Raw genomic sequence first — 115,343 nt, forward strand, 5'->3', positions numbered from 1 at the left:
CGCATTCTGGTGAACGGCAAACCGAAACGCGTTTATGTCAGCACCAAGGCCCTGAAGTCCGGGCTTGTGACTCGTGTATAAGGCGACCCATCGTTTGTCAAAAGGGCTCTTCCGATAGGATCCGAATGCGGATCCGACCCGGCGAGCCCTTTTCGTTTCGCATTTATTTCGACGTCACGCCGGCAGGTTCCTTTGTCAGTGGCCGGAGGGCGTCAATTTTTATGAAACGTGTTCAAGATCGCTTTGACGAAGCCGCCCAGAAATTTCGGCAGCTTGATGGTGTAAAACTTCATTTCTCCCATCCCTCCTCCGGCGTTTCCGGCTGTTAATCCAATGTATGCAAGACGCATTTTGTCCTAACACACCTTTTCCCGCGAAGTTTTGCTGCTTATGACCGGACCCGGCTCCGCCTTCATGATTTATTTTTCCTCCAGTAGACGCCTGTCCAATCTATCGTAACCATTGGTTCTTGAATGTTGTGCTCCCGGCGAAAATCATCTACTGCCTCCTTGCATGTACGCAGACCATAATCGTCGATGATGACAAACCCGCCCGGGGTCACTTTATCGTATAAATTGTTTAGACAATCCATCGTCGATTCGTACAAATCTCCATCTGCACGCAGTATGGCGATTTGGTCGATGGGAGCGGCAGGCAGCGTATCTTTAAACCAGCCTTTCAAAAACTTTACTTGTTCATCCAAAAGATCATATTTACGGAAGTTTTCTTGGACCTGTTCCAAAGAAACCCTCAAATAGTCGAATTGATAAAACGTATCTCCGGCATCCACCGGATATTTGGCAGGATCCGGTTTGGGCAGACCTTCAAAAGAATCGGCTACCCATACGCGCCGGTTATCGATGCCGTAAGCTTTCAAAAACCCTCTCATGAAAATACACGATCCGCCCCGCCAAACTCCTGTTTCAATGAAATCCCCTTCTATATGATCGTTCACCACGCTCTTCATGCAGGAGAGCAAATTCTCCATACGCAGCCGGCCGATCATGCTATGAGCGACAAGTGGCCAATCTCCGCCTTTCCTGCGCACTTCTTTATTCGGTTGGAAACGTTGAACGACTTCGAACCCGTGATTTTTAGTATACTCCAAAATATCGGGAGGAAGCGCCGCTTGGTCAATCGGCTTGTACTCCGCTTCTTCCAGCCATATTTCATATAAAATCGTCTTGATTAGCAATTCCAGATATAACTCCTTTACAGGATCGTTAGTCACTCTACAAAACCTCCTGTGAAAAGTCCTTAATGGAAAATATATTCAAGGGGGAGCGTTTTGAAGCTTACAGTAACCTAGCTATTTCTGAAATGCTTTCGAATAAGCCTATGCCAGTGAACGAAATACAGAATTACGGTAAGCCCTTCAGCGCGCTCGACTTACCTGATTCTTCCGGGTATTTCGCCGAGTCGAGCATACTTGATCTTTGTTTGTGAAACGGTCAGCTGCAGAAAAAAAAGCTCCCCTGCAGCAACAGATTTTATTCCATAATCTGTTTACTGTATGGGGAGCAGACCGTTCTTGGCGGTTCGATTCTTGCTTGGCTTTCTATGCTTTCAATGATGCGACCGCTTGCCTGCGGTCCGAGTGGCCGAAGAAATAGCTTCCGGCCACCAGCACGTTCGCTCCCGCTTCCCTGACAAGGGGCGCGGTTTCGTCCGTGATGCCTCCGTCCACCTGGATATGGACGTCCGGCCGACCGAGCGCGTTCAGCCGGCTTCTCAGTTCCCGGATCTTGGGAAGCATGCCGGGAATGAACGATTGCCCGCCGAAGCCCGGGTTCACCGTCATGATGAGAAGGAGATCGATGTCTTCCAGCACATGGTCCAAAACGGCCAGCGGGGTATGCGGGTTAAGCGCGACTCCCGCCGGAAGGCCCAATTCGCGGATTTGGTGCACGGTACGGTGGAGATGCACGCAAGCTTCCGCGTGAACGGTCAGCCGGTCGGCCCCGGCGTCCACCATCGCGGGAAACAGCGTTTCCGGCCGCTCCGTCATCAAATGCACGTCGAACGTCAGGGCGGTCGCCGAACGGACCGCCTTCACCACCGGCGCTCCGAATGTCAAGTTGGGCACGAAATGGTTGTCCATGATATCGATATGGATCCAATCGGCGCCGGCCGCTTCCGCGCTCCGGATTTCTTCTCCCAGCTTCGCGAAGTCCGCGGCCAGAATCGATGGGGCTATCATGAGCATGTCAGTACCTCCGAGGTTTCTCTTTCCGCTCCGCCATGAAGGCTTTGTAGTTCTCGTACCGGGATTCGGCGACCTCCCCGTTTTCCGCCGCCCGGCGGACGGCGCAGTCCGGCTCGTGGATATGCGTGCATCCGCGGAATTTGCAGCCGGGAGACAGCTCCCGGAATTCCCGGAAACAAGGGCCGATCTCATCGACGCCCAGCTCCGCGAAATCCAGCTGGCTGAAGCCGGGCGTGTCCGCCACGAGGCCTCCGCCCCGCAGCGGCACCAGCTCCACGTGGCGGGTCGTGTGCTTGCCCCGGCCCAGCTTCTCGCTGATTTCGCTCGTCTGGAGCGAGAGCCCCGGAACGAGCGCGTTGAGCAGCGAGGACTTGCCGACGCCGGACTGTCCGGCGAACACCGCGATGTGACCGGACAGCCGGTCTTCCAGCTCCGGAATTCCGGTGCCGGCATTCGCGCTCGTGACGAGCACCTCGTACCCGATGCGACGGTAGAGCGCTCCGGCGCTCTCCATGGCGCGGCGGGCTGCGTCGCCTTCCGGCCCTTCCGGGATACGGTCCGTTTTGGTCCATACGAGCAGAACGTCCAGTCCGGCATGTTCGATGTGCACCAGAAACTTGTCCAGCAGCGTTAAGTTCAGGTCCGGATGGACGACCGAAAACACGAGCACCGCCAAATCCGCGTTGGCCACCGGCGGGCGGATCAATTCGGAGCGGCGAGGCAAAATTTCATCGACCGTGCCTTCTCCGTTCTCCGTTTCGCCGTATACGACCCGGTCCCCGACGAGCGGGGACTCCCCGCGTTTCTTGAATATGCCCCGGGCCCGGCACTGCACGGCTTCTCCGCCTTCCGGCCCGAGCACGTAATAGTAACCGCTGAGCGCCTTCATGATGATTCCTTCCGGCATCAGCTCACGGCTCCTTCGCCTTCATGAAAATTCCCGCTCATTGTCCGTTCCCTTGTCCGCCCGTTTGCCCGTCCGTTTGGCCGCCGTCGCCTGCCGGCGGCTGGTCCGAGCCGGATGCATCCGTCGTCGCATCGGTTCCGCCGGCTGCGTCCGTCGCATCGGCCGGCATGTCCTCGTACGGCACCGGTGTACGCGCGATTTCCTTACCGTCGCGGTAGACGATGATCGTCCCGTCTTTGCCGGGACCGAGGACGAGCGTGACCGGGAAGGTCGTGGTCTGGCTGATTTTCCGAGGGGCATCCCAATAATCCCGGTTATCCCCTTTGGCGTCCGAGACCACGATCTTGATCGTGCTCTGCTGGCCTTCCTGCGCCGGAGACACCGTCACGTTCCAAGTGGGCTCCTTCGCGTCAGGCGGATAGCCCGAGCTGACATACAGCGTCACTTCCGTTCCCGGAGGCACCTTCTCGTTCGGCTCGGCGGGGAATTGCTTGAACACTTTCCCCTTCTCCGCCATATAACTCGGTTCGGTAATGACTTTGTCGTCCTTCAGCTTCAGGTTGTTCTTCTCCAGCTCGGCGCGGGCTTCGGCCTCCGTTTTGCCGATCAGGTTCGGCATGTCGATCTCTTCCTTGCCTTTGCTTACGGTCAGCGTGATCGCGTCGTTCTCCGGATCGAACGGGTCGCCTTCCGCCGGCTTCTGATCCAATACGGTGCCGGGCTCGCTGTCGTCGAACACCTCCTTGGGACGGATGTTGTCCGGGTTGACGCCGAGCTCCTCCAGCTTCGAGCTGGACTCCTCCAGCGTCAAACCTTTCAGTCCGGGCATCGGCGGCAGGTCGGGTGCCTTGCTGACGGTCAGCGTGATGAGCGAGCCTTCCTTGACCTTGATGTCCTGCTTGGACTGCTTGAGGACGGTGTTTGGCTCGACTTCTTTATTGACTTCATACAGAGGAGGTTCTTCGACTTTCAGCCCGACTGATTCCAATTTGGCCCTGGCTTCGTCAAGCTTCATGTGGATCACCGAAGGTACCATGACGTCCGGCGGCGTCAGCGAGCCCTTGAGCGCGATCACGGCCCAGACGAGAACCCCGATCAGCACGGCCGCCATTATCCCCAGCACGGTCGGAAGAACCCACCGGCGCCTGGGCTTGTCCTCCAGCCCCCGATTGTCCCACCGTTCCTCGGCGGCACCGCCCTTGATCGCGGGTGCCTCGATCGTATTCCGCATGTCGGGGCGGATGGCCGGAATGACCCGGGTCTTGTCCGATTCCGGGTCGTCATCGCTGCCGAAATGCACCGGAGGTTCGTTCAGCCGCTGAGGCTGCAGGCAAGTTTCCAGATCCGAGAGCATCTGCGCGGCGGACGCGTACCTCTCCTGAGGATTTTTGCGCATCGCGCGCAGGATGACGTTCTCCACGCTTTGCGGAATGTGCGGATTCACTTTTCGCGGCTGCTCGAACGGCTCCTGCAAATGCTTGAGCGCCACGCTGATCGGGCTTTCCCCCAGGAAGGGGAGACGGCCGGTCAGCATTTGGTACAGCACGATGCCGAGCGAGTAAATGTCCGATTTCTCGCCCGTCGCGACGCCTTTCGCATGCTCCGGGGAGAAGTAATGGACGGACCCGACCACCGAACCTGTTTGGGTGATGGTGGACGAGGTGGCGGCGCGGGCGATGCCGAAATCCGTCACCTTCACCCGTCCGTTGTAGCCGATCAAAATGTTGTGGGGCTTAATGTCGCGATGGATGATTTGATTCAGGTGGGCGTGGTCCAACGCGTCGCAGATTTGCGAAGCGATTTTGACCGCTTCGTCGGTCTGGAGCGGCGCCCTCTCGCGGATGATTTCGTTTAAATTCGCCCCGTCGACGAATTCCATGACGATATAATGCGTATCCTCTTCCTGTCCGACATCGTAAATGCTGACGATATTCGGATGGGACAACGACGCGGCGGCCTGCGCTTCGCGGCGGAAACGCCGGACGAAGTCGTCGTCGTGAACGAATTGCTGCCGCAGTACTTTAACCGCAACGTAACGGTTCAGCAGGTTATCCCGGGCTTTGTAGACGAGCGCCATGCCCCCGCCTCCGACGCGGGCGAGCAATTCGTAACGGTTGCCTAGCGTTTGTCCGATCATGCTGTTCCCCCTCCCGCGGCCCTGGTCGTCGACTGCTCGGGCATGCAGCCTGCGATCGCTTCGTCGTCTCCCACGAGCACGACCGTCACGTTGTCTTCGCCGCCTGCGTCCAAAGCCATTTCGACGAGACGGTCCGCGACCTGCTCCAGCGCGGCGCCGGGCTGGGCCAGCGTCATCTGGAGCAGCTGCGGTTCCACCATGTTGCTTAATCCGTCGCTGCACAGCAGCAGCCGGTCTCCCGGCCGCCAATCGATCGGCTTCACGTCCGGCCTCACGTCCCGATCGGTGCCGACCGAGCGCGTAATCGCGTGCCGAAGCGGGTGCCGGGCCGCTTCTTCGGGGCTCAATTGGCCGGCTTTGAACAGCTCGTTGATGACCGTATGGTCGTCGGTCAGCAGTTCAAGTTTCCCGCCGCGAAGGCGATAAATCCGGCTGTCGCCGACATGCCCGATCCAGCCCCCGTGCCGGTTCAGCACGGCGGTGACGACGGTCGTGCCCATGTTGTGGTACTGCTCGTTCAGGGAAGCCGTCTCGTGCACGACCTTGTTCGCCTTGCGGATCATCTCCTGAAGGCGCACGACGCCCTCGTCCTGCGTCCATTCCGGATCCCAGAACTGCAGCGCGTCCGCGAGGCATCCGACCGCGAGCTCGCTTGCCACGTCCCCCGCTCGATGGCCTCCCATGCCGTCCGCCACGATGACGGCCGTCCACCCGTCTGCCAGCGTTCCGCTCCAAGCCCTGTCCTCGTTGACCTGGCGCACTTTGCCGACATGCGTTCTCCAAGCCGTCCTCAAACCGATCACCCCGTCGTCGCTTCCATGTGCTTCGCCCGCAGTTGGCCGCAAGCGGCCGCGATATCGTGCCCTTGCTCCCTGCGGATCGTCGCATTCACGTTTTTATTCACCAATATGCGCTGGAACTCGAAAATGTCATCCCTCGGCGTGCGAACGTAATCCCGCTCCGGCACGTAATTGACCGGGATCAGGTTAACATGGCAAAGCATGCCTTGCAGCACGTTCGCCAGCTCTTCGGCGTGCTCGGGCCGGTCGTTAACGCCGCCGATCAACGCATACTCGAATGTCACCCTCCGCCCCGTTTTCTCGATGTAATAGCGAATGGCGTCCATCACTTCGTTAAAGGGGTAGCGGCGGTTCACCGGCATGAGCTTGGACCGGAGCGCGTCGTTCGGCGCGTGGATCGAGATCGCGAGATTGATCTGCGTGTTCTCGTCCGCGAACTTGTACATGCTCGGCACGATGCCGCTGGTCGAAACGGTGATATGACGCGCGCCGATGTTCAGCCCCTTGGGATGGATCATGGTGCGCAGGAATTTCATCGTGGCGTCGTAGTTCTCGAACGGTTCGCCCGAGCCCATGATGACGATGCTGGAAACGCGCTCGTTTTCGGTATCGAGAAGCTTCTGGCACTGCACGACCTGGGCGACGATTTCCCCCGGCGTCAAGTTGCGTTTGAGCCCGCCCAGCGTGGAAGCGCAAAACGTGCAGCCGATCCGGCAGCCGACCTGCGTCGTCACGCATACGCTGTTTCCGTAATTGTGGCGCATGAGCACGGTCTCGATCGCGTGGTTGTCATGCAAGCCGAACAAATATTTCACCGTTCCGTCCTTGGACTCGAATTTGGCGATCTCCGTCAAGGTGACGAAACGGAAGTTCTCTTCCAGCTTGCCGCGCAAAGGCTTCGGCAGGTTGCTCATCTCTTCGAACGAGCCGACCCGTTTCACGTACAGCCAGTCGTAAATTTGGCCGGCGCGGAAAGCGGGTTCTCCCTGCTCCTTGATCCAGTCCTGGAGCTCCTCCAGCGAGAAATCGTAAATAAACGGTTTCTCGTTCTTCTCTTCTTGTTTCAAACTCGTCACCACCATTCGTTCTATTTTACCATAAAGGGCTTTATCGCCGGAAGCTGACGCTATCGCCGGCGCAAACGCGCGATGAAGAATCCGTCGCTTCCGAAATGATGCGGCAGCAGCTGCACCCGGCCCTCGAACGGCTCCGGCAGAATGCCGTTTGCTTGGAGCGGCTTGAGCACTTCCTCCGGCCAAGCCGGATCGGGAGCGAAGTCCGGATGGCTCTCGAGAAAACGGCGGACCGTCTCCTCGTTCTCTTCCGGAGCGATCGTGCAGGTACTGTATACGAGCGTGCCGCCGGGTTTCACGAGCGCGCTTGCCGAGCCGAGCAACCGCAGTTGGAGGGCGGCGAGCCCCGCGATGTCCTCCGGCGTCTTCGTCCACTTGATTTCCGGTTTGCGCCGGATGACGCCGAGGCCCGAACAAGGCGCGTCCAGCAGGACGACGTCCATCGATTGCGGCGGGCAGGCGCGGTCCAGCTCCAGCGCGTCCGACGTCGTCGCTTCGATGATCGTAAGTCCGAGACGGTCCCTCTGCCGATCGATCAGCGCCCGTTTATGCTCGTGGACGTCGTTGGCGATGACCTTGCCGCGGTTCCCCATGATTTCGGCGAGATGCGTGGACTTGCCGCCGGGCGCCGCGCAGCAGTCGAGCACGGTCATGCCGGGCTTCGGATCGGCGACGGCGGCCACGAGCATGGAGCTTTCGTCCTGGACGGTGAACCTGCCGTCGCGGAACCAAGGCGTGTCCGCCAGGTTCCCGGCCTTCTCCGCGAGGATACCGTCCCCTGACAACGGCGAAGGCTTCACGGCGAGTCCCGCGTGCGCCATCTCTTCGAGCATAGCTGCGCGGTTTGTGTTGATCCGGTTTACGCGGACGGACGCATGCGGAGGGCGATTGCCCGCTTCGCAGATCGCTTCCGCGATGCGTTCCCCGTAGGCGGCCATCCACCGTTCCACCAGCCAAAGCGGATGGCTGTGCGTCAGCGAAATCCGCTTCGCGGCCGGCAAGTCCGGCGGGATGACGGGCGCCGTTCCTTCGCGGAGCAAGCCGCGGAGAACGCCGTTGACCAGACCGGCGATGCCGGCGTGTCCGCGTTTCTTGGCGATGCGCACCGCTTCGTCCACGGCGGCGTGCGCCGGAATGCGGTCGAGCCAGTGCAGCTGGTAATAGCTCAGCCGCAGCAAGCAGCGTACCCACGGCTCGACCTTTCGCGGCCAGCCCTTGACGCGGGGGGAGAGGACGTAATCGATCGTGTTCAACCGCTGGATCGTCCCGTAGACGAGCTCGGTCGCCAGAGCGGCATCCGCCCGGGACAGCTCCGCTTCCGTGAGCATCCCATGCAACGCGAGGCCGCTGTAAGCGCCTTGCTCCTCGACCCGGCGCAGCACCTCCAGCGCCAGCTCGCGCGGCCCCGCGGGACCTCGCCGGGTTTGCGGGTCGCCTGCGGCAGATTTGCCGCCCGGCGGCTTGGCCGCGGGATTCCGCCCCGCTCTCGCACCCGCCGGATTCTCGCCCGCCGGATTCTCGCCCGGCGGCTTGGCCGCGGGATTCCGCCCCGCTTTCGCACCCGCCGCATTCTCGCCCGCCGGCTTGGCCGCGGGATTCCGCCCCGCTTTCGCACCCGCCGCATTCACGCCCGCCGGCTTGGCCGCGGGATCGCGCCCTGTTTTCGCACCCGCCGGATTCTCGCCCGCCGGCTTGGCCGCGGGATCGCTTATTGCAGAATTGGCGTTTGCGGGATGAGCCTCTTTCGATTGTCGTTCCGCCATCTGAATCTCCTCTCCAGCGTTGGGTTGCCGTACCGCGTAGTTCCAGTATTTCCACAATCGTTTAACGCCATTGGAGCAGCGCCGGGGCTGCTCCTGTTCCGAATCCATGACCTCATTGTCTTTATGTAGGGTCGGGCACGTGTCGATCTGTCCGTCTCACGGAGGGCCGGAGGTACTTGAAAACCCGTCGCATGTCGATCTGTCCGTCTCACGGAGGCCGGAGGTACTTGAAACCCCGTCGCACGTCGATCAGTCCGTCTCACGGAGGCCGGAGGTACTTGAAACCCCGTCGCATGTCGATCTGTCCGTCTCACGGAGGGCCGGAGGTACTTGAAACCCCCGTCGCATGTCGATCTGTCCGTCTCGCGGAGGGCCGGGGGTACTTGAAACCCCGTCGCACGTCGATCTGTCCGTCTCACGGAGGGTTGGAGCATGATTGCCCCCCGCCACAACTGCGATTAGTGGGAACCCCCCCCACTAAATTCCTCAAGATCCCACCATTTTGGTGAATTAGATGGAAATTCTCCCACTAATTCGACGTTTCCGCCAGAAATTGCTCCAATTCCGAAAAATACAGGGAAGTTTTCCCACTAATCCGGATACCGAATGTGATTCTCGACGAATAGTGGGAAGATTTCCCCCTAATCCGTGAGCCCGGTAGGTTACACGCGCTTGATGAGGGGCTTTCCCGCTCTCTTACTTTACTATCGTTTCGCTAATCTGCTTTACCATCGTCTATCCAGCATTGTGCTGTCGGTTCGCCCCATCGGCAGGGTTCGCTGATCTCGGGTTTCTCCGGGTACGGCAACTTGCGGACCCTCGAGCGCCGCTCTAACCAGGCTCAGCGCTACGGCAACTTGCGGCCCTCGAGCGGCGCTTTAGACGAGTGCTCCCAACGAAAAACGGCGCCCGGTTACCCGAGCACCGTGCCGGGGGCAAGCCGCGCGCCTTTGGCGAATTCCGAAGCCGGCAGCGCCTTCTTGCCGGCCGGCTGCACTTCCTCGAGCACGACGCTGCCGTCGCCCGTGCGGACGCGGATCCCGAAAGCCCCGGTCTCCAGCACGGAGCCCGGCGCCATACCTTCCCACTCCGGCCGCAGATCGGCATCCGGCGCAGCCGGAACGCGGCAGCCCCACACCTTGAACACTTCCCCGTTCCAGAACGTAAAGCCCCCGGCCATCGGGTTGAGCCCCCGAACCCGGTTGAATACTTCCCTCGCCGTCGCGGACCAGTCGATCCTCTCGTCCTCGCGCGTCAAATTCGGGGCGTACGTCGCTTCCGCCTCGATCTGCGGCTCGCGGGGCGCGGTTCCGTCCGCGATCCGCGGCAGCCACTCCCGCAGCAGCTCCGCTCCGGCTTCGCTCAGCTTCCCGAACATCGTGCCGGCCGTGTCTTCGTCCGCGATGGGCACTTCCCCCTTTGCGATCATGTCCCCGGTGTCCAGTCCTTCCGCCATGTACATGAGCGTGACGCCGGTTACGGCCTCGCCGGCGATAATGCTCCTCTGAATCGGTGCTCCGCCCCGATACCTCGGCAGCAAGGATCCGTGCACGTTGATGCACCCGAGACGGGGCATGTCCAGCACGGCCCGGGGCAGGATCTGCCCGTAAGCGGCGGTGACGATGAGGTCCGGCCGGAACGCCGCCAGCTCCTCCACCGCCCCCGGCGCCCGCAGCTTCTCCGGCTGCAGCACGGGCAATCCCCGCTCCGTCGCGAACGCTTTGACCGGCGGCGGCGTCAGCTCCCGCTTCCGCCCCTTCGGCCGGTCCGGCTGCGTCACGACGCCCGCGACCTCGTATCCCCGCTCGAGCAGCATACGAAGAGAAGGGACGGCGAAGTCCGGCGTCCCCATGAACACGATGCGCATCTTATTCGCCACCCTGCTCCGGAGCCAGCTTCCGGGCTTCGTACACGGATTCGGCCAAATCGACGAACAGGACGCCGTTCAGGTGATCCAATTCGTGCTGGAACGCCCGCGCCAGCAAATCCGTGCCTTCGTACTGAACCGGGTTGCCGTGGCGGTCCTGGGCTTTGATCACGACTTTCCGGGCCCTTTTCACGTCCCCTTGCAGGCCGGGGATGCTCAGGCAGCCTTCGGGTCCGAACTGCTCCCCTTCCAGGCTCACGATTTCCGGGTTCACCAGTTCCAGCAGCCCGTGCTCCTCGTCGGCGTCCACCACGAAAACCCGTTTCAAAATCCCCACTTGAGGCGCGGCAAGTCCGACGCCGTCGGCGTCGTACATCGTGTCCGCCATATCGTCCAGCAGCTTGTGCAGGTTGGCGTTGAACTTCGTCACTTCCTGCGCCCGCTCCCTCAGCACGGGGTCGGGATGTTTCACGATCATCCGGATGGCCAATTCGATCAGTCCTTTATTCAAGCGTTCAAAGCATCATTTGGGGATCCACGTCTACGGAGATTTGCACCCCTCCGCGTTTCGGCGCTTCGCCCATTTCGCGCAGCACTTCGGCTGTCAGGGCGCCCGCATCGAGCTTTCCCCGATATTTTACCATACATTGAAAACGGTAGCGATCTTTCAGGCGTGGAATCGGGGAAGGAACCGGGCCGAGCACGTCCATCCCGGCTGCTTCCCCCGGCAAGGTGACGGAGGCGATGCCCAGCGCCTCGGCGCGCTGCCGCATCTTCCTTGCAAACATCTCCCCGGTCGACAGCAGCATCGGAACCGATTCGTGGGAGAACGTGACCGAAATGAGCCTGCCGTAAGGCGGATACCCGAGCAACCGGCGCGTTTCCAGCTCCTGCCGCACGAAGCCGACGTAATCGTGGCCCGCGACGGACGCTACGGACACGTGCTCCGGATCGTACGTTTGGATCACGACTTCCCCCGGCAGCTCGTGTCTGCCCGCGCGGCCGGCCACTTGGGTGAGCAGCTGGAACGTCCGTTCGGCCGCGCGGAAATCCGGCAAGCGCAGCGCTGCGTCCGCCGCCAAAACGCCAACCAGCGTCACCCGCGGAAAATCGAGGCCTTTGGCCACCATCTGGGTTCCAAGGAGCACGTCGGCTTTCCGTTCACGGAACATCGTCAGCCACTTCTCGTGCGAACCTTTTTCGGAAGTCGTGTCCACGTCCATGCGGATCACCCGGATGCCCGGAAACGTCTCCGCCAGCGCCTCTTCCACCTTCTGCGTCCCCGTCCCGAAAAAGCGGATGTGCGGACTTTGGCAGGCCGGACACGACTCCGGCTCGCCCTCCGCGTACCCGCAGTAATGGCAGCGGAGATTACGGGAGCCCCGGTGGTACGTGAGCGCGATGTCGCAATGGGGACAAGAGCACGTATACCCGCACGAGCGGCACATGACGAAAGTGGAGTAGCCCCGGCGGTTGAGCAGCAGCACCGCCTGTTCCTCCCGGCGAAGCCGCTCCTCCAGCGCTTCTTTGAGGGCCCGGCTGAACATCGCCCGGTTGCCCAGCTTCAGCTCCTCCCGCATGTCCACGATCCGGACGTCCGGCAGCGGACGGTCCGCGACCCGCTCGGGCAGTCTCACATATTGAATATCCCCCGCATACCCGCCGCCCTCCGCCGCCGCGGCGAAGCTTTCCAAAGAAGGGGTCGCGGAGCCCAGCACGACGACCGCCCCGTTCATGCGGGCTCGTTCCGCGGCGACGTCTCGGGCGTGGTATTTCGGGCTTTCCTCTTGCTTATAGGAGGTTTCGTGTTCCTCGTCGATGACGATCAGGCCGATTCGGGAAAAAGGGGCGAACACCGCGGAACGGGCGCCGACCGCCACTTGGGCGCGTCCTTCCCGGATTTTGCGCCATTCGTCGTACCTCTCCCCTTGGGACAGGCGGCTGTGGAGCACGGCTACCCGGGCGCCGAACCGGCTTTTGAACCGCTCCACCATCTGCGGCGTCAAAGCGATTTCCGGTACGAGCACGATCGCTTCGCGCCCTTGCTCCAGGCATTGCTGGATCGCTTGCAGGTAAATTTCCGTTTTGCCGCTTCCCGTTACGCCGTGCAGCAGAAACACCCGATGCCGCCGTTCGGACAGCGACTCCGCGATCGGGTCCAGCGCCGCCCGCTGCGCAGGCGTCAGGGGAAGCGGCGCGGAAACCGGAAAATCGCGCCCCTGATACGGATCGCGGTCTTCCGTCACCTGGCGGATTTCCAGCGCCCCCTTCTCCCCGAGCGCCCGGATGACCTGCGCGCTCACGCCCGCCGACTCCGACAGCTCCGCCAACGCCACCGGCTCCGGGCGTTCGGCCAAATAGGCCAGCACTTCCTTCTGTTTGCGCGCGCCCGCCGGAAAATGCGCCAGCAGCTCCCGCAGCTTGTCCGCGTCAGGCGGAAAAACGGTCGCCACCGTTTTGACCGACAGCCGGTCTTCGACCTGCTGCCTTTCGGTTAAACGGCCTTCCTTCAGCCAACGTTTGAGCAGCGGCCCGCTATCCGGAAACTGCTGCATGAGCGCGGACCATTTGACCGCCGAACCTCGGCGGAATGCCTGCCAGACGGACGCCTCCGCACCCGTCTGATCCGCCGGCGCTTCGGCGCCTTCCGCGGGGGCGATATACTTCTCCATACGCCCCTTCAGCGCGGCCGGCAGCATCGCCTGCAAAGCCACGACGAGCGGGCACACCCAGCGCCGGCTCATCCACGCTCCGAGTTCGACGAGCTCCGGCGTCAGCGGCGGCAAAGCGTCGAGCACGTCCGCAATCGGCTTCAGGCGGCCGCGCTCCACTTCCGCTTCCTCCGCGAACCCGGTCACGAAGCCCTGCAGCGTCCGCCCGGCGAACGGCACGGCGACGCGGCTGCCCGCTTCGGTCCACGCAGCCAGCCGCTCGGGCACTTCATAATCAAAAGGCCGATCCGTCTCGCGGGTCGGCACGTCTACGATCACTCTGGCGATCATCATGCTTGCTTCATCCGTTCCGCGGCCAGCTGCCAAATCCGCTCCGCGACCCATCGCTTGGCGGAGAGCGGAATACTTTCGACCAGCCCTTCGGGAGCGTAGACGGACGCAATGTTCGTGTCCGTTCCGAACCCGGCGCCCGGCAGCGAAACGTCATTGGCGACGATCAGGTCGCATTTTTTGCGCTTCAGCTTGTCCATCGCGTATTTCTCGAGATCGCCCGTCTCCGCGGCGAAGCCGATCGTGAACGGCGCTTTCCCGTCCGGATGGGCCGCTTTCCAATCGCCGATCGCCTGCAAGATGTCGGGATTGCGGACGAACTCCACCGTAAGCGTTTCCCCGTCTTTCTTCATTTTGGTATCGTGCCTGACGAGCGGACGGTAATCGGCTACCGCCGCAGCTTTGACGATGACGTCCGCGTCGCCGAGTCGTTTCGTAACCTCGTCGAACATGTCCGCCGCCGATTCGACCCGGACGACGTTAACGCCGCCCGGCGGCCGTTCGTCCGTCCTCGCGCAGATGAGCGTCACCTCGGCTCCGTATTCGCGGGCGGTTTCCGCCAAGGCGAACCCCATTTTGCCGGAGGAATCGTTCGTGACGTAACGGACGGGATCGATCCGCTCCACGGTGCCGCCGGCCGTGACGACAATCTTGAGCCCGGCAAGGAGGCGCGGTCCGGCAAGCAACGATGCCGCCGCTTCCGCGATTTCTTCCGGCTCCGCCAGTCGGCCCTTGCCGACGTAGCCGCAGGCGAGCTGGCCCGTTCCCGGCTCGACGAAGCGAACGCCCCGCGACGCAAGCTTGAGGACGTTGTCCACCACGGCGGGATGTTCCCACATATGTACGTTCATGGCCGGCGCCACGACGATCGGAGCCGTCGTCGCCAGCAGCGTCGTGCTGAGCATGTCGTCGGCGATGCCGGCCGCCATTTTTCCGATGACGTTGGCGGTGGCCGGGGCGACGATGACGAGATCCGCGGCGTCCGCCCAATCGATGTGCTGCACGACCGACGGATCCCGTTCGTCGAACACGTCCGTCGCGACCGGATGGCGGGACAGCGTCTGAAGCGTCAGCGGCGTGACGAAGCGCGCGGCCCCATCCGTCATGATGACGCGGACCTGCGCTCCCCATGATACGAGACGGCTGCACAGCGTCGCCGCCTTATAGGCGGCAATGCCGCCCGAGATGCCGAGCACGATCGTTTTTCCCGTCAGCGGCTTCAACCGAATCTCCCTCCCGGTAAGTGCGAACATGAACTTTCCGCAAAGCTAGAAAAAAAACAACCGCAGGGGTTGTCCTTCCTCGATCAATCCGTATTCATCCCTATTCGTTATTCATGACTGGTAAATCATCGATCAAAACGGCATCTCTGCTCACAAGAGACGCCGAACTTGGACCGCGAGCTCTCGACCTATTTGCCCAATTGCTCGATTTGCACGAAGTCGTGGTAAATTTCCTCCAGCGCGACGCCGACGACCTTGCGGGATTTGGGCGCCGACATTTCGGATTGTTTGCCGTCCCTCAGGGAGCGGGCCCTCTTCGATGCCGCCACGACCAGCGTGTATTTGCTGTCCACTTTGCGGACCAATTCGTCGATCGACGGGTACAACATGCTTTTCACCTCTCCGATACTTTTTGTGCGGGGGTCAAGTCTTTCAATTCGCGGAACAGCTCATGCAGGAATCTCTCGCGTTTGCAATGCTCCGCGGTGATAATGGAAGCGATCCGGCCGCAAGCCGAATCGATCTCGTCGTTCACGACGGCGTAATCGTAATGGTACAGCAGGTTCATCTCTTCCACGGCGACGGACAGCCGATGGTCGATCGTCGCCTGCGATTCCGTTCCCCTGCCGACGATGCGCTGCTTGAGCTCGTTCAAGGACGGCGGCAGCAGGAAGACGAACACGCCCTCCGGAAATTTCTCTTTGACCTTCAGGGCGCCTTGCACTTCGATTTCGAGAATGATGTCTTTGCCTTCGGCAAGCGTCTTCTCGACGAATTCCCGCGGCGTGCCGTAATAATTGCCGACGTACTCCGCGTATTCGAGCAAGGCGTCGCTGGCGATCATCTGCTGGAACTGCTCGCGTGTTTTGAAAAAATAATTCACGCCGTCCCGCTCGCCTTCCCGGGGCGCCCGGGTCGTAGCGGAAACGGAATAGATCAGCTCGGGATGCCGGCGCCTGAGTTCGCTGCACACGGTTCCCTTGCCGACGCCGGATGGTCCGGACAATACGATCAGCAAACCTCTGTTCATGGAGCTCCCCGATTCATTCGTCATGTTCGTCGTCTTTGGTGGACAACCGGTGCGCGACCGTTTCCGGTTGGACAGCGGACAAGATCACATGGTCGCTGTCGGTAATGATGACGGCGCGCGTGCGGCGGCCATAAGTCGCGTCGATCAGCATGTGCCGGTCACGGGCTTCCTGGATGATGCGTTTGATCGGAGCGGATTCCGGACTTACGATGGAAATGATCCGGTTCGCCGATACGATGTTGCCGAAGCCGATGTTGATGAGCTTGATTGCCATGCAGCGTTTTCCCTCCGGTCTGTCCTCGTCAGCAGCTCCCGGGGCAGCCCGTAACTACGCTCCCATTGTTGCCGAAAGCGGCCCCCCGCATACTGCGGGATGGATGCGGTTCCCACATCCGATTGATTTATTGCTTTATTGTACTTCAAATCCATAGGACGGACAAGAGCGCAGGAAAGCGCATTTATTCTCCCCGGCACGCGCGCGCGCCCTTGCGGACAACATATTCCGTCAAAGCCGCTGTCATCTCGTAGAACAGGAACGGCGTGATCAGATAGATCCCGTTGAAATGCGGCATCGCGGCGTCCAGAAGCTCCTGCGCGATGGCGACTCCTTCGGCGCGGCCGGCCGGTCCTTCCAGTCCGTTCATCCGCTTGCGGACTTCGTCGGACAGCTGGATGCCCGGCACTTCGTTATGCAGGTATTCCGCGTTGCGTCCGCTGGCCAGCGGCATGATCCCGATGAAAATCGGCACACCGATATGCCTTGTCGATTCCGCGATCTTCTCGATAAGGGCCGGATCGTACACCGGCTGCGTCATGATGTAGTCGGCTCCGGAAGCCACCTTGCGCTCCAGCCGCTGAACCGCCTTGTCCAGATGCTTCACGTTCGGGTTGAACGCGGCCCCGACGACGAATTTCGCCTTCTGCTTGAGCGGCTTGCCGGAGAATGCCACGCCTTCGTTCAGCTGCTTGATCATGCGGATAATTTCGAATGAGGTCAAATCGTACACCGAGCTGGAGCCCGGCAAATCCCCGAACTTGGCCGGATCCCCCGTCACCGCGAGCACGTGGTCGATGCCGAGGGCGTCGAAGCCCATCATGTGCGACTGCGTGCCGATCAGGTTCCGGTCCCGGCAAGCGATATGGGCGAGCGCCCGGATGCCGATCCGCTCCTTGACGAGGGCGCCGAGCGCCATGTTGCTCATCCGCGTGACGGCCAAGGAATTGTCGGCCATCGTCAGCGCGTCCGCACCCGCGGCCTTCAGCGCTTCAGCCCCTTGCATAAACCGCGCGATATCGAGGTCGCGCGGCGGGTCCAGCTCCACGATCACGGTGTGGCGCTGCCGGACCAGATCGACGAGGCTCGGCTCGCCTCCGCCTTCCGCGCCTCCCTCCGCGACGGCAACGGGCGGCTCGGCCGGTTGGGCAGCCGTCTCCGACACGGTCTGCGTTGCCGGAGGGCGCTGCGAATCCGGCGCCGGAACGTAATTCCGCAGCGCATGGGCGATCGCTTCGATGTGCTCCGGCGTCGTGCCGCAGCAACCGCCGATGAGCCGCGAGCCGAGATCCGCGAATCGGATCGCCGATTGGGCGAAATATTCCGGCGAAGCCGAATAGACGACCTTGCCGTCCACGTAATCGGGAATGCCCGCGTTCGGAAACACGCTGAGGGGAGCCCCGAGGTCCCGCGGAATCGTCTCCATCGCGCGAAGGATCGCATTCGGACCGCTTCGGCAGTTGAAGCCGATCACGTCGGCACCTTCTCCCTTGAGCCTCTGGAACGCTTCCCCCAGCGGCACGCCGTCATGCGTCCGCGCGACGTCTTCCACCGCGAATTGGCAAATGACCGGGATGTCGCTCCGGTCCCGGATCAGCCGAAGGGCGAGCGACAGCTCCTCCAAGTCGAAGAACGTTTCCAGCAGCAAGCCGTCCGGCTTCGCCGCCAGCAGCGCGCCGATCTGCTCCTCGAAATCCCGCTTGATCCCCGACATGCGCACGTGTTTGCGTCGTCCGGCGCGGAACGCGCCGATCGCGCCGACGACATAAGCGGCGTCACCCGCGGCCTGACGCGCGATCGCGACGCCCGCGGCGTTGATGTCTTCCGTTTTTTTCTCCAGCCCGTATTTGGACAGTTTCCCATGCTGCGCGGAAAACGTATTGGTCTCGATCACTTCGGCGCCGGCCTTGACATAACGGCGGTGGACGTCGGCGATGACGCCCGGTTTCAAAAGGTTGAACTCCTCATACGACACGCCGACCGGAAACCCGAGCTGGTACAGGTACGTTCCCATCGCCCCGTCGCCCACCAGAGGTTTCTCCCGCAGCGCCGCGCGCAAATCCGCTTTCATGAAGCTTCCCCATCCATTCCATCCGTAAAGTAATTATTAATGTAGCATAATTCCTTAGCCATTAAAATGGAAAAACCCGACCAAGTTCGATCGGGTTCATAGGAATTCCGAAAAAACGGGCGCTTAAGCTTCCGCTTTCTTCAGGTTCGGTTCCGGCGCGCCCGCCCGGGATCGTGCCCGCGCCAGCCCCAAGGCCATGGCGGCCGTCGCCGCGGCGACGATAACGCCGGCCGCTCCCAGCCAGCTGACGGACGACAGCGACCATTGCTCCACGACGACGCCGCCGATGCCCGCGCCCGCCGCCATCGCCAGCTGCAGCACGGAAGTGTTTAGGCTGAGCATGATGCCGGAAGCTTCCGGGGAGAGCGTCATCAGATAGTATTGCTGAGTCGGTCCGGACGACCACGCGGAGAACGCCCACAGCATCAGGATTGGAAACACGACTGCGGCCGAGTGGGCTCCCGCGGTCAGCAAGACCAACGACAAGGCATGGAGCAGCATGCCGCCGACCAGCGTCCGGGCAACGCCCCACCGGTCCGTGCTGAACCCCCCAAGCTTCGAGCCGATCAAGCTGGCCACGCCGAAAGCGAACAGCGCGATGCTGACTTCCCGTTCATTCATCCCTGTAATGTTAAGCAAAAAGGGCGAAATGTACGTATAAGCGATGGAGTAGCCGAATATCCAGAAGAAGGTGATCCCCAGGGCCACGACGATTTTCCGGTCGCCGAGCAGCGACAATTGCTGTCTGATCGGTACCGGCTCCTCTCCGTCCGACCGCGGAATCGCGCGGTAGACGACAACCATCGCCAACACGCCGAGCACGCCGATCCCCAAGAAGATCACTTTCCAATCGAAAGCGGCGGCGACGACCCGGCCGAGCGGGACCCCGACGATGAGGGCGGTGCTAAACCCCATGACCAGCGTGGCGATGGCGCTTGCTTGTTTTCCCGGCTGTGCCAGCTGAGCGGCGACCGTCAAGGCGACGACGACGAACAGCCCCGTGCTGAGCGCCAGAATGACCCGCGATCCCATGAGCGGGATGAATCCCGGCGCCGCGACGGCGATCAGATTGCCCGCGGCGAACGCGCCAAGCGCGGACACCAGCACTTTCCTGCGCTCCATCCGCGCGGTCAACGCCATCAGAATCGGCGTTCCGAACGCGTACGCGATCGAGAAAACGGTAATCAACTGGCCGGCCGCCGCAAGCGAGACGCCGACGTCCTCCGAAATCATATCCAATATGCCGGCAATGATGAACTCCGACGTTCCGACCAGGAAGCTGACGGCAGCCAACAAGTAGATTTTCCACGTATTCGACATTTTGTTTGAACTCCTTCCCCACTCCGTACTGTTTTTATATTTCTAAAAATATAGAAATATCGACAAAAAAATGACTCCGTTACTCCAGCAAATAAGGGGCGTATTTCCGCGCCACCTCGCGGTTCACGCAGTAGTAAATATAGGTTCCGTCCTTTCGGAGGTCCAGAAGTCCGCAATCCGTGAGTTGCTTCAGATGGTGGGACAATGTGGAGCCGGCTACCGATTCCAGCTTGCTTCCGATGTCGGAACAGCACAGATTTTTCTCCCCGTTCAGGAGCCGGACGATTTTGAGGCGCGTGGGTTCGCCGAGCGCTTTGTACACTTTCACGGCTTGTCGGAGTTCAGCGGAGTCTTCTGCCACGATCGATTCACCTTCGCCGGTAAATTTCATATTTCTAAAATCATTGAAATAAGAATAACATATGTTTCCTGAAACGTAAACAGAGGGCGCCAAAATTGTTTTGCGAGTGGAATGGCGCTGCCGCAAGTCGGTCGGGCCGTTCCAACGGATGATCGCTGACCTTGGAACACAGCCGCAAGTCGGTCGGGCCGTCATTCGGGAGGTTAATGGCTGTGGAACACAGCCGCTAAATGATCTCGCCTTCATCCAGATAGACCATCTCACCGCCGACGGTAATCTACGCGAACTCCTCGAAAATCTTACAGTTTTGCGCTTCGATTCGAGTAGCGGCTCTCTAGCCGGGTTTTTCCGGGTTGCATCCGTAAAATGGCCGAGTTCCGACGCTCTAGCCGGGTTTTTCCGGGTTGCATCCGTCAATTGGTCGGGTTGCTGCACTCTAGCCGGGTTTTTCCGGGTTGCATCAGTCATTTGGTCTGGTTGCGGCGCCAGTACCCAAAAGAAGCCGGGTCGCCCCGGCTTCTTCAAAACTCAAATCTCCAACGTGCCCTCGAACGCGATCGCCGCCGGACCGGTCATGTACACGCGGTTGTCCGCTTCCTTCCACTCGATCAGCAGGTCGCCGCCGGCCAGGGAGATCGTCGCTTTGCGGTCCGTCAGCCCGTTCAGCACCGACGATACGAGGGTCGCGCAAGCCCCGGTGCCGCAAGCGAGCGTAGGACCTGCCCCACGTTCCCAGACGCGCATGTCGACTTGCGAACGGGAGTTTACGGTCGCGAATTCCACGTTGATTTTGCGGGGGAACAGCGGGTGTTTCTCCAGCTTCGGCCCCCACGTCGCCAGTTCGAACCCGGCCGCGTCGTCGACGTAGATGACGCAATGGGGATTCCCCATCGACACCGCAGTGAACCGGAATTCGCGCCCGTCCACCTCCACCGGATGGCTGATAACCGGATTGGAGTCGATCGTTGTGGGAACGTCCAGCCCGTTCAGGATCGGCGCCCCCATGTCGACGGTCACCCGTTGTACCTCGCCTCCGCCGACCTCCAGAACGAGCGGCTGCACGCCTGCTCCCAGGGTTTCGATCGTCAGCTCCGTTTTCGCCGTCAACCCTTTATCGTACACATACTTGGCCACGCAGCGGATGGCGTTTCCGCATTGCTCGGCTTCGGAGCCGTCGGAGTTGATAATGCGCATGCGGAAATCCGCCCGCTCCGACGGCAGGATGTAGACGAGGCCGTCCGCACCGATGCCGAAGAAACGGTTGCACAACCGAACCGCCAGTTCGCCGGCTCCGGCCGGCAGTTCACGCTCTCCATACACGACGATGAAGTCGTTTCCGAGTCCGTGCATTTTCGTGAATTGCATGATGATGTCCTCCTTTAGCTTGCTGCGGCTGCTTTCTGGCTTGTATCTTACCGCACCGGGGCGGGAAAAGGGATACAGCCAACTGCCGTTTGTTTGCACTTTTCCGCTACAGCGCCGGTTTACGGTCCCCATGCCCGCAACTTCTCCGCTACCCGTACCACTTGTCCGCAATCGCGTCGTCTGTTTCGTTGCTCCGCTACCCGCACCACTTGTCCCAATCGCGTCATCTGTCCGCTGCTCCACTACCTGCTGCATTTGTCCCCTACCGGCTTCACCACTCAGCTGCCCGCTTCACTTTGCCGCCGCTGCACCGCTTTACAGTCCCTTAATGCGCAGCTTGTCCAGCGCCCGCTTCGCCCGGCTGCGGGCTTCTTCCACGGTATCGGCCGTCGCCAGCGTGACCGCCATGCGGCGTCCCGGTTTCGTCACGGGCTTGCCGAACACGCGCGCTTGCGTATCCGGTACGTAGAGCGCTTCCTCCAGACCCTCGATCCGGTAGTCCTCCATTTCCGCATCCGCCTTCAGCGGGCGGCTGGCTCCCGGGGACACGACTTTGATTTCCGGTATCGGCAACCCGAGAATCGCCCTGGCATGCAGCGCGAACTCGGACAGGTTCTGGCTGACCAGGGTGACGAGGCCGGTATCGTGCGGACGCGGCGACACTTCGCTGAAGTAGACCTTGTCTCCGGCCAGGAACAGCTCGACGCCGAAAATGCCCGCCCCGCCAAGCTCGTCCGTAATCGCGAGGGCGATCCGTTTCGCTTCGGCGAGCTGGGCTCCCGTCATCTCGTGGGGCTGCCAGGACTCGATATAATCCCCGTCCTGCTGGATATGGCCGATCGGCTCGCAGAACAAGGTGCCTCCCGCGGAACGGACCGTCAGCAGCGTGATTTCCGATTCGAACCGGATGAACTGCTCCACGATAACGCGTCCTTGCCGCACCCGGCCGCTTTCCATCGCCAGCTGCCAGCTCCGGGGGATGTCGGCTTCCGAACGGCATACGCTCTGGCCTTTGCCGGAAGAACTCATCAGAGGTTTCACGACGCAAGGGAACCCCATCGCTCGAGCCGCCTGCTCGAACTCCTCGAACGTATCCGCGAACCGGTAATCGGCCGTCGGAAGACCCAGCGTTTCGGAAGCGAGCCTACGGATGCCTTCGCGGTCCATCGTCAGCCTTGCGGCCCGGGCCGTAGGAATCACCCGAAAACCTTCGTCCTCCAGCTTCACCAGTTCCGCCGTGGCGATCGCTTCGATCTCCGGAACGATCAGGTCCGGCTTCTCCCGTTCGACGAGTTCCCGAAGCGCGGCGCCGTCGAGCATGTCGATCACGTAGCTCCGGTCCGCCACGTGCATGGCCGGCGCGCCTTCGTAACGGTCGACCGCCACCGTTTCCACGCCCAGCCGCTGGGCCTCGATGATCACTTCTTTGCCAAGTTCGCCCGATCCGAGCAGCATCATTTTTTTCGTATGGTACATAGAGGGAGCGAAACCGCCTTTCCAAACCGATTTTCCTCATTATACCTTCCGCGCGGGCTCGGTTCACCTTTTTTTCGGTACGGTGTATCGTTTTCCGCGTTTTTCCGTTATGAAAGCGGAATGCACCCTAATACTTTTTCGTCTCGGACGCAGACGCCGTTCATGGGAGCATGCGAAGCCAAGGCGTCAAAGTTTCGGCAGTCCATGGTGGAGGCAGTATGCGATTCTTCGACGCCTGGGACCGGGACGGAAACCGGTTCGGCATGCGACGTTCCAGGAGAAATGGGCGATCAAAAGCGAGTCATAGCGAATAAAAGCGAAAACCCTCCAAAGCAGACATCGTGTCTGTTCCGGAGGGTTCCGTTCTGCGTGCGGTTGTCGGACGCCGGCCGTTCCGGCTTTGCGGCAACCTCTAACGGGAAACCGGGCGCGGCGGACGGGCGGTCGTGGTGCCGTAGCTGATCTTGCGGCCTTTCTTCGGCTTGGACGTCCCCAGCACGCTGCCGATCCCCATCACGAACGTCGGAATGCCGGCGGCGACGGTCACGAGCGCCCAGTCGCGGAAGCCGAGCGGCACCGTTTTGAAAACGGGCTGAAGCGGCTCCAGGTACAAGACGGCAAGCATGAGCAGAAGCGAAGAAAGCACGGCCAGCACGAGGAAGCGGTTCTCAAGCAGTCTGCGGTGGAAAATGGATCGGGAGCTGCGGCAATCGAACACGTGGATGAGCTGCGCCATGACGAGCGTGGCGAATGCGACGGTCTGGGCGTGAACCAGCGATGCCGCGTCTCCGGTCCCTTGAATCAGCGTCACATAGAACGCCCCCAGCGTGCACAATCCGATCAGCAGGCCGCGGCTGATGATTTTCCACCCGAGACGGCGGGCAAAAATGTTTTCCTTGGCCGGCCGCGGCTTCTGCCGCATCAAATCGCTCTCCGATTGGTCGACGCCGAGCGCCATCGCCGGCAAGCCGTCCGTGACGAGGTTGACCCACAGGATCTGGATCGGCACGAGAGGCAGCGGCAGGCCGAGCATCATCGCCAGGAACATCGTCATGATCTCGCCGACGTTGGAAGCGAGCAAATAGCGGATGAACTTGCGGATGTTCTCGTAAATGCCGCGCCCTTCCTCGACGGCCGCGACGATCGTCGAGAAGTTGTCGTCCGCCAGCACGAGCGCGGAAGCTTCCTTCGTGACGTCGGTGCCGGTGATGCCCATCGCGATGCCGATGTCGGCCGCCTTGACGGCGGGCGCGTCGTTCACCCCGTCGCCGGTCATCGCCACGACGTGGCCGTTCCGCTGCAGCGCTTGCACGATGCGCAGCTTATGCTCGGGGGAAACGCGCGCGTAGACGCTGACCTCGTCCGCGATTCGGCCGAGCTCCTCGTCGCTCATCGCGGACAGCTCCGACCCGCTTACAACCCGCCCGTCCCGCTGCATGATGCCGATGCTCCGGGCGATCGCTTCGGCGGTCAGGCCGTGGTCGCCGGTGATCATCACCGTCTTGATGCCGGCCTGCCGGCATTTGACGATCGCCTCCTGAACCTCCTTGCGGGGAGGGTCGATCATGCCGGCCAATCCGACAAAGACGAGCCCTCTCTCCGCTTGCTCATTCGTCTCGCAAGCTTCGCCCGTCTTCAGGTCGCGATAGGCGAAACCCAGCACGCGAAGGGCATCCTTGGCCATCAATTCGTTCGCTTGAAGCACTTTCTGGCGAAGGGTCGCGGTAAAAGGCGTGATCTGGTCTCCCCACAGCACGTAATCGCAGTGCTCCACGAGCAAATCCGGCGCTCCCTTGGTCATGAGAAGCTGCTTGCCTTGGTGGGAAACGAGCACCGACATCCGTTTGCGGTCGGGATCGAACGGAAACTCCTTCATCCGCCGGTACAACGTCTCCAGCGACGCCCGGGTGTGGCCGGTTTTGGCCGCCAGCACGAGCAGCGCGCCTTCCGTCGGATCGCCTTTCACTTTCCACTCCCCGCCGTCCTTCCCCGGCTCCTCTTTGCCGGGTTTGCGTTTGCGGGGATCGTCCGCCTTCTCCTGCCGGTCCAGCTCCGCGTTGTTGCACAGAGCCGCCACCTGGGCCAGCCTGCGGATCGCCGAATCCCCTTTGGCTTCCACCGGTTTGTCGGATTCCCTCAACTGTCCTGCCGGATCGTATCCTTCGCCCGACACGTCGATCCGCCTTCCTCCGAGCCACAGGCGGGTGACGGTCATCTGATTTTGCGTCAGCGTGCCCGTCTTGTCCGAGCAGATGACCGACGCGCAGCCGAGCGTTTCCACCGACGGAAGCTTGCGGACGATCGCCCGACGCCGGATCATGCGCTGCACGCCAAGCGCCAGCGCGATGGTGACGATCGCCGGCAAGCCCTCCGGAATGGCGGCGACCGCCAGGCTGACCCCGGCGAGGAACATCCCGTACAACGGCTGCCCATGCAGAACGCCCGCCGCGACGACCATAACCGTCAGCAGGATGGCGATGACGATCAGAATTTTGCCGAGCTGCTCCAGCCTGCGCTGCAGCGGAGTCTCCGCCTCCTCCGTACGCTGGATCAAATCGGCGATCGTGCCCATTTCCGTCTTCATGCCGGTCGTCGTGACGATGCCCCGGGCCGTGCCTTTCGTGACCATCGTACCGAGGTAGCCGCAGTTTTTCCGGTCTCCCAGCGGGAGCTCCGCCGCCGTCAGCGGCCCCGCTTCTTTCACGACCGGCACGGATTCTCCCGTCAGCGCCGCTTCGTCGACCGCGAGCTGCTGGCAGTCGATGAGACGCAAGTCCGCGGGTATGCGGTCGCCGCTCTCCAGCAGGACGACGTCTCCCGGAACGAGGGTACGGGCCGGCACCGCCTCGAGCTTTCCGCCGCGGATGACCTTGGCATGGGGCGCGGACAGTTCCTTCAAGGCGCGAAGGGAGCGCTCGGCGCGGTACTCCTGGAAGAACCCGAGGATTCCGTTAATGAGAATGATCGCAATGATCGTAAGGGCGTCGAGCATCTCCCCGAGTAGGCCCGAGATGACGACGGCCCCGACGAGGACGAGCACCATGAAATCCTTGAATTGACCCAAGAGCAGCTTCAGAGGCGGCTCGCCCTTCTTCTCCTGCAGCTCGTTGGCCCCGTGCTCCGCGAGCCGCCTCCGCGCTTCATCCGGCGCAAGCCCCTCCCTGGGATCGGTCCGAAGCGCCTCCGCCAGCCCGGTTTCGTCCAGCTGGTGCCACGTTTTCCCTTCCACGTTCCGTTCAGCTCCTCCCGTAATCCGCTGTTCGCTCCACCCAATTCCGTGGACAGCCTTTTCAAGCTATGTCTATTCAGACAAGCCGGGAAATATCCCCGCTGCCCTTTCCCTTTGGGGGGAACTATGGCATCATAAGTAGACGCGATCCGAATCAGCGGAAAAACAGCGAACAGGAACGGGAGTTATCGCCTTATGTCACTCGACGGCATCGTGACGCGCGCCCTCGTGCACGAATTGCAGGGGATCGTCGGCGCGCGGATCGCCAAAATCTATCAACCGACCGAAAACGAAATCGTCCTCCATATCCGCGGCCAAGGCGCCGGCGGCCGGCTGCTGCTGTCCGCCCATCCGTCCATGCCGCGTCTGCACTGGTCGCAGCAGGCGTGGGAGAATCCGTCCGAGCCCCCGATGTTCTGCATGCTGCTGCGCAAATACTGCGAAGGCGGCGTGATCGAAAGCGTGAGCCAGGACGGCCTGGAAAGGATCGTCTGGATCGACGTCCGCCACCGCGACGAGCTCGGCGACTATTCGCTGAAACGGCTGACGCTCGAAATCATGGGCCGGCACAGCAACCTCATTCTGATGGACCCGGCGACCGGGCACATCCACGACGGCATCCGCCACGTCACGCCGGCCGTCAGCAGCTTCCGCGTCGTGCTTCCCGGAACGGCGTACGTCGCGCCGCCTTCCCAGAACAAGCGGAATCCTCTCGAAGCGACGGCTACGCAAGCGGCCGAAACGGCAGCCGCGGCGATTTCGCCGGAAGGCGGGCTGGACGCGCGGGCGGCGGCCCAAGCTTGGGTGAACGCGTATACCGGCCTGAGTCCATTGTCCGCCAAGGAAATCGCGTTCCGCGCGGAAGGCAAGCCGGAGCGGCTGGGGGCGGCATTCCGGGCAACGATGGACGACGTCGCCGGGCACCGCTACCGACCGAATCTGGTCGAAAACGCGGACGGAAAAACATGGTTTTCCGCGATCGACCTTACGCATTTGGAAGGAAACGTCACCGGGTTTTCGTCCATGCACGAATGCCTGGAAGCTTATTACCGAGACAAGGCGGACCGCGACCTCGTCCGCCAACGGACGGCCGACTTGAGCCGTTTTCTGGCGAACGAGATCGCCAAGCTCGAGAAGAAGCTCGCCAAGCTCGAAGAGACGCTGGCCGATGCAGAGGAAGCCGACAAGCTCCGGAGAATCGGCGAACTGCTGACCGCCCACCTGCACGAGCTCAAACGAGGGGACGAAACGGCGGAAATCACCGATTACTACGAGGAAGACCAGCCCCGGATCAAGGTGGCGCTGGATCCGCTGCTTACGCCGACGGAGAACGCCCAGCGTTATTTTCGGAAGTACAATAAACTCAAAAACAGCAAATCTGTCGTGGAGGAGCAAATCGCCGAGGCGCAGGCGGAGATCGGATATTTGGAATCGGTGCTGCAGGGGCTGGCGACGGCTTCCCCGTCCGACATCGAGGAAATCCGCGAGGAGCTGACGGAGCAAGGGTACATCCGCCAGCGAGGAGAAAAGCGGGGCCCCAAGAAGAAGAAAAAAGAAACGCCGTCCGTGCTCTGCTACACGTCAAGCGAGGGCATTCCGATCTACGTGGGCAAAAACAACACGCAAAACGATTACGTGACCAACCGGCTCGGCCAGCCGACCGACACATGGCTGCATACGAAGGACATCCCCGGCTCGCACGTGCTGATCCGGGGAGCCGAGTTCGGAGAGGCGACCTTGAAGGAAGCGGCGGCGATCGCCGCTTATTACAGCAAAGCCCGGGAGTCCAGCAACGTGCCGGTCGATTACACCCGCATCCGCAACGTCCGCAAGCCCAGCGGCGCCAAGCCCGGCTTCGTGATTTACGAAGGCCAGAAGACGTTGTACGTGACGCCGGACGAGTCGTTGATCCGTTCGCTCCCCAGCAGCGTGAAATAGTTTCTCGAACCGCGTCAACCTCAAACGGCGGAGCCGGTCAATCGACCCGGTTCCGCCGTTTCGGCTTATCCACCGCTTCCCTCGCGTCCCCGGACAGCAGGCGGACGGTTTGCGTCCCTTCCGGCACCCTGTCCTCAATCACGACCTGGCCGCCGACGAGAACAAGGAGACTTCATGACGGCCTCACCGCCAGCAATCGGTCCAGCACGACCGCGTCCACCGTCCGGTTGCCGACCCGGCCATGGAACACGATCCCTTCCCGGGTGCCGTGAAAATCCGAGCCCCCGGTCACGAGCTTCCCGCGGGACTTGGCGAGCGTCTTGTAATGCCGCTCCATCGCCACGTCATGATCCGAGTGGTGCGCTTCCAGCCCGTCCGCTCCCCCGTCCAGCAGCTCGAGCACGAGGCGGTCGTTCCGGTACAGACCGGGATGGGCGACGATCGCCGCCCCGCCCGCTTCGTGAATCCAACGGACGGCATCGAGCGGGCCAATCCGGGGCGGATTCGCGTAAGCCGCCGCCCCTTCCGCCAAATACCGGTTGAACGCGTCCCGCATGTCTTTCGCGTAGCCTTTGCGGACGAGCACTCCGGCCATATGCGGACGCCCGATGGAGCCGTCGCCGCGGGGGGATGCCGACGCCTCCCTCTCCACTTCATCCATCGCGATCTCCACGCCGAGCGCGTTCAGCTTCGCCACGATCTCCGCATTGCGCCGCGCCCTGACTTGGCGAAGCGAAACGAGCCTGTCCAGCAGCACCGGATCGTCCGGCGCGAACCCGTAACCCAGGATGTGAATGTCCTTGCCTTCCGCGGAGGTGCTGATTTCGACCCCCGGAATGACGCGAATGCCGTATTCCGCGCCTGCGGCGAGCGCTTCCGCGACGCCTGCCACCGTATCGTGATCGGTTATGGCGACGGCCGCCAGTCCCGCTTCCTTCGCCATCCGAACCACTTCAGCGGGACGATGGCGGCCGTCGGACGCCGTCGTATGGGTATGGAGATCAGCCCGGCTCATGCGACAACCCCCTTAATTGTTCCAGCAGTGCCGCGGCTGGAATCGAAAGCAAGGATGAGGGCAGACGTACCGCATAAAATTGGCGGCGGAACGACACGTCCCGGATGCGGACGGTTTTGAGCAGCCCTAACGCGGCCTCGTGCTTGATCGCCCACACCGACAGCACGGACAGCCCGAGCCCGGCTTCCACCGCCGACTTGATCGCCGCCGTGCTGCCGAAATCGCTGACCACACGAAGCCGGCCCTCGTCCGCGCCGTGGCGCAGCAGCTCGTCTTCCACCACCTGGCGGGTGCCCGAGCCTTTCTCGCGAAGGACGAGCGGCTGCTCCAGCACTTCGGCCAGTTCAACCGATTCGCGCTCGGCGAAAGGGTGCCCCGCGGGCGCGACCAGCACGAGTTCGTCGTCCATCACGGCCTCGGCATGGATGCCGGGCGTGTCGCAGGGCGCCTCGATCAAGCCGAAATCAAGCCCCTGGTGCTGGATCGCGTCGACGATTTCGGTCGTGTTCATCACTTTCATGCTGACCGCGAGATCCGGATGGCGGCGAAGGAACGATCCGAGCAATCGGGGCAGCACGTATTCCCCGATCGTCAGGCTCGCCGCGAATTGCAGCCGGCCCTTCAAAGCTTCGACGAACCGGATCATCATCGCGTCCGTGTCCCTCATCAGCTCCACGGCTTTGCGCGCCTGCGGCAGCAGAGAGTGGCCGGCCTCCGTCAGCTCGAGCTTCTTGGTCGTCCGGTTGAGCAGCTTCGTGCCGAAACGTTCCTCCAGCGCCTGAACCTGCATCGTAACCGCCGGTTGGGTCATATGCAGGGCCTGCGCGGCCGAGGAGAAGCTGCCTCTTTCCGCAACGGTGTAAAAGATGTGCAGTTGATGCACGTTCAGCGCCATGCTTCTCCCGCCTTTGTCACCTTTTCTTCCTCAATCGATTATATCATAGCATAGGAAAAGGCTGCTCCGAACGGATCTCCGCCGGAATGCAGCCTTATCGGTTCGCCGGTCAACGGCGTTTGCGGTTGTTCTTGATGAGCGTCATGCGGCGGGAATGGCGGAGCCAGGAATAGTACGTTTTCAAATCACGAAGCTCCATCGTCTCCGACATGCGTCCGAGGAAAGTCACGATAATCATCTTATGAAGAGGTTGGCCGAGCAGATCGGTATCTTTGTCCGACACCGCGAATTCCGCCACGAAAACGAGGTCGTCGTCGATCGTGTAAACGTCCTGCTCGTTCCGGTAATAGGAAACGATGCGGCCTTCCTTCAGGCATTCCCACATGAATTGGGCGATATCGGAGTAGCCGGTTTTCTCGCTCTCCACCCGGTCGGACCAGCGCGTTCGGGCATGATTGGTTATGATGATGTCGGCCACTCTCTTGTCGCCCAGCACAACATAGAAAGGCTCGTACGTGTTCCATCGCTCCGTGTGTTTGTCCTTCACCGGGTATCCCCTTCCCGACACTAGGTCCTAAAGCCCACTCGCGCAATCCAACCTTTTAGGAAGTTACGTCCATTTTAACGCATCGCTTCCCGACGATTCAACAAAAATTTAAGGGAGCGCCGATTCCCGCGTCTCAGAGACGAAAAAAAGCCTCCGCCGGGAGACTTTTCCGTGATTCAGAAAGGTGAAGATCTGCGATGCTTTTCTGAATCGCCTCGGGTAAAACGTCTATCCGTTCGAAATGACGGGGCCGTTTTACTTGGCACCTTCGAGCACGGCCGCTACAAACTGTAAAACCGCGTTTTGTCCGGCACGTTTTTCTCGTATTCGGTTTTGATTTCGCCGCGGTAAGAACGTTCGACTTTGCGAACATAGGGCAGGCGCTGCAGATTCCGGACGGCTTCTTCCGCGCTGTCCGCGTTCATGTAAAGCACCGCGTAATTCATTTTGCGGGACACATAGTGGAGGGAGCCGTACTTGTCCAGTCCCCTCGCCGCTTTCAAATCGCTGAACCAGACGATATAACCGTGGCGTTCCGCAAACATTCCCATTCCCCCGACTTCCGATCTCAATAAAACCCGTCTCAGCGCGGGCGGTGTCCGCAGGCTCGCGTCAACCGCAGCCGCCGCTGCCGCAGGAACAGCTTCCGCCGCCTCCGCAACCCCCGCCCTTGGCCCCGGGGTCCGCGTCCGGCACCTTGACGCTCTCCGAAACCGCGCGGGCAACGGTCACGGAAATCTCGCGAAAAAGTTCGTCGAGGTCCCGTTCCGCCGCTTTGAAACGACGAACAGATTCCACCCGGTCCAGTTCGGCCTGGACGGCGTAAACCTTGTCCAGCGCTTCATGATAATCGGGATGAAAGCGGCCGAACCGCTCGCATTCCGCGAATTTCTCCTTGGCTTTGAAAAGCCGCCGAGCCGCCTGTGCGGCTTCTTCGTCGTTCTCGACTTTCCTTTTCCAATATACGTATTCTTCCGCCATGGCGGATTGCTTGATCATCTCTCCCAGCGTATACGCGCGCGACAGAAGCTCCGTCCAATCGGCGGGACCTTCGCCTGCGTCCCGTTGCAACATAGGGAGGGTTTCCGGCATGAGGGCCAAGCGTTTCACCTCACCTTGTAGGCATGCGAATCATTTTCTATCATACCACAGTTCGGCGGCGAAAGGTGAATTACTTCGAGGCGGCCGGCTCCCATTCGGGCAACACGATCCTGAGCGCGCCCAGCCGGTCCGCGGGAAGCGTCACCGGTCCGGACGGATCCGCGGCGAAACCGGCAGCTTCGCCCGCGGGCCGCCATCTTCCGCTGACCTCCCATCCATCCCCCCGCTCATGAAGGGCATGCGGGACGAATACCGCTTGTCCGGTTTCGTCCCCGATTTGGAGGGCCGCTCGCCAGCCGATCGCCCTGCGGATGATTTCCTGCCTCGTGGAGGCGTGGTACAGGCCGGGTTTGCGGAGCCACGCGGACGGCACTTCCCCGACGCCGGGAAACAGCTCGTCCGCGGACGCGACCGTCCGGTCCGGTTCATAGAAGGACAGCACGCGGCTGCAAGGAATCCACCCCGCTTCGTTCAAGCCGTCGCGACCTGCCGCGGGCGACTCCTGCGGGACCGATTTCGGTTTCGGCGAAATCGCGGGGCTGCCGATCTTCGCCAGCCTGGCCTCGAGCGCCGGGACTTTCGCACGGTCGACGATGAAGTCCCGGTCCCCCAGCCGCTCGATCAAGCAAGATGCGGTTTCCGGGTCCTCCAGCAAGCGGCATGCCGTTTCGGCGCTGTCCGTCCGCAGCAACGTTTCCTCCGTCATCCGCGTTTTGCCGAGGCGTCCGAACCAGTCCGAGAGCGCGCCCGAGACCGGTTCCGGCAGCGGGGCGTCCCCCCCGCTCTCCAAGAAGCGCACGACATCCTCCTGCCGCCAGCCCGCCGCGAATGCCCGTTCCGAAGCGGATTTCGTCAGCCGGTAAACGAACATGCGGTCGGCCGAGACGCGTTCGGAAATCTCTTCCAGTTGCCATCTGGCGCCCAGGCCGACGCCCGGCGGAACGTAGATTTCCCCGTCCGGCTGGACGAGGAACGGCTCCGCATCCCCGTATCCGGTCTTGTCCGGATCCTCCTCCAAGGAAACCAGAAGCCGGAACACGCCTTCTCCCCGGAAGGTCCCGCGTTCGGCCCAGCCGAACGCGATGAGCATGCGGAGCCACGCCTCCGCGGCAGCCGGGTCCACTCCGATCCCCGCGATATCCCTTTCCTTGTGCCAGAAGCCTTCTCGGCAGGCCGCCACGGCCGACGCCGACAAATGCCGCTCGGGGTCGGCCGAAACGTAGCGCTCCAGAACGAGCCGGTGGATTTCCGCCTCCGCCTCCGCCGGCGTCTTCTCCAGCCATGGCGTCATCCCGGACTCGTCTGCGACGATTTCGCTGCCCCGCTTCCGCAGCGCGCCGACACACAGGCCCAGATCGACTGCGAGCGCCGCTGTCGCGGGCTGTTGCTCGTGAGCGGGATAAACGAGCCCCAGCGGCGCAAGCTCTTCGGCCGTAAGCCTCATCGCGGACGCCAGCTTCGCGGCGGCGGACTTGGACATCGCCCCCTTGGCGGTGAGCGGAATGCCCGTCCGTCGCACGGACGCCCACGCGGAGAGCAGCTCGAGCGCCAACGGAAGGCGGAAGGGAGCCGGCGTCACGCGTACTTCGGCGGCATCCGCAGCGTCCAGCGGTGCCGCGTTGGCCGGCAGAATCAGGCGCTGCCAGACGGGCACCATGTCCGTCGGCACGTAGTAGAGCCTGTCTCCCCATGTCTTGCGGACCGCGAAGAGGATGCCCGACCTCCGGAGCCGGGCCAGGGCAACCCGCCGCTCCGCGCCGGTATAGCCGCCGTCCCGGAGCGATTCCGCTTCCCCCTTCTCTTCCTCGAACGGAACCGCGCCGTAGCGCAGCAGAATACCGCCGAAGATCCGCTTGAGCGGAAGCTCCGCGCGCTCCGCCCATTCGGCGGCCCAAGCCGGCGAAGCCAGGACGTCCGGAAGCTCCATTCCCCCGGCGATACGGGAAGCGACGGTCTTGTCCGTCGCGATCAGCTTCCGGACGGAATCCGGCAACCGTTCCACGGAAGGCCTTACGTTCATACGGAAACTCCCTCCGATCCGCCGGGAGCATCCGGCTGCCACGCGTCCACGGCGTATTCGTACCCTTGCTCCACGAGGAACCGCCCCCGGTTCCGGGCGAACTCCACCTCGTCCGTCCCTTCGCTCACCAACGTGTAGAAGGAAGCCGGCCCCCCGGAAGGCTTGGGCCGGAGGATCCGCCCCAGCCGCTGGGCCTCTTCCTGCCGCGAGCCGTAGCTGCCGGACACTTGGATCGCGACGGAGGCGTCCGGAAGATCGACCGCGAAATTGGCCACCTTCGATACGATCAGCGTGCCGATATCGCCCCGGTTGAAGAGGTCGAACAGCCGCCGCCTCTCCTCATGCGGCATTTCGCCCGTTACGAGCGGGAGGCCCAGTTCCTCCGCGAGCCGACGAAGCTGGTTCAGGTACTGGCCGATGATCAGCGTAGGCGACCCTTCGTGCCTGGCCAGCAGACGGCGCAGCACCTCCGCCTTGGCCGGATTTTCCCCCGCGATCCGGTGGCGGGCACGCGGCGGAGCCTCGCGGTATTGCCTGATCGCGGAATCGGCCATCGGCACCCTCACTTCCTTGCAGGACGCCTCCGCGATCCAGCCTTCCCGTTCGCTCCGTTTCCAGGACAGCTCGTACGTTTTGGGTCCGATGAGCGCGAACACGTCCATCTCCCGGCCGTCTTCCCGGACAAGCGTCGCGGTCAGGCCGAGCCTGCGGGTCGCTTGCAGTTCCGCGGTCATCCGGAAGACGGGCGCAGGAAGCAGATGCACCTCGTCGTAAACGATCAAGCCCCAGTCCCGTCCCTCGAACAGCTTCCAATGCGGATAACCCTCCGAACGGGAACGGCGGTGGGTCAGCACTTGGTACGTCGCGACGGTGACGGGCCGGACCTGCTTGCTCGTCCCCGTGTATTCTCCGATATCCCCTTCCGTCAAGGTCGTGTTTTCCAGCAGCTCCCGGATCCATTGGGAGACCGACATCGTATTCGGCGTCAAAATCAGCGTTTCGCACCCCAGCCGGACCATGGCCGCCATGCCGACCCACGTTTTGCCCGCGCCGCAAGGAAGCACGGCCACGCCGCTGCCGCCTCCGATGCCGTCCCTCGCGAGAAAGGCGTCCGCCGCCTCGCGCTGATAGGCGCGCAGCTTGACCGGTTTCCCGGAGGCGGACACCTCCCGAAAGGCAACGGAAAGCGCGCCGCCGCTCCGGTATCCGGCCTCGTCGACGATCGGACAGCCGCGCGCGGCAAGCGCGCTTTTGAGCGCTCCCCGCATGGCGGGTTCCACGGCGACCAGCACCTCGTTATTCGCGGGTGAGGAGGCGAAACAGCGAACGACTTCGGGCCAATCGTAAGCCATTCGCAAACGTTCCGGCAGATCGGCCGACAGAAACAAGCCCTCCGGCCGGTTCACCAGGCGGAAACGTCCGAAGCTGTCCATCCGTTCCCGAATTTCGCGTTCGACGGATGACGGCAGGCCGTACCTCGCGTACCTGCGGAGGTTCGCGATCACCGAGTCCGCGGTTTCGCCCGCGGCTGCGGCGTTCCACAGCGACACCGGCGTCATCCGGTACGTGTGCAGATGCCCGGGCCGTTTGCCCAGCTCCGCGACCGGGCGGAGAACCTCCAGCACCTCTTCGTATCCGGAATGGCGGCCGTCCAGCAGCAGGGTGCCGTCGGACTGCACCAACAGCGGTAAGGATGACGACATGCAAAGCACCACCTCTATTTCGCCGCTTTCCGGAATCCCGCGTCCGCCGCCTCCTGTTCCGAACAGAACCACCGCTCGGGTTTCGTGTTCCGGTAGGAACTCCCTCCCGGCACGTGGTAAATTTTATCCCCTTTCGCGTTGACGTTGCCCTTGATCGGATACGGGCAGGCGGGAGGCGCCGCGGTCGCGGAATCGTCCGGCGCGTTCGTCTCTTTTCCATCGTTCCCAGGTTCGCCGCCCCATAATCCGGCTCCGCGGGAGCGCGCCTCCTTCTGCAGACGGACGAACGAATCGGCGAAAGCCACGTTCGGAGGAACGGTCATCACCTGCGCGTATCCTTCTTTCACGAGCCGCTCGTTGAACATCATTTCATCCCCCGATACGAAAACGTATCGCAGCAGCCGTCCGTACTTGTCCCGGTCAGAAACGTCCGGAAACAGGATCACGGATCGTCCCGACAAAATCTTCTCCGTGTAGTCCGCCGCTTCTTTCCCGTAATACTGGACTTTCCCGTGGGTCTCCGGCGTGTTGACGCCAATCAGCCGCACTTTGGCTCCGCTCTCGAGCTCGAACGTGTCTCCGTCCACGATCCGCCGCACCGTTCCCCGCTCCGCGCGGTCGGCCGGCAAATTCGGATACCCGGCCAAAATCCGGGCCAGATCGTCCCCGCCGTCCGGCGGCAACGATCGTCCCCCACAACCGCTTAACAACATAACCGCTGCCGCGAGCAGAAAACGGATTGCCCGGACGTTCCTCTCCCTTTTCCCCATCCTTGCGTTCTCCCTCTCCATAAACAATCCCCCGATATTGACGATGCTTCTACGCCGCACATCATCTTAAGGGGAGCCCCTGTTCATTTTAAAAAAAGCCCGTATGTCCGGTTTGCCGGCATACGAGCCATACTGCTGCGGCGATCTCCTTAATGGATGGTCGATTCCCGGTGCTCGTGCTCGGAAATGCCGCTGAGCGCTTGCCCCGCCTCCGACACGAAAATTTCCCTGACCGCCAGGTCGCCGATCGAGACGATGCCCCTTAGTTCGCCATTCTCCACGACGGGAAGACGGCGGATCTGCTTGGTTGCCATCAACGAAACCGCTTCGTCCACCGACAGGTTCGGGGAAACGGTCTGAACGTTGTCCGACATCACTTCCATGACGGAGGTGGAGCCGGAATGCTTCTCCGCGTATCCCCGAATGACGAGATCGCGGTCCGTGATGACGCCGATCAACCGGTTCCCTTCCACGACCGGAACGAACCCGATGTCGTGGTCCCGCATGGCGACCGCCGCTTCGTACAGATTGTCCTTCGGCGTGACCGTCACGCAGCCTTTCGTCATGACATCCGCAATTTTGCGCATGGTGTCCCTCCTTTCCGGTATAGCGTGACCGAAACGAAGCACTTCCATGCGGCTTGCTCATCTCCCGGAATCCGGCCGGGCCGAATCGTCCGCGACCGCCACGAGCAGCCGGGCGGCCAAGAGCATCGCCCGTTCGTCGATGTCGAACCGGGGATGGTGGTGCGGCGCGGAAGCGCCGTCTTCCCGCCCGGCTCCCACGAATACGAAGCATCCTGGAATTTCCTTTAAATAGTAAGAGAAATCTTCACCCGCCATGATGCGTTCGCTGACCGTCGTCCGGACTTCCGGCAGCGCTTCCGCCGAAACCGCCAGCACCCGGGCCGCTTCCGCTTCGTCATTGACGACCGGGGGATATCCCTCGATGTAATGGAACCGGTATTCCGTGCCGTGCATTTCGCATACGTGCCGGACCACCTCTTCCAGCCGCCGCCGCACCAAGCTGCGGATTTCCGGCGTGAAGGTTCTCACGGTGCCGCTGAGCCGGCATCGTTCCGCGATGACGTTGTTCGCCGTACCCGCGTGCAGCTGTCCCACCGATACGACCGCCGATTCCAGCGGGTTTACGCTGCGGGAGACGATCGACTGCAGCGCGGTCACCAGCGCGGCCCCCGTCACGAGCGCGTCGGCGCTCTCATGGGGCAGCCCCGCGTGTCCGCCCCGGCCCGCGATTTCCACCTCGAACTCGTCCGGGCAAGCCATGAACGGTCCCGGCCTCGTCGTCACCGTGCCGTATGGAAGCAGCGACCACAAATGGATGCCGTAAATCGCCTCCGCCCCTTCCAGGGCGCCGTCCGCGATCATGCCCACGGCGCCGCCCGGCAGCGTCTCTTCCCCAGGCTGAAACAGGAACAATCGGGTGCCCGCCGTCTCTTCCTTGCGCAAGCTGTAATAACGGGCGACCGCCAGCATCTCGGCCGTATGCGCGTCATGCCCGCAGGCGTGCATGACGCCGGGAACCGTCGAGGCGTATTCGCACGTCTTCTCGTCGGCAATCGGGAGCGCGTCGATATCCGCCCGCAAGGCGATGCATCTGCCCGGCAAGCTTCCCGTCAGCCTCGCGACCACGCCCGTTCCGCCTACGCCTCTTTTCACCTCGAGCCCCCACGACTCCAGCAGGTCCGCGATCATGCGGGACGTTTCGTACTCCTTGAAGGACAGCTCCGGATACCGATGCAAGTGACGGCGCCATGCCACCATGTCGGGATAAAGCGTCTGCAGGCTGACCTCCTTCACGATTGGGGCGCCTCCTTCCTTCGGCCGATCTTCAAGATCGGACTCTATTCTGTTATTGTACCAGAATCCGGATTGACAGTCATCAACGCTTTAACGCTTTCCCCAAGTAAAAACGACTTCAATCGGAGGCGAACGGAGAAACTTATAGACCCGATGGATGCAAAAAACTGTCAACGAACGTTCGAAGTTCGCCGTGCCCGAGGGTTGCAGAAGCCCGTCAAACCGTCTATGATGAAGGATGATAACGAAGCTGTTTGGACCTTCCAAAGGAGGAGCTTGAAACATGTTACTCGAAAATACGGGCTTAAACGGAATGCGCAGCGACCTGGCCCACCTGGACGAATCCAGCGAAAAACTCGGCTTTGTCCGCTGGCAATGGGAATACCGCCGCGCTACATATGATCTCAAACTGCATGACCGATCGGGCGGCGAGGACTACTACCTTCGAATCGCCACGCGCGCGGTGGGAGGCAAGCTGGAAAATCCGGACGCGATCCTGGAAGTGGAAGCCGTTTACATCGGACGCGCCACCTTCCCGCACGGATTGGATTACGAATCGCCGATCCCCCAGCCGATCCTGAACACCGCTACGCAGCGCGCCCAGGAATTGAAGAAGCTGCTGGCTTAACGTTTCCGGGGGACCTGAATATGAAAACGCCGGCCGCAGGCCATCGCGGCACGCCGGATTTTCTGCTGCTCATCCTGACGCTCCTGCTCGTGGGCTTCGGCCTTGTCATGGTGTTCAGCGCCAGCTCCAGCATGACCGTCGTCTCCGCCAAATTCGGATACGACGCGATGTATTTCACCAAAAAACAGCTTCTGTGGGCGGGCCTCGGGACGTTCTGCATGCTCGTGCTGATGAACATCCCCTACGAGAAGTTCAAAAAGTGGTTCGCCCCGTTTCTCTTCTTGACGATCGGCATGCTGATCGTCGTCCTGTTCGTGGCGAAGAACGTGAACGGAGCGAGAAGCTGGCTCGGCTTCGGCGGGTTCGGCATCCAACCGACGGAATTCGCCAAGCTGGCCGTCATTCTCTACCTGGCCGCCATTATCACGAAGAAGGACGAGAAATTCCGGGAATTCAAGCGCGGCCTGCTTCCGGTCATGATCGTGATCGGCTTTATCGCCTTCCTGATCATGCTCCAGCCCGACATGGGTTCCTGCATCATCCTTCTGCTCTGCGCTTCCGCGATCATCCTCGCCGGAGGTTCGAACCTGAAGCACGTGTTCCTGTCCGCGGGGGTGCTGTTCGGTCTCGTCGCGCTCGGGACAAGCCTCTATTTGCTTGCCAACCCGGGTTTCAACGGCGGATACCGCTGGGCCCGCTTCACGGCCTTCCTCAACCCGATGGCGGACGAGAAGGGTACCGGCTACCACCTGTACCAGTCGCTCGGAGCCTTCGGCCATGGCGGATTGACCGGAGCCGGTCTCGGGAACAGCGTGCAAAAGCTGTTCTATCTTCCTTACGCCTACAACGACTTCATCTTTGCGGTCATCGCGGAAGAGCTCGGATTTATCGGCACCACGGTGTTCTTATTGTTTTACATGCTGTTTATCTGGAGAGCGCTCATCGTTGCGCTCAGATGCCCCGACGTATACGGCACGCTCGTCGGCATCGGCATCGTGTCCCTGATTTCGATCCAGGCTTTGATCAACATGGGAGGCGTCAGCGGCGCCATTCCCGTGACCGGCGTTACGCTGCCCTTCATCAGCTACGGAGGCTCTTCCATGCTGGTGACCCTGTTCTCCATGGGAATCCTGCTTAGCATCTCCAGGGAGTACAACCGGATCGGCAAGGACAGGGAACGGCGCCCGGACGCCGGCGCTTGATCGATACGCACCGCGAAATGGCAAAAAGGCCATCCCGTCTCGCTTCACCGCGGGGATGGCCTTTTCTCTGCTTATTTGACCCGGTGGGCTTCCTCGGGCTCTTCGTCCTTGAAAGCAACGCCTTCGATCTTCACGTTCACTTCGACCACCCGCAGCCCGGTCATGTTCTCGACGGCTTCCCGGACGTTGTCCTGCAGCCGGCGGCCGACTTCGTGAATCGGAATCCCGTATTGGACCACGATCCGAAGATCGATCGCCGCCTCGAGCTGGCCGACCTCCACGGAAACGCCCTTCTGGGCGTTGCGGCCGCTGAGCCGTTTGGCCAGTCCTTCGGAAATGCCGCCGGACATCGCCGAAACGCCGGGCGTCTCGAGCGCCGCAAGCCCGGCAATGGTAGCGACGACGTCGTCGGATATGCGTATGAGTCCTTCCTGTTGCAGCTCTTCCGTCATGGCGGCCACTCTCCCGAACCTTTGATGATTCCATTGTAATGGAAGAACCGCCCGGAAAGCAACCGATGGACGCTCCCTGGGACATGCCGTTCTGCGTTGCCGCCTGAAGGGCCGAGACCTCATTTACTTGCCCATCGCTTTTCGCTATAGTTAGTAACGACGGAAACGCTGTACCATATTTCTCCACATTGAGGTGTACGGAACTTGAAAAAGCTGTTCTTCCCGTTATTGATCGTCACATTCGCGCTCAGCGCGGCCGCCCATTACATGCATTGGGGCGCCGAAATCGAATTCGCCCTCTCGGCGGTCGCCATCGTATTCGTAGCCGGCTTCCTCGGCAAGGCGACCGAAGCGGTCGCCCACTATGCAGGCCAGCGCCTGGGCGGTTTCCTGAACGCCACGTTCGGCAACGCGGCCGAGCTGATTATCGCCATTTTCCTGATCAAGGAAGGGCTGTTCGATATCGTCAAAGCCAGCTTGACGGGCGCGATCATCGGCAACCTCCTGCTCGTCCTCGGCATCAGCGCGTTGGCGGGCGGGCTCAAATTCAAGGAACAGAGGTTCAACGTCCACCTGGCGGGCCAGAACGCCTCGCTGATGCTGCTCGGCGTCATCGCCCTCTTCATCCCGGCCGTCTTCGTGAAGACGGAGAGTTTTCCCGAAGCGGATACGCTCACGTTGAGCGTTGTCGTGGCGGGCTTCCTGATCCTGGCCTATGTCGGATGGTTAATCTACTCAATGTTCACGCATAAAGACATGCTGGAAGACCATGTCGAAACGCAGGCGGACCATGGGGAAGAACCCGCATGGACCAGAGGCCGGTCGATTCTCTACCTCATTCTGGCGACGATCATGGTCGCCTTCGTGAGCGAATGGCTCGTCCATACGCTGGACGTATTCACCGCACGTTTCGGATTGTCCGAGCTGTTCGTCGGAGCGTTCGTCGTGGCGATTATCGGCAATGCGGCCGAGCATAGCGCCGCGGTTATGCTCGCGATGAAGAACAAAATGGGAGCGGCCGTCGAAATCGCCGTCGGCAGCAGCCTGCAGATCGCGCTGTTCGTCGCGCCCGTGCTCGTTTTCATCAGCCTTCTGTTCGAGCAACACATGAACCTGATTTTCACGACGATCGAACTCGCGGCGATCGGCGTCGCCGTGCTGATCGCCACCTCCATCTCGAGGGACGGCTCCACGACCTGGTACGAAGGCAAGCTGCTTCTGATCGTCTACGCCATTCTGGGCGTCGCCTTCTACTTCGTTTGATCTCCTATAAAAAAAGAGCGGCTTCCCTCCGGAAGCTACTCTTTTTTTTGGTCCAAAGCTTCGTATAGCAAAGCCAAATTACGCTCCAGTTGGCTGACCAGCAGCTTGCCGGCGCCTTCCTCCACCAGCCCCGCCCGCACCGCGAAGTCGACCGCACGCGAGAAACCGTACATCTGCGTATCGAGCACTTCCTCGTACAACGGGCATTGGCGGGTCGTCAAGTTCTCCATCTGGATGGCGATCAGCTTCTCGATTTTATCCGCGTCTTCCTGCAGCAGGCGGAGCGCCTTTTGCTTCAGGTTATCGATCGTATCCGTTTCCAGCAGAGCCATTTTCACTCCCCCTGTGCCCAAGCTCCCATTCATGCGCTATCCCTTTCATATTAGACGAAATCCTGCCGAAGCACAAGGACGGGGCTACTTATGTTCGCCAAAAGCGACTCTGCCCCGCCCGGGTTCTCCCGCGGTGATTCAGAAAAGGATGGCGGATTTTATACTTTCTGAATCACAAATAAAGCCCCGTCGCAGGGACGGGGCGCTCGGAATTCGATGAATTAATCCACGACTTTCACGTTCAGGTTGTACTTGGCGAAAATTTCAGCCAAAGCGCTTTTGGCTTCTGCGGCGTCCGGGCCGTGAACGTGAAGCTCGTAGGAATGGCTGCCCACCAACGTGGTGAACAGTCCGAGAATGCTTTTGACGTCGATGTACTTGTTCTCGGCTTGAAGTACGATGGAAGAACGGAATTTGTTGGCGGTTTGGGACAATTCCACGATCGCCGCGTTGTTGGACATCGGATTTACCTCCAGATTTAAGGTGTGACCTGCTAATTCCCATCATACCTTGCTTCCCGGAACGCTTGCAAGGGAAAAAACGTCATTTCAAGGCTTCCGGATTCAACCCCTCGAGCTCGGGCACCACGAACAGCCCGTCTTTGCGGATAAGCCGGCCGTCGAAATACACCTCTCCGCCGCCGTACTCGGGACGTTGGATCAGCACCAGATCCCAATGGATGGAGGAACGGTTGCCATTGTCGGTTTCCTCGTAAGCCTGGCCCGGGGTAAAATGCAGGCTGCCGGCGATTTTCTCGTCGAACAGCGTGTCCTTCATCGGATGCAGGATGTACGGATTGAAGCCGAGGCTGAACTCGCCGATGTAGCGCGCGCCTTCGTCCGAATCGAGCAGCGCGTTGATCCGCTCCGTGTCGTTGGCCTCTGCCTTGACGATTTTCCCGTTCTCGAACGTGAACCGGATGTTCTCGTACGTAAAGCCGTTATACACGCTCGGCGTATTGTATGAAAGCGTGCCGTTCACGGAATCGCGGATCGGGCAGGAGAACACTTCGCCGTCCGGAATGTTGCGGTCTCCCTTGCATTTCTTCGCTCCGATCCCTTGGATGGAGAACGTCAAATCCGTGCCTGGTCCCGTGATCCGGACCTGGTCGGTGCGGGTCATGAGCTCCTCGAGCGGATCCATGGCGCGGTCCATCTTCGCGTAGTCCAGGTTGCACACGTCGAAATAGAAGTCCTCGAACGCTTCCGTCGACATGTTCGCCAGCTGGGCCATCGAATGGTTCGGATAACGCAGGACCACCCATTTCGTTTTCTTCACCCGTTGCTCGCTGTGGACCGGATGGCGGTAGATGCGGTCGTACAGCTTGTACAGATCCGAAGGAACGTCCGATAGCTCGTTCACGTTTTCGCCGGAACGGATGCCTATGTAGCCCTGCATCCTTTTCATCCGTTCCATGTCGTATGCGGCCCAAGTCTCGATCATTTCCGGGGTGGCATGGCGCAGCAGGCTCCGTTCGACGGAACGGTCCGTGATCTCGACATACGGACGCCCGCCGCGCTGCGCAATCTCCTCGATCACGCATTTGAGCAATTCCCTCTCGGGACCGATCATTTCCACCAATACATTTTCTCCGGGCTGCACGTCGATGGAATAACCCACCAAATTGGCCGCCAGCTTCTGAAGACGCGGATCCCGCATCGCAGCTTCCTCCTTGAACGATTTATGGGTTCAGGTAAGCATTCTTTTGCATTGTACCATTCCGTCCGGCCGAGAGGAAATCCGTGGCGGATACCCTCTCTTCCCGGTACGGGTTGCCGTCCCACGTATAGGCCAGCTCCGTTCGTTCGGTCATCCGGCGGGGAAACCACGTTTTGCGGTCCGCGGTCCACAGGACGACCGTTCGCACCTGCAAAGTATACAGGGCCGCTTCCAAATGTCGGTTTGCGCGGCTCAGCACTTGGTCCGCCCGTTTACGCTGCTCCGGCCGCAGGCCGCGGGCATCGGCGTCGGCTTTCAATTCCGCCATTTGGGCACGAAGCCCTTCGGCGATCTGACGTCTTGCCGTCTCCGGACCCACAGTCAGCCGCAGCCGAACGGTTCCGTCCGCTGCCGGCGGCCCGTCGTAAGCGGCGCTCGCGTTGCCGCTCTGGATCGCTTTCAGCAGCTGCATCGGGTGAAACGACGTTGGCCGCACCGTTGCCCCCCGTGCCCGCAGCAATTGCCCGCCCGTCCATTGGAGATCGAGGTTGCCGTGGCCGGTCACTTCTCCTTCGTACCGGGAATTGTCCGCGACCGCTCCGCTGGGATCGATGATCGACACCTCGCCCGCGAAAGCGTAGCGGTCTCGGCCGGAAAGCGCCGAAGCCGAAAGCGCGAACGCCTTCTCCGCCGAAACCGTTTGCCCGGTGCAAGCAGGCATAATTGAACATACGAATAGGATGGCGGCTGCCGATCCGACGGCACGCTTGCGCAGCAGGCTGTCCTTCCAGCGCATGGAAAAAAGCCCCCTTCTTGACAAAATCGGCATTCTCCATCCCCGGGCGTTTCCCGAAGGAAACGCTCGCCGTAAGCTTACGCTGAGGGACGGCGAATGCCGCTTCTGCTTATTCCGGTAGGCTTCCCCATTTCGTTCGGAACATGCGGGCTTCAGCCGATCTCGACCCGATTGCGCCCAAGGTGTTTGGCCTCGTATAACGCCATGTCCGCTCTGTAGAACAATGATTCCACGCTGATCCTCTCGTCCGTGGAACGCCACTCCGACATCCCGCAGGAGATCGTCACTTGGGGATGGGTTTCGTTCTCGACGCGCCGGCGAATCCGCTCCGCTACCTTGCCGGTAATATCGTAGCCGACCTCCGGAAGATAAATCGCAAGCTCTTCGCCTCCCCAGCGGGCGGCAATATCCCCGTCCCGGATGGAGCTGCGGATGATCTGGCTCACCTGCCTCAGAATCTCGTCCCCAACCTGGTGGCCGAACGTGTCGTTCACCCGTTTGAAATGATCGATATCGCATAGAATCAGCGAGCCGGAAGCGTCCCTCTTCTGCCTGCGCAAAATGCGTTCATTTAAATAGTGGCGCGCGAAAAGGCCCGTCAAATTGTCGGTGATCACCATCCGGCGCACTTCGGCGTGCAGGGTGGCGTTGGAAACGGCGAGTCCCAGATGGGCCGACAATACTTGCAGCAATTTGTAGTTGTCGTAAGAAAAATGGTTCGGTTCGCGGTGGCTGATCATCACGGCGCCGATCACGTCTCCGTTCAGGACGAGCGGCGCGGCCAGCAGCGATCTGGAATCCGTTACGCCCATCATCTTGGAAGGCACGGGCGCTGCCTGCGAATAGTCCGACAGGATGATCGGCTCCTTCGAATTCCACATGACGCCGACGAACCCGTAATCGATGGCGAACGATTCTCCGATCATCTCCGGTACGTTGGACGTCATGGCCACGAATTCGCTTTTGTCCGGATTCACTTGCAGGATGCAGCAGAAATCCGCGCGGAAGATGCGAAGCAGCTCCGACGAGGCGAACTGGAACGTATCGGAAAGCTTCAGACTGCTGTTGAGCCGCTGGGACAGATCGTTGATCAGCCGGAGCTCCCCGACGAGAACATTCGCCTGTTCGTGAAGCTTCGCTTTCTCGAAGGCGGCGCCGGCCGATCCGGCCAGCGTGGTGAGAAACCGGAGGTCCGGCTCGTCAAGGTCGGATTGCGGGATGTCCAGGCGAAGCACGCCGTATACGCCCTGCTTCCCCGAGAGAGGGACGGCCAGCCGGCGGAAGCCGTTCAGCCGCTGGTCGCGCACGACTCCGTCGAGAAAAGCTTGCCTGCACAGATCCATCTCGTTCTCGTGGAACGCGAGCGGTTTGACCCTCTCATTCATGCTGCTGTAATCCTGGGAGAGAAACAGGTCGATCTTGCAGTTCGGATACAGCTTGTCCAGACTGGCGAGCAGCTCGGACAGAATCTGCTCGACCTCCGAATGGTCGTTCAGCCTGCGGAGCACCTCAAACAGGGTATCGCGCCGCTTCTCTTCCTTATGGACCAGCTTCTGTTCCCTGAGGAGGCCGGAGGCGAACATCTGCTCGAAGCGGCGGTATAGACAATTGCGATAATGAAGGGCTGCCGCTTGGAGAAGCTTCAGGTCCCCCGCTTGGGCGGAGCCGCCGGGAAGAAGGCAAGCCAATACGGCGCACGCCATGCCGGTCGTGCGGGCGAAAACGGGAACGGCGAGGGCATCCCATGTGCGCAAGAATATGGACTCCCGTTCGTCCGCCCGCGACAGTGCCGGGCGGCAAGTGTCAAGCGCGGTCCGGACCGCCGACGGCACGGGATGGTCGGCCACGCCGGAGCGGGGAAGAAAACCGCCGTCTTCCAGACCGCTTCGCATGGCCACGCAGCTTCCGTCTGCATGGTAGACCATGAACAATCCGGCGAGCCAAGGAAATCCGTCCGCCTTCTCGAACCAATCGACGAAGCTTCCTTGGAGCAGCTCGTGCAAATAGGGCAAGTCCGCTTCGGTGAAATCCTGATTCCGCAGCCATGGAGGAAGCAGCTGAAGGCTTCGGGGCATGGGCGTATCGAATGTTCCTGGAGAGCGCGAAGTTTGCCCTTGATCCGCCATCACCCTCATCACCTCCATGACCTGATTACCATACTTTTCACTATACAATGAAAGCGTGAACTTTGCACTAGGTTCGTCAAGCAGAAATTTAGGTCTTTATCCTTAAATTCCCGGTTGATACCCGAGTAAACTTCCCGATTCCGGCAACTTATCCTTGACAACAGGAATCAGGTTCTTATAATATAACTTGTTGAATATTGGGCTCAACTTGTGTCACCCTCACGGGTTTCCCACCGTCGGGCAGCGGCTGAACTCCCCGGCGGGGACCGAATCGAATCGGTTGCGGCGAAATCCGGCACTTGCCAAACCCTATTTTTCAAAAAATCCCCTTTTGGAAAAAGGAGTCTGCATACCATGTCCCGCTATACTGGTCCCAAGTTTAAATTGAGCCGCCGTCTCGGCATTTCCCTCAGCGGCACCGGCAAAGAACTGAAACGTCCGTTCCCTCCGGGGCAGCACGGCGCGGGCCAACGCCGCAAAATCAGCGGCTACGGCATTCAGCTTCAAGAGAAACAGAAGCTTCGCCACATGTACGGCCTGAACGAGAAGCAATTCCGCAACCTGTTCGACCGCGCGACCAAACTCAAAGGCATCGCCGGCGAGAACTTCATGTTCCTGCTCGAAAGCCGTCTGGACAACCTGGTTTACCGTCTCGGCTGGGCGAACACCCGCTACGGCGCGCGCCAGCTCGTCTCCCACGGCCACGTGACCGTCAACGGCAAGAAAGTAGACATCGCGTCCTACACGGTCCAACCGGGTGACGTGATCGGCCTGCGCGAGCGCAGCCGCGCTTTGAAATCGATCAAAGAAGCGAGCGAAGCCCGCCATCACCTGCCGGCTTACCTCGATTACAACGCGAACGCGATGGAAGGCAAGTACGTCCGCCTTCCGAGCCGTGATGAGCTGTCCCAAGACATCGACGAGAAACAGATCGTCGAGTTCTACTCCCGTTAATGATTTCCCGAATCAAGCACCGCCTTCATGGCGGTGCTTTTTTTTGCGGATTCGCCCGGTCTCCGAATCGCGTTTCGGACGCAGCGAGCCGATTTCTACTCTTGACAATGATAATGAGAATTAATATCATTTATTCTGAAGGAATGTGCGGAAAGGCGGCTGCGCTGCATGGGGAAAATCAAGTATTGCTGCAAGAACCTCAAACGCGGTTCGAAATCGGTCTATAAGACGCTTAAATCGGAGTTTCCGGATCTCAAGCAGAAGAAGAAAGACTGCCTCGGCAATTGCAGGTTATGCTCGAAACAATGCATGGTCATGATCGGCAAGACCGAGGTTCTGGTCGCCCCTTCGCCCGACAAGCTGTATGAGAAATTGAAGATTCGGATCGGATAATAGGATATTTTTTCTTTTTGGTGGTATAATTGAATGCAGTCCTGCATCCCCCTGACATGCATGCAGGGGGATATTTTACGATCGAAAGGTGCGTGAACGGCCATGTTGAAAGAGGAATTGACGGAAGCGTTAAACGATCAAATGAACTATGAATTTTATTCGGCGCATGTTTATATGGCCATCGCCGCCTATTGCTCGGCCGAAAGCCTGGACGGGTTCGCCAACTTTTTCATCGTCCAAGCCGAGGAAGAACGGTTTCATGCCATGAAGCTCTACAAGTACTTGAACGACCGCGGCAAGCGGGCGACCTTGTCGGGCTTCGCCGCTCCGCAGAACGAGTACGATTCGATGCTGGACGCCTTCGAGCATGCGTTCGCGCACGAGCAGGAAGTGACGCGGCGCATCTACCATCTGTCCGATCTGGCCATGAACGACCGGGAGCATGCGACCATCCAATTCCTGAAATGGTTCATTGACGAACAAGTCGAGGAAGAAGCGATGTTCGACTCCATCATTCATAAGCTCAAGCGAATCGATAAGGACAGCAACGCCTTCTTCATGATGGACGCCGAATTCGCGCAGCGCACGTTTACGCCGCCTGCGGCCGAGTGAAGCGCAAAACCCAATCGACCCGAAAGCTTGCCGGCGGTTGGATCGCCGGAAGTCGCAAAACCGCCATCGCTCCTTCGAAGGAGCGATGGCGGTTTTGTCATCGGATCGTTCTCACCTGAACGTAACGCCGGCGTAATTCTTCTTGCCCCGCCGCAAAATCACGTATTTGCCGAACAGCCTCTGATCGCGTCCGATAACGGTTTCGATGCCGGACTGCTTATGGCCGTTCACGTACACCGCCCCGCTTTCGATGTCTTGACGCGCTTGCCGCTTGGACGGCGCCAAGCCCGACGCGACGAGCAAATCGATGAGCGGCGCTTCGTCCGCTTCCCCGATCTCCGCGCTGGCCATGTCCTGCATCGCTTCGATCAGCTCTTCCTCTCCCAGCTGCGATACATCACCGGAGAACAGGGACAACGTCACCTTCTCCGCGGTGTCAACCGCCCCTTGCCCGTGCACGATGCGCGTCACTTCGCGCGCCAGCGTCTTCTGGGCGACTCGTTGTTCCGGATTCGTCCGGAGTTCTTCCTCCAGCGCCTCGATTTCTGTCCGGTTCAAGAACGTGAAGTATTTCAGGAAGCGGATGACGTCGGCGTCGTCCGTGTTGATCCAGAACTGGTAAAACTGGTAGGCGGTCGTTTTGTTGCGGTCGAGCCATATGGCGCCCGACTCGGACTTGCCGAACTTTTTGCCGTCGCTCTTGGTGACGAGCGGCATCGTCATGCCGTAGGCGTCGCCCCCGCCCATTTTGCCGATCAGATCGAGGCCTGCCGTAATATTGCCCCACTGGTCGCTGCCCCCGATCTGGAGGGAGCAGCCATGATCGGCATGCAGCTTGCGGTAATCGTAGGCTTGCATGATCATGTAACTGAACTCCGTGAAAGAAATGCCTTGCGCGAGCCGGGAATCGACGGAGTCTTTGGCCAGCATGTAATTGACCGTAAAATGCTTGCCCACGTCCCGCAGGAACGAGATCAGGTCAAGTTGCCCGAGCCAATCGTAGTTGCTCACCAGCTTGGCCGCGTTCGGCCGGGCTTCGAAGTCCAGGAAACGGGACAACTGGTTTTTCAGCCGGTTGGACCACGCAGCGACGGTATCCGGACCGTTCAGGGTCCGTTCGGTCGAACGGCCGCTGGGGTCGCCGATGAGACCGGTACCTCCCCCGACGAGCGCAATCGGGACATGGCCGGCCAACTGGAAGCGGCGCAGGGTCAAAATCGCGAGCAAGTTGCCGATATGCAGGCTGTCGGCCGTCGGATCGAAGCCGCAGTACAGCACGACACGTTCTTCGTTCAGCTTTTTGCTCAAATGGTCCCGGTTCGTGACCTGGTACACCAATCCCCGGTATTCCAGATCGTCCAGCACATCCTGCGGGGAAACGTTCGTAGAAGCTGTCGTCATTTTCATCACCTCAGTCGGATTTTGGAGCTGCAGTCGATAAAATAAAAACGCCCCTGCCGAAGCAGGGACGAATCATCGCGGTACCACCCTTGGTTGAGCGCGCGGCGAGTCGCCGCACGTTCCACTCGAATCGGATATCGGCCGACCGCCGTCTTCTCCTTCCGCCGAAGGCGGTTTCGGACGAAGAAGCTCCGGGACGTAATTCGCGTCCGTTCCCGCACCGGCTTGCACCAACCGCCGGCTCTCTGGAACGTGGATTCCGAACGCTACTGGGTTCCCTTCATCGCTAGCACTCCAATATGTTGATACACTTTATATCATTTTCGGATTCCTTTGTCAACAAGCGACGGTTTCAACCCGCGAGAAGTCAATGGCAGCCAAAATGTGCTATAATTATTCCGATTGTTTGAAGGAGGCGTCATCATGGATCAATCGAAACAACACCCGCGAAAGCCTTCCCCCCGAAATCGCAAAGGCCGGGGCTGGATCACCGCAGGCAAAATCGCCGGCTTCACCGTCCTGTGGCTCGTGCTGTTCGGGGTGCTCGCCGGACTGACGGCCGCCGGCGCCGTCGCGGGGTACGTGGCTTCCCTTGTCAAAGACGATCCCGTGCGCAGCCAGAAATTGATCGAGCAGAAAATCGCCGAGAACGCCCAGACCGGATTCGTGTACTTCCGCGACGGCTCCCTGATCGGCCAGCTTCGCAGCGAGGAAGACCGACGCCCGATCACATACGACGAGATTCCCCAGCACATCATCGACGCCGTCATCTCGATCGAGGACAAAAATTTTTTCCAGCACATCGGCATCGATACGAACGGACTGCTCAGGGCCGTCAAGCAACAGCTGCTGAACGAAAGCGTCCAGACGGGCGGCAGCACGATTACCCAGCAAGTCGCCCGGCGCGTATTCCTGAGCCTCGACCAGACGCAAAGCCGGAAAGCCAAAGAGATTTTCCTGTCTCTCCGGCTGGAGCGGTACTTGAGCAAACCGGAAATCATCACGGCTTATTTGAACAAAATCCCTTACGGCAACGGCTCGTCCGGCTATCAGTTGGTCGGAATCAAAGCCGCGGCCAAGGGCATCTTCGGCGTCGACGACCTGAACAAGCTGAACATCGCCCAGGCGGCTTACCTGGCCGGCGTGCCGCAGCTTCCCTCCCTCTATTCGATTTTCACCAGCAAAGGCGAGTTCAAGGAAGAGAGCTTCAAACGAGCCATGGATCGGCAGAGGCTGGTGCTCCGGCGCATGCTGGAGGAGAACAAAATCACGCAAGCCCAGTACCAGGAAGCGCTCGCGTTCGATATTTACGGCTCGTTGGCCAAGCCGGTCGAGAAAGCCTACAACACGTATCCTTACTTGATGCTGGAAGTGGAGCGCCAGGCTTCGGAATTGCTCGTGCTGGCGCAAAACCCGAATTTGACCCGCGAAGACCTGAAGAAAAAAGAAAACGCCACCCTGATCGAGGACGCGCGCCAGCAGCTTCTGCGGGGCGGATACAAAATCAACACGACCATCGACAAGAAAGTTTACGATCTCATGCACGACATCGCAGAAAATCCAAAGAACTTCTCGCCCGACAACAAAGTCAAGGGCGTGGAGCAGACCGCTGCGGTGCTGCTGGACCACAAAACCGGCGCGATTCTCGGCATGATCGAAGGCCGCGATTTCCACCTGGAGCAAATGAACTTCGCCACCCAGATGACGCGGCAGCCGGGATCGGCCATGAAGCCGATCGCGGCCTATTTGCCGGCGCTCGACAAAGGGCTTATCCAACCCGCAAGCGTCCTGGACGACTCGCCGATCATCCTGGACAACGGCGGAAGCTCCAAACATATCCCGAAGAACGTCAATAACAAATACGCCGGGCTCGTTACGGCGCGGTACGCGCTCAATCATTCCCTGAACTTGCCCGCGCTCAAGATATTCCTGAACATGGTGACGATACCGGAAGCTTGGAAGTTCGCCAAATCGATGGGCATCACCACGCTCACGGAGGACGATAACCATGCCCAGACAGGCGTTATCGGAGGACTGAAGTACGGTGTCTCCGTCGAGGAATTGACGAATGCGTACGGAACCATCGCCAACAAAGGCGTATTCAACGACGCTTACTTGATCCAGTCGATCACGACCATAGACGGACAGCCGGTCTACGAGCACAAAGCGGAACCGAAGCGGATCGTATCGGAGCAGTCGGCCTACCTGATGACCGACATGCTCTCGACCGTCATCACGAACGGCAGCGCGACGTTGGTGAAATCCAAGTTCGACAAATTCGGCAAAATTGCGATCGCAGGCAAAACGGGTACGACGCAAAACTGGGGAGACGTATGGTTCGAGGGGTATACCCCGGACATTACGCTCGGCGTATGGGCCGGCTACGAGAAGCAAATTTACGAACTGTCCCCGGACGGCAGGAACCGCGCCAAGCTGATTTGGAGCCAGATCATGAACGCCGTCACGGACGCCAAGCCCGAATTGTTCAAGACCAAGAAGTTCGATAGGCCGGACGGAATCGTATCGATGACCGTCTCGAGTGTCAGCGGCAAGCTGCCGACGGAGCTGACGAGATCGGCCGGGCGCCTCGTGACGGATTTGTTCAACCGGAAGTACATTCCGACCGAAGAAGACGATTCGCTCGTGAAGATGAAATACATTTCCTATGACGGCGTCAATTACGTTCCGCTTCCGGAAACGCCGGAAGACATGCTGCGCGAGGCCGTCATGGTGAAACGGGAAACCCCGATCGACGTGCTGATGGAACAGATCAAGGCCGTACTGGGCAAAGTCAAGTCCCCCAGGCCCCTGTCTTTCTACCTGCCGGCCGACGCGGCCGAGAGCGCGCCGGGCAAGACGGATCCGCGCGTCGACGACGGGAGTCCGCCGCCGGCTCCCGGGGAAGTGTCCGCCGAAACGGTGGGCACGAACGTGCAGATTTCGTTCGCGCCGGTGGCAGCCGAAGACGTTGCCGGCTACCGCCTGTACCGCTCTTCGGACGGAACCAACTTCGAGAAAGTGGAAAATTCGATCCTTGCCGGCGAACCGCCTACATTCGTCAACGTCGGAGCCGGCGGACAGGCGTACAGTTATTACGTCACCGCCGTCGATGTCGCCGGCAACGAATCGGCCCGCAGCGCGGTTGTCTCGACCGACGGTTCCGGTCCCGGAACGGACCCGAGTTTCCCGGATCCCGGCAACGGCATGGATCCCGGTTCGATCGATCCGGGCACCGTGATCGATCCGGGCAGCGGCAACGGCGAAAGCGCCGCCTCGGTGCCCTCCGCCCCGACCGGACTGAAAGCCGAAACGTCGGACATCGGCGTCACGCTCACCTGGCAGCAGAATCCGCCCGATGAAGGGGTCACGTCCTATCAAATCTGGTTCGCGGCGAACGAACGAGGCAAGTATCAGCTGCTGGGAACGTCGGATACGAACCGTTTCGAATTCGTTTCTCCGCTGAGCAACGGTTGGTACCGGGTGACGGCGGTCAATGGCAAAGGAGAGTCCCCGCCTTCCGCGACGGTCCAAGCCAAGTCGTAAGCACGTACGCAGGTATCGAGACAAGTGTAACGCCTGACGGCGTCCTGACCGGTATTCGTGTCTAGGATTCCGAAACACGTTCCGTCACGTATGAATTCCTGTCAGGTATAACGTTAGAATATCTTGTTGGGATACCATCCGGATACGGCCGTTTCTCGAAAAGGTTTGCCGGATTCGCCCCACCGGTCAACATTAGAGGGAAAACCTCCCTCTAATATTGACCATTTCACAGATTTGGGATATTTATGGAAAACCTCCCTCTAATCTCGGTGAAAAACCTCAATGAAGGGATATAGCCGAAATTAGAGGGGGGTTTTTCCTTCTCATCACGCAAGTGTTGCCAATACGCTACCATAGAGGGCCGTTTTCCCTTTAATCCCCTGACTGCGCGACAGCCGACCCATCTGAGGCACCCTGATCGGAGACTATCCGAATTCAGATACACGTATGAAGCTCATGCGTACGAGTCACGAAATCCGCTTCGCAAGATGAACAGAGCGTCGATACCGTAAACGGCTCCCCTCCCGCTCTCCAAAACCACTCCTTCTGGAAACCTATCATTTCCACATGGCGGATTTAATACTTTCTGAATCACTAAAAAAGCCCCTCAAGCTCTACAACGCTTGAAGGGCTTTCTCCATTATTCAAAAAGTTGCGTTCCTATTCATTTCTGAACGATCTTCGATAAAAACGACATTCTCTGTACCACGAGGACGACGAAGTCGTTTTAACGAGTAATATCAGATTAATCCTCGATGGTGGACAGGTCGCCTGTCGGAAGGTTAAGCTCCCAAGCCTTGAGCACCCGTCTCATGATTTTACCGCTCCGGGTCTTGGGCAATTTGTCCTTGAACTCGATCTCCCTGGGGGACGCGTGGGCGGACAGCCCTTCCTTCACGAACTTGGCGATGTCGGCCTTCAATTCTTCGGAAGGTTCATATCCTTCCCGCAACGAGATGAACGCCTTGATAATCTCTCCCCGCAGCGGATCCGGTTTGCCGATGACGCCGGCTTCGGCGACCGCCGGATGCTCGACCAGTTTGCTCTCGACTTCGAAGGGCCCCACCCGTTCGCCGGACGTGTTGATGACGTCGTCGATCCGCCCCTGGAACCAGAAGTAGCCTTCTTCGTCCCGGTAAGCGGAGTCTCCCGATACGTACCAGCCCGGAATCCGGAAATATTCTTCGTATTTGGCCGGATTGTTCCAGATTTTGCGCATCATCGAAGGCCATGGCGTGCGAATGGCGAGGTTGCCCATCCGCAGCGGAGGAAGCTCGTTGCCTTGATCGTCGATGATCGCGGCTTGAACGCCGGGAATCGGCCGGCCCATGGAACCCGGTTTGATCTCCATGCTCGGGTAGTTGCAGATCAGCTGGCCGCCGGTTTCGGTCATCCACCACGTATCGTGGATCCGTTGACCGTATACCTTGTAGCCCCAGCGGACGACTTCGGGGTTGAGCGGCTCGCCGACGCTGAGCACGTGGCGAAGGTTGGACAGGTCGAATGGTTTGACCGCCTCGTCGCCGGCACCCATGAGCATGCGGAACGCGGTCGGTGCGCTGTACCAGACGGTGACTTTATATTTCTCAAGCGTGTTGTACCAATCCTGAGGACTGAACCTTCCGCCGCGGACGACGTTCGTCACGCCGTTCAGCCACGGCGCGAAGATGCCGTACGACGTGCCCGTGACCCAACCGGGGTCGGCGGTGCACCAATACACGTCGTCCTCCCTAAGATCGAGTACGATCCTGCCGGTATAATAATGCTGGATCATCGCATTCTGGACATGGTATACGCCTTTCGGCTTGCCGGTCGAGCCGGACGTATAATGAAGAATGAGGCCGTCTTCCCGGTCCAACCACTCGATTTCCGTTTCATCCGAAGCGCCTGCCATCGCCCGGGCAAAATCGACGATGCCTTCGCCTTCCGTGACGCCGTCTCCGAAGACGATCACATGCTTGAGCTCCGGCAATTCGGCGCGCGGAACGCGGGACATCAGCGAAGGCGTCGTCACGATCGCGACCGCTCCGCTGTCCTGAAGACGGTCCTTCACCGCCGTTTCCATGAACGCTTCGAACAGAGGGCCGACGACGGCGCCGACTTTGATCGCTCCGAGGAGGCTGAAATAGAGCTCCGGCGTCCGCGGCATGAAGATGAACACCCGGTCGCCTTTGCCGACGCCGAGCCGGCGGAGAACGCCCGCGAACTTGTTCGATTGCTTCGCCATCTCCGCGTACGTATAGCTTTCTTCCCGCTGATTGTCGCTATAGTGCAGGGCGATCTTGTCCCCGCGTCCGGCCGCGACATGCCGGTCGATCGCTTCGTACGCCATGTTGACTTTCCCCGTGCGCGACCAAGAGAACTGCGCTTCGACGTCTTCCCACCGGAAGGATTTTACCGCTTCCTCGTAGGGTCCCAGGTTGGAGACGCTAGCTACGGGGGCTAATTTCTCATTGTGTTCCAGTGTCATCTTCTTCACCTTCCCGTCTGGTTTCCCCTGAAAACGTAATCGCTTTCAATTGCTTGACTGCCGTTTTCGCCATAAGCATTATACCACAGCGAGACGATTCGGCGCATGAAATTAGGTTCAATATCTTCCATTCGAAGGGACAAATTCACTCTCCTATTGTATAATGACACCAAATCGAGTCGTTAGTTCCGTGCCCTCCGAGGCCCGGAACCGATAAACCGCATGATGGAGAGATCGCATGTGAAGCACGTCAAGACGGAAGTTGCGCATACGATCGAACGGGACGGACGCACCCTCGTCGTCGAAGGGCCGGTTCCGCCGGAACGGCTCCGCGCCCTGACGATGCACCCTGCCTTGGACGCGTTCCGCCGTCCGAAGGACCAGCACGCCGCATTGATCGAAATCGCGGGTTTGCCCGAAGGACGAGTGATCGTGGCGCGCGACGGCGAAGTCGTCGCGGGTTACGTCACGTTTCACTACCCGGACGAGTTGGAACGCTGGTCCGAGGGCGGCATGGAAGATCTGATCGAACTCGGCGCCGTCGAAGTGGCGGACGATTACCGCTCGCTCGGACTCGGCAAAGCGATGATCGCGGCCGCCTTCGAGAACGGGCAGCTCGACAACGCCATCGTTTACACCACGGAATATTATTGGCACTGGGACCTGGAGGGCAGCGGGCTGTCCGTCTGGGAGTACCGGGGCATGATGGAGCGCCTCATGAAATCGGTCGGCATGGTGTGGTTCGCGACGGACGATCCGGAAATCTGCGCCCACCCCGCGAACTGCCTGATGGTGCGGATCGGCAAGGACGTGCCGCTCGAATCCGTCGAACGGTTCGACCGGGTCCGGTTCCGGCAGCGTTTCATGTATTAGTTCGTTTAGGAAAGGCAGGAGACGAAACTTGACTTCGAGCGCCGTATGGATCGATACGTCCGCCTCCCGGCGTTATCGCTTTCATGACGATCATCCCTTTCACCCGGTCCGCCTCGAGCTCACGGAACAGCTCCTCCGCAAGGCCGATGCGCTGAAACCGTCGCAGATCGTTGCCCCCCTTGCGGAGTCGGATGCGGAAGAGGCGGTCATCGCCCTGCACCGCTCCGATTACGTGGAAGCCGTCCGCGCCTTAAGCAGCCGGGACCCCTCGCCGGAGGCGATACGTTCCGCGGACAAATTCGGGCTGCAGCAGGACGGCGACACTCCCTATTTTCCCGGCATGCACGAAGCCGCCCTGTCGGTCGTGGCCGGATCGCTGGCCGCGGCAGAGGCCGTCATCTCGGGCTCGGCGAAACGGGCTCTGCATCTGGCCGGAGGGCTGCACCATGCGTTCCCCGAGCGTGCCTCCGGCTTCTGCGTATACAACGACGCCGCCGCCGCGATCTCGCGCTTCCGATCGCAGCATGGCGCGCGGGTTCTCTATGTCGACACGGACGTCCATCACGGAGACGGGGTGCAGTGGTTTTATTACTCCGATCCGGACGTGTTCACGTTCTCCATCCATGAAACGGGCAAGTTTCTGTTCCCCGGAACGGGATTTTCGCACGAGCGCGGGGAAGCCGCCGGTTACGGAGCTTGCTTGAATATTCCGATGGAACCGTACACGGAGGACGAATCGTGGCTCGCCTGCTTCCGTGCCGGGCTTGCGAGAGCCGCGGACGTGTTCCGCCCGGACGTCATCGTCAGCCAGCACGGCTGCGATGCCCACGCGTTCGATCCGCTGGCCCACATCCATTGCAGCATGCGAATCTATCGGGAGATGCCCCGGATCATCCGCGAAACCGCCGACCGCTACGCGCAGGGACGGTGGGTCGCGTTGGGCGGCGGCGGATACGACCATTTCCGGGTCGTTCCCCGCGCCTGGAGCCTGCTGTGGCTGGAGATGAGCGGCCATCCGCTGCTGCGCGGAATCGACGCCGCGCATGACCCGTTGGCGCTTCCGGACGGGTGGCCGTCGCCCGGGACGGGCGACGGCCACCCGCAGATGCCGCGGACCTGGCTGGACGACACGTCCGTCTGGACGCCGATGCCCAGGCGCTCGGAGATTGAAGAGAAAAACAGAAAGACGCTGGAGATCGCTCTCCAGCATCTCGGATAACGTTTCTAGCCCGCTTGGTCCGGCACCTGCAGCTTGAAAGAATACGTGACGCCGCCCCGTTCGCTGACACTCCGCAGCGGCTGCCATACCATTCGAGGATTTGCCGCACGAACGCCAGTCCGATTCCCGAGCCGCCGCTCTCGCGGCTTCGGGACTTGTCGGAACGATAGAATTGGCTCCAAATGCGCGGGATCCCTTCCTCCGGGATGGGATCCCCTACGTTGTACACGGACAATACCCAACCGTCTTGGTTCGCTTTTCGGGTGATTCCATTAGATATTCTTCACCATGTCGTCCACGATGGCGAACGAGCGGTTCGCGGCTTCCACCGTGAATTCCGCGAAATTGACGTGCGCCGATCCGTCGGCCTTATCGGACATCGACCGGATGATGACATGGGGGACGGCGTTCATGTAACAGACCTGGGCGACGGACGCTCCCTCCATTTCCGTACAAGCGCCGCCCATTTCCTCATGCAGCCGTTTGACGGTTTCCCGGTCCGCGATGAATTGGTCTCCCGACAACACCTTGCCGATGCGGCAGCGACCGGGAAATACCCGCTCTCCGGCCTCGCAGGCCAGGCGGACCAACGATTCGTCCGCCGGAAAATCGGACACTTCCTGGTAGGGAATGGCGCCGCGGGCGAAACCGAGCGCGGTGACGTCCATGTCATGCTGGACGCTGCTGCGGGAGACGACGATGTCGCCGATCTCCAGAGCCGGATCCAGCGCCCCGGCCACCCCGGTGAAAATGACGGCGTCCGCTCCGAACCGGTCGATCAGCACTTGCGTGCAAACCGCCGCATTGACTTTGCCGACGCCCGACTTGCACAGCACGACGTTAGTGCCGTGCAGCCGTCCGACGTAATACGAGATCCCGGCGTGGCGCTCCACCCGTTCGTCCTGAATGGCGCGAAGGAGCAAATCGATTTCTTCCTGCATGGCTCCGATGATGCCTATCGTTCCGTATGGCAAGGAAATCATCCTTTCTCTCGCGAAGAGGCCCCGCTGCGGCACCGATCTCCCGCACGGGGCTTCTTCGAAATCATCGTATCGATTCTCGTTATTTGCCTCTGGGAGCCGCTACGGAACGGCGCATGATCAATTCATGCGGCAGCGTCACCCTAGCGTTCTCTACCGATTCCTTCTTCATGAGCTTCGTCAGCAGCCGCATGGACACGGCTCCGATATCGTACATCGGCTGGGCGACGGTCGTCAGCAGCGGACGGACCATCGACGCCATCCGGCTGTTGTCGACGCTGATCACGGACACGTCTTCCGGCACCGTCAAGCCGGCATCCTGAAGGCAATGGATCGAGCCGATCGCCATTTCGTCCGTTGCCGCGAAGATCGCCGTCGGCCGATCGGACAGATGGAGGAAGTACTCGGTCGCCTCGACGCCGGACTCGTAACGGTAATTCCCGACCCGGACGTAGTCCTCGCGATACGTGATGCCGGCTTTCTCCAAGGCGCGCTTATATCCTTGGAATCTCGCATAACCGCCCGCGGGGTCCTGCAGCGTACCGCTGATCATGGCGATGTCGCGGTGGCCTTCCTCGATCAGCTTCGTCACCGCGTCGAACGACGCGCCTTCATGGTCGATGTCGACCGACGGCATCGTTCCCTTCTCGTCGGTAGTGGCGCAGAGCACGATCGGCACGTTGGACGTATTGAAGGCCTGCAGATGCTCGTCCGTCACGACGCCTCCCATGAACAGAAGGCCGTCGACCTGTTTCTCCAGCAGCGTGTTGACGACGCGGATTTCCTTGTCCTTACGCTTGTCTGCGTTGCTTAGGATGATGTTGTAATGATACATGTTGGCAATGTCTTCGATCCCCCTCGCCACTTCCGCGAAGTTCGCGTTGGCGATGTCCGGGATCACCACCCCGACCGTCGTCGTCTTCTTGCTCGCGAGCCCGCGGGCCACCGCGTTCGGGCGGTAGCCCAGCCGTTCGATCGCCTCGTACACTTTCTTCCGCGTTTGCGGCTTCACGTTCGGGTTATTATTGACGACACGTGAAACCGTGGCCATCGACACCCCGGCTTCGCGAGCCACGTCATAAATGGTTACCGTCACTATTGTTCGCTCCAATGTCATGTCGGACGACTGCAATCGGCTTGTCCGGCCATGGATATTTAAGGTAATGATACGACAAAACGATCGTTTTCGCAATGCGGAGCCGCGCTCCGGAAGCGGATTCCCGGTTATTCGGCGGCGTTTGCCGGCCTTCCCAGCTTATCGGAGAAGAAAGCATAGGTGAGGTTCCAATGCGACTCGTTCCAGACCGGTTTCCCGTCTTCCACCAGAATGGCCTGCGGGGATTTATGCTGAACTCCCAGCTCCTCCGCGATCGCGTTGCTGACCGGACGGTCCTCGATCACGTGCACGATGGCGACGTCGACTTCCGCTCCGGCCGAATCCTTCACATAGCTCGTCAGTTCTTCATGCGCACCGGCACTGATGGGACAGCTGGTGCTGTGCTTGAAAACGAGCAGCGGCCGCTCCGCGGAACCTTTGATCGCGTCCTTCCACTGCTCCAGACTCGTCAACTGGCGTATTTCCGTCAAGCTCCTGCACCTCCTTGAAAATGCTTGGTTGTTTTTCATGGTAGCAGAAAATGCGCGGCATCGCAAAACCGACGCTTCTCCTAAAACGAATCCCCCGAAGCGACGTAAATCCATGTACAAAAAATAGGCCCGGGGTGGGCCTGTGGAACGGAAAAATGCGAGAATATGTAGGTCTGCCAAAACCGGAGAAGCTTACGATATGTAAAGGGAACGAAGCTGGGACAACCGGCCCTCGAGCTCCGATTTCCAGATCTCGTCTCCCAAGGAGGCGGCGATCAGCCACAGGTCGAGCAGCTCGTTCGTCCTCTCCTCCGCGGCGCGGGCCACGAGGTTTTCCTCGAGCGGTTCCTTTCCCGTATCCATCGCCAGCGACAGTACGCCAGCCCATTCGTTCATCTGATCGAAGGGGATCGTGCGGGGAGCCGGTTTCGATCCCAACTGGCCGATCAAGCTGCCGATCTCGCCTTTGACGCCCGAGTCGACTTCATGGCTTCCGCAACGGGAACAACAGTATACGGGCACGCGGGTGATGTTGACCTTGCGCGCATAAACGACCGTACGAAGATGAAGCTTCTTCGTGTCTCCGCATTCGCAACGTTTCTTCAACGGGGTATCTCTCCTTACCAAACCTCAGAGCTTCACCCTATTGTATTCGCGGCCCTTCTTTCGAAATCCTCCAATCGAAACGTCAGTATTTTCTGGAAGCGCCCCGTGCCCGAATGTACCCGCGGGCAAGCAGAATCAAGCATGCAGAGGCCGCGCCGATGGCGTCATGCTGCAAGTCCAGCAGGTCCGGCGTCCGGTTCGGCACGTAGGCCTGGTGCCATTCGTCGGTTGCGCCGTAGAGTACGCAGACGGCCATGATCCAGAAGCAGCCTTTCCAAGTAAATGCATACGCGCCGAAACCGAACGCAAGGGCCCACGCCAGGATGAAATAGGCGGCGTAATGCATCGGATCGAAGCTCTGCAGCCCGGGCAGCAATTGCCGGAAGAACGGAAGCCAGCCGTTCAGCTCGCTCCCGCTCCGGGCGGAGAGCAGATAAATCACCGCCATCCAGATCACGGCGGGAGCGAAGCGCCATAGACGCCTGACGAAGGGCCGTGCCGGGGAAGCGTTGCGATAGGACGGCAAACGGGATCAAACTCCTTCCGGCGCCCGCCCTCCGGATGAAGGACGGCGCCGCTTCTGATACAATGGATGGGACGAGGATGAAGAGGAGGCTGGACCCCATGTCCGCATCGAAAAAAGTGATCTGTCTCGTAGACGACGAATTCGAAGATTTGGAATTGTGGTACCCGGTCTACCGGGCCCGCGAAGAAGGCGCTGAGGTGCTGCTGGCCGGTCCGGAGCGTGGACGCAAATACGTCGGCAAATACGGCGTGCCCGCCGTTTCGGACCTCTCATACGACGATTTGGACGCCGATTCCTGCGACGGCCTGCTGATCGTCGGAGGATGGGCGCCCGATAAAATCCGCAGGGACCCCAGGGTGCTTGAATTCGTCCGCCGCGTCGACCAAGCCGGCAAGCCGATCGGCCAAATCTGCCACGCCGGCTGGGTGCTCATCTCGGCTAAAATCGCCAAGGGACGCACCGTCACCTCCACGCCCGGCATCCGGGACGACTGGGAGAACGCGGGGGCCGCATGGCTCGATGAACCGGTCGTGATCGACGGAAACTGGATTTCCGCCCGCAGGCCCCCGGATTTGCCGCCGTACGCCAAGGCGTTCTGCGACAAGCTGTTCGGCCGCGCCTAACGCGAACCCCGGCCGCGATGGAACCCGGGATGAACGGCTCACGTCGTCTTTTTGGGCAGATGAGATACGTGTCCCGGGGTGATTCCGAAAAGGATCAAGGATAGCTTCCTTTCGGAATCGCGCGGTCTCTGCGCTCCCTTCGCGGAGGGGTTTCGTTTTATCCCAAGGCGGCATCCTTCGCGATTCGCGAATCCGTCTCCGCGCGGAAACTTTCCGCCATCCTGCGGATGTCCGCCGCGGTGCGGCAGCGCATCATCTCCTCCATCAGCGGCCGGCAGTCCGCCTTCCGGGTGCGGATGAGGCTTTGCTTGACCGGCAGGATGGCTTGCGCGGACAAGCTGAGCTCTTCGATGCCGAGCGCCAGCCAAATCGGGAGCGCACGGATGTCCCCGGCCAGTTCCCCGCATACGCTGACGGGAATGCCGCGTTTCTTGGCCGCTTCCGCGACGCTGGCGAGCATGCGGATGACGGACGGATGGAACGGCTCGTACAAATGGCTGATTTTCTCGTTCATCCGGTCGACCGCCAGCGTGAATTGGATCAGATCGTTCGTTCCGATGCTGAAGAAGGCCGCTTCCTCCGCGAGCAGGTCCGCGATCGCCACCGCCGCCGGCACTTCGATCATGATGCCGGCCGGGATGCCGGAGCGGTGCGGGATACCTTGCTCCTCCAGTTCCCTCCGGGCTTCGTCCAGCACCGCGTTCGCTTCCCTCACCTCTTCTACGGAGGCGATGAGCGGATACATGATTTGAACGTCCCCGAACGCGGCCGCCCTCAGAATGGCCCGCAATTGCGTTTTGAACAAGTCCTTGCGGTCCAGGCTGAACCGGATCGCGCGGTAGCCGAGGAACGGATTGTCCTCCACGGGCATTTCGTAATAGTCGAGCTGCTTGTCGCCCCCGATGTCGAGCGTGCGGATGATCAGAGGTTTCCCTTGCAGCCTCTCCGCAGCCTCCCTGTACACTTCGAATTGCTCCTCTTCCGACGGAAAGTGGTTCCGGTCCATGTACAGGAATTCCGTGCGGAACAGGCCGACCCCTTCCGCCCCCTGATCGAGCGACGCATCCAGCTCTTTGATCGAGCTGATGTTCGCCGCAAGCGTAAGCGGGAACCCGTCCGGCGTCACGGAAGGCACGGAAGCGAGGGAAAGCAGCTGCTCCCGCTGGGCTTGGTACCGCAGCCGCCGTCCCGCGTAGACTTCGATCGTGCCAGGATCCGGATCCACGTAAAGCTGTCCCGTTCCCCCGTCCACGATCAGCAGGTCGCCCGTGCCGATGGGCGTGCCGAGCTTGCCCTCCAGCCCCATGACGAGCGGGATGCCGAAAGCCCTGGCCATGATCGCCGCATGCGAGGTCGGACTGCCGACCATCGTCGCGATGCCGAGCACGAGCTCCGGTCTCAAATGGATCAGCTGGGACGGAGACAGCTCCCGGACGACCAGCACGAACGGCTGGGTGTCCTCGGGCAGCGCGATCTCCGGAATCCCGAGCAAATGCTTGAGCAGCCGGTTTCCGACATCCTTGATGTCGATCGCCCGCTCCTTCATATATTCGTCGTCCAGCAGGTCGAACATGGTGACGAAATGGTCGATCGCTTCCTTGACGGCCACCTCCGCCGCTTTGTACTGCCGCTGGATGATCCCCTGGATTTCGTTCATGAACACCGGATCTTCCAAAATCGCGAGATGGGCGTCGAAGATGCTGATTTCCTGCGCCCCGACGGCTTCGTCCAGCTCCGATTTCATTCGGGCGATTTCGCTTTTGGAACGCCGGACGCCTTCGTACAGCCGCTCGAACTCCTTGGCCAGATCGGCCACGTCGATTTTCTGGTCCGGCAGCTCCCATTCCCAGTGCGGCAGTACGAACGCTTTGCCGATCGCGATTCCGTCCGATGCCCCCAGCGCCTGAATCATGAATGTACCCCCTGGCCCTTTTTTTCTCTTCGATGAACGACTACCGACATAACCGCCGCCTGGCCTTTCTTGACGGTTTTGTACGGAGCGAACCGCCAGGAACGAACGATTTCCGGATTGGTGATGACCATCGGCGTAGCCAATGACTTGGCCCGTTTGCGAAGCGTCGGCAAGTGGAACCTGAGGAGCGGCTGGCCCGGCGTGACGACTTCGCCCTCCTTGGCAAGAGCCGTAAAGCCTTCTCCGCCGAGCAGCGAGGTGTCGATCCCGACGTGGAGCAGCACTTCCAATCCGTCGTCCGTACGCAAGCCGACCGCGTGCCTCGAAGGGTGCACATGGATGATCGTCCCTTTCACCGGCGCCACCAGCTCCCCCTTCTCCGGCAGGAACGCCACGCCGCGGCCGACGAGCTTGCCGGCGAAGATCGGATCGTCCACGTCCTCGAGCGGGATCATGCGGCCCTGCACCGGGGCATGGAACTGCACCTGCTGCACGTCCTGCTGCATAAGCTTCTGGATCTCTTCCCGGATCAGCTCCGAATACGTCCCGAACACGACCTGGACGTGTCCGCCGCCTAGACGGATGACGCCGGCGGCGCCCAAGTGCCGAAGGGCCTGGACGTCGACTCTCCGGTCGTCTTCGAGCGTAAGCCGGAGGCGGGTGATGCAAGCCTCGATCCGCTGAATGTTCTCCTTCGCTCCGAGGGCTTGCAGGATCAAGGGAGCCCGGTACGGTACATCCCCCGCCCAATCGTCCAGCCGCGTCGCGTCCTCGCGTCCCGGAGTCGTGAGCTGGAAGCGGCGGATGCTCCAGCGGAACAGAACATAATAGACGACGCCCACCGCGAGTCCGAGCGGGATGAGCATCCAGCCGCGGGTCGAGAGCGGAAGGTTGATCAGATACTCCAGCGCCCCGGCCGAGAAGCTGAAGCCGTGGCGGATGCCAAGCTCGTACGTCAGCCACATGACGCCGCCCGACAGCACCGCGTGCACCAGGAACAAATAAGGAGCGACGAACAGGAAAGCGAATTCGACGGGCTCGGTCACGCCCGTGAGAAAACAGCCTAAGGCGGCGATCCGGAATTGCTTGGCGATTTTGGGCTTCAAATCTTCCCGGGCCTCGTGGATGATGGCGAACGCCACGGCCGGAAGCGCGAACATGATCGTCGGGTACAACCCCGCCATATAAGCCCCGGCTTCGGGGTCACCTGCGAAATACCTCGTCAGATCGCCGAAATATACGGCGCCCTCGGCATCCTTATATTGGCCGACCTGAAACCAGAAGACGTGATTGAGCAGATGATGGAGACCGAACGCCACCAGAATCCGATGCAGGAACCCGTACAGGAAAATACCGAAGCCGCCTGCCGATTCCACCAGCGTGCCCGCCGACGAGGCGAGGCCCGCGAGGCTTTCCCCGATGCTGATCATCAGCCAGGCGAACAGCAGGGAAAAACCGCTCATGAAGAGAGGCACGAACCGCGATCCGCCGAAAAACTGCAAAAACTCCGGCAGCACGAACGATTTGAACCGGTCATGCGCCCAGCCCGACACGATCCCGATCACGGCGCCGGCGAACATCGACGGCTGGACGCCGTCCGGATCGTAAGCGTGGGTAATCGCGGTGAAAATGAACATGCCCGACAGTGCGGCGATCCCCGCGGCGGCTGTCTGGTTGGACAAGCCGAGCGCGATGCCGACGGCGAACACGTGGGGCGTATATTGGAACATCACGAGTCCCGCGGCATGAAGCAGTTCCGGCACATGCGGCCACCCGAGCGCTTCCCAGGGCAATCTCGCGAGCATGAGAAATATGGCGGCGGCGGGCAGCACCGTCATCGGCAGCATCATGGCCCGTCCAAGCCGTTGGAGATAGCCCACACCGTACATTCGGCGCATCCCCCTCCTCTTTCTCGATGGTAAGCGCAGTCCTCCGGTTTGTCAAAGAAAAAACCGGGCATTCGCCCGGTTCGGCGGCCCGGCTTACGCCTTGCCGCGAGGAAGCAAGATCGAATCCTCCACCTTGATGCAGCGGTCCATGACGACGTTCATCCCGGCTTCCCGCGCGATTTCCGCCGCTTCATCGTTTGCGATGCCGAGCTGCAGCCACAGCGTTTTGGCTTTGACTTGGGCGGCTTCCTTCGCGATGGGCGGCGTATGCTCCGGGCGGCGGAACACGTTCACGATGTCGATGGGAACCGGCACGTCGGCCAACGAAGCGTATGCCTTCTCCCCGAGGATCGTGTCCGCGTTCGGATTGACCGGAATGATTTTGTAGCCTTTGGCCTGCATCGCTTCGGACACCATGTGCGACACCTTGGACGGGTCGTCCGACAGCCCGACGACCGCAATCGTCTCCGTTTCCTGCAGAATGCGCTTGATCTCTTCCCGGGACGGATTTTCGAATGCCATGGAATTCCTCTCTCCTCTACTGTACCCACTCCACCTGAGCGCCGAGCGCCTTCAGGTGATCGAAATACTGCGGATAGGATTTGGCGACGTGGTGCGCGTCGCGGATCCGGATCGGCTTGGCCGCGCGGAGGCCGACGACCGTCAGGGCCATAATGACCCGGTGGTCGAAATGCGCGTCGATCTCCACGCCGCCTTCGACGCCTTCCGGCCGTCCGTGGACGATGATTTCGTCCCGTTTCTCCTCGACGTTCGCCCCCGCCTTGCGAAGCTCGGCCAAATAGTCGGTGATCCGGTCGCATTCCTTGTAACGCAAGTTCTCTACATTATAGAATCTGGAGGTTCCTTCGGCAAACACGCTGGCCGCCACCATCGCGAGGACCCCGTCGGTGAATTCGTCCCCGTCGAACTCCCCGGCCGTCAGCCGGCCGTTGCCCTGCACGTGGACGACCCCGTCCTTGTGCGTGAGCGGGACGTTCATGGCGCGCAGCACGTCCACGACGGCGCGTTCCCCCTGCTTGCTGTCTTCGGTCAATCGGTGCAGCCTGACGTCCGAACGGGTGACCGCCGCCGCCGCAAGCACCGCGGCGGATCCGGGGTAGTCCCCTTGCACGACATAGGTTTGCGCGCGGTACTTCTGCCGGCCAGGCACGCGGTAATGCATCAAATCTTCTGAGGCTTCGACGACGATGCCCGCCTGGGACAGCACCTCCAGGGTTTGTCCGACGACGACTTTCGACTTGAGGTCGTGGAGCACTTCGATCTCGCTGTCCTCGTCCAGCAGAGGCGTCAGGAACAGCAAGGAGCTCAGGAATTGCGAGCTGACGCTCCCCGATACTTGGATTTTGCCGCCCCGCGGGTTCCCGCCCTTGACCGTAATCGGAAGCTTGCCGCCGTTATGCTCGATTTCCACGCCCATGCTCTGCAGCGCCTCCAGGAGGTCGTCGTGCGGGCGTTTGCCGAGCGATTGAGGGTACGCGTTCACGAACGTCACTTCTTCCGGAAGCAGCGAGGCGATCGAAAGGATAAACCGAAGCACCGCGCCCGCGTTTCCGACGTTCAGCTCCTTGACCGGTTTCGGATGGCGCCCGAAGCCCGTGATCACGATCTTCTCGTCGTCCTCCTCCACGGCCGCCCCGAGATCGCGTATGCAGCGCCGCATCGCTTCGCCGTCCTCGCTGTGCGCCGGATACAGGATCGTGCTTGTCCCTTCCGCCAGAGCCGCCACCAGCAAGTACCGGGTCGTATAGTTTTTGGACGAGAGCGCCTGGATGTCCCCTTGCAGCTTGCTCGTCGGCGTTACGATCATATCCATGTTGTGCGAAACACTCCTTATCCGATGTAGGCAATTCGATGCTCTGCCACTGCCTCGCGCCATGTGCATCAAGCGCGGGCCCATTTGACAGCGCGGCACGCGGTTTCTTATGATGATACCAAATCGAAGCGAAAGGGCGAATCCAGATGAATCCGCATGAAACGATAACGGTGGAAGAGCTTAAAGCCAGGCTGGACGCCGGGGAGAAACCCCTCATCATCGACGTCCGGGAGCCGGAGGAAGTCGCCTACGGCATGATCCCCGGGGCCGTCCACCTGCCGATGGGCCAAATCCCGCAAAGGCTGGACGATATCCCGCGCGAGGGCGAAGTCATTTTCGTCTGCCGAAGCGGCCACCGCAGCGGTCAAGTATGCGACTATTTGAACATGCTGGGTTACGAGAAGCCCGTCAACATGATCGGCGGCATGCTCGCCTGGTCCCAATTGCCGTAAGGCCGCGGAGCGAAAGCTCCGCTTTTTTTGTCGAATTGCCCGGGAACTGTACTATGTACCCCGCTTCGCCGGCTTCCCGAGATGGACGCCCACCTGCTCTATCATAGCATATCACCCGCGGGGCAGGTATAAAACCGCTTCTTTTTCCGTAAGTTTGGTAGTGAGGTTCAAGACGTTACCCTGCAGGTGATGCGATTGACGACGATGGGCAAGCCGGGCGCACCAGACGGTCCGCTAAAAAGGCTCCTGGATCCTTCCCAGCCGCTGTACAGGGAAGACGTCCTGTGGGCGCTTCACCATATCAAAAGAAAAGCGGCCGATGGAGCGCCCGAGTGGTCGGGGCTCGATCGGCCGCAGCTGCTGGAGTATTTCGCCTGTTTCGCGGAGATGGCGCTTCTCCTGCTCAACCGGCAACTCCCCGGCCAGCCGGAAACCGCCTGCTTCCGCAAGATGCTGAAGGAGTTGCTGGCGGGAGAACGCGCTTAGTTCCGGATCCACTCGTGGTGGAAGGTGCCTTCCTTGTCCACCCGTTTGAACGTGTGCGCGCCGAAATAATCGCGCTGCGCTTGCAGCAGGTTGGCCGGCAGACGCTCCGAACGGTAGCTGTCGTAGTATGCGAGAGCGCTCGAGAACGAAGGCACCGGAATGCCGTATCGGACCGCGGCGGCCACGACTTCGCGCCAGGCGTCCTGGTAGCTTTCGACGACGCCCTTGAAGTACTCGTCCAGCAGCAGGTTGCGCAGGCCGGGGTCGCGGTCGTATGCGTCCTTGATGTTCTGAAGGAAACGAGCCCGGATGATGCAGCCTCCGCGGAAGATCATCGCGATGTCGCCGTAGCGCAGGTTCCAATTGTACTCCTCGGAAGCCGCGCGCATTTGGGCGAAGCCTTGCGCGTACGAGCAGATCTTGCTGGCGAACAGCGCTTTGCGGATGCTCTCGATGAAGGCCGCCTTGTCGCCTTGGAACGGCTGCGTCTTGGGTCCGTTCAGCACTTTGCTGGCCGCGGCGCGCTCTTCCTTGATGGCGGACAGGAAGCGGGCGAATACCGATTCCGTGATGATGGACAGAGGCACGCCCAAATCCAGCGCGCTTTGGCTCGTCCATTTGCCCGTGCCCTTCTGGCCGGCGGCGTCGAGGATGACGTCGACCATCGGCTTGCCGGTTTCCGGATCCTTCTGCGAGAAAATGTCCGCGGTGATCTCGATGAGATAGCTGTCGAGCTCGCCCTTGTTCCATTCGGTGAAAATGGCGTGAAGCTCGTCCGTCGAGAGGCCGAGCACGTCCTTGAGCAGTTGGTAGGCTTCGCAGATGAGCTGCATGTCGCCGTATTCGATGCCGTTATGCACCATCTTGACGTAATGGCCGGCGCCGTCCGGACCGATGTACGTGCAGCACGGATCGCCGTTCACTTTGGCGGAGATGCCCGTCAGGATCGGCTCGACGAGCCGGTAAGCTTCCTCCGGTCCGCCCGGCATGATGGACGGCCCTTTGAGCGCGCCCTCTTCGCCGCCGGAAACGCCGGTTCCGATGAAGTGGAAGCCTTTCTCCGTCAATTCTTTGCTGCGCCGCTGCGTATCCGGGAAGTAGGCGTTGCCGCCGTCGATGATGATATCGCCCTTGTCCAGATGGGGGAGGAGCGATTCGATCGTCGCGTCGGTCCCGGCTCCCGCCTGGACCATGATCAGGATTTTGCGGGGTTTCTCCAGGGCGTTCACGAACTCTTCGACGGAGAACGTGCCGACGAGGTTTTTCCCCTTGCCGTCCGTGGCCAGCAGGTCGTTCGTTTTGTCCGGCGACCGGTTGTACACCGCCACGGTGAATCCGCGGCTCTCGATGTTCAGCGCCAGGTTGCGTCCCATGACGGCCATGCCGACGACGCCGATGTTTGCTTTGGTCATCTTCTTCCATCCTTACCTTCCGAATTTACAACAGTTCTTATTGTACTCTTTTTGCGGGAAGATGAAAACCATACTTTGACTGTAAACCCTTATGTCTAACGCTTGGCGCGGGCGGGCAAGCCGCTTATAAATTTTACTTGCTTTTTTATAGTTAAGTATTTTATAGTATGTACTAGATATTATTAAGGAGGAATACATAATGGCTTCTTACCAATGGAACTTGGACAAATCCCACAGCAACATCACGTTCAGCGTCCGCCACATGATGATCGCGAACGTGCGCGGCAGCTTCGCCGATTTCGACGCCACCGTCACCGCGGATCCGGCGGACCCGACGACGGCCCAGGCGACCGTTACGATCGACGTGAACAGCATCGACACCAAGGACGCCGGACGCGACGGCCACCTCAAATCGCCCGACTTCTTTGGCGTCGAGCAGCATCCGAACATGACCTTCAAAGTGACGCAAATCAAGTCCAAAGGCGGCGAAGATTACGACATTACCGGCGACCTCACGATCGCCGGCGCCACGAAGTCCATCACCCTCACCGGCGAAATCTCCGGTCCCGCCAAGGATCCGTGGGGCAACGAAAAAATCGCCGTATCGGCAAGCGGCTCCCTGTCCCGCTCCGAATTCGGGCTGTCCTGGAACGCGGTCCTCGAAACCGGCGGCGTGCTCGTCAGCGACACGATCAAGCTGAACGTCGAGCTGCAATTCGCGAAAGCGGCGTAAACCCGCGACGGAGCAAAAAAGCATCCTACCCGCAAACGGCGGGAGGATGCTTTTGTTCATTTTCGGATGGACCGGGTCTTCTTCCTACATCTCCAATTGCAGCATTTCGGTTCTCATCCCTCTGAGCTTCTGCTTGGAGGCTTCCGCCTCCTCGGTTCTGCCCTGGCGGAGGGCTTCGTGCAGCACGGCCAATTCGTAATCGATTTCATAGCGGAGGACGGCTGCGCGCTGTTCCGCCCGATTCGACTTGAACGCCTGTATCATGTCTTCCACCGTGACTTGGGGTTTCTTCTGATAAATGATCCGATGTTCCATGCCCGACACCTCCACCAAACGGATAATTTCCCCGAACATGATGTTCTCGATCAGCACTTGCCGGTCGCGAAACCGCTTGACGATCGCGTGGCCCTTGGAGTCGCCAATCAGCTTCTCCATCCATTGCGACAACCGCGCATCCTTGACGACGTAGTCACCCACCATCTTGTACCGGCCATGGAAACGCTGGAACCGGAGCTTGAGCAGCCGCCGGCCCGTCCGGACGGAAACGAGGAACTGCTGGTCGCTTTCGTTCCAATAAAGCGAGTAGCCTTGCTGGATCAATTCCCGGATCAGATTCTGGACCTGCCGGCGGTCGAAACGGACTTCCAGATTGCAGTATTCCACTTCGTGACTGCGATTCACGGCCACCCACCTCCTGCGGATTCCGCACGACTCGAGTTTGACCGAATGTTCTGAAAATTCGTTTCTTATCTTTATCTTATACTCCATCTTATGTTATGGCAACTTGGTTTCTTGACTATTTTCCCTTATCATGGATGGAGTGTTTGAGACTTTTCCGCCAGAGGTGACCCCATTGAACAGCATAACGTTTCCCGGCTTCGGACAAGCCGACTTCGAGGCGATGCGGGCCGAAGGGCTCGAAGGCCGGATGAATGCGATCATCGGCACGGTGCGGCCGAAACTTGAGGCGGCAGGCAGAGATCTCGCCCCCGTTCTCTCCCGGCTAAGCGGAGAAACGATGACGCCGCATGTGGCCAAGCATGCCCGTCGTTCCGTCAACCCGCCGGCGGACACTTGGGTGGCATGGTCGCGCAACCCCCGCGGCTACAAGATGCATCCCCATTTTCAGGTCGGCATCTGGCCAACGCACGTGTTCGTTCAGTTCGCCATTATTTACGAATGCCCGGACAAGGGAATTTTCGCGGAAAACGCCCTGCGGGAAATGGCGTCCGTCCGGCAAACCGTACCCGGCTTCTTCGTCTGGTCCAAGGACCACATGGTTCCCGAAGGGACGAGGCACGACGGGCTGACGGACGACGAGCTGGCCGAATGGTTGCGCCGCTTGAAGACCGTCAAGGCGGCCGAAATCACCTGCGGGATCCATCTCCTGCGGGACGATCCGGTGCTGGCAAGCGGCGGCAAGTTCCTGCGCAAAGCGGAAGAAACGTTCCAAACGCTGCTTCCGTTGTACCGCATGGCTGGCGGCGTTTAATGCTCAATCTTCCAGCCAGACCGTTTTCCCGGCCCCCGGCGTGCGCCGCCCTTCCGGCGCTTCCATGCCGGGATATCCGACGTAGATCAAGCCCGCGACCTCGTCGAGGTCCTCGAGCCCGAGGGCCCGTTTCATCTCCGGGCGGTACGCCGGATCGCCCGTGCGCCATACGGCGCCGAGTCCGTTCGCGTGCGCCGCGAGCAGCAGATTTTGCACCGCGGCGTGCACGGCGGCGCGTTCTTCGTTCAGCACCGCTTTGGGCGAATCGGAAGGGGAACAGACGGCCGCGATGACGACCGGCGCCCGGAACGCTTTGGCTTCCTCTTTCCGGGCGCGTTCTTGTCTCTCCTCTTCGCTCAGCTCCCCCCACGACTCCGAGGCGATTTCCGCATAAGCCCGACCCAGTCGCCGACGGCCTTCGCCGGTCATCACGACGAACCTCCACGGCTCCGTTCGATGATGGTTCGGCGCCCAAACCGCCGCTTCGATGATGCGCTCCACGAGCCGACGCGGAACCGGGTCCTCCTTCACCTTGCCGATGCTCCTGCGGGAGCGGATTGCTTCTTCCACGTTCATGCGGCCTCTTCCTTCCTCTGCAATCGACGTTGTCCCCCAAAGGTTACCAAATTTTCCCGACCGCCCACAACCCGCTAGTATCCATACCGGCTGCCAAGACAAGGGAGCCCCCTCGGGAGCTCCCCATTCTTCATGGAATTAAGCGGCAACTTTGTGTCCTGCGGCGGCGCGGCGCTGGCGCGCCGATTTGCGGAAGAACAGCAATTCGTAGATGCACGGGACAACGACGAGCGTAAGCAAGGTCGAGGTGATCAGTCCTCCGATGACGACGATGGCCAAACTTTGCGAGACGATGCTTCCGCTCTCCGACGAACCGAATACGAGCGGCAGCATCGCGCAGATGGTCGCGGTCGCCGTCATCAGGATCGGCCGCATCCTCGTGCCTGCGGCTTCCAGGAGCGCTTCGCGGATCGTCATCGTTTCTTCGTTGCGGCGCACGCGGTCCATCAGCACGATCGCGTTCGTGACGACAATGCCGATCAGCATGACGACCCCGAAGATCGCCGTGAAATCGGGGGAGATCCCCGTCATCAGAAGGCCGAGCACGGCGCCGATCGCCACGAAAGGAATCGAGCACAGAACGGCGATGGAAGCGCGGATCCTCTTGTACGTGAACACCAGGATCAGGAACACGATGCCGATCGAAACGAGGGCCATCGTGAACAGGCTCATGATGTCGCCCATCTGGTCGGCAGATGCTCCTCCGACGTTCAGCTTGACGCCCGCGGGCGGCGTGATTTTCTTCATGGCGTCCGCAATTTCCGATCCCACGATGGACAACTGGGACGGCTCTACCGTCGCGGTAATCCGAACATAGCTCTTTCCGTCTTTGTGGAAGAACTTCGTCGGCTTCTCGGCCTTCCCCCATCTGGCTACGCTCGTTACCGGCTTCGGCCCCTGTTCCGTCATGACCGTCAGGCCGGACAGATCGTCTTCCGATTTCGGATTCAGCACAGGCTCCAGCACGACCGGCAGCGATTGCCCGTTCACGTTCAGCGCGCCGATCGGCACCGGGTTCAGCATGCCTTGCAGCTGCTGCGCGATGTCGCCGGCTTTGGCCAGGGTCGGATCCACTTCGAGCGTATAGACGGTTTTCTTTTCTTCCTGGTTGCTTTGCACTTTGAGGACGTCTTTGATCGGCTTGATCGCGGCCATGGCCTGCTCGGCCGTTGCCGTGATGTCCTCCAGGCTGTCGCCCGTGACGTCAACGAACACTTGCGTCGAGCTGCCGTCGCCGAACAGATTGCCCTTGCCCGCGTTCAGGCTGGCATCCGGGAAATTTTTGCGTTCCGCTTGGACGGCCTCGATCACTTTCTCGGCGTCAGCGCCTTTTTTCATGCCCAGCGTATACGTGACCAGCGTCGGGGAGGTGACCGAGCCCCATTGGGCTGCGTCCGCGCTGTTCCCCATGCTCATGCTGACCCATTCCTGGCCTTCCTGTTTCAGCAGGAACGCTTCCAGCTTTTTGCCGTTTTCCAGAACCTGATCGGCCGGCGTATCCGGCTTGTATTCCAGCGTAACGGTAAGATTCTCGGCGTTGGACGAATCGATCGCGCCCTTGGGCATGGAGAAATACGTGGCCACCGATCCGATGAGCAGCAAGACGGCGACCGCGATCGGGATCCATTTGAACCTCAAATTCCAATTCAGGAACGCTTTAAAACGTTTCGCCGGTTCATGATCTTTGATGTTGGCCTTCTTGAGCACCCCGGAACTCATCAGAGGCACCACCGTTAACGCGACCAAGAGAGACGCGAGCAACGAATACGTAATCGTTAACGCGAAGGGCAGCAAGAACGATTGCAGCGAGCCCTTAAGCAATCCGATCGGCAGGAAAATGGCCACGGTACACAAGGTGGAAACGGTTATGGCCGTGGAAACCTCCCGGGTAGCGTCGATGACGAGCTCCACCGAGAACTTTTCCTTCTGCAGCCGGCGGAAAATGTTCTCGATGACGACGATGCTGTCGTCCACGAGACGCCCGACCGCGACCGCGACGCCGCCGAGGGTGAGAATGTTCAGCGTAACGCCGGACAGGTCCAGCAAATAGAGCGTGAGCGCCAGCGACAACGGAATCGACACGATCGTGACCAGCGTTGCCCGGATATCGCGCATGAACAGGAGAATGACGACCGTGGCGAACAGCGCGCCCATGAGCACCTCGCGCATCATGCTGTTGACCGAATGGACCACTTGGTCCGAAGTGCTCATGATGACGCTCAGGTTGATGTCCTTGTTTTCTTCCCTCAGCTTCTCTACCGCATTCTTGACGCCGTCTCCGACGCTTACCGCATTGGAGTTGGCCGCCTTGGACACGACGAGCATGAGCGCCGGTTTGCCGTTGAAATCGTTGATGCTTTCCGCTTCGGGCACGATCTTCACGTCGGCCACGTCACTAAGCGGGACTCCGCTGGCCACGGGAAGCTTCTTAAGCGCTTCGATATCGTTCAAATCGGCGGAAACGTTGAGGTTCACTGTCGTGCCGTCAATCGATTTCTCGCCGATGGAGGCGGAAGCGTCCCGGCCTTGCAGCACGCCGTAAAGCGCCTGCAAAGGAACGCCTTTGGCCGCCAGCTTGCCCATATCCGGTGTGACGCCGACTTTGGCCTTCGATTTGCCGGACAGCTGCACGCTGCCGACCCCGTCGATCGAATGGAATGCATCGACGACGCGCTGTTCCAGCTTCTCTTTGTCGGCGTCGCTCAAGCCGTCGTTCGCGAACGTCATCGTGACGAACGAGATCGGAATCATCGAGGTGTTGAACTGGACAACGTAAGGCTGGGACACGCGTTCCGGCAGCTTTACGGCGTTCACCGCACGCTCGACTTCGTTTTTCGCTTCCTTCATGTCCGTGTTCGAATCGAAGTTCAGGTTCACTTGGGCGAAACCGTCGCCCGACGTGGAGAACACGTTCGTTTTCCCTTTGATGCCGGCCACCGCTTGCTCGAGCGGATTCGTGACCGACCTCTCCATCGTCGAAGCGTCGTAACCCGGGCCGATGGCGGTGACGGTCACTTGCGGATTGTCCGCCTCCGGCAGAAATTCCATGGGCAGCTTCAGATAACTGAAGACCCCCATGCCCAATACCATGACGATCAGGATGATCATCGCGGACTTGTTCTTGAAAGCTCCTTGGATAAACGGCTTCAATTCGGTTTTCTCCTTCCAATCTCTCGGTTTCTTTCCTTTACTATTACCAGCTTAACGGAACCTTCCGTCCTCCGAACAACGGCCGCAGACCGGATTTGAACCTGGACCTGAGGCGGGGACGGAATCCTGCCGAAGTCCGCGCTGCCGGTCCTCCATCCAAAATATCAGATTGACGCTGCGTTAAGGCAACGTGCCTAACAAGAAAAATAGCCCCGCATTGTGAACGGAAGATGAACCATCGATAAAGAAATTCCGAAAACGAAAAAACGCCGCTCCGCTAAGGAACGACGTTTTCCCTCTTCCATCCGGAAGGGGCGTTAAGGTTCAATCGGAATGGACGTTAAGCGGCGTTGGCCGCTTCCCGGCGGTCCAGGCTGCGGAACTGGGCCAGCAGCGCCAGACCCGCGATCGACAAGATGCCGGACACGACGAACGGCAGCCAGGAAGTGATGCCGAGCAAAGCGGAACCGAGCAAGGGGCCGATGATCCGGCCGAGGCTGTCCATCGACGAGCTGAGACCGGAGGCGGTCCCTTGATCGACCGTCGTCTTCTGCGTGATCAAGGAGGTTACGCAAGGGCGCAGCAGCGCGTTGCCGATTCCGAACACGCAGAGGTAGAACGTCGCCGCGATCCAGTTGCCGGCCGTGAGCAGAAGGAAGAAACCCGCCGCAGAGAAAAGCAGTCCGATGGCGATATAACGTCCCTCCTGCCCTTTCTTCACTCGCCGCCGAACGATGCCTCCCTGAACGAGGGCGCCGATCAAGCCGCAGAAAAAGAACATGTAGCCGACCTTTAGCGGCGTGACGTCGAATCGTTCCATCCCGTACAGCTGCAAGGTCGCTTCCAGGATGGCCAGGGAGAAGGTCACGAAAAACGCGAGCGAATACAAATATTTCAGCGGCCCCCGGAAAGCCGTCCAACGGGATACCCGTTTCCGGAGTCTGGCGGCTTCGCGCTTCTCCGGGGTGAGCGACTCTTCCAGCTTCGTCCACGCCGCGATAAAGGTAAGGAAAGAGAGAACGGCCGCCGCGAAAAACGGGGTATGATGCGACACTTTGCTAAGCAGGCCCCCGAACAGGGGGCCGAACGTGAAGCCCATGCCGATGCTCATGCCGACGACCGCCATTCCCTTGGTGCGCTGCTCGTCGGTCGTGACATCCGCCACGTAAGCCACGATGCAAGCCGTTACCGCGCCGGAGAACAAACCGCCCAGCACGCGCGAAGCGTACATCAGCAAGAGGCTGTCCCCGGAAAGGCCGAACAAGAGGAAGCTGACGGAGAAGCCTAGCACTCCGATCATGATGACCGGGCGGCGGCCGATTCGCTCCGACAAGCCTCCCCACACCGGAGCGAGCAGAAACGACATGAGCGAGTAGAGCGTCAGCATAAGTCCCGTATGCCAATTCGCCGCATCGGGACTGACGTCCGTCACCAGTTGGGGAAGAACGGGTATAATGATGCCGAAGCCGATAAAAACCGTGAACAACATCAAACCGACGATGACCAATTTGCTTTTCACAACGTTTTCTCTCCTCATGCCCGATGGATATGAAAACAACCTCGATAACCCAAATGGTAGCACAGTCGGCCCGGTTGTTCCAAACGGAACCGTTGACGTTTTTGTTACAACTTGACTTGCGGTTGATTTCCCCCCCGAATTTGCTATACTCTTGCTTGTTCGACATCGACTTAGCTGGACGGAAAGGCAGGGAGCCGCTGTGGACCATACCCGCACCCCTTTATTCGACGCGCTTCGCCTTCATGCGGAGCGGAAACCGGTACAATTCCATATTCCCGGCCATAAAGGCGGGGCAGGCATGGATCCGGAATTCCGGACGTTCATCGGAGACAACGCGCTCTCCATCGACCTGATCAACATCGCCCCGTTGGACGACTTGCACCAGCCGACGGGCGTCATCCTGGAAGCCCAAAAGCTGGCTGCCGACGCTTTCGGCGCGGACGCCACTTTCTTCTCCATACAAGGAACGAGTACCGCCATCATGACCATGATCATGTCCGTATGCGGCAACGGCGACAAAATCATCGTCCCCCGCAACGTCCATAAATCGATCCTGTCCGCCATCATTTTCGCCGGTGCCAGACCCGTATTCCTCTCCCCCGTCCGTGACCGCAATCTCGGCATCGACCATGGGGTCACGACGAGGTCCGTCCGGCGCGCCCTGGAACGGCATCCGGACGCTGCCGCGCTCCTGGTCATCAATCCGACCTATTTCGGCGTATGCACCAACCTGAAAGAAATCGTCGATCTGGCCCACGAATACGACATTCCCGTACTCGTCGACGAAGCGCACGGCGCCTTGATCCACTTCTCCGACGAGCTGCCGCTGTCCGCCATGCAGGCGGGCGCCGACATGGCGGCAACCAGCGTCCATAAGCTGGGCGGCTCGATGACCCAGAGTTCGGTGCTCAACGTGCGGACGGGACTCGTCAACATCCAGAGGGTTCAGACGATCCTGAGCCTGCTCACCACGACGTCGACTTCATACCCGTTGCTCGCTTCGCTCGACGCCGCGAGGCGCCAGCTTGCTCTCCACGGCAGAGAGCTGGCCGAACGGGCCGTGCGTCTCGCCAAGGCGGCCCGGGCGGCGATCAACGACATTCCCGGGCTGCATTGCTTCGGCGAGGAAATCCTGGGCGAAGAAGCCACCTTCGACTACGATCCGACGAAGCTGACGATTCACGTCCGCCATCTCGGCATTACGGGCTACGACGCCGAAAATTGGCTGCGCGACCGCTACCGGATCGAGGTCGAGCTGAGCGATATGTACAACATCCTCTGCCTCGTTACCCCGGGCGACGACGGGGAAGCGCTGCAGCTGCTCGTCGAAGCCCTGAAAGCGATGGCTTCCGAGCTCCAGAACGCGGCGGAAATCCGGGAGATCGCCGTCGAGATCCCGGATATTCCCCACCTTTCCCTGACGCCGCGCGACGCGTTCTACGGCGAAACGGAATTGGTGCCGTTCCGCGAATCCGCCGGGCGGATCATCGCCGAGTTCATCTACGTGTATCCGCCCGGCATCCCGATTCTGCTGCCGGGTGAAGTCATCTCGCAGGAGAACATCGACTACATCGTCGACCACATCGAAGTGGGACTGCCGGTCAAAGGTCCGGAAGATCGGACGATCACGAACGTCAAAGTCATCGTCGAAGAAACGGCCATCTCCTGACCGTTGCCCTCGAACGCAGAAGGTCCGCTCCCGTTGCCCGGGAGACGGACCTTCTGCGGCTATCGGCGGTCATTGCCAGAGGAAATCGAAAATGCTATCATGGGCGTGGAGGTGGCGTCCGATGAGTCAAAGCGCTTACATATCTCTCGTGCAAGGATCCGCGATGCAAGAAATCACGCTGGACGGCGTCAAGGAACAGCTTCGGCAGTACCGCGAGCAGACGGAGCAGACCGGTCGCCAGCTGGGATGGGATTACGCCGGCGCCGCGTTTCCGTACAGCGTGGAGCAGAAGCCGGAAGCCCGGGATCTCTGGTTTTATTTGAAGGGCACGAATCCGCTGTACCGCAACATCGTCATCGGAACAGGCATAAGGGAGACCGAAAACGGCAGCGTCTCTTACATCCAGGTCGTCCTCCCGGACGGATCCACGCACGGAGATAAAGCGAAAGCGAACGAATTGTGCAAATGGATCGGAAAACGCCTGCAGGCGGAAGTAAAAATGTTCAACGGCCGGACCTTGTACTTCAACCCTCGCAAATAACGAATCAGGATCAGTACTGCTCGAGCGATTCGATCGTCGGAAGCCGCTGCCCCAGGAGCGTTCGGAGCTCGTCGACAGCCCTGGGGTCGCCGACGAGGAATCGGTCGCGGAGAACCTCCGCATCCTTCAGGTCGTCGGCGCACATGGGCGCCGAACGCCCCGTCTGCATGCAGACGACCAGCGGCTTGCCGAAGAAATGGTGCGTATAGACAATGGCAAAATCGAAACGGCTTTCCTCGGAAACGCATCCGACAAAGTTAACGCTCGACGACTCCGTCACATCGTAAAGGTTCTCCAACATCATCCTTTCCCTCCCTGGAGTAAATTATCAGAATATTTTATTTATTTTAACATTCCGATTTTGTCCACGGCAAGACGGTATCCGCCTATTCTTCGGCAGCAAGTAAAGCGGCTGTGCCGTCCTTTTCCGACGGATAGACGTTTTATCGAGATCAATGAGAAATGCATAGCAGATATTTACAAATTCTGAAGGATAAAAAAATGGCTGCATTCCCCTTCACGGGGCATGCAACCATTTTTCGTCCGTTTCGCGAGCGCTCCGAACTACTCGTTCGGCTGCTCCTCTTCTTTAGACGCCAGCTCTTCATATACTTTCATGACGCGTTCCCATTCTTCGTCGTCCTCGATATTGACGAGCACCTCGTCCTCGCCTTCTTCCTCGATGCGGAAAATGACGCCCTCATCCTCCGGATCGTTGCGATCGAGCAGAACGGCATAGGCGCGGTCGCCGGTTTCGAACGTGTAGACGAGCACCATCTCGTGTTCGTTGCCGTCTTCGTCGGTTACGACAAACACCGCTTCTTCGTCGTGGTCGTGGTTGCAGTTCTCGTCATGGACATGATCGCTCATGGCGAACCTCCGTTCAATCGGTTAAAATTGGGTTTCCCACGTATCGTATCATGTCCCCCTACCCGGGTCAAACGAAGGCCCCTCGGATCGGACGGAGATGAGGGGCCGGAGAACGCGGATTATTTGGAGGCGATGACCTTCTCGGATACGACTTGCATGGACGAATCCCCGTTCATTTTCATCCAGAAACGGATCAAATATTGACCTTTGGAGGTGAAATCGTACGAAATCTCCTTGGTTTTGAACCAGAAATCCTCCTTGCCGCTCGGGAAATCCTTATCGCCCGAATCGCGCCCGTCGATCAAGGTTTCGTCGCCGTAAGGGTCGGTAATCGTCACCTTGAAAGCGGAGATGTCCGTTTTCAAACTGTCGATCTGGGCGAATACTAAGAACTGCGTGCGACCGCTCGTCACGGATCCGAACGTGGCGTTATCCTTCATCGTGATCATATGCACGTTCGGCTTGAAAATGGTCACTTTCTTCTCGTCATTGTCCCAGGACACCATCGCTTGCAGCGATTTGGCGAAAGCTCCGACTGCCAGGTAGGCTTTGTTATCGACCATGATGCCCGCATCGCTGGCTTCCTTCCTGTCGATGAATACCTTGAGCTTCTGGGTGACGGTATCCGCGAAAACGGCCGATCCGAACGCTAGCGTCAGCGCCGCGGTTAAAATGACGATTTTCCGAACCTTCATAACTGCAACCTCCGTCGTCTCTCGCTTCATGCCTGTATATGGTTATACCGCCGAGCGCGCGGAAAGTTGCGCGAAAACGCATCCGTTTTGAAGAAAAAAGAACCTCCGCCGTCATTTCTTGCCGGGCAGCGTTAGAACGCAGGGAACCCCTGTCCCGACGGCGCCCGGTTGCTTCAAGCGCTCCAAATAGGCCAGGCCTCTGGCGCACGGCGTCCGGCACACCGCGCATACGTCCGACGTCACGATTTTCATCTGCGGCTGTACGCGGCCTTCCGGCGCCGATTTTTTCTTCTTTGCGGCTTTGGACATGTGCTGTCACTCCCAGGCGAAATCACGGTTATCGTCGTGACAGCATATGACGGCCATGAGCCGAAAGTTCCAACAACCGGCGTTCAGATTTCGTTCAGAAGTCACGCCTATAATACTTTTGCGCTGAGGTAAATTATGGTACATTGTTTAGAGGCTGTCGAATCAAGAAAGAGGTTTTCAGCGAGAACGGAGGTCGCCGTTTGAAACTGCAGATGTTAGGCACCGGCAGTGCTTTCGCCAAAGCTTTCTACAACAACAACGCCTTACTGGAATCAGGCGGCCGCACCTTGCTGGTGGACTGCGGCATTACGGCGCCGAGAGCCCTTCACGAGCTGGGCAAGGGATTCGACGAAATCGACGCGGTTCTCGTCTCGCATATTCATGCCGATCATGTAGGCGGCCTCGAAGAATTCGCTTTCCAGATGAAATTCATTTACCGGCGCAAGCCGGTACTTTACGCGGCCGACGCCTTGATCGGACCTCTGTGGGAGCACTCCCTCCGCGGAGGATTGGAGCAAGACGGCGGACATTCGCTCCACGACTATTTCGAAGTCCGGCCGCTCACGCCGGGTACGCCAGCCGAGCTGCTGCCCGGGTTGAAGGCAGAACTGCTGCTCACTCCCCACATTCCGAACAAACCGAGCTATTCGATTCTGTTCAACGACCATTTCTTCTATACGGCGGATATGACCTTCGACCGCGAACTGCTGGAGCGGCTCGTGAAGGAACGCGGGGTCAAATCCATCTTCCATGACTGTCAGCTCCATCCTCCCGGCGTCGTGCACGCCGATCTCGCCAGGCTGCTGACGCTTCCGGAAGAGCTTCAGCGGATCGTCTATCTCATGCACTACGGGGACGATCAGCCGGAGTTCGTCGGACGTACGGGGCGAATGAGATTCGTCGAGCAGCACCGGACCTATACCATCGAGAACGGTCTGGTGGTGTAGACGGATGGTTTCCGCTATGATGGAGAGGAACCCGATCGAAAGGAAGTATGACTGTTGCTCACGACCTATATCATCTCCGGCATTCTGCTCATCCTGATTACTTGGTTGTGCCTTTGGGTCACCAAGAAAGCCTATTCCAAGAAATGGGACGAAGAAGAATAATCATATACGCTTGTCGACAACGCAGCACCGACCGGTTCGGGCTGCGTTTGTTATTCCTCCCGCTCCTCCTTCCGCTCGTAAACATGCCAGAGGAACCGCCGGTCATATTCCGTCGTATCCCTTTTGACCATTCTGGCGAGGCCCGCCAGCACGGCGCCGATCATCGCGAACAAGGCCGCCAAGCAAAGAACCAGGTATGCCGCATCCTCCATCGTTCGTCCCCCCCGACTGTATACCGTTGCTAGATGGATACGCCGGGCCGTCACGAATCATCCCAGAAAAAAACCGGATTTGCGGTTGACTTCGGTAAAAACAGTTGGTATGATATCAATTGTCTCTGGCGCGGACATGATCTCATAGCTCAGCTGGGAGAGCACCATCTTGACAGGGTGGGGGTCGCAGGTTCGAACCCTGCTGAGATCACCATAACTTCCCCTTTACATGTAGGAAGTAAGCTGCTATAATAGTAACTCGTGATACCTCTAATGATCTCATAGCTCAGCTGGGAGAGCACCATCTTGACAGGGTGGGGGTCGCAGGTTCGAACCCTGCTGAGATCACCATACTTAAGCGATCAGGAAGCCTCGTCGGAGGCTTCTTTTTTGATGTGATCGATCTTCACTGCTTCCGTCCATCATATCTGTATGATATTTCATACATATTTTACTGAGTTCGAAAAAGCGGTAAATCGATATGAAAAATCGAACAGAATCCGTCCTGATAGCAGAACCATGAACCCGACAACCGCCTTCCATCCTGTGCGGCGAAATACCCGTACGGTCTTCGCCGAAGTTACCGGTATACGTTTCCCGGAGGATTTCGGCACTCGTAACGTTCAGACGCGGATCTGAGCAAGCTCTCTTCCTTGTCGCGTAAAACACCATTTTTTCGTTCTCTTCGATATGTGCCATCCGTCTGCAACCGTCTGACGAATGGGCTGGAATCCGTCATCTCCTCTCCTCATCGCGAGATTTGTTTCCATTATCGCAAAGCCACCTTAACCGCAAAATACCGATAACGATGGATAAAAAACATGTGCAACCTTTTCCAACGCACCTGCGTCCATGACAACGAAGCGGCGCCGCAGAACTTTTCCACAAGGAGGATTATCATGATGAAATGGCTCAAACACAAAACGGTTTTCATGCTTTTGATTATTGCCTCTCTGTGCTTCACCCTGACCGGCTCAGCCTTCGCCTTTAGCGACATCAAAGGCGACAAGGAGCAAGCAGCAATCGAGAGTCTGGAGAAAAAGGGGATCGTGAGCGGTAACGGGAAAGGCAAATTCTCTCCCAAAGGGGAGCTGACGGTTGCAGGTGCGGTCGCATTGATCGTGAAAGGGATGGAGCTCAACCTCAACCACATCCGCTTCATCAAAGAGCCGAAAGCCAGCGATTATTTCACCAAAGTCAAGGATGATGCCTGGTATGCGCAAGCCTTTATTATCGCTTCCGTCAACGGGCTGGATATCCCGAAGGATATCGATCCGAACGCCAAATCGACCCGCGAGCAGTTCGCTCACTGGCTGTATAACGCGATCAAGCTGAAAGGCGACTTCGCTTGGACGGAGATGTACTTCTCTTTCCAAGACGAAAAACAAGTGGACTCCGCCTACATGAACAGCATCCAGAGGCTGCTGAACGGCAAGATCGCGAAGCTGGACGACAAAAACAATTTCCGTCCGAAGCAGCCGATTACGCGCAGCGAAGCCGCCGGCATGCTCCACCGGGCGATCGAATTCGTGAAGGTAACCCCGCCGATCGAACCCGTGGATCCGGAAATGAACGTACTAAAGGACGTGAAGCTGACCTCTGAGAGCTTGAATGGCGATCTGCTTAAGGTGACGATCTCCGCCATGGCTCCCCATCCGGGATACGGAATCGAAATTGCCGGCATTGACTTCCACGGAGACCGGGCGATCGTCCGCTACCGGCTGATTCTGCCGGACCCGGCCGCCATGTACGCCCAAGTCGTGACCGAGGTGAAAGCGACGACGTACGTTTCCGCCGCTTTCAAGCCGGAACTTGGGTTTCAGGAACCGGCTGAATCGCGCAAACAGGAGACGGCTGACGGAACGAAAATCATCCCGCTCGGATCCGGGTCCGATTCCGTCGAAACGCAGCACCGCGTACGCAACCCGGATGCTTCCACCAGCAGCTCGGAAGGCAGCTCCGGCGCCGCTAGCGGCTTCTAATCCCGCGGAGCGAACCCGCTGACGCTGAAGCCGATCGCTTCAGGGGGATAATGTTTCCCAAGCTCGCGGACGAACGCATCCGCGGCTTGGGGAGCGTACCATTCGCTCCATCCGGCCGCCGAATAGGCTTCCGGCATCCGGAGTGACCGGCTGCGCTTCCCGCCGCTTCCGTCCCCGCGGAAAAAGTCGTCGACGACTACCCGCGGGGCAAACTCAGCCAGCAACCCGGCGAAATCCGGGCTGTGCGGGAGCAACGGCGAGACCGCGATTTGCGTCTCGACGCCCTCTTCGCGCAGACGGCGGACCGCCCGCAGCCGCGCCGCGAACGGCGGCGCGGAAGGCGTCAGCTGGCGGCGGACGTCTTCCCGGTCGCTCTCGACGGTCATGCTGACCCGAACGCGGCCGGACAATCGGCGCAGCATGTCGGCATCCCTCTCTACGAGAGGACTCCGGGTTTGCAGCAGCACGAAATCGGGCGGGTCATCCGCCATTGCTTCCAGCAGGGACCGGGAAAGCTTCAGCTTCGCTTCCAACGGTTGATAGGGGTCCGTAGCCGACGAGAAAAACACGGCGACGGGCCCTTTTCGTTTGGCTTTCGCCAATTCGTCCCTGAGCGACGCAGGATCGCCTTTCTTCGGCTCGGCCCACGTGCCCCAAGGCTCCCCTCGGAACATCGCGACGGGCAGCCTGCGGACGTAACAATAAGAACAGCCGAACGAACAGCCGACGTAAGGATTCAGCGTATGCGAATAGCCGGAAACGTACCCCGTTGCCGGCGTTAACCAACGAAATCCGCCCATCCCGCTCCCACTTCCTTCTAATGATCGGGAATTTGCCAGTCGATCGGCGCCTGCCCCTTCGATTCCAGGAAGGCGTTCGCGCGCGAGAACGGCCGGCTGCCGAAAAAGCCGTTATATGCCGACAGCGGACTCGGATGCGCGGACGCGAGCACCAGGTGGCGATCGCGGTCGATGAACGAGGCCTTATTCTGCGCATGCCGCCCCCAGAGGATGAATACGATCGGCCTCTCCCGCTCCCCCAGCGCGGAGATGATCCGGTCCGTGAACTTCTCCCACCCGAGGCCCCGATGAGAGTTCGCCTCCCCTTGGCAAACGGTTAGGACTGCGTTCAGCAGCAGTACGCCTTGCTTGGCCCAATGCTCCAGGCAGCCGTGATTCGGAATTGTGCAGCCCATATCGCTGTGAAGCTCTTTAAATATGTTTTGCAAGGAAGGCGGCTTCTGCACCCCCGGGAGCACAGAGAAGCTCAGCCCGTGCGCCTGGCCGGGTCCGTGGTAAGGATCCTGCCCGAGAATCACGACCTTCGTGTCTTCATACGACGTCCAATGAAGCGCCTGAAAAATATGGTACATATCGGGGTAAACGGTACGCGTCCGGTATTCCTCGGCCAGCTGTTTCCGCAGCTTGTGGTAATAGGGCTGTTCCATCTCCTCGCTTAGCAGCGGGCCCCAATCGTTCTGAAATACGGCAGGCATGCGCGGCGGTGATCCTCCTTCTATTGAAGCATTTGCTTTTTGGCCCTTATGCAGTCCGGATATTCGACATCCATGCCGGATAACCCTGCTCCCGAAAAAAAGAAAAGCGCCGCTCGGGCGCCGTTTCTGCGTGGTCATGAATACGCTAATCGCATTTATGTAGGTGGTGCCGAGGACGGGGGTCGAACCCGTACGGTGGTCACCCACCGCAGGATTTTAAGTCCTGTGCCGTCTCGCCAATCCGCAAAACCGCGTGGATACTGGATTCTGCACTATCTGCACCGCTTTAGCTCAACAGGATTCATAACACAAAGAACTCGTGAATCCTGTGTGTCTATATACATTATAGCAGACCTATAATGGGAACACAAATTCGCATTTGGGTAACACAAACAAGCTACTTGTGGTGTAGATTTGATGTCACCCTCAGGCCCCCGTCACACTTCAATCGTAACGCTGGCCCTCCAGCACTTTCTTGCATTCTGCACATTCAACAATACATGTCCTTACATATTCCAGCTTCTCAGATGAACTCATACCATCAGGATACGGTTCAATTTCCTTGACGATCAGTACACCGCCGCATGTACATGAAAACATAAACAGCTCTCCCGCTATTGCAAATTGGATTTAATCTGATTTTCCAGCTCTTCACATCTTGCAGTAGCATCCCGTTTTAATTCGCACTCCCAGACAACAATCACAGACCAGCCATTGTCTCGAAGCTCCTGCTGGTTACGTTGATCTCGGGAAACGTTCTTACAAATTTTTTGTGACCAGTATTCCGTATTTGACTTCGGAGTACGATAATATTTGCATCCCTCATGTGCATGCCAAAAACAGCCTTGAATGAAAATTGCAGTTTTATATTTGGGCAGTACAACATCGGGTTTGCCAGGCAATTTCTTGCCGTGTAACTTGTATCGAAATCCTTTGCTATGCAAGTACTTCCTGACAATCATTTCTGGAACAGTGTTTTTGGATCGTATTTTGGACATCATCTTCCGCCGCTGCTCTGTTGTCAAGGAATCCACCATTCATGACGCCCCCATGCTGCTGATTAGCTGCATCCAACAACTGAGCAAGCTTACACGCAATAGCTTTAGCCATTATTGGTGGCACTGCATTTCCTACTTGCTGGTACTGTGAATCCTTAGTACCAACGAATACAAAGCTGTCTGGAAATGTTTGAAGCCTTGCAGCTTCACGAATGCTTATTGCTCGATGTAAAACTGGATGTATCCACATTGATTTGCGGACGTTGGTAACAGTCCCACTTGGCTTATTATACTCAAGACGCAGGTAAATCGAGTTTTGTGTCCTCTCTGGATTGGTGTAAGTATCTTCGATCAACGTGCGGTCCAAGTCATGAAAGTTTTGCCCTTGTCCCAACGCCTCAAACCGCTTTTTTGCAACTTCGCGTGTATCTGTTGCGATATGATTTCTCAATATGCCACTATTTCGCAATTCATCTGTTAATTCAGTTCTCTGGTAATCATTAGACAGCGGCACCTCTAGATCTTCAATGCTGTAGCTTGGTTCGACCGTTTCCAGATCTTTAATTGCATCATACACAGTTCGATAATTATCCGCACTAAACTCCGCGGCAGGCAATTCGGATTGAATGTCTAGATCACTTCTTAGACCCACAGCTATGTATCTTTCCCTTAACTGTGGTGCACCAAACCAAGCAGCATTAAGTACATCATCACAGATATGATAAGATTCACCTAGCCTTTTGCTGATGTAATCAATTACTGAATAAGATTTAGCATCAACAAACACGCCTCTAGGTTCTGACCTAAGTGATCCCATTTCTAAAATTATGTTGTTGTCTAACAATTCCTTTGCATGCATAAGTAGACGATGAATATTAATGTATGCTGTCATCAAGGGTTCTGCTTGTTCAAAAGCAGTTTCCTCACCAGCTAATTGAATAAATGCATTCAAAGCAGCTTGTTCTAATGCAACGAACTGTTTAGATACCCGTAAGCTCCTTGCAGGCATTTGTGCAATTATCTTTATACACTGCTTGCCTTTTTCCCTGATTGTCATTTCTCGCTTAGTTAAGTCACGGGTGTTTTTAAGGAATATCCTTAAGGCATAGAAATGCTTGTCAGGCAACATAATTTCTTCTATAACTTCACGATTGAATACGTAGTCCGTAATATCAGCAACTGGGCATTCCGTATTCAACAGGCATATAGTCTCATCACGTTTTGTTATTCCTAAACGATCAAACTCAAATCCATCATCAAGTGAGCAATAAAACCGATGGGTATCTGATCTAAGCATCCTGACATTTTCCATTACAAATGCCTTTGGCCGTAAATTGAGAATAACCTCAACATACTTCTTAACTAGGCTATTGTTTTGACTTACTATATGATTCTTTTGACGATTGGCATTAGAGAAACCTTGGCAAGGCGGTCCGCCTACGATAACGTCAAAATTCCCATGTTCACGCTGAAACAAATCATAGTCTGTAATATCTAGAATATCGCTTAACATGGTGGTTTGTCCGTGGTTTTGCAAATATGTTGCTTGGGCGCTTTCGTTTTTCTCAACTGCTACACCAATTTCAAAACTTCCTGTTTGAACAAAACCCAAGCTCATACCGCCAGCGCCCGCGAATACATCTAGTACCCTATACAACGTTGCGCACCTCTCTTCAATCCTCTTTCCAGCCTTCCGATACAGCTCGACCAAGCAACGCAAGCAACTTTTGGCTATGTTTTGAGTTTGGCAGCTTCGCGGGCATTTTGCAAGCTATTTTTAAAGCATCGACCTCTGAATGGAACGGAATCTTCTTCTCTGCAACAAAAGCCAACAGTCTCTTCCAGTACTCAGCCCCATAATTGACTACTTTGCTTTGAGCCTCAATGCCAGTCACAAGCTTTTGATCCTTCTTAGCCCTTCGCGCTTCGGTCTTAACATTTTCTACATCTATTAATACAGACTCAATATCCCCATCGAGTTCAATGTCCAACTCTTTAATTCTACTCCAGCACGCTTCACGCTTACACCATTGTGTAACGTTAGCAACTCCCCTGCTTGGATCAGTAATTGAATCCAACACCGATTTGGCTAGCCTGCTCATCTGGTTGCTTATTCCATCTGGAACTTCTTGTTTATTCCAAATCATTTGCAGGTCCAAAGTTCGATTATGATACTGCTTATTAATTAAGTGTGCGAGTAATGCTATAGAATAGGTTACGATGTTGGCCCTATACCCCTGCTCATACCATTCTTGTTGGGTAACCAACTTTTCAACATGCTTGAATAAAATATAGAGAGCAATCGATTCTTGAAAATACCTCTCATTGAAAGATTCTTCTGAAGCTGACCATTGATCATCAACCCAGTGTGCAAATTCACTGAAGTTGGCTTGTGCCCCTTTACTGACAGTATGTGGCAATCCACGCCAAGAGTTCCTCGCTTTTGCAAGATCAGTCTTGGTTATTAACTGATGCTTAGGGTTTTGGGTTAGGAATCGATTTCGTTCAGCATTTGTCATTCGCATTTGAGCCTGCAAATACTGACCTCGTGCACGTTCGTAAAACCAATGAGTGTCGTGCTGCGCGCCACCTGTAGCAGGGGCGAAAATTCTCCTTGAAATCTGCTCTATGCGAATATGGAATGGGTGCGTTGAAAAGAAGTCAGCGTCACTAACTTTGTTCTGACTGTTCGATGATCTGGATATTTTCTGCATTAGACTGTGTGTTTCGTCCAAATCAGCATTGATAACAGTTAGTTTTATCTGCAGGTTAATGGCTGTAAGATCCGCCTTGTCCTTATACCGTGCATTAGATAATGAAGCCGTTGTCTGTCCACCATTAATGATCTGAAAATCCTTTACCGAAGTTATGAACTTACCTTCAGTAGTTTCCTTAATAAATGCGTCAGCAGCAGTAGCAGACACCCCATTGTTAAATGCAAAAAACATGTGAGGCGAGGTTAAAATCGTTTCCCTGATCTTCTTATTCACCGCGACCTTAGTGCTAAGGAATGAACGTACGTTGCCTTCCAGCAATTGAGCACCATATCGGTCGTACACATCAGCCAATACTACCCCTGGAATCACACCCAAATAGCAACGGTATGGGGTCTCGCCTTGATTAGCGGTATTAGTATCCAAACAAGGTATCCCTCGATCGGAATATTGAGTAAAGTCAATCTCAATGTTCTCTCGACCTGAATCAGCCAGAAACATATTGAAGAGGCGCTCAATATCCCAAATCTGAAATTCAATTGAAATTCCCTCAAAGTCTCTAATTGGGAAACTCTCAATCCGACCGCTCATAGGTCTGTCAGTAAAAAGAAGAATGCGGTACTTGCGTATCTTTTCCCTTTGTGACTTTATAGTATCGATGAGGTCTGCCGCGGCGCTACTGATCTCTATTTTTTTATGAAGATTGCTATTATAAGTCTCATCTAGAAATCTAATAGGCCATTCAAATATTTGTTCAGCATCTGATTTTGTGATATTCTTAGGCTCGTCTTCGTTAGAGTAGTCGGCAACTACCAGATTCATCGTATAATCGAACTCATCCAACGCATAACCATCAACTCGCAACTTGCGATTACGATATCCAGCTCCAATATAAAAGGCCGCTTCAAAATCAGGCAGAACATCCGCATTTACTAAGTAGTTGGCCACTATCCCCACGAAAGCTGCGCTTGAACCTTCCCCGTATGATGCAGCTGTTGATCGCACATCTTCCAATAGTTCTTTTCTGAATTCCAGAAGTTCCATAAGATCCTCCGCTATTAGCTAATCTTCCATCCCTCTATGGCCTGAATACTTATTTGATAGCTTGCCGCAGCAATTTGTGATGGAACATTGCCTTTTATTAGCTTAGGGAAGTGCTCATCAATCCTATACCTGTTTGAGCCGCCAAATCGATACCACTGCTTTGAATAATCAGGAATATCAATATACCCGTACTGAAGCAACTTTTTATTGAACAGATCAAGAGCTTGAACATTGCTCCTAACCAAATCTCTCAGATTGTTCACTTTGCTTTGCAAAGTGAATGAATTGGCGTCGTTCGGCGATGTCTTGTCGATAAAATATAGGACAAGTTCTCCTGGTGCAAGTGCATCCAATTGTTCTAATGATGATATAGATACTGTCTTAGCTCCAATCCCAGAAGCCTTTATTTCGTGCCAACCATACTCATCCACAAAATCTTGATCAGCGCCTTCGGGACCTATCCAGCTTGTGACAGCACTTAGTGGTGAAACTCCGAGTGAGATAATTTGCTGTAGATAATTGATTTCGCCAATAAGACCTTTCCTTTCCGCTTCGGAGAGTAAACCGCTTTTCTGCAACTCCAATAATTTAGACCATTGTATATATCTATCTAGGACATACTCAAGTCCTTCCACAGAATCAGTTTGCGTTCTTGAAGATTCTATTAAATCAAAACATAGCCTGACATATACGTTTTCTTGTTCTGCACGAGTTAGTCTAAACGTTATTGCCCATTTGTTATCAGTAGCACGCTGAGCGTAAGAAACTTGTATCGATTTTGAGGAAGGGAGGTCCCTCGGTTTGGATTCGGTGATTAAGAGCAATGATTTCTGTATAATGCTCTCGTAACCAATACTCCATTCCATAGGATGGTCCGAATCTATTCTAACGTAACCACTTGTATGATTAGCGATACCGTTCCATTTATCAAGCAAGCTTTCACTCGACAACATCGTCATCATCCTCATCATCAAGGTCAGTCCAATTACGCAATTCTACAAGGTTTACCACATAATTGGCAGTACGAACGCTACCATCCCCAGGCAAACCTATACCTATCGCATACAATGTGTCTGGTATTTTATCATTGTGTGGCTGCTCTTCATCTTGCTTAGTTTTTATAACATGCAGCATGAGAAGAGGTTTTCGTCCTTTGATCAAATAAGCACTATCTGGAACATTCCTCTTTCCAGTTGCATGCCTGAAGGATTTTTCTGCTTTGTCAATTTCATCGTCTGAGAGGCCTGCCCGAGTACATCCACCAGAACCTACTCGAACCTTGGTGCCCATGATTCTTATCATGCCATTTACTTCATCAACCGTCCGTTCTTCCCGTTGCATTTTTATGATTCCATTTGCACCCTCAAGCTCATGATCTTCTTCAATAGAACCAAATGGAAGGAAGACATCCCATTCATTAAGATCTGGACTGTTATCAATAAATTCTGCAAGTGCGCGGCCTTGGAATGAAAGATGCCATTGATGAGTTTCAAAGCTTCGCAACAAGTCAGCGACTATCTCTTTGCTTATTCCAGACCACATTTTCCCGTTTTGTTTGACCTTCGTTTCATAACCTACAGTACCCAGGCTAGCTACGAAAGCCTTGAAAATTCTCTCATTTTCCGCCAGCACCCCAGGATTTGACTTTAACCGAGGTGTTTCCAGCAACTTGCCTGAAACAGTTATTGGCCTGCTTACAAGCGTTCCAGTTCGCATTTTATTTCTAGCTGTAACAATAAGTGAGTTAGGATCTTGGCGAACTTTGAGACCAAATTCTTTCGGAGTTTGTTGATCCCTATTCATAATGCTGATTTCATCTTTAAGCTCGTTTGCTGCCGCCGTAATATAGCCGTACCAATCTATAGCATCTTTAGTCATCCAAACCTTGAAAAGATCATCATACTTGGGTCGATACCCAAACCAGCGCCCCATTTGGAGCAAGGTATCATACATCTGAGATTTACGATAAAAGTAACTGACACACAGTCCTTCCAGTGTAAGACCACGGGACAGACTGTTTCCTCCAACTGCTATTACTCTAAATCCTTTCTCCCGATGGTTATAATAATCCAGACTTGCTGCTCCAGTCTTTTGGTTTACTGCTCGAACCTCTATAGGAGCAATAGCCTTGTACATATAGTTTTTCTGTATCTCTATCCAACTGATTCCCGCTTTATCCCCAAGCCCGTGCTTTTCCCATACTTGTCTCAAGTACCTAATTGAGCGGATACCTAACGAATCCTTCTCATCCAAAGCAGCATAGTTGCGCAAATCCGATTGCAGTTGATTTAACCAAGTGTTAATAACATCCTTCGTGCCCACTTGGACATCAGTGAATCGACTAACATTAACAAGCATTGAACGATGCTCTGTAACGTCGCCCCTCAAGTCTCTAACAGCATTTGTCAATAAAAAGTAAGCTAGAGCTTCATACAAGCTTGGAGGCAATTCCTCTACTTCATGATCCTTTTTATGTGAAAAGGGGAAGTATTGTTCAATCTCATCTGAATTAATCTTTTCCAAGCAATGTGCATATTGCGGCGAGTCTCCATAAATGGCATCAGCGCCAATATAATTGCTTGGAGGGGAGAGCACATAAATAAAGTCTTTGGGAAATAAATTCTCTGCCTTATCCCCGACCGCTTCAGGATTAATAAAGATATTCGCAAACGGTGTTGCAGTGATACCTAGATAGGCAGCTTGATAAAACCGCCCTAGAATTGAACATATTGCTGCATTAATCGCTGTCGGATCTTCATCGTCTTTTCTGGTATTAACAGAAGCGTTGTCAGCTTCATCATCAATCAGCAACAAAGGTAAATCTATTTTCCCATTACTATCTTCATTGTTCGCTACTAGCCAACTTTCAAGACTTCTAAGGACTGTCTTGTTTTTCTTCACGACAAATAAAGCTGGTTCGCTAATGTTTTTCAGAGTTAAGTCGTTGCTGTTTAGTATTGTGGAGTTAAAGTCGTATAATACAGATGTGAATGCAGCGATTCTTTTGCTTGCATCTATTTTACCGACTCCATCAAAAACATTTCTAATTACCTGCTTCCCTTTGATACCCAAGAGGTGTTTACTTAGCCTTCCTGCGAACTCTTTATCCAATCTTTCTTGTGTTTGTTTTCTCAAACTTTCAAGGGTTCCCGTCAACACTATGATTACTTTATATCCAACGTCAGCAGCCTTATTGCATATAGCCGTGTAGTTTGCTGTTTTTCCTGACTGTACATCTCCAATTACAAGCCCTCTTCGAAACCAAGATTTATTGCTTTTAGGGTCACCAGTCAGATCAACGATTTCTGAGGAGACTTTATCGAGGTTGGAAGTTACTCTAACATTCCAGCCTTTTACATCTTCCAAATATCGCCTATATCTATTCCAATAGAAAAAATCAATTTCTGCCCGCCGCGCTGGCAGCCAGGACTGATAATCGTCACTTGGATCTGTGATATAAACTCCAACATCCATTGTTATCGGCAATGTTGCCTTCAAGTTCCTAATGATTTGTTGGAACTCTTCTTCGGAGACTTGGATCGATGATCTAAGATTATTTGCCTCATCCATAAACTGTTCCTCGGTTGGCGGTTCAACTTGATATTTCGTATTCAATGCGATTGAAATGAACCGTTCAAGCATTTGGGCGTTTTGACTTAGCATATTTCAATTTGCCTCCTTAAGGAATTCGGATAGCCATTCTGGATATTGGTCAAACGGCTCTGTTACGGACAAACGTTCCGCCATTTCCTTGCGTTCCAGATCATTTCTACAACCCGAGAACAACTGATTTAACAATGGTATTAAGTCTGTCTTTGATGGCTCATTTTCATTAAGAACTCTTTCGTCGCCAGTTAGATCAACATACAACTGGTTAAGCGGCAATCCTCGTTCAATCTGCGTCAGCAACTGTTCGACTATTCTCTTGGTAGGTCCTCCTAATTGTCGCAAAGCCTCCACCAGTGGATAATCTTTATTAATCTCGTACACAATTCCACCTTCATGTGTCTTGAGACGATTCCACACATGTATTTTAGAGTCCTCTGTTTCCTTCTTTCCCCTATAAGTCCATGTGCGTTTGCTGCTTCCCGCAAGTTTTTCGATAATTGGAGCCAAATTCTTACGGACAACTTCTGGCGGCACTGCTACAGACTTCTTTATGTCCAAGGTCCACATGTGGTCTAAAGAATTTGGGATATCTACCCTAACCCTTGCCAATTTTGATAATTCCCCCTGCCTCATCAATCGGAACCAGGTTCCCCAAACAAGCAAACGCTTATTGCGGTAAACATAGAACCCCTGTTGCTTTCGAAGGCCTTCTCCACCTCCAAGCATCTTAATCTCCGATTCAGTAAGCATAGAAATATGGGGCAATATGTAAGGACGTATTAATACTTTCTGCCCGTCAATACTTATACTTTCTTCATCCATAACTTGTGTGCTCTTCCCAGTTAGAAAAGGATCTATTGACTCTAATTGGACTTTATTAATATATATTTGAAGTTTCTTCAAACCAGATTCGCCTGTTATATAGCGGTGGAAAACAAGGGAAAGGTGTTCGCGCACACGATCCATATGTTTGCCCATGTTATCATCAAATTTGCTATCCCCAACCTTTAGTCTGTCGAGCTCCTGCCAAAGAATCATTGTACCTGATGTACTTGCAAGCAACTCATCTAAATGAGGAAAAAACTTAATCTCATCTTCGCTCAACAGTTTTAATGACCAATCATCTGTGCTCGCAATAAAATCCAAATCCCATTGAGCACCTACAACTATCCCATTCTTTATGCTAATTACCGTTAACTTTCTGCATTGTGACATCGAAGCAGTTTTCAAGCCCAATCCGAACCTTCCTAAATCTGCAGGTGCTCTGTTATCCAGAGGATTCCTGCTACCATATCTCATTGCATTTATAAGTTCTTCTTTAGTCATGCCATATCCATTGTCAATTATCGAAATGTATGCAGTCCCTATCGGAAAGAAGTGGATATCGACTCGAGTTGAATCTGCAGTAATGCTGTTGTCTATAATATCGGCTAATGCCGTTTCTAACGAATATCCTATAGCACGGGTCGCTTCCATCAAAACAGGCGCATTTGGCGGCAAAGGGACAACTTCCAACTGTCATACACTCCTTCTATAGATCACCATTTATCTAGCATATAAAATTTCGACTAAATATCGCCATATTCCTTCTACATTTAGGATAAAAATAGCACCCTTCTAGGTGCTTAGTCCTAAGCCTGTAGTTTATCGTTTATCGTTTCTCATTCCATTTCTCCAACTAACAATCTTGATTATTCTCCCGCCCACCATGTCCTTCTTTGAGTCGTAATTAATCGAAAAAACGCCTATTACCCTTCATCAAAAAAAGAAAAGCGCCGCGGGGGCGCTTCATTGCCTGGACATATTTTCAGTTATGGAGTCAGTTTCGTAGGTTAAAGTATTCTTATCATCACTTAATTCAAGGGTAGCTTGTTTGGAAGCATCGATATTTATTTCGATTTTATACTCGTCCATATAGGTTATTCGGAATGGTTCCTGGAAAGGGTCGCGTTCTTGATAGTAGTCGAGCTTACCGCCTGAATTCCCCTCCAGCTTTATTTCAAAGCAAAGGGCTTGAAGCGAATCACACCATTTACCCTTAAATCCATCAATCAGACTTGATTCAGCCTCTCCGAAATTTGATTGGCTTACTCCGCTTCTTTCAAGGGTATAGCCTTGCTCATTGGTTTTATAGCCGAGCTTTCCCGACTCGTAATAAGTAAGGACCAGAGGCCTTTCTTCATTCCCAAGCAATAACATCAATTGATCGTAATTGGATTGTTTAAACTCAAATGGTACTGGATTCTCTGTGCCTTCACTGTAGTATGTGATAACCCCATTCTTGTCATCAGTAATGGAGATGTTGATTGCCAACTCATCCGATCCAGGTGTACTCCATTGCCCTTCAAATGTTTTTAAATCAACTAGCTCTGTGTTCGAATTAGAACTAGGCTGGTTAACGGTCGCATCCGTCTCTTTCTGCGCAGCAACCTGAGCGTTCTTGCCAGCCTGATATGCCTTGATTCCAGTTTGTGTTAGAACGATCATGCCATTTTCAATCAGATTAGGAGAATAAAAAATGAGGTCATCCTCTTGATAACGCCATAACTCATTGCCTGTTTCTGCATCCAGGGCAAGAAGAGTGGAGTACCCTGCATGTCCTTTTCGCTGGTTATCTTGGCCGTCAAAAACAGCAAGGTAGATTGCATCATCTTCAGCAACGATCGGCTTGGTGATCGTACCGCCATACAGTGTCCAAAATACAGGATCGCCAAGCGTTTTGCTCCATAACTGTTTTCCATTCTCTGCGTCCAACATCTCCACGATGCCGCTTTTCACTTCTGTTAAAAGAACCTTATTTCCGAACATAGTCAATTGCGGCCTGTTTTTTATGTCGTAGCTATCATTTGTATAGCTCCATTTCGATTTCTTGCTCTTCAGATCATAAGCAGTAACCCCACCGCCAAGGTCGGAGACCACTAGAAGCTTATTATCCGTTACAACACTGCTTATGAGGACTTCGTGATCGATAACATCAAGTTCTTTACCAGACTTGGTATTAAGGATGTGTACGCCGCCTTCGTAGGAGATATAGAGCTTATCATCAGCAACATAAGGGGAAAGTACAAGCGATACGCTATCCCCAAAACTCCAGCTTTCCTTACCAGTTTTGATATCCAATGCCTTTAAGGTAATGCGGCCATCCTCAAGCTGCTCAGGAATGAATAAATAATCGGAGGAAATAGCGACCTCTGCTGGCCTCATATCGCGGGGAACTTCCTTCTTATAAAGATGCTCCCATAATAGCTTTCCTGACTCAGCATCTAGGGCATGAGCTCCTGTATTATCCAGAAAACTGATTATTCCACTATTAACCGCTGGGCGAGAAGGAATCCCGCTTGCTTCATGCTCCCATATCTTTTTCCCCGACGCTTCATCAATCGCGTAGAGTTTTTCGTTATTACCTACGTAGACGTATTTCTCCGTAACCGTTGCATCCAGCGGCGGAGATTGGAAGTCTTCATACTTCCATGCAACATTCGAAATACCTTCTATTGCCTTGGCTTGCACGTTACCATTGGATTCCGCTTGCTTGTTGTTATTTCCGCACCCAGAGATCAGTACACCTAATGAAACAAGAACTGGCGCGATCCATCCGTATTTCTTTCCGTTCAACATGCTTCCCCCTATTTCTTAGCCCTTCGCTCTTCGTCAAAGAACATCTTGTTTCGAACTGTCCACTCGGTTCCATTGTGCTGGAGTTCATAATGGAACTTAGTAGTCACATACCTAATTTGGTCAACTCCGTTTTCTTTCCAGCCGTCGAGCTTGTATTCCAGATCACCATTTACAAACATTCTGCCGTCTGTTGCGCCTTTCTCAAACTTTGTAATATTCACCTTTACCGTCTTTACAACCTCAGGGCCATGCTGATTTCCGATGCTTTCCTTAACCAGTTGTGTTACTTTCGCCTTTGCTCCGCCTTCATTGTTGTCCGTTGCGTCTGATCCACATCCAACGAGGAGAAGCAATGTAAATATCGTCGCGGCGGCCAATCCCAACTTTCTCATAGAAGCTCCCCTTTGCTAAGAAAATTCATATATTAGATCGAGATTTCACAAAAAAATGGCGGGGTAATTATGTAATGTAGAATCTCATCAATATTCCTAACACGGTCACCCCCTCTCTACAGAGCGGCAGTCCCCCTTTACTAGACCATAATTCCTACATTTCCCAATCAGATTATAACATGCATTATATTGGTTTGTTAATTCGACAATGTGCATTATAATGTTTCGACGCTTATTCTCTCTTACTCTACTGTTTTTAGTAGGGGTGAGAGTATGGCTAGGAAGTCGCAGGATGCGCAGAGGATAAAGAATGCCGTTGGTCAACGGCTACAAGGATTCAGGAATCATCAAGGCAGAACACAAGAGGACGTTGCACACGAGGCTGATGTCCATCCATCATATATTACGAAGTTAGAATCTGGCAGATCAAATTGGACAATCGAGAGTCTTGATAATGTCCTAAACGCACTCCATGTATCATACAGTGATCTGTTCTATAATATCGATGAGTCAAAGAACAAGATCGATAACTCCGTTCTAATTCAAATTGTGAAGCTGTTGGAAGGCAGAAGCATTGAAGAACAGCGTAAAGCACTGCAACTATTAAAAACGCTCTACAGTTGATGGTATAGCGCCAACAATGTGCTCTGTGACTTGTCCCAAAGGGATAAGGTCGCAGAGCCTTTTTTTTGACAGAGACGAAGAATGGGCTGTGAGAAAACGCCCAAACCAAGAAGGAGGTGAACAACTATGACAACTTTGAAGGATTTAACCGATCAGCAGTTACTAAATGTTTGGAAAGCAGCAAAAGAGCTGGAGTTAGATGAGGCATTCATTACATTGCTGGAGACCGAATTGAAGTATCGCGGCATCAAACACTAATCAACGAAGGGAATGTAAACATGAGCAAGCAACTGCTTGTAAGGAAGACAGCAGGATATGTCGAGTATCAGCTCTATCGAATCGTTATTCCATATCTAGCCACTTTCAATAACTACAAGGGGACTATTATTCAGCAGTACGTTATGATCGGTGCATATGGTATTGCAGCAGCCATATTCATTGGTCAAGAGGAATGGTATTACGACAGCGGCCCATTAGCACCACAGTGTTATCTGGTTTCTTCGTTATTCCATTACTTGCATAGGCAGGGATACAGCGATCTTGAAAAAATCAGGGAAGCGATTTGGAAAGAACACGAGAGCTGGTGTTGGAACCAGTACGGCAATCCGTTCGGTAAGATTGCCAATCAAAAGCTTCGCAAACAAATAAGAAATCTGGTTCACTAAGGGCTTCCTTCCTCAGAATCGGGGATTGGGAGTCCTTTTTTTTGTTTGACAGCGACCAGACTTGGCCGAGTGAGAGTAGGCCGAAAGGGGGGTTATCAGTGGATGCCTTTAAGAAAGCTCTAGATGTAGTCATTGATTCTATGATCAAGCTGGAAGCTGAATGGGAAAGGATCGAGGAAACTCATTCTGATCACCTAGCTGAGCATTATCCGTTACATCATGACTTTAGGGAAGTTGTGCTACAGATAATGGAGTGGCGTGAAACCATCAATAATCATTTGGAGGAATGAACCGTGGAAAAGAGAAGTATCGCTGACGAGATGATTGTCCTAGTGCGTCAACTCGTCATGCAAAACCAGATTTGGATGGCCGCAATGGTCCTAAAGGTCTACTTTATTCGGAATTGGAAGGTATCAGAGGAAGTGGCGGCATTCTATATGCGCAAGTACTTTGAGAAATACTATGCCGCTCAAGTTCGTAAATTCTGTCAGCATTTCGCTGATCGTGGAGGCGATCTGGATGCAAAGAATGCAGGATCTGCGTAAGCAAAAGAAGCAGTTGAGGGAGTACAAGCGCACGCTAGATAAAGACGCGCCGTTCTCCACCGAGGAGGGAGCAAGGTATGCGCGAGTACTGACGAAGCTAGTTCTAATTGAACTTGAGCTCGAAGAAATGGAAAAGACCGCTTTGCAGAGCGGCCTTAGGTAAAAGTATCTGATTCAATAATAGCCCAATATCTATACCCATTCAAGGGGGAGTGGCCGCGAAGGCTGCTCCCCCTATTTCTATTTCTTGGAGGAGTCCACAGTGAACAATATGTATATGATCAAATCCGCCTTGGCAGATGCATTGTGCGTAAAAGAGGATAGTAACATTCTTGAGGAATTGTTCAGCCGTTACGTGACGCCGCAAGAGCTTCTGAATGCTTCTGTAGAGGAATTAGTATCTCTCAAGGGCTTTACCGTAAAGAAGGCCCAACAGATTGTCGGAACACTTAAGCTTGCCAGGACGATTCATGCACCACGGGTGGAAGGGTTCAAAATAAGCTGTCCATCCGATTGCTTTGACATCCTCAGACATGAATTGTCCCATCTTCTTCATGAGGAAGCTTGGCTGCTCTGCCTGAATAGCAAGAATCGGATTATTTCTCGAACAAGAATTGGCATCGGTTCATTGTCGGCCGCCATCGTACATCCTCGCGAGCTGTTTAAGCAAGCCATTCTGCGCTCATCAGCTTCAATCATCTTTGCTCATAATCATCCTAGCGGCGACTGCACTCCATCTCAGGAGGACATTTCTTTGACTCGTCGTTTGAAAGAATGTGGTGATCTACTGGGCATAGAATTGCTTGATAGCCTAGTGATCGGATCGGACAGTTACTGTTCATTCAAGGAACGTGGACTCATGTGATGAATCATGGGGAGTTAGCTTTATTTGCTGACTCCCTTTATATGAAAGCCTTCGGCTATGTTCGCTTTGCTCGCTATTCGTGCTGGTACATACTTACGCCGTTCTACGCATCATACTCACATTCTTGGAGGAATGATACTATGACAAACGCCGCTGCGATCGGTTATGCGATCCTTGCCGCTAAGAAGCTAGGGTTATCCCGCGAGGAACTTCATAAGCTTGAGAGCATTATGTACAGGATAATGGATGAAGTTTCCGAGGAAGAAGCTGAAGAAGCATACAGAAGCAATTAAATAGTTACACACGGGGAGCCAGCCGATTGGTTGGCTCTTCTATTACTTCTCATTCATAAGCGACCGTACATTGAACGTGTAGTTTTCATAGGCCAACCGACGTGCCATAATCTCCATTGCCAAATTGCCATCATCATACGTCGGCGTATCTGAGGTTCGCTTTCTCTTAAGGTTTTCGTATAGATTAATCATATGTACATTTGCGGCCTTTTGAGCTTCGGAGCATGTACTCAATTCTGATTCGCGTTTCAAAGCCTCTATTAAGTCATCGTAATTATTCATCATTATCATTGGCTCCTCTTCTATTATAGTATCGTACCGTACAGATCAGGATCGATTTCAGTTACTGCCTTCCAGAACGCTCGTTGTTCTTCAATAGTCATATCGATAGGTTCTTCTGGCGCGTCCTGATCATATGTAAATATTAGTTCTCCATCTTGATACAATTCTTCATACAGGTACCGTTCAAACTCCCTAAATCGATTTTTCATAATTAGCCTTTCGCCCCGCTCTATGAGGCTGATCGTAGATGCTGGAAGCCTTACAATCTTGCCGAGCTGCTCCTGACTAAGTCCATCGTGAATCCTCTTTAGCTTTATCTGTTTGTGTAAAGACAAGCTGTCAGGTTCAATTAGTACTCTCTTTCGTGCATTGAAAATACTCATGATATCATCGGGGTCTTCCACGTAATTCTTATGGAATCCGAATTCGCCATATTTCCGAAGATCGTCAAAATCCATAACATCATTCCTTTGTGGTTTTCGTGCCCCCCTCCTGGTGAAGGGAGGCTATATTCAGAAGGAGAAAACGATAAGGGGAACAGTTGGGAAACCCTTAGCGTTCTGACTTGAACGTAACCAGTTCATATGGAAATTACAACAATTATTTACTAAATCATTTGGTAAATTATTTACTACAAACACGCCCTTTCCTGTATCCTTTTACACCTGTCAGTGCCCCAAAAACACCAACCTCTTGATACTACTGGGGTTTCGGGCATCCTTGGCTGAAATCTCGAACAAGAGAATTGGGCATCCTCGATGGGGGACCAGGCACAATTTCAGCATCACGCTTAATCACGGCTGTCTAAACACCGTTTTATGTCGCTCATTTACCATTTGTGACTTGATCGCTCTAAATAGTGATTGAATCATGTTTCTGGGCCTGAATAGGAACACTTGTTCCATTCATAATAGCTAATGGAGGTGCATTCGGGATGACATTGAAACCTCTTGCTGATGCTGAACGGAAGCTACTTCGTGTACTCAACAACTTCATAATCAGTCGCAAAAGAGCACCACGAATGTGGGAGTTATTTCGCATGACTGGAAGACTGGATGATCAACTTCAAAGATCATTGCGGAAACTTGCTGAACTGGGATTTATTGAGTGGACAGTGCAGAGTCATGATCAACTAAGGATTATCAGGGCTTGGGAAGATGAGACATCATTGCCTTCGAAGAAGAATGCGAAGGAGATAGTGAATTTCTGGGAAGAGGACAGCTTTTAGTGTAACTAGCCCTTCCTTGAGAAGCAGCTATGCAAATATTTCCGTCAGGTAATCCTCTTGTTGGTTTCTATCATATGCACGAAGCAATTGGTATAGGCGTTTGAATAAGGAGTGTATACTAATCACCGCCTTTAGGTTGATCTCGAATAAAAGCAAAACAACATCAACTAAAAATGGGCATCTATTTATTGTTATAGATGCCCTGTCGACCTGCTAATCGAAATCGATTAATCCTCCTTCACTCAACGTTCGGATTAGGGAATAAAAGAGATTTCTTAATTCATGAAGCTCTTCTTCCTGTTCGCTTAGGGCAGCAGTAAATCCTTCATAAATTGATTCCAAGTCATTTTCAGAAACACCGTGTGACGGCTTTTCTTTCTTAACTACGACTTGATCTTTTTGGACAATTTCATCATTCGGGTTTATTTTGATTTGAATTCCAATGTTCTTTAAGTACTGATAAACCTCAAAGTACACTCTCTTCGCATGCTGATCAGACTTGAAATATGCTGCCCAGTGAACATGCGAAAGGAAAAGAAACTGACCACCATTGTATTCGACAATTCGACGAATATCGTCAACCAACATATGAAATAAAATCCTGACTAACCGAGAGCCGCTTCTGGGGTCTAAGTCAATCAAGTCAAACTTTTTGTCAATCAATAACGACCTTACAAGTTTAATGAACCTTTCGTCCGTAAATCGTCTCTCCAGCACTTTGATCAAGACATCATATCCAAATCTACAAAGATAACTCATCACAGATTGTGATTTAATAACGTATTCGTACTCTGCGGGCTGCTGATTTTCGAGGCCGTACTGATCTTCACCAATGTTAAAAAGTTCGATGAACTGTTCAATAATGGACGCAACAGCATGCATAACAATTACATCTTCGGGTGGTACGTTAACATGACGTTTGCGTACTCTAGGCGATTTAGGGGCAGGATAATACCTCGATTCCAAGATTGCTTTAGAGAGATTCCTGATAGGCATCTTCTTTCGCACAATTTGCCACAGTTCCCACTCCCAATCTTCCCCATAAACTTCCTTTCCCATCAGACTTTCCGCGATTTTCCGAAGGTGTTGTGGTTGGGCAGTCAATTTGATAAAAGCAGATTGATTCTTGTTTCGTCCATTTTTGCAGACTTTACTCATGTTATCATCTCCAGTAGTTTAGGATAGCGAAAAGGACAGATCCGAAGACCTGTCCATTTGTAACGAAAAAGGCGCAGAAGGAAAAGGCTCTAAACCCTATCCCATCCATATCCACACCAATTCCTACCTCTATCCTACTGGGCCACATGCCCGCATCCTACATCGCAATTCCTACATCGCAGATACGTTACCTTTACCGCTACAAGCGGACGGTTCTTTCGCTAGGGAATGAATCCCTGTTCTTAACAATAGCACGAAGGTCAGACAAAGTCAAACGTCAAAACTCAATGCTTCTGACGGACGCGCAACCAACACTCCAAAAGGATTCAACAGAGCTCGCCAACCAAAGTGGCTAGGGATACCCACGCAGGCAAATAAATACGGGGATAAAATACCAAGGTAACGACATGTTCTGCAGGGCCGCTGTGGCCCAAAATCCCCCTGGATTCATAAGGGATAGTATCGTTATCCAATAGAGTGAATAGAGCAGTTATGATTTCTTAATAGTGCTTTGACCGTTGGGTGCTGCATAACTCGCCATTCATGAGCACATAGTATCGGGACTTGCTGAAAATCCGAAACTTATCGAAAACAGTAGATATTCTCGATTCTAGTTAAGTTAATGTGAATAAAGTAGTAGCCGTACCCATGACTCCGAAGCAGATATAGCCAGTTTTTAGCGCCCAGATTGACGGCGCTAAAAACCCGATTACCTTCATATTGACTTACTTGCACACGCCATTAGCAGAAACAATCGCTTATAATCCATGGATTGCATCGAAATTCAGCACACATGATCAGATCCAGCAGCAATAAAAAAGAGAGAAGCCGCGCCCCCAAGGGCAGACTATCCCCCATTAAAAGTAAAGTAACTATGCATTCACTGCCCACGTTATGAATTCAGTGTGCGGTGGAACAGACGGTGAATGAATCTCGGGAATCCGCTTCCGATCACGTCGCGGATATCTAATGATGCGCTCGTTAACCCACAGGGTGCGGCTACTGGATTTTTCTTATCCATTCATAGTTTGTCTGGCATCCGTCTGTTTCTGCTGAATCAGCTCTTCTGTTATATATTACTTGCATTTCTCGTTAAATAGTTGCAGTGATGAACAAAAAATCAACTTATTTCTGCTTGCCGCCTTGCCCACTGCTTAGCCACAGTCCTTCCACGCCTAATATCACTCTTAACCGTATTAAGTGTAAGCCCCTGCTTATCAGCAATCTCCTGATCCAACATCCCTTTAAGCTTTAGCCCCAATGCTTCAGCATACCTAGGATTCTTTTGCCGAACATAATCCAGCACAGCATGAACTATATCAGCGACAATCAGCGAGTTACTTATTTCTGCTTTCGCATTTATTGAATCAGGATCAAGGACAGGTCGAGGACTAACATATTTCTTCTCTTTCCTATCGTACTTACACCCACGCACTTTTGTAAGATATTGATCAAGCAGTCGAGGATAGAGCGCTTTTTGAAGGTAGCTTAGCCAATTACCTACTACTGCATCGGACAACTCATACCTACTATAGAATGAATGAACAATACCGCAGTAAATCTGAAAGGCATCATTGTAGATATCGCTTATACTCGGATTATCATACCAGCACCTGGCCAGTAACCTCCTCGCGGCTCGAAGTACAATAAACTGAACCAACGGGTTAGCAAAGATCGCGTTCTGTATAGTTGAGTCGAGCGATTCATTATTTGCGAAAGTCTCATATAGCCTTCTGTATCCATCTTCGTAAAGCGCTTCGGGATTATTCAAGTGTGTATCGGCACAGAACCAATCATTCGTGCTGATCAGTTTGTACTGATGGGTTATTAGGTCACCAAGATCATCATAGCATGCTTGCTTTTGAACGCCTGTCCATTCACGTGCAAATTCCGTCTTCCATAAATCCTTGCTGTCCATCGCTATCATCCTCCAACATTGTGACGGCTCATCCGATGTCGATATGCTCCTCCCTGTAGGAAATTGCTCATATTGCATCTTGTCCGTTTTGATTTAGGGATATTATACCATCTTACTTTCACTTTTGCAATATATAGTGTTGCGTTTATGAAACACTTCTGTTATAATGCTTATTAGAAAGGACGTGTAGCCGATGGGAATGATTCCTTACCAAACTTCAAGCGATGACTTAAAGCAGCTTCAACGCTTTGAAACGGCAGGCGAGATTCACAAATTCATCCGCGAGAAAGCGGAAGCTTGCAATCCAGGCATGTTTTCGATTAACGCATTGGCGGAAAAAGTTGAAACCTCTCCCTCGACGCTTTCGAGATTCGAGTCAGGCAAACAACACGGGCTGAAAGCGTCGCTGCTCTCCAAGATCGCACAAGTCATGGCCGTTCCAGTTGAAGCTTTCCAGTTGGATTACTACCGAAACGATCCGAGGCCGTTTACGATTTGCGGCATTACACCTTCCATCAAGAATTTCGACTTGATCGAACCTTCACACCGAATGCATCTAAACCTAAAGGCATATTCACCAGCGGGAGTGATGTATGAAGAAGTGGACGAAGTCGTGGAATTGAGCATATTGGAGTACGAGGAATTCATCGAGGAAGTAAGCAGCTTAATTAAGAAGGTTAGAGTTCGTAGAGACACTTGGGCGAGGAAGAAAGCTGCAATTAATGAATTAAGCTTATAACAAGGAGAAAGGGTTGATTTCGATGATTAATGCTGAGGACCAACTTCGACAATTATTAAACGCCTTCCATAGTGGTGGATATTCCTTAGAACGATTATCAGAAATGACTGGCAGGGAAATTAGATTGATTAAATCGTTTATTGCTGGTAATTTCAGATTATCAGATGGCACTTGCCGCGAGATAACATACTCACTCATAACAGATAACGAATCTGCCGCAATTTTGTTAAGAGAACCTGATGAAGAGTTCGCCGACCTCCCCAGGCTAGACTAACCCCCTTCCGTCCCCCTAAAGGGGGACACGCAGGGAGCACGCCCCCTGCACCCGTCACTCGGCGTGCGCCGTCCCTCGGTCATTCGACCGAAGGGAATGGAAAAGTGTCGGAGATAACCAGCCGCCTATCAAGACTGTAATGAACGCTTCGCGGTCTTGACTGGCTTACTTTGGTGCTTCTCAAGTGAATTGCCGTCGAATCAATTCCTTTGCCCAGTTCTCTACTTTATCATTACCCTCGATAACGAACTCTTGGCCCCTGCCAACCGATTGCAAAGTGCAATGATCATCACGCAGCTGCCAAACTGGACTCCCTTTCTTGGTGTATAAGTTCTCATGATAGCTCATTATCGTTCCTATTCTGGGATGGAAGAATCGCGGCAATTGCCATACAGAGCGCTTCCGTTGTCCCGCTTGTGTTAAAACTAATGAATCGTCATACATGAATGTTCCGCATCCTGGGATGGAATTATTGAATGACAACGAATTCGCAGCAATATACGCAGTATTCATGTCTCTGTCTCTGCCAACGTAATGAGGATGAGGCAGCTTCCAATCGTCATACTGTCCCGCATCATTTATTGACTCGATCTCCCCGACTTGCAAGTATCCCCATATAATGTGCCTATGTGTCCCTTTTACATATCTATACCCAGATGCAGCTCTGGAAGCATCCTTAAACCAACCGAAGAAAAGGAAGATATCTCCTACTTGAACCTTCTTGTTCTTCAAATGTCGCTGTGCTTAGCTGGACTGACCAAATACACCTCTCCATCCAGGTAGCCTTTCAACTACTGAAGCATTGATATCTGGGTCGAGATGCACGTATGTACCGTTGGAATACTTCTTAATGCCAAGCTGCTCCATCAAATCAAGATAAGTATGGTCCTGATCGACCCTCAAATCGGAATAGGTTACTCCCGTATTCACTTCCTCATCATCGGGAATAGGCAATGAGATTAACCTTCCTGAATCAAGGAAATGCGGGCTAGGATATCCACCAGCAGATGAATCGAAACCCTTCCTGCTTAGAATAATCTTCATAACTGGACACTCCTAAAGATTTATGACCTTATAGAAACCGTCGTCGATCCTCTCATCATTAAACCTGTGGCATGATGTCGCTTTGCGTTAGCGCAGCATTTTGAATCGATATGTGTCCTGATCGTCGATTCAGCATAGTTCGTATTGTTGCGCTGCATGTCAACAGCTTCCTTAGGTGTGAACCGATTTTCTCCTTTGGCTTTAACTATCGATCTCGTTGCCTGTAACAGCTCATCCCTGCAAGTGCTTTACATTCAAAATCGCTCCAGTCATGGTTTCCTCATCTTACCATGAACTTCATTTTCCAGAATAGTAAGCGACTATTATAATTAATTGTTGATTATAGTGAAATCACTCCATTAAGACATAGTCTTATCGTTACTGGATGTTCGCTGGAGGAAGGTCTTTCCAGAACCTAATTATCTACTGTATGATATAGGACATAATAACCAATTTATTGTCGAACTGAAGGGAGTATGTATTTCATATGTGCTCGTTAATTGCTATACCTGAGATCGAGAGAAAGATAATCCAAATAGGCAAATTCGACAGCGTAAATTATGTAGCTAAAAATAACACAATCAGACATGCATTTAAGGATTGGCAGGATGAGACTTCAAAGAAACCACTCACGAGTAAGCTTCCACGCATTTTGGCTCCAAAGAAACCTGATATTTTATACGATGGTATTGCAGGAGCATTTAAGACAATATCTAAAAAAAGGTCCGCTTTTGATTACATAGAAGTCCCACACGAAATAGCAAGCACTGAACTTCTTTGGAAAGGCTCTGTTAGACCTGAACTCAACAAGTTTTATGTAATGAGCCCAAAGAATAACAAAGTCTACTTTCCCTTTGATAATTATCACTCGTTAGCCTTCGAAGATAAGGTAAGCGAAGCTATTAGGATTTTCCTGCATCTCAAACCAAAGGAACTTCTTATTGTTCATGAAGAAGGCTACGAATGTGAGATCAAATCAAATGCTGATTTTGCTAAAAGCAAATTGGTTAAAGGTACTGGAGATTTGCAATTAGAAAAAAAGACAAACAAGAGGATAATGTTCAGATCATCCTATCCAAAGCCAGGTTTTTTAAAAGGTCTATTCTCTACCCCACCCCAGCTCCCTCAAGACCTGATATGGTATCCTACCGAAGAAAAATGGCAGGTGGTAGTTGAAGGAATATTAAACGACAGCTCTAAGGAATTTGAAATGCAGATTAATTATCATGAGGATTTCGGGTTAAATTCCAACCTCCAAGCAGAAATAATGAAACAAGCTAATATCAAAGCCAGCACTAATATAACTCAATTTCAACGAACCAGTTGGAAGGTAGCCGCTTCTTTCTGGTAAGAGCGGCTAAAGGAACCTGTAAGGGCACCTATCTCTTAGCAGAGACGGTGCCCTTAATCATAGATTCTTTAATCGACGATATTAGCTTCTCTAAAGCAGTAACAAAGCGGGCAAGGTCAGGATCATTAGTAGCTAATAAGCCTTGTAGTAGTTGTTGTAGTTCTTCCTTAGATGCAGTTTGAATGAACTCATTCACCAATGAACGCTCATTGTCGTTTGCAATCGTCATACCCAGCCCCTTATCACTTGATCTTACCTACCCTAACCTTCTGCTTAATTAACCTGTTTAGAGGCGAAGCGGTGTTATGCTGCTCCTTCACATCGGTATTCGAAAGCTTAACATATCGCTTGGTCATGGTCATGTCCACATGGCCTAACATCTGTTGCAATCCAAATGCATTGCCGCCGCCGCGCAGAAACACAATGGAGAATGCATGGCGCAAAGCGTACGGCCATAAGTGCGTTCCAAGCTTTTTGCAGTACATCTCGACTCGGTCGCCCCAAGTATGCCTATTCAGAGGCTTGCTTTCATTCGTACAGAATATCGGTGCCTTCCCGCTCCACTCTTTAGGACGTACAGACAATAACTCCTGAATCGCTTCAACAGTCATCGGCGATAGCGGTAAGGTACGGGATATGCGGGTTTTCGCCTTAGTAGCATCTACATGGAGTTCTCTGGCACGCGGGTGGAAATCCCCTTCTTCCAAACTGAATGCTTCTTTAGGTCTAATCCCACAATCGAGAAACAGAAGGAAAAGTGTATAGTCCCTTAATCCAGCGAACGTCTCACGGTTCGGTAGGGCTATTAGACGGGCAAGAGTCTCTTCGTCGACACTCACATGCCGCCCCTCGTCTTTGCGCTTCCTGAAGCCTTCTAGAGGGTTATCTGATATCATTCCATGCTCAACGCACCAGTTAAAGAACGTACGGAGGTACACAAGTCGGTTATTATAGGTCGCGGGTTTAATCCCTTCTTGTCCAAGATGATCAACGGCAGCCTTCTCAAGTTGATCGAATGATTGCTCAGCATCTGGATACCGCTTAAAGAACAGGTTTACATGTGTCTTGTAGTCCAGGATGGTCTGATCGCTAATACCATTCGCTTTCTTCCACGTAATGAACCGATCCAGTGCCTCTTCCATGGTTGCAGGTGCCTTCTTAACTTTCCCCAATCGAGCCATAAATAAAAAATCCTCCTTCGCCTTCACCTGTATTTTGCGGATACAGATAGTGCGAAAAAGGATCTCACGCATGAAGTCCTGTGTGTCTGGTTGTGCTCAATTTATGTACACAGGATTCATCATTTTTTATGGTTTTACGGATTTCTCCCCCAGGAGATAAACCCTTATGGGAGTAGTGGTGCCGAGGACGGGGGTCGAACCCGTACGGTGGTCACCCACCGCAGGATTTTAAGTCCTGTGCGTCTGCCAATTCCGCCACCCCGGCACGAACAAACATTAATATAGCACGTCTGGACGGCCTTGGCAACTGAATTCCGCTTTCACCGTCCGACGCCGTACGCCCCAGCAAAAAAGCCGCCGGTGGGCGGCTTTCTCAGCGTATGTAGTCCTCTTGGTAATTTCGGGTTGGTGGGCCCTGAGGGACTCGAACCCCCGACCAATCGGTTATGAGCCGACAGCTCTAACCAACTGAGCTAAGGGCCCTCGTCTCGGTCACGAGAAAAGGTTGGTTGCGGGGGCAGGATTTGAACCTGCGGCCTTCGGGTTATGAGCCCGACGAGCTACCGGACTGCTCCACCCCGCGACGGTATCTCAGATGTCCTTGAACAGCGACAAAAATGAGTATACAGCAACAACACGACTTTCGTCAACCATTTTCGGTATTTTATTGCCCATGTTTTATTCGGAAGTTTTCCCGGATTCCGGGCCGTCCTTGATCTTCGCGGACTGCGATCCGGCGGCATCCGCCATGGCCATCTCCGCCAGCTTCTGCAACATAACATGCTTAGGCATGTGCATCAGGTGCTCCAGCGGAACTTTCATGAAAGCCGCCAGCTTCACCGCGGTTTCCGCGGAAATGGGCATTCTCTGCATGATATCGCCTCCTTCCGGCGCAAAGCGCCGTTATCAGCTTACCATACGCCGCCCGGCTCGCCAAGAAGGACAGCCGCCGCCATCCCTCCCCCTATTTAAGGGATATATCGCACCCCGTACCGGCCGCGCCGCGAACGGTATACTTCGATTTCCTTGGGCATATCCACGCCGTACATCCAACCGTCGTGCTCCATCCGGCGCACGAGGCATCCGGCCTGGAACTTGCTGTCATACAGCCGCAACCAGTAAACCCATTTCACGCGAACCATCCTCCGCACGTTGGCATCCTTACCTGTAGAATACGCCGGATCGGACGTTTTGAAACGGGGACGAATGGAAAAAGCCGCGCAAGCGGGAGCCTGGGCTCTCGTCAAACGCGGCTTCGGAAATCAGCCCGCGGGCACCGCCTCGGCGGTTCCGGCGTCGAACGGCTTCGGTCCTCCGCCGCCGTACACGTCGTCGAAGATGCCTTCGATCGGGCCGTCCGGGTTCGTCTTGATCTTCTGCAGCAGCTCGTTGCCTTTGGTGTCCAAATACTCGAGCGCTTCCTTCACCGACCGCTGCCCCTGGAATACGGAGGAGTACGCGCGCTGTACCAAATCCTGCATCATGCTCAGGTTCGGCTTCTCCTGAAGCAGGCGCTGCTCGGCAGGGGAACTTCCCGGCATCGGGGCCGGCTTCATTTTGGTGAAGGCTTGCATGTTATAGTTCATGCCTTCCCTCGGCTTGATATAATCGACGCGGGCGGGCATTTCATACGTGCTGCGGGACTTGAATTTGGCCCAGTCTTCGCCGTTCATGAACTTCACGAACTCCCAAGCGTCTTCCTGGTTCTGCGCTTTGGCGTTGATGCCGGCGAGCGAGCTGAGCTGCGTGTTGACGCCGACGTTCGGCACGGATGCGTGGAAAGGCACGGTCACGACGTCCCAATCCAGCTTTTCGATTTTGAGCTTGTCGGCATTGTCGTTCATCTGCTGGATGTCGTTGATCATGCCGTATTCTCCGATCGTCATCGCGACGCGGCCGGTCATGAACAGTCGGCCTTGATACGGATTATAGCGGTATTTGCCGTCTGCAGGCGGCTCGACGTTCATGTCCTCCTGATGGGGGACGATATGGTCTTTGTACAGCTTGTAGACCGTCTCCCACAGGTTTTGCCATTGCGGCGTGTTGACGGTCATTTTCTCGGCTTTGTCGTCGTACAGCTTCAGCTGCAGCGGAGCGGCGAAGTTCTGGATGTCCCAATAGTTCTCGCCGGTGCCGCCCCACTGGTTGAAGGAGAAGCCGAAAACGGCGTCCTTGCCCGTCCCTTTGGTCATCTGTCTCGCCAGCGCGAACACTTCGTCCCAGTTCATGCCGTCTTTGGGAGGCGTCACGCCCATTTTTTGAAACAGCTTCTTGTTGTAATAAAGCGCGGACGGCATGAAGGTCGGGGTGAGCGCGTACAGGTTGCCGTTGCCTTGGTCCCGGATCGCCTCGATGACGGAAGGAACGAACGCGTTTACGTCGATTTTGTCCTCCTTCAGCATCGGATCCAGCTGTTTCAGCATGTTCTCGTTCACCAACGAGCCGAGCAGATTCAGGTCGAAAATCATGACGTCCACCGGATTCGTGCCCGACATGATTTCTTTCACTTTGCCGAGCGTATCCGGCTGCTTGAAGCGGCCGTCATCGTCCATGTTCTCGAATTGCTGCTGCGACCAGTCGATGGCCGGAACGATTTCGATATCGATGCCTTTGTGGGAATACTCGAACAAGTCCGTGAACTGCTGGCGGAAATAGGTTTCGTCCTGCTTGCTTCCGTACATCGTGCCGATGCGGAGCGTCCGCCGGTTGGCGGGATCGTTCGGGTCCTTGGTCGGGCTGCACGCGGCGAGCAGCGGAATGAATAAGGATAGCGCAAGGCCGATCAGCGTCCATCGGCGGACGCGGCTTGCTTCGTGTTTCATGCGGTTTCTTCCCCCTCCGTTTGTTTGGGCGCGCGGATGACGATTTTGTCACCGTCGATTTCCATCGTCGCTTTGTCGCCGATCGAGAGCGCCTGCAAATATTCCTTGGGCACCTGCAGGCGGCCGACCCGGTCGACGACCACGAACGCTTCATGCACCTCCTCCAGCGAATCTCCGCCCGCGAGCGGTGCGGACAGATCCAGATTCGGATTGCGCTTGATGAACTCCGTGCTGGTGAGCCCGTCGCGGATCGCCACGACGCGGTCGACTTTGCCGGCGAGCGACAAGTCATGGGTGACGATGACGATCGTGACGCCGAGCTCGCGGTTAAACCGCCGGAAAATGTCCATGATCATGTCCGAGGTCCGGGTATCGACCGATCCCGTCGGTTCGTCCGCGAGCAGCAGCTGCGGCTTGTTCGCCAGCGCGATGGCGATCGCGACCCTCTGCTGTTCCCCGCCGGACAGCTGCTGCAGCTTGTTGTGCATGCGGTCCTTGAGGCCGACCCACTCGAGCAGCTGCTTGGCATAGGCGCGATCGAGCTTGCCGGAGAACATCATCGGCATCTCCACGTTCTCGAGCGCCGAGAGAAACGGCAGCAGGTTGCGGGCGTTGTTCTGCCAGATGAAGCCGACCGTTTCCCGCTTGTATTTCACCAAATCCTCGTCGCTGGCTTTCAGCAGATTCCATGGACCGACGGTCACCTGCCCGGCCGACGGACGGTCGAGCCCCCCGAGAATGTTGAGCAGCGTGGACTTCCCGCTTCCGCTGTTGCCGATGATGGCCATCATTTCCCCGGGCTTCACCGTCAGGTTCAGGCCTTGGAGCGCGACCACTTCGAGATCGTCGGCTTTGTAGATTTTCACGAGTCCTTCGCACAGGATCACGGGTTAACGCTCCTCTCCCAGCTTCACGGCCTGATGGACGCGCAAGCGGCGGATATGGGTGATGAGCAGGCCCGCTCCGATGAACATCATGACCGCTACGACGACCGACAGGCGCATCGTATCGACCGAAGAGAACACGACATGGAACGGAGGTACCTGCTGGGCCGCGTTGTCGGTCGTCTGCAGGAACGGCAGGAAAAGCAGGCTCGTAATTTTCCCGATGCCGATGCCAAGCGCGATCGACAATCCCGCGGTGAAGATTTGTTCGAGCAGCAGCATCCCCGTCAGTTGCTTGCGGGAAAGCCCCATGGCGCGCAGGATGCCGATCTGGACGATCCGGGACGACAGGTTGAAAAACCAGTACAAGACGTAGCCGGACAACGAAACGATGACGGTGACGAGGAAGCCGAGGCTCAGGATGCCGAAAACGCCGCCGCGGGCGGGATGTTTGCTCTGGGAAATCAATTCGCTCCGCATGTCGTTGATCTGGGCGATCTCGACTCCTTTGGCTTGCAGCACCGGAATGATCGGGGCCGTCTTGGCGTCCGGCTTCATCTTCAGCCAAATATCATACGGCATCAAGGGGGCCTGATCGTA

General features: G+C 56.3%; 109 protein-coding genes, 5 tRNA genes, 2 pseudogenes and 1 other annotated feature (2 of these 117 running past the window's edge). Of the genes and pseudogenes, 32 read left to right on the forward strand and 84 right to left on the reverse strand.

The features are described 5' to 3' along the window. On the forward strand, positions 1-81 hold the 3' end of the coding sequence (gene rpmB, locus GE107_RS01100) for a 50S ribosomal protein L28 (protein WP_219637614.1). 108 nt of this gene lie to the left of the window's left edge; only the last 81 of its 189 coding nucleotides appear in the window; its start codon lies beyond the left edge, outside the window; it ends in the stop codon at positions 79-81. Between the two features lie 131 nt (positions 82-212). On the opposite strand, the gene spoVM is transcribed toward rpmB, so the two are convergent. The 21 genes from spoVM to GE107_RS01205 form a co-directional block, all read right to left on the reverse strand. Further along, positions 213-293, reverse strand: a complete 81-nt coding sequence (gene spoVM / locus GE107_RS01105; RefSeq protein WP_041064529.1) for a stage V sporulation protein SpoVM — start codon at positions 291-293, stop codon at positions 213-215. Positions 294-412: 119 nt separating this feature from the next. After that, positions 413-1,231, reverse strand: coding sequence for a TylF/MycF family methyltransferase (locus GE107_RS01110; RefSeq protein ID WP_219637616.1), 819 nt, complete (start codon positions 1,229-1,231; stop codon positions 413-415). A gap of 327 nt (positions 1,232-1,558) precedes the next feature. Next, the gene (rpe, locus tag GE107_RS01115; RefSeq protein WP_219637618.1) at positions 1,559-2,206 is read right to left on the reverse strand and encodes a ribulose-phosphate 3-epimerase; all 648 of its coding nucleotides are present in this window, start codon (positions 2,204-2,206) and stop codon (positions 1,559-1,561) included. A gap of 1 nt (position 2,207) precedes the next feature. Beyond that, entirely contained in the window at positions 2,208-3,113 is a 906-nt protein-coding gene (gene rsgA, locus GE107_RS01120) for a ribosome small subunit-dependent GTPase A (RefSeq protein WP_219637620.1), read from the reverse strand. A 37-nt stretch (positions 3,114-3,150) separates the two neighbouring features. Beyond that, positions 3,151-5,250 carry a Stk1 family PASTA domain-containing Ser/Thr kinase gene (gene pknB, locus GE107_RS01125; RefSeq protein ID WP_219637622.1) on the reverse strand — a complete coding sequence of 700 codons (2,100 nt, stop codon included), beginning with the start codon at positions 5,248-5,250 and terminating at the stop codon, positions 3,151-3,153. Then, a complete protein-coding gene (locus GE107_RS01130) occupies positions 5,247-6,053 on the reverse strand; it encodes a Stp1/IreP family PP2C-type Ser/Thr phosphatase (protein ID WP_370636200.1) in 807 nt (268 codons plus the stop codon). Before GE107_RS01130 ends, pknB begins: the two co-directional genes overlap by 4 nt. Then, entirely contained in the window at positions 6,050-7,117 is a 1,068-nt protein-coding gene (gene rlmN, locus GE107_RS01135) for a dual-specificity RNA methyltransferase RlmN (protein WP_370636201.1), read from the reverse strand. The genes GE107_RS01130 and rlmN overlap by 4 nt, the downstream gene beginning before the upstream one ends. Before the next feature lie 59 nt (positions 7,118-7,176). Then, the gene (gene rsmB / locus GE107_RS01140; protein ID WP_219637626.1) at positions 7,177-8,886 is read right to left on the reverse strand and encodes a 16S rRNA (cytosine(967)-C(5))-methyltransferase RsmB; all 1,710 of its coding nucleotides are present in this window, start codon (positions 8,884-8,886) and stop codon (positions 7,177-7,179) included. Between the two features lie 913 nt (positions 8,887-9,799). Next, the gene (gene fmt, locus GE107_RS01145) at positions 9,800-10,753 is read right to left on the reverse strand and encodes a methionyl-tRNA formyltransferase (RefSeq protein ID WP_219637627.1); all 954 of its coding nucleotides are present in this window, start codon (positions 10,751-10,753) and stop codon (positions 9,800-9,802) included. 1 nt (position 10,754) lies between these two features. After that, complete coding sequence (gene def / locus GE107_RS01150) at positions 10,755-11,243, reverse strand: peptide deformylase (RefSeq protein WP_219637992.1); 489 nt, start codon at positions 11,241-11,243, stop codon at positions 10,755-10,757. A 25-nt stretch (positions 11,244-11,268) separates the two neighbouring features. Continuing rightward, the gene (priA, locus tag GE107_RS01155) at positions 11,269-13,758 is read right to left on the reverse strand and encodes a primosomal protein N' (RefSeq protein ID WP_255570078.1); all 2,490 of its coding nucleotides are present in this window, start codon (positions 13,756-13,758) and stop codon (positions 11,269-11,271) included. Beyond that, a complete protein-coding gene (coaBC, locus tag GE107_RS01160; protein ID WP_255570124.1) occupies positions 13,755-14,969 on the reverse strand; it encodes a bifunctional phosphopantothenoylcysteine decarboxylase/phosphopantothenate--cysteine ligase CoaBC in 1,215 nt (404 codons plus the stop codon). The genes priA and coaBC overlap by 4 nt, the downstream gene beginning before the upstream one ends. Before the next feature lie 197 nt (positions 14,970-15,166). Further along, entirely contained in the window at positions 15,167-15,367 is a 201-nt protein-coding gene (gene rpoZ / locus GE107_RS01165) for a DNA-directed RNA polymerase subunit omega (protein ID WP_219637632.1), read from the reverse strand. A gap of 5 nt (positions 15,368-15,372) precedes the next feature. Further along, complete coding sequence (gene gmk, locus GE107_RS01170) at positions 15,373-16,008, reverse strand: guanylate kinase (RefSeq protein WP_219637634.1); 636 nt, start codon at positions 16,006-16,008, stop codon at positions 15,373-15,375. 13 nt (positions 16,009-16,021) lie between these two features. Continuing rightward, the gene (gene remA, locus GE107_RS01175) at positions 16,022-16,282 is read right to left on the reverse strand and encodes an extracellular matrix/biofilm regulator RemA (protein ID WP_027084220.1); all 261 of its coding nucleotides are present in this window, start codon (positions 16,280-16,282) and stop codon (positions 16,022-16,024) included. Between the two features lie 184 nt (positions 16,283-16,466). Beyond that, positions 16,467-18,353, reverse strand: a complete 1,887-nt coding sequence (locus GE107_RS01180; protein ID WP_219637636.1) for a bifunctional homocysteine S-methyltransferase/methylenetetrahydrofolate reductase — start codon at positions 18,351-18,353, stop codon at positions 16,467-16,469. A gap of 123 nt (positions 18,354-18,476) precedes the next feature. Then, positions 18,477-19,673 carry an MFS transporter gene (locus GE107_RS01185; protein WP_219637638.1) on the reverse strand — a complete coding sequence of 399 codons (1,197 nt, stop codon included), beginning with the start codon at positions 19,671-19,673 and terminating at the stop codon, positions 18,477-18,479. Positions 19,674-19,752: 79 nt separating this feature from the next. Continuing rightward, complete coding sequence (locus GE107_RS01190; RefSeq protein WP_219637641.1) at positions 19,753-20,034, reverse strand: ArsR/SmtB family transcription factor; 282 nt, start codon at positions 20,032-20,034, stop codon at positions 19,753-19,755. A gap of 528 nt (positions 20,035-20,562) precedes the next feature. Next, positions 20,563-21,399: a diaminopimelate epimerase gene (gene dapF / locus GE107_RS01195; protein WP_219637642.1), complete on the reverse strand. Its 837-nt coding sequence runs from the start codon at positions 21,397-21,399 to the stop codon at positions 20,563-20,565. 315 nt (positions 21,400-21,714) lie between these two features. Beyond that, positions 21,715-22,875: a formate-dependent phosphoribosylglycinamide formyltransferase gene (gene purT / locus GE107_RS01200; RefSeq protein WP_219637644.1), complete on the reverse strand. Its 1,161-nt coding sequence runs from the start codon at positions 22,873-22,875 to the stop codon at positions 21,715-21,717. Positions 22,876-23,287: 412 nt separating this feature from the next. Continuing rightward, positions 23,288-26,104 (reverse strand): calcium-translocating P-type ATPase, SERCA-type, encoded by a 2,817-nt coding sequence (locus GE107_RS01205; RefSeq protein WP_219637645.1) that lies wholly within the window; start codon positions 26,102-26,104, stop codon positions 23,288-23,290. Between the two features lie 195 nt (positions 26,105-26,299). Between GE107_RS01205 and GE107_RS01210 the strand changes: the two genes are divergently transcribed. Beyond that, positions 26,300-28,042 carry an Rqc2 family fibronectin-binding protein gene (locus GE107_RS01210; protein ID WP_219637647.1) on the forward strand — a complete coding sequence of 581 codons (1,743 nt, stop codon included), beginning with the start codon at positions 26,300-26,302 and terminating at the stop codon, positions 28,040-28,042. Between the two features lie 172 nt (positions 28,043-28,214). Here the strand turns inward: GE107_RS01210 and GE107_RS01215 are convergent, their stop codons facing one another. From GE107_RS01215 to GE107_RS01260, 10 genes are all read right to left on the reverse strand, one after another. After that, the gene (locus GE107_RS01215) at positions 28,215-29,057 is read right to left on the reverse strand and encodes a PHP domain-containing protein (protein WP_219637649.1); all 843 of its coding nucleotides are present in this window, start codon (positions 29,055-29,057) and stop codon (positions 28,215-28,217) included. After that, entirely contained in the window at positions 29,044-29,952 is a 909-nt protein-coding gene (locus GE107_RS01220; protein ID WP_219637650.1) for a LysR family transcriptional regulator, read from the reverse strand. The genes GE107_RS01215 and GE107_RS01220 overlap by 14 nt, the downstream gene beginning before the upstream one ends. Before the next feature lie 109 nt (positions 29,953-30,061). Then, positions 30,062-30,499, reverse strand: coding sequence for a hypothetical protein (locus tag GE107_RS01225; protein WP_219637652.1), 438 nt, complete (start codon positions 30,497-30,499; stop codon positions 30,062-30,064). Between the two features lie 281 nt (positions 30,500-30,780). Further along, the gene (locus GE107_RS01230) at positions 30,781-31,044 is read right to left on the reverse strand and encodes a YlbG family protein (RefSeq protein ID WP_219637654.1); all 264 of its coding nucleotides are present in this window, start codon (positions 31,042-31,044) and stop codon (positions 30,781-30,783) included. Between the two features lie 67 nt (positions 31,045-31,111). Continuing rightward, positions 31,112-31,573, reverse strand: a complete 462-nt coding sequence (locus tag GE107_RS01235) for a YlbF/YmcA family competence regulator (RefSeq protein ID WP_219637655.1) — start codon at positions 31,571-31,573, stop codon at positions 31,112-31,114. A 97-nt stretch (positions 31,574-31,670) separates the two neighbouring features. Next, positions 31,671-33,620 (reverse strand): helicase-associated domain-containing protein, encoded by a 1,950-nt coding sequence (locus GE107_RS01240; RefSeq protein ID WP_219637656.1) that lies wholly within the window; start codon positions 33,618-33,620, stop codon positions 31,671-31,673. After that, on the reverse strand, positions 33,617-35,323 hold the full coding sequence (locus tag GE107_RS01245) for a DNA repair helicase XPB (RefSeq protein ID WP_219637657.1): 1,707 nt from the start codon (positions 35,321-35,323) through the stop codon (positions 33,617-33,619). Before GE107_RS01245 ends, GE107_RS01240 begins: the two co-directional genes overlap by 4 nt. 14 nt (positions 35,324-35,337) lie before the next feature. After that, a complete protein-coding gene (locus GE107_RS01250) occupies positions 35,338-36,093 on the reverse strand; it encodes a thermonuclease family protein (protein ID WP_219637659.1) in 756 nt (251 codons plus the stop codon). Positions 36,094-36,242: 149 nt separating this feature from the next. Next, entirely contained in the window at positions 36,243-36,680 is a 438-nt protein-coding gene (locus tag GE107_RS01255) for a CBS domain-containing protein (RefSeq protein WP_219637661.1), read from the reverse strand. 57 nt (positions 36,681-36,737) lie between these two features. Continuing rightward, on the reverse strand, positions 36,738-37,913 hold the full coding sequence (locus GE107_RS01260; protein ID WP_370636204.1) for a M20 metallopeptidase family protein: 1,176 nt from the start codon (positions 37,911-37,913) through the stop codon (positions 36,738-36,740). Between the two features lie 283 nt (positions 37,914-38,196). Between GE107_RS01260 and GE107_RS01265 the strand changes: the two genes are divergently transcribed. After that, positions 38,197-38,541 carry a YugN family protein gene (locus tag GE107_RS01265; RefSeq protein ID WP_219637663.1) on the forward strand — a complete coding sequence of 115 codons (345 nt, stop codon included), beginning with the start codon at positions 38,197-38,199 and terminating at the stop codon, positions 38,539-38,541. A gap of 20 nt (positions 38,542-38,561) precedes the next feature. After that, a complete protein-coding gene (gene ftsW, locus GE107_RS01270; RefSeq protein ID WP_219637664.1) occupies positions 38,562-39,743 on the forward strand; it encodes a putative lipid II flippase FtsW in 1,182 nt (393 codons plus the stop codon). A 71-nt stretch (positions 39,744-39,814) separates the two neighbouring features. Here the strand turns inward: ftsW and GE107_RS01275 are convergent, their stop codons facing one another. Further along, entirely contained in the window at positions 39,815-40,195 is a 381-nt protein-coding gene (locus tag GE107_RS01275; protein WP_219637665.1) for an Asp23/Gls24 family envelope stress response protein, read from the reverse strand. A 204-nt stretch (positions 40,196-40,399) separates the two neighbouring features. Between GE107_RS01275 and cax the strand changes: the two genes are divergently transcribed. Continuing rightward, a complete protein-coding gene (gene cax / locus GE107_RS01280; RefSeq protein WP_219637666.1) occupies positions 40,400-41,458 on the forward strand; it encodes a calcium/proton exchanger in 1,059 nt (352 codons plus the stop codon). Positions 41,459-41,493: 35 nt separating this feature from the next. On the opposite strand, the gene GE107_RS01285 is transcribed toward cax, so the two are convergent. From GE107_RS01285 to GE107_RS01305, 5 genes are all read right to left on the reverse strand, one after another. Beyond that, entirely contained in the window at positions 41,494-41,790 is a 297-nt protein-coding gene (locus tag GE107_RS01285; protein ID WP_219637667.1) for an Fpa/YlaN family protein, read from the reverse strand. A 221-nt stretch (positions 41,791-42,011) separates the two neighbouring features. Beyond that, positions 42,012-42,251 carry an HPr family phosphocarrier protein gene (locus tag GE107_RS01290; RefSeq protein WP_219637668.1) on the reverse strand — a complete coding sequence of 80 codons (240 nt, stop codon included), beginning with the start codon at positions 42,249-42,251 and terminating at the stop codon, positions 42,012-42,014. A gap of 82 nt (positions 42,252-42,333) precedes the next feature. Then, the gene (locus tag GE107_RS01295) at positions 42,334-43,449 is read right to left on the reverse strand and encodes an aminopeptidase (protein WP_219637669.1); all 1,116 of its coding nucleotides are present in this window, start codon (positions 43,447-43,449) and stop codon (positions 42,334-42,336) included. A 22-nt stretch (positions 43,450-43,471) separates the two neighbouring features. Beyond that, positions 43,472-44,245 carry a hypothetical protein gene (locus GE107_RS01300; protein WP_219637670.1) on the reverse strand — a complete coding sequence of 258 codons (774 nt, stop codon included), beginning with the start codon at positions 44,243-44,245 and terminating at the stop codon, positions 43,472-43,474. A 152-nt stretch (positions 44,246-44,397) separates the two neighbouring features. Continuing rightward, positions 44,398-46,371, reverse strand: a complete 1,974-nt coding sequence (locus GE107_RS01305) for a sensor domain-containing diguanylate cyclase (RefSeq protein WP_219637671.1) — start codon at positions 46,369-46,371, stop codon at positions 44,398-44,400. 354 nt (positions 46,372-46,725) lie between these two features. On the opposite strand from GE107_RS01305, the gene rpsD reads away from it, so the two are divergent. The 3 genes from rpsD (at position 46,726) to GE107_RS01320 (ending at position 48,330) form a co-directional block, all read left to right on the forward strand. After that, a complete protein-coding gene (gene rpsD, locus GE107_RS01310) occupies positions 46,726-47,325 on the forward strand; it encodes a 30S ribosomal protein S4 (protein ID WP_219637672.1) in 600 nt (199 codons plus the stop codon). 168 nt (positions 47,326-47,493) lie between these two features. Beyond that, positions 47,494-47,718, forward strand: a complete 225-nt coding sequence (locus GE107_RS01315; protein ID WP_219637673.1) for a DUF1450 domain-containing protein — start codon at positions 47,494-47,496, stop codon at positions 47,716-47,718. Between the two features lie 102 nt (positions 47,719-47,820). Then, the gene (locus GE107_RS01320; protein WP_219637674.1) at positions 47,821-48,330 is read left to right on the forward strand and encodes a ferritin; all 510 of its coding nucleotides are present in this window, start codon (positions 47,821-47,823) and stop codon (positions 48,328-48,330) included. Between the two features lie 111 nt (positions 48,331-48,441). On the opposite strand, the gene tyrS is transcribed toward GE107_RS01320, so the two are convergent. Then, positions 48,442-49,731, reverse strand: a complete 1,290-nt coding sequence (tyrS, locus tag GE107_RS01325; RefSeq protein ID WP_219637675.1) for a tyrosine--tRNA ligase — start codon at positions 49,729-49,731, stop codon at positions 48,442-48,444. Between the two features lie 60 nt (positions 49,732-49,791). Next, positions 49,792-50,024, reverse strand: a binding site (T-box leader). A 130-nt stretch (positions 50,025-50,154) separates the two neighbouring features. Here tyrS and GE107_RS01330 point away from each other — a divergent pair. Next, a complete protein-coding gene (locus GE107_RS01330; protein WP_219637676.1) occupies positions 50,155-53,274 on the forward strand; it encodes a penicillin-binding protein 1A in 3,120 nt (1,039 codons plus the stop codon). Between the two features lie 745 nt (positions 53,275-54,019). Here GE107_RS01330 and acsA read toward each other — a convergent pair. Then, entirely contained in the window at positions 54,020-55,744 is a 1,725-nt protein-coding gene (acsA, locus tag GE107_RS01335) for an acetate--CoA ligase (protein ID WP_219637677.1), read from the reverse strand. Positions 55,745-55,984: 240 nt separating this feature from the next. Between acsA and GE107_RS01340 the strand changes: the two genes are divergently transcribed. Together GE107_RS01340 and GE107_RS01345 are read left to right on the forward strand one after the other, a co-directional pair. Then, on the forward strand, positions 55,985-56,617 hold the full coding sequence (locus GE107_RS01340) for a GNAT family N-acetyltransferase (protein WP_370636205.1): 633 nt from the start codon (positions 55,985-55,987) through the stop codon (positions 56,615-56,617). A 28-nt stretch (positions 56,618-56,645) separates the two neighbouring features. Continuing rightward, positions 56,646-57,836 carry an acetoin utilization protein AcuC gene (locus tag GE107_RS01345; protein WP_219637678.1) on the forward strand — a complete coding sequence of 397 codons (1,191 nt, stop codon included), beginning with the start codon at positions 56,646-56,648 and terminating at the stop codon, positions 57,834-57,836. Between the two features lie 76 nt (positions 57,837-57,912). On the opposite strand, the pseudogene GE107_RS01350 reads toward GE107_RS01345, so the two are convergent. The 6 genes and pseudogenes from GE107_RS01350 to GE107_RS01375 form a co-directional block, all read right to left on the reverse strand. Further along, positions 57,913-58,116 (reverse strand): annotated as a pseudogene (locus GE107_RS01350) (ATP-binding protein); the annotation flags it as partial. Then, the gene (locus tag GE107_RS01355) at positions 58,109-58,810 is read right to left on the reverse strand and encodes a 5'-methylthioadenosine/adenosylhomocysteine nucleosidase (RefSeq protein ID WP_255570079.1); all 702 of its coding nucleotides are present in this window, start codon (positions 58,808-58,810) and stop codon (positions 58,109-58,111) included. The gene GE107_RS01355 and the pseudogene GE107_RS01350, both read right to left, overlap by 8 nt. Positions 58,811-58,898: 88 nt before the next feature. Then, positions 58,899-59,912, reverse strand: a complete 1,014-nt coding sequence (gene ccpA, locus GE107_RS01360) for a catabolite control protein A (protein WP_219637680.1) — start codon at positions 59,910-59,912, stop codon at positions 58,899-58,901. A 128-nt stretch (positions 59,913-60,040) separates the two neighbouring features. After that, positions 60,041-60,403: a bacillithiol system redox-active protein YtxJ gene (gene ytxJ / locus GE107_RS01365; RefSeq protein ID WP_219637681.1), complete on the reverse strand. Its 363-nt coding sequence runs from the start codon at positions 60,401-60,403 to the stop codon at positions 60,041-60,043. A gap of 192 nt (positions 60,404-60,595) precedes the next feature. Beyond that, complete coding sequence (locus GE107_RS01370; protein WP_219637682.1) at positions 60,596-61,009, reverse strand: hypothetical protein; 414 nt, start codon at positions 61,007-61,009, stop codon at positions 60,596-60,598. Positions 61,010-61,091: 82 nt separating this feature from the next. Next, a complete protein-coding gene (locus tag GE107_RS01375; protein ID WP_255570081.1) occupies positions 61,092-61,535 on the reverse strand; it encodes a VanZ family protein in 444 nt (147 codons plus the stop codon). A gap of 98 nt (positions 61,536-61,633) precedes the next feature. Here GE107_RS01375 and GE107_RS01380 point away from each other — a divergent pair, with 98 nt between their 5' ends. Beyond that, entirely contained in the window at positions 61,634-62,158 is a 525-nt protein-coding gene (locus GE107_RS01380; protein ID WP_219637683.1) for a type 1 glutamine amidotransferase domain-containing protein, read from the forward strand. A 157-nt stretch (positions 62,159-62,315) separates the two neighbouring features. Here the strand turns inward: GE107_RS01380 and ptsP are convergent, their stop codons facing one another. The 4 genes from ptsP to aroA form a co-directional block, all read right to left on the reverse strand. Continuing rightward, a complete protein-coding gene (ptsP, locus tag GE107_RS01385; RefSeq protein WP_219637684.1) occupies positions 62,316-64,070 on the reverse strand; it encodes a phosphoenolpyruvate--protein phosphotransferase in 1,755 nt (584 codons plus the stop codon). Further along, a complete protein-coding gene (locus tag GE107_RS01390) occupies positions 64,067-65,959 on the reverse strand; it encodes a glucose PTS transporter subunit IIA (protein ID WP_219637685.1) in 1,893 nt (630 codons plus the stop codon). Before GE107_RS01390 ends, ptsP begins: the two co-directional genes overlap by 4 nt. A gap of 93 nt (positions 65,960-66,052) precedes the next feature. Continuing rightward, positions 66,053-66,481: a CoA-binding protein gene (locus GE107_RS01395; protein WP_219637686.1), complete on the reverse strand. Its 429-nt coding sequence runs from the start codon at positions 66,479-66,481 to the stop codon at positions 66,053-66,055. A gap of 16 nt (positions 66,482-66,497) precedes the next feature. Continuing rightward, the gene (gene aroA / locus GE107_RS01400) at positions 66,498-67,793 is read right to left on the reverse strand and encodes a 3-phosphoshikimate 1-carboxyvinyltransferase (protein WP_219637687.1); all 1,296 of its coding nucleotides are present in this window, start codon (positions 67,791-67,793) and stop codon (positions 66,498-66,500) included. A gap of 146 nt (positions 67,794-67,939) precedes the next feature. Between aroA and GE107_RS01405 the strand changes: the two genes are divergently transcribed. Both GE107_RS01405 and GE107_RS01410 read left to right on the forward strand, forming a co-directional pair. Further along, on the forward strand, positions 67,940-68,245 hold the full coding sequence (locus tag GE107_RS01405; RefSeq protein WP_219637688.1) for a rhodanese-like domain-containing protein: 306 nt from the start codon (positions 67,940-67,942) through the stop codon (positions 68,243-68,245). A 195-nt stretch (positions 68,246-68,440) separates the two neighbouring features. After that, positions 68,441-68,731 (forward strand): hypothetical protein, encoded by a 291-nt coding sequence (locus GE107_RS01410; RefSeq protein ID WP_219637689.1) that lies wholly within the window; start codon positions 68,441-68,443, stop codon positions 68,729-68,731. On the opposite strand, the gene gndA is transcribed toward GE107_RS01410, so the two are convergent. Then, positions 68,728-70,143 carry an NADP-dependent phosphogluconate dehydrogenase gene (gene gndA, locus GE107_RS01415; protein ID WP_219637690.1) on the reverse strand — a complete coding sequence of 472 codons (1,416 nt, stop codon included), beginning with the start codon at positions 70,141-70,143 and terminating at the stop codon, positions 68,728-68,730. The two genes, GE107_RS01410 and gndA, sit on opposite strands and share 4 nt — an antisense overlap. Positions 70,144-70,342: 199 nt before the next feature. Here gndA and GE107_RS01420 point away from each other — a divergent pair, with 199 nt between their 5' ends. Then, on the forward strand, positions 70,343-70,876 hold the full coding sequence (locus GE107_RS01420) for a YceI family protein (protein ID WP_219637691.1): 534 nt from the start codon (positions 70,343-70,345) through the stop codon (positions 70,874-70,876). Between the two features lie 84 nt (positions 70,877-70,960). Here GE107_RS01420 and GE107_RS01425 read toward each other — a convergent pair whose 3' ends face one another. After that, positions 70,961-71,557, reverse strand: a complete 597-nt coding sequence (locus GE107_RS01425; protein WP_219637692.1) for a hypothetical protein — start codon at positions 71,555-71,557, stop codon at positions 70,961-70,963. Between the two features lie 172 nt (positions 71,558-71,729). Between GE107_RS01425 and GE107_RS01430 the strand changes: the two genes are divergently transcribed. Further along, on the forward strand, positions 71,730-72,368 hold the full coding sequence (locus GE107_RS01430) for a DUF1054 domain-containing protein (protein ID WP_255570082.1): 639 nt from the start codon (positions 71,730-71,732) through the stop codon (positions 72,366-72,368). 3 nt (positions 72,369-72,371) lie between these two features. On the opposite strand, the gene GE107_RS01435 is transcribed toward GE107_RS01430, so the two are convergent. The 3 genes from GE107_RS01435 to GE107_RS01445 form a co-directional block, all read right to left on the reverse strand. Next, positions 72,372-72,944 carry a nitroreductase family protein gene (locus GE107_RS01435; protein ID WP_219637694.1) on the reverse strand — a complete coding sequence of 191 codons (573 nt, stop codon included), beginning with the start codon at positions 72,942-72,944 and terminating at the stop codon, positions 72,372-72,374. A gap of 138 nt (positions 72,945-73,082) precedes the next feature. After that, positions 73,083-76,094, reverse strand: coding sequence for an efflux RND transporter permease subunit (locus tag GE107_RS01440; protein WP_219637695.1), 3,012 nt, complete (start codon positions 76,092-76,094; stop codon positions 73,083-73,085). A 340-nt stretch (positions 76,095-76,434) separates the two neighbouring features. Next, positions 76,435-77,613 (reverse strand): MFS transporter, encoded by a 1,179-nt coding sequence (locus GE107_RS01445; protein WP_219637696.1) that lies wholly within the window; start codon positions 77,611-77,613, stop codon positions 76,435-76,437. Positions 77,614-77,812: 199 nt separating this feature from the next. On the opposite strand from GE107_RS01445, the gene GE107_RS01450 reads away from it, so the two are divergent. Both GE107_RS01450 and GE107_RS01455 read left to right on the forward strand, forming a co-directional pair. Beyond that, positions 77,813-79,282 (forward strand): aminotransferase class I/II-fold pyridoxal phosphate-dependent enzyme, encoded by a 1,470-nt coding sequence (locus GE107_RS01450; RefSeq protein WP_219637697.1) that lies wholly within the window; start codon positions 77,813-77,815, stop codon positions 79,280-79,282. 121 nt (positions 79,283-79,403) lie between these two features. After that, positions 79,404-79,823, forward strand: coding sequence for a DUF1885 family protein (locus tag GE107_RS01455; RefSeq protein ID WP_219637698.1), 420 nt, complete (start codon positions 79,404-79,406; stop codon positions 79,821-79,823). 10 nt (positions 79,824-79,833) lie between these two features. Here GE107_RS01455 and GE107_RS01460 read toward each other — a convergent pair whose 3' ends face one another. The 4 genes from GE107_RS01460 to GE107_RS01475 all read right to left on the reverse strand — a co-directional run bounded on the left by GE107_RS01460 (position 79,834) and on the right by GE107_RS01475 (position 81,697). Next, positions 79,834-80,127 (reverse strand): DUF3055 domain-containing protein, encoded by a 294-nt coding sequence (locus GE107_RS01460; protein ID WP_255570085.1) that lies wholly within the window; start codon positions 80,125-80,127, stop codon positions 79,834-79,836. 260 nt (positions 80,128-80,387) lie between these two features. Beyond that, on the reverse strand, positions 80,388-80,693 hold the full coding sequence (locus GE107_RS01465; RefSeq protein ID WP_219637699.1) for a DUF1292 domain-containing protein: 306 nt from the start codon (positions 80,691-80,693) through the stop codon (positions 80,388-80,390). Between the two features lie 119 nt (positions 80,694-80,812). Next, positions 80,813-81,388, reverse strand: coding sequence for a copper amine oxidase N-terminal domain-containing protein (locus tag GE107_RS01470; RefSeq protein WP_219637700.1), 576 nt, complete (start codon positions 81,386-81,388; stop codon positions 80,813-80,815). Positions 81,389-81,499: 111 nt separating this feature from the next. Beyond that, positions 81,500-81,697 (reverse strand): hypothetical protein, encoded by a 198-nt coding sequence (locus tag GE107_RS01475; RefSeq protein ID WP_219637701.1) that lies wholly within the window; start codon positions 81,695-81,697, stop codon positions 81,500-81,502. Positions 81,698-81,897: 200 nt separating this feature from the next. On the opposite strand from GE107_RS01475, the gene GE107_RS01480 reads away from it, so the two are divergent. Further along, positions 81,898-82,644, forward strand: a complete 747-nt coding sequence (locus tag GE107_RS01480) for an MBL fold metallo-hydrolase (protein WP_255570086.1) — start codon at positions 81,898-81,900, stop codon at positions 82,642-82,644. Positions 82,645-82,856: 212 nt separating this feature from the next. Here GE107_RS01480 and GE107_RS01485 read toward each other — a convergent pair whose 3' ends face one another. After that, positions 82,857-83,018, reverse strand: a complete 162-nt coding sequence (locus GE107_RS01485; protein ID WP_219637702.1) for a hypothetical protein — start codon at positions 83,016-83,018, stop codon at positions 82,857-82,859. 138 nt (positions 83,019-83,156) lie between these two features. Between GE107_RS01485 and GE107_RS01490 the strand changes: the two genes are divergently transcribed. The 3 genes from GE107_RS01490 to GE107_RS01500 all read left to right on the forward strand — a co-directional run bounded on the left by GE107_RS01490 (position 83,157) and on the right by GE107_RS01500 (position 85,000). Beyond that, positions 83,157-83,232, forward strand: a tRNA-Val gene (locus tag GE107_RS01490). Positions 83,233-83,293: 61 nt separating this feature from the next. After that, positions 83,294-83,369, forward strand: a tRNA-Val gene (locus GE107_RS01495). Between the two features lie 548 nt (positions 83,370-83,917). Continuing rightward, complete coding sequence (locus GE107_RS01500; RefSeq protein ID WP_219637703.1) at positions 83,918-85,000, forward strand: S-layer homology domain-containing protein; 1,083 nt, start codon at positions 83,918-83,920, stop codon at positions 84,998-85,000. Here GE107_RS01500 and GE107_RS01505 read toward each other — a convergent pair. The 10 genes from GE107_RS01505 to GE107_RS01550 form a co-directional block, all read right to left on the reverse strand. Beyond that, the gene (locus GE107_RS01505) at positions 84,997-85,800 is read right to left on the reverse strand and encodes an SPL family radical SAM protein (protein ID WP_219637704.1); all 804 of its coding nucleotides are present in this window, start codon (positions 85,798-85,800) and stop codon (positions 84,997-84,999) included. The two genes, GE107_RS01500 and GE107_RS01505, sit on opposite strands and share 4 nt — an antisense overlap. 17 nt (positions 85,801-85,817) lie before the next feature. Beyond that, on the reverse strand, positions 85,818-86,495 hold the full coding sequence (locus tag GE107_RS01510; protein ID WP_219637705.1) for a uracil-DNA glycosylase: 678 nt from the start codon (positions 86,493-86,495) through the stop codon (positions 85,818-85,820). A 614-nt stretch (positions 86,496-87,109) separates the two neighbouring features. Beyond that, on the reverse strand, positions 87,110-87,532 hold the full coding sequence (locus GE107_RS01515; protein ID WP_219637706.1) for a very short patch repair endonuclease: 423 nt from the start codon (positions 87,530-87,532) through the stop codon (positions 87,110-87,112). Continuing rightward, positions 87,432-89,204 (reverse strand): DNA cytosine methyltransferase, encoded by a 1,773-nt coding sequence (locus GE107_RS01520; protein ID WP_370636207.1) that lies wholly within the window; start codon positions 89,202-89,204, stop codon positions 87,432-87,434. Before GE107_RS01520 ends, GE107_RS01515 begins: the two co-directional genes overlap by 101 nt. Continuing rightward, positions 89,167-91,251, reverse strand: a complete 2,085-nt coding sequence (locus GE107_RS01525) for an AIPR family protein (RefSeq protein ID WP_219637708.1) — start codon at positions 91,249-91,251, stop codon at positions 89,167-89,169. Before GE107_RS01525 ends, GE107_RS01520 begins: the two co-directional genes overlap by 38 nt. 14 nt (positions 91,252-91,265) lie before the next feature. After that, positions 91,266-92,204 carry a PD-(D/E)XK motif protein gene (locus GE107_RS01530; protein ID WP_255570088.1) on the reverse strand — a complete coding sequence of 313 codons (939 nt, stop codon included), beginning with the start codon at positions 92,202-92,204 and terminating at the stop codon, positions 91,266-91,268. Then, complete coding sequence (locus GE107_RS01535; protein WP_219637710.1) at positions 92,191-94,914, reverse strand: Z1 domain-containing protein; 2,724 nt, start codon at positions 94,912-94,914, stop codon at positions 92,191-92,193. The genes GE107_RS01530 and GE107_RS01535 overlap by 14 nt, the downstream gene beginning before the upstream one ends. Positions 94,915-94,917: 3 nt before the next feature. Then, positions 94,918-96,375, reverse strand: coding sequence for an ATP-binding protein (locus GE107_RS01540; protein ID WP_219637711.1), 1,458 nt, complete (start codon positions 96,373-96,375; stop codon positions 94,918-94,920). Between the two features lie 273 nt (positions 96,376-96,648). Further along, positions 96,649-98,478, reverse strand: coding sequence for an outer membrane protein assembly factor BamB family protein (locus GE107_RS01545; protein ID WP_219637712.1), 1,830 nt, complete (start codon positions 98,476-98,478; stop codon positions 96,649-96,651). An 8-nt stretch (positions 98,479-98,486) separates the two neighbouring features. After that, positions 98,487-98,870, reverse strand: coding sequence for a hypothetical protein (locus GE107_RS01550; protein ID WP_219637713.1), 384 nt, complete (start codon positions 98,868-98,870; stop codon positions 98,487-98,489). Positions 98,871-99,143: 273 nt separating this feature from the next. Here GE107_RS01550 and GE107_RS26950 point away from each other — a divergent pair, with 273 nt between their 5' ends. The 8 genes from GE107_RS26950 (at position 99,144) to GE107_RS01590 (ending at position 101,862) form a co-directional block, all read left to right on the forward strand. Beyond that, on the forward strand, positions 99,144-99,494 hold the full coding sequence (locus GE107_RS26950) for a helix-turn-helix domain-containing protein (RefSeq protein WP_219637714.1): 351 nt from the start codon (positions 99,144-99,146) through the stop codon (positions 99,492-99,494). A gap of 126 nt (positions 99,495-99,620) precedes the next feature. Beyond that, positions 99,621-99,752 (forward strand): sporulation histidine kinase inhibitor Sda, encoded by a 132-nt coding sequence (sda, locus tag GE107_RS01560; protein ID WP_255570089.1) that lies wholly within the window; start codon positions 99,621-99,623, stop codon positions 99,750-99,752. Between the two features lie 20 nt (positions 99,753-99,772). Then, on the forward strand, positions 99,773-100,159 hold the full coding sequence (locus GE107_RS01565) for a hypothetical protein (RefSeq protein ID WP_219637715.1): 387 nt from the start codon (positions 99,773-99,775) through the stop codon (positions 100,157-100,159). A 98-nt stretch (positions 100,160-100,257) separates the two neighbouring features. Beyond that, on the forward strand, positions 100,258-100,449 hold the full coding sequence (locus GE107_RS01570) for a hypothetical protein (protein ID WP_219637716.1): 192 nt from the start codon (positions 100,258-100,260) through the stop codon (positions 100,447-100,449). A 3-nt stretch (positions 100,450-100,452) separates the two neighbouring features. Continuing rightward, positions 100,453-100,704 carry a hypothetical protein gene (locus GE107_RS01575; protein WP_370636208.1) on the forward strand — a complete coding sequence of 84 codons (252 nt, stop codon included), beginning with the start codon at positions 100,453-100,455 and terminating at the stop codon, positions 100,702-100,704. Beyond that, positions 100,679-100,867, forward strand: coding sequence for a hypothetical protein (locus GE107_RS01580; protein WP_219637717.1), 189 nt, complete (start codon positions 100,679-100,681; stop codon positions 100,865-100,867). Before GE107_RS01575 ends, GE107_RS01580 begins: the two co-directional genes overlap by 26 nt. Positions 100,868-100,975: 108 nt before the next feature. Then, complete coding sequence (locus GE107_RS01585; protein WP_255570129.1) at positions 100,976-101,569, forward strand: JAB domain-containing protein; 594 nt, start codon at positions 100,976-100,978, stop codon at positions 101,567-101,569. A 140-nt stretch (positions 101,570-101,709) separates the two neighbouring features. Beyond that, positions 101,710-101,862, forward strand: a complete 153-nt coding sequence (locus tag GE107_RS01590) for a hypothetical protein (protein ID WP_219637719.1) — start codon at positions 101,710-101,712, stop codon at positions 101,860-101,862. Between the two features lie 305 nt (positions 101,863-102,167). Here GE107_RS01590 and GE107_RS01595 read toward each other — a convergent pair whose 3' ends face one another. The 3 genes from GE107_RS01595 to GE107_RS01605 form a co-directional block, all read right to left on the reverse strand. Further along, positions 102,168-102,602, reverse strand: a complete 435-nt coding sequence (locus tag GE107_RS01595) for a helix-turn-helix domain-containing protein (protein ID WP_219637720.1) — start codon at positions 102,600-102,602, stop codon at positions 102,168-102,170. A 983-nt stretch (positions 102,603-103,585) separates the two neighbouring features. Continuing rightward, complete coding sequence (locus GE107_RS01600; protein WP_219637721.1) at positions 103,586-104,530, reverse strand: hypothetical protein; 945 nt, start codon at positions 104,528-104,530, stop codon at positions 103,586-103,588. Positions 104,531-105,650: 1,120 nt separating this feature from the next. Further along, on the reverse strand, positions 105,651-106,448 hold the full coding sequence (locus tag GE107_RS01605) for an RNA polymerase sigma factor (protein ID WP_219637722.1): 798 nt from the start codon (positions 106,446-106,448) through the stop codon (positions 105,651-105,653). Between the two features lie 193 nt (positions 106,449-106,641). Here GE107_RS01605 and GE107_RS01610 point away from each other — a divergent pair, with 193 nt between their 5' ends. After that, positions 106,642-107,187 carry a helix-turn-helix domain-containing protein gene (locus GE107_RS01610; RefSeq protein WP_219637723.1) on the forward strand — a complete coding sequence of 182 codons (546 nt, stop codon included), beginning with the start codon at positions 106,642-106,644 and terminating at the stop codon, positions 107,185-107,187. A 454-nt stretch (positions 107,188-107,641) separates the two neighbouring features. Here the strand turns inward: GE107_RS01610 and GE107_RS26300 are convergent. Beyond that, positions 107,642-108,505: pseudogene (locus GE107_RS26300) on the reverse strand (Nmad3 family putative nucleotide modification protein). A 20-nt stretch (positions 108,506-108,525) separates the two neighbouring features. Beyond that, the gene (locus GE107_RS27365) at positions 108,526-108,735 is read right to left on the reverse strand and encodes a DUF7669 domain-containing protein (protein WP_483298231.1); all 210 of its coding nucleotides are present in this window, start codon (positions 108,733-108,735) and stop codon (positions 108,526-108,528) included. Positions 108,736-108,992: 257 nt separating this feature from the next. On the opposite strand from GE107_RS27365, the gene GE107_RS01625 reads away from it, so the two are divergent. Then, positions 108,993-109,856 (forward strand): hypothetical protein, encoded by an 864-nt coding sequence (locus GE107_RS01625; protein ID WP_219637726.1) that lies wholly within the window; start codon positions 108,993-108,995, stop codon positions 109,854-109,856. Positions 109,857-109,884: 28 nt separating this feature from the next. Here GE107_RS01625 and GE107_RS01630 read toward each other — a convergent pair whose 3' ends face one another. The 10 genes from GE107_RS01630 to GE107_RS01675 all read right to left on the reverse strand — a co-directional run. Further along, the gene (locus GE107_RS01630; RefSeq protein WP_219637727.1) at positions 109,885-110,085 is read right to left on the reverse strand and encodes a hypothetical protein; all 201 of its coding nucleotides are present in this window, start codon (positions 110,083-110,085) and stop codon (positions 109,885-109,887) included. A gap of 13 nt (positions 110,086-110,098) precedes the next feature. After that, positions 110,099-111,037, reverse strand: a complete 939-nt coding sequence (locus GE107_RS01635) for a tyrosine-type recombinase/integrase (protein ID WP_219637728.1) — start codon at positions 111,035-111,037, stop codon at positions 110,099-110,101. Between the two features lie 176 nt (positions 111,038-111,213). After that, positions 111,214-111,302 (reverse strand) — tRNA-Leu (locus GE107_RS01640). 141 nt (positions 111,303-111,443) lie between these two features. Then, a tRNA-Ile gene (locus tag GE107_RS01645) sits at positions 111,444-111,520 on the reverse strand. Between the two features lie 23 nt (positions 111,521-111,543). Then, positions 111,544-111,620: transfer RNA gene (locus tag GE107_RS01650), tRNA-Met, on the reverse strand. A gap of 95 nt (positions 111,621-111,715) precedes the next feature. Next, positions 111,716-111,910: a YycC family protein gene (locus tag GE107_RS01655; RefSeq protein WP_219637729.1), complete on the reverse strand. Its 195-nt coding sequence runs from the start codon at positions 111,908-111,910 to the stop codon at positions 111,716-111,718. A gap of 95 nt (positions 111,911-112,005) precedes the next feature. Beyond that, a complete protein-coding gene (locus tag GE107_RS01660; protein WP_219637730.1) occupies positions 112,006-112,170 on the reverse strand; it encodes a hypothetical protein in 165 nt (54 codons plus the stop codon). Between the two features lie 129 nt (positions 112,171-112,299). Beyond that, complete coding sequence (locus GE107_RS01665; protein ID WP_219637731.1) at positions 112,300-113,859, reverse strand: ABC transporter substrate-binding protein; 1,560 nt, start codon at positions 113,857-113,859, stop codon at positions 112,300-112,302. Next, positions 113,856-114,746, reverse strand: a complete 891-nt coding sequence (locus GE107_RS01670; RefSeq protein WP_219637732.1) for an ATP-binding cassette domain-containing protein — start codon at positions 114,744-114,746, stop codon at positions 113,856-113,858. The genes GE107_RS01665 and GE107_RS01670 overlap by 4 nt, the downstream gene beginning before the upstream one ends. 3 nt (positions 114,747-114,749) lie before the next feature. Then, positions 114,750-115,343, reverse strand: the 3' end of a protein-coding gene (locus tag GE107_RS01675) for an ABC transporter permease (protein WP_219637733.1). 2,316 nt of this gene lie beyond the right edge of the window; 594 of the gene's 2,910 nt are visible here — the last part of the coding sequence; its start codon lies off the right edge, out of view — the gene reads right to left on this strand; it ends in the stop codon at positions 114,750-114,752.

Origin of the sequence: Cohnella sp. CFH 77786 (assembly GCF_019400745.1) — a bacterium.
In the GTDB taxonomy this organism is placed as follows: Bacteria; Bacillota; Bacilli; order Paenibacillales; family Paenibacillaceae; genus Cohnella.

Bases quoted from the DNA above. Each gene is read 5' to 3' on its own strand.
- spoVM (WP_041064529.1), bottom strand. From the start codon at position 293: ATGAAGTTTTACACCATCAAGCTGCCGAAATTTCTGGGCGGCTTCGTC.
- rpe (WP_219637618.1), bottom strand. From the start codon at position 2,206: ATGCTCATGATAGCCCCATCGATTCTGGCCGCGGACTTCGCGAAGCTG.
- rsgA (WP_219637620.1), bottom strand. From the start codon at position 3,113: ATGCCGGAAGGAATCATCATGAAGGCGCTCAGCGGTTACTATTACGTG.
- pknB (WP_219637622.1), bottom strand. From the start codon at position 5,250: ATGATCGGACAAACGCTAGGCAACCGTTACGAATTGCTCGCCCGCGTC.
- rsmB (WP_219637626.1), bottom strand. From the start codon at position 8,886: ATGGCGGAACGACAATCGAAAGAGGCTCATCCCGCAAACGCCAATTCT.
- fmt (WP_219637627.1), bottom strand. From the start codon at position 10,753: ATGCGCATCGTGTTCATGGGGACGCCGGACTTCGCCGTCCCTTCTCTT.
- priA (WP_255570078.1), bottom strand. From the start codon at position 13,758: ATGATGATCGCCAGAGTGATCGTAGACGTGCCGACCCGCGAGACGGAT.
- rpoZ (WP_219637632.1), bottom strand. From the start codon at position 15,367: ATGTTGTACCCGTCGATCGACGAATTGGTCCGCAAAGTGGACAGCAAA.
- gmk (WP_219637634.1), bottom strand. From the start codon at position 16,008: ATGAACAGAGGTTTGCTGATCGTATTGTCCGGACCATCCGGCGTCGGC.
- remA (WP_027084220.1), bottom strand. From the start codon at position 16,282: ATGGCAATCAAGCTCATCAACATCGGCTTCGGCAACATCGTATCGGCG.
- GE107_RS01180 (WP_219637636.1), bottom strand. From the start codon at position 18,353: ATGAAAGCGGATTTGCGCGCGGCGCTGCGGGAGAAACCTCTGGTGGGC.
- GE107_RS01185 (WP_219637638.1), bottom strand. From the start codon at position 19,673: ATGTCGAATACGTGGAAAATCTACTTGTTGGCTGCCGTCAGCTTCCTG.
- dapF (WP_219637642.1), bottom strand. From the start codon at position 21,399: ATGCAATTCACGAAAATGCACGGACTCGGAAACGACTTCATCGTCGTG.
- purT (WP_219637644.1), bottom strand. From the start codon at position 22,875: ATGTACCATACGAAAAAAATGATGCTGCTCGGATCGGGCGAACTTGGC.
- GE107_RS01210 (WP_219637647.1), top strand. From the start codon at position 26,300: ATGTCACTCGACGGCATCGTGACGCGCGCCCTCGTGCACGAATTGCAG.
- GE107_RS01215 (WP_219637649.1), bottom strand. From the start codon at position 29,057: ATGAGCCGGGCTGATCTCCATACCCATACGACGGCGTCCGACGGCCGC.
- GE107_RS01220 (WP_219637650.1), bottom strand. From the start codon at position 29,952: ATGGCGCTGAACGTGCATCAACTGCACATCTTTTACACCGTTGCGGAA.
- GE107_RS01230 (WP_219637654.1), bottom strand. From the start codon at position 31,044: ATGTTTGCGGAACGCCACGGTTATATCGTCTGGTTCAGCGATTTGAAA.
- GE107_RS01235 (WP_219637655.1), bottom strand. From the start codon at position 31,573: ATGTTGCAACGGGACGCAGGCGAAGGTCCCGCCGATTGGACGGAGCTT.
- GE107_RS01240 (WP_219637656.1), bottom strand. From the start codon at position 33,620: ATGAACGTAAGGCCTTCCGTGGAACGGTTGCCGGATTCCGTCCGGAAG.
- GE107_RS01245 (WP_219637657.1), bottom strand. From the start codon at position 35,323: ATGTCGTCATCCTTACCGCTGTTGGTGCAGTCCGACGGCACCCTGCTG.
- GE107_RS01250 (WP_219637659.1), bottom strand. From the start codon at position 36,093: ATGGGGAAAAGGGAGAGGAACGTCCGGGCAATCCGTTTTCTGCTCGCG.
- GE107_RS01255 (WP_219637661.1), bottom strand. From the start codon at position 36,680: ATGCGCAAAATTGCGGATGTCATGACGAAAGGCTGCGTGACGGTCACG.
- GE107_RS01265 (WP_219637663.1), top strand. From the start codon at position 38,197: ATGTTACTCGAAAATACGGGCTTAAACGGAATGCGCAGCGACCTGGCC.
- ftsW (WP_219637664.1), top strand. From the start codon at position 38,562: ATGAAAACGCCGGCCGCAGGCCATCGCGGCACGCCGGATTTTCTGCTG.
- GE107_RS01275 (WP_219637665.1), bottom strand. From the start codon at position 40,195: ATGACGGAAGAGCTGCAACAGGAAGGACTCATACGCATATCCGACGAC.
- GE107_RS01285 (WP_219637667.1), bottom strand. From the start codon at position 41,790: ATGGCTCTGCTGGAAACGGATACGATCGATAACCTGAAGCAAAAGGCG.
- GE107_RS01290 (WP_219637668.1), bottom strand. From the start codon at position 42,251: ATGTCCAACAACGCGGCGATCGTGGAATTGTCCCAAACCGCCAACAAA.
- GE107_RS01295 (WP_219637669.1), bottom strand. From the start codon at position 43,449: ATGCGGGATCCGCGTCTTCAGAAGCTGGCGGCCAATTTGGTGGGTTAT.
- GE107_RS01300 (WP_219637670.1), bottom strand. From the start codon at position 44,245: ATGCGCTGGAAGGACAGCCTGCTGCGCAAGCGTGCCGTCGGATCGGCA.
- GE107_RS01305 (WP_219637671.1), bottom strand. From the start codon at position 46,371: ATGGCGGATCAAGGGCAAACTTCGCGCTCTCCAGGAACATTCGATACG.
- rpsD (WP_219637672.1), top strand. From the start codon at position 46,726: ATGTCCCGCTATACTGGTCCCAAGTTTAAATTGAGCCGCCGTCTCGGC.
- GE107_RS01315 (WP_219637673.1), top strand. From the start codon at position 47,494: ATGGGGAAAATCAAGTATTGCTGCAAGAACCTCAAACGCGGTTCGAAA.
- GE107_RS01320 (WP_219637674.1), top strand. From the start codon at position 47,821: ATGTTGAAAGAGGAATTGACGGAAGCGTTAAACGATCAAATGAACTAT.
- tyrS (WP_219637675.1), bottom strand. From the start codon at position 49,731: ATGACGACAGCTTCTACGAACGTTTCCCCGCAGGATGTGCTGGACGAT.
- GE107_RS01330 (WP_219637676.1), top strand. From the start codon at position 50,155: ATGGATCAATCGAAACAACACCCGCGAAAGCCTTCCCCCCGAAATCGC.
- acsA (WP_219637677.1), bottom strand. From the start codon at position 55,744: ATGACACTGGAACACAATGAGAAATTAGCCCCCGTAGCTAGCGTCTCC.
- GE107_RS01380 (WP_219637683.1), top strand. From the start codon at position 61,634: ATGTCCGCATCGAAAAAAGTGATCTGTCTCGTAGACGACGAATTCGAA.
- ptsP (WP_219637684.1), bottom strand. From the start codon at position 64,070: ATGATTCAGGCGCTGGGGGCATCGGACGGAATCGCGATCGGCAAAGCG.
- GE107_RS01390 (WP_219637685.1), bottom strand. From the start codon at position 65,959: ATGTACGGTGTGGGCTATCTCCAACGGCTTGGACGGGCCATGATGCTG.
- GE107_RS01395 (WP_219637686.1), bottom strand. From the start codon at position 66,481: ATGGCATTCGAAAATCCGTCCCGGGAAGAGATCAAGCGCATTCTGCAG.
- aroA (WP_219637687.1), bottom strand. From the start codon at position 67,793: ATGGATATGATCGTAACGCCGACGAGCAAGCTGCAAGGGGACATCCAG.
- GE107_RS01405 (WP_219637688.1), top strand. From the start codon at position 67,940: ATGAATCCGCATGAAACGATAACGGTGGAAGAGCTTAAAGCCAGGCTG.
- gndA (WP_219637690.1), bottom strand. From the start codon at position 70,143: ATGACCAAAGCAAACATCGGCGTCGTCGGCATGGCCGTCATGGGACGC.
- GE107_RS01420 (WP_219637691.1), top strand. From the start codon at position 70,343: ATGGCTTCTTACCAATGGAACTTGGACAAATCCCACAGCAACATCACG.
- GE107_RS01435 (WP_219637694.1), bottom strand. From the start codon at position 72,944: ATGAACGTGGAAGAAGCAATCCGCTCCCGCAGGAGCATCGGCAAGGTG.
- GE107_RS01455 (WP_219637698.1), top strand. From the start codon at position 79,404: ATGAGTCAAAGCGCTTACATATCTCTCGTGCAAGGATCCGCGATGCAA.
- GE107_RS01460 (WP_255570085.1), bottom strand. From the start codon at position 80,127: ATGATGTTGGAGAACCTTTACGATGTGACGGAGTCGTCGAGCGTTAAC.
- GE107_RS01465 (WP_219637699.1), bottom strand. From the start codon at position 80,693: ATGAGCGATCATGTCCATGACGAGAACTGCAACCACGACCACGACGAA.
- GE107_RS01470 (WP_219637700.1), bottom strand. From the start codon at position 81,388: ATGAAGGTTCGGAAAATCGTCATTTTAACCGCGGCGCTGACGCTAGCG.
- GE107_RS01475 (WP_219637701.1), bottom strand. From the start codon at position 81,697: ATGTCCAAAGCCGCAAAGAAGAAAAAATCGGCGCCGGAAGGCCGCGTA.
- GE107_RS01485 (WP_219637702.1), bottom strand. From the start codon at position 83,018: ATGGAGGATGCGGCATACCTGGTTCTTTGCTTGGCGGCCTTGTTCGCG.
- GE107_RS01500 (WP_219637703.1), top strand. From the start codon at position 83,918: ATGATGAAATGGCTCAAACACAAAACGGTTTTCATGCTTTTGATTATT.
- GE107_RS01505 (WP_219637704.1), bottom strand. From the start codon at position 85,800: ATGGGCGGATTTCGTTGGTTAACGCCGGCAACGGGGTACGTTTCCGGC.
- GE107_RS01510 (WP_219637705.1), bottom strand. From the start codon at position 86,495: ATGCCTGCCGTATTTCAGAACGATTGGGGCCCGCTGCTAAGCGAGGAG.
- GE107_RS01515 (WP_219637706.1), bottom strand. From the start codon at position 87,532: ATGGTGGATTCCTTGACAACAGAGCAGCGGCGGAAGATGATGTCCAAA.
- GE107_RS01525 (WP_219637708.1), bottom strand. From the start codon at position 91,251: ATGGAACTTCTGGAATTCAGAAAAGAACTATTGGAAGATGTGCGATCA.
- GE107_RS01530 (WP_255570088.1), bottom strand. From the start codon at position 92,204: ATGTTGTCGAGTGAAAGCTTGCTTGATAAATGGAACGGTATCGCTAAT.
- GE107_RS01535 (WP_219637710.1), bottom strand. From the start codon at position 94,914: ATGCTAAGTCAAAACGCCCAAATGCTTGAACGGTTCATTTCAATCGCA.
- GE107_RS01545 (WP_219637712.1), bottom strand. From the start codon at position 98,478: ATGTTGAACGGAAAGAAATACGGATGGATCGCGCCAGTTCTTGTTTCA.
- GE107_RS01550 (WP_219637713.1), bottom strand. From the start codon at position 98,870: ATGAGAAAGTTGGGATTGGCCGCCGCGACGATATTTACATTGCTTCTC.
- GE107_RS26950 (WP_219637714.1), top strand. From the start codon at position 99,144: ATGGCTAGGAAGTCGCAGGATGCGCAGAGGATAAAGAATGCCGTTGGT.
- sda (WP_255570089.1), top strand. From the start codon at position 99,621: ATGACAACTTTGAAGGATTTAACCGATCAGCAGTTACTAAATGTTTGG.
- GE107_RS01565 (WP_219637715.1), top strand. From the start codon at position 99,773: ATGAGCAAGCAACTGCTTGTAAGGAAGACAGCAGGATATGTCGAGTAT.
- GE107_RS01580 (WP_219637717.1), top strand. From the start codon at position 100,679: ATGCAAAGAATGCAGGATCTGCGTAAGCAAAAGAAGCAGTTGAGGGAG.
- GE107_RS01585 (WP_255570129.1), top strand. From the start codon at position 100,976: ATGTATATGATCAAATCCGCCTTGGCAGATGCATTGTGCGTAAAAGAG.
- GE107_RS01590 (WP_219637719.1), top strand. From the start codon at position 101,710: ATGACAAACGCCGCTGCGATCGGTTATGCGATCCTTGCCGCTAAGAAG.
- GE107_RS01595 (WP_219637720.1), bottom strand. From the start codon at position 102,602: ATGGATTTTGACGATCTTCGGAAATATGGCGAATTCGGATTCCATAAG.
- GE107_RS01600 (WP_219637721.1), bottom strand. From the start codon at position 104,530: ATGAGTAAAGTCTGCAAAAATGGACGAAACAAGAATCAATCTGCTTTT.
- GE107_RS01605 (WP_219637722.1), bottom strand. From the start codon at position 106,448: ATGGACAGCAAGGATTTATGGAAGACGGAATTTGCACGTGAATGGACA.
- GE107_RS01610 (WP_219637723.1), top strand. From the start codon at position 106,642: ATGGGAATGATTCCTTACCAAACTTCAAGCGATGACTTAAAGCAGCTT.
- GE107_RS01625 (WP_219637726.1), top strand. From the start codon at position 108,993: ATGTGCTCGTTAATTGCTATACCTGAGATCGAGAGAAAGATAATCCAA.
- GE107_RS01630 (WP_219637727.1), bottom strand. From the start codon at position 110,085: ATGACGATTGCAAACGACAATGAGCGTTCATTGGTGAATGAGTTCATT.
- GE107_RS01635 (WP_219637728.1), bottom strand. From the start codon at position 111,037: ATGGCTCGATTGGGGAAAGTTAAGAAGGCACCTGCAACCATGGAAGAG.
- GE107_RS01655 (WP_219637729.1), bottom strand. From the start codon at position 111,910: ATGCAGAGAATGCCCATTTCCGCGGAAACCGCGGTGAAGCTGGCGGCT.
- GE107_RS01665 (WP_219637731.1), bottom strand. From the start codon at position 113,859: ATGAAACACGAAGCAAGCCGCGTCCGCCGATGGACGCTGATCGGCCTT.